The 114,633-nt window shown below is 72.5% G+C and carries 99 protein-coding genes and 3 tRNA genes (1 of these 102 cut by a window edge); 55 read left to right on the top strand and 47 right to left on the bottom strand.

The features are described from left to right. On the bottom strand, positions 1 to 2,481 hold the 5' portion of the coding sequence (locus NLX94_RS14120; RefSeq protein WP_254383056.1) for a valine--tRNA ligase. Its footprint begins 141 nt before the window's first position; only the first 2,481 of its 2,622 coding nucleotides appear in the window; the start codon lies at positions 2,479 to 2,481; the stop codon falls past the left edge of the window. A 127-nt stretch (positions 2,482 to 2,608) separates the two neighbouring features. On the opposite strand from NLX94_RS14120, the gene NLX94_RS14125 reads away from it, so the two are divergent. Beyond that, positions 2,609 to 3,547, top strand: coding sequence for a hypothetical protein (locus NLX94_RS14125; protein ID WP_254383057.1), 939 nt, complete (start codon positions 2,609 to 2,611; stop codon positions 3,545 to 3,547). A gap of 77 nt (positions 3,548 to 3,624) precedes the next feature. On the opposite strand, the gene clpX is transcribed toward NLX94_RS14125, so the two are convergent. The 5 genes from clpX to NLX94_RS14150 all read right to left on the bottom strand — a co-directional run bounded on the left by clpX (position 3,625) and on the right by NLX94_RS14150 (position 8,425). Further along, positions 3,625 to 4,911 (bottom strand): ATP-dependent Clp protease ATP-binding subunit ClpX, encoded by a 1,287-nt coding sequence (gene clpX, locus NLX94_RS14130; protein WP_254383058.1) that lies wholly within the window; start codon positions 4,909 to 4,911, stop codon positions 3,625 to 3,627. Between the two features lie 153 nt (positions 4,912 to 5,064). Further along, complete coding sequence (locus NLX94_RS14135; RefSeq protein ID WP_302169399.1) at positions 5,065 to 5,736, bottom strand: ATP-dependent Clp protease proteolytic subunit; 672 nt, start codon at positions 5,734 to 5,736, stop codon at positions 5,065 to 5,067. A gap of 92 nt (positions 5,737 to 5,828) precedes the next feature. Beyond that, positions 5,829 to 6,446 (bottom strand): ATP-dependent Clp protease proteolytic subunit, encoded by a 618-nt coding sequence (locus tag NLX94_RS14140; RefSeq protein WP_254383059.1) that lies wholly within the window; start codon positions 6,444 to 6,446, stop codon positions 5,829 to 5,831. Between the two features lie 319 nt (positions 6,447 to 6,765). Next, complete coding sequence (gene tig, locus NLX94_RS14145; RefSeq protein WP_254383060.1) at positions 6,766 to 8,160, bottom strand: trigger factor; 1,395 nt, start codon at positions 8,158 to 8,160, stop codon at positions 6,766 to 6,768. A 188-nt stretch (positions 8,161 to 8,348) separates the two neighbouring features. After that, a tRNA-Pro gene (locus tag NLX94_RS14150) sits at positions 8,349 to 8,425 on the bottom strand. Positions 8,426 to 8,581: 156 nt separating this feature from the next. Here NLX94_RS14150 and NLX94_RS14155 point away from each other — a divergent pair. The 13 genes from NLX94_RS14155 (at position 8,582) to NLX94_RS14215 (ending at position 15,990) form a co-directional block, all read left to right on the top strand. Further along, a tRNA-Gly gene (locus NLX94_RS14155) sits at positions 8,582 to 8,655 on the top strand. Between the two features lie 162 nt (positions 8,656 to 8,817). Continuing rightward, a complete protein-coding gene (locus NLX94_RS39345; protein WP_254383061.1) occupies positions 8,818 to 10,317 on the top strand; it encodes a tyrosine-type recombinase/integrase in 1,500 nt (499 codons plus the stop codon). A 66-nt stretch (positions 10,318 to 10,383) separates the two neighbouring features. Beyond that, the gene (locus tag NLX94_RS14165) at positions 10,384 to 11,034 is read left to right on the top strand and encodes a hypothetical protein (protein WP_254383062.1); all 651 of its coding nucleotides are present in this window, start codon (positions 10,384 to 10,386) and stop codon (positions 11,032 to 11,034) included. Positions 11,035 to 11,189: 155 nt separating this feature from the next. After that, entirely contained in the window at positions 11,190 to 11,390 is a 201-nt protein-coding gene (locus tag NLX94_RS14170; protein WP_254383063.1) for a helix-turn-helix domain-containing protein, read from the top strand. A 6-nt stretch (positions 11,391 to 11,396) separates the two neighbouring features. Continuing rightward, positions 11,397 to 12,449 (top strand): HNH endonuclease, encoded by a 1,053-nt coding sequence (locus NLX94_RS14175; protein WP_254383064.1) that lies wholly within the window; start codon positions 11,397 to 11,399, stop codon positions 12,447 to 12,449. Then, positions 12,446 to 12,757 carry a hypothetical protein gene (locus NLX94_RS14180; RefSeq protein WP_254383065.1) on the top strand — a complete coding sequence of 104 codons (312 nt, stop codon included), beginning with the start codon at positions 12,446 to 12,448 and terminating at the stop codon, positions 12,755 to 12,757. Before NLX94_RS14175 ends, NLX94_RS14180 begins: the two co-directional genes overlap by 4 nt. Continuing rightward, the gene (locus NLX94_RS14185) at positions 12,742 to 12,951 is read left to right on the top strand and encodes a hypothetical protein (RefSeq protein ID WP_254383066.1); all 210 of its coding nucleotides are present in this window, start codon (positions 12,742 to 12,744) and stop codon (positions 12,949 to 12,951) included. Before NLX94_RS14180 ends, NLX94_RS14185 begins: the two co-directional genes overlap by 16 nt. A gap of 10 nt (positions 12,952 to 12,961) precedes the next feature. Next, positions 12,962 to 13,498, top strand: a complete 537-nt coding sequence (locus NLX94_RS14190) for a DUF6879 family protein (RefSeq protein ID WP_254383067.1) — start codon at positions 12,962 to 12,964, stop codon at positions 13,496 to 13,498. Beyond that, positions 13,495 to 14,337 (top strand): helix-turn-helix transcriptional regulator, encoded by an 843-nt coding sequence (locus NLX94_RS14195; protein ID WP_254383068.1) that lies wholly within the window; start codon positions 13,495 to 13,497, stop codon positions 14,335 to 14,337. Before NLX94_RS14190 ends, NLX94_RS14195 begins: the two co-directional genes overlap by 4 nt. A gap of 87 nt (positions 14,338 to 14,424) precedes the next feature. Beyond that, positions 14,425 to 14,754 carry a hypothetical protein gene (locus tag NLX94_RS14200; protein ID WP_254383069.1) on the top strand — a complete coding sequence of 110 codons (330 nt, stop codon included), beginning with the start codon at positions 14,425 to 14,427 and terminating at the stop codon, positions 14,752 to 14,754. A gap of 23 nt (positions 14,755 to 14,777) precedes the next feature. Then, the gene (locus NLX94_RS14205; protein WP_254383070.1) at positions 14,778 to 14,978 is read left to right on the top strand and encodes a hypothetical protein; all 201 of its coding nucleotides are present in this window, start codon (positions 14,778 to 14,780) and stop codon (positions 14,976 to 14,978) included. Between the two features lie 122 nt (positions 14,979 to 15,100). Beyond that, positions 15,101 to 15,310: a DUF397 domain-containing protein gene (locus NLX94_RS14210; RefSeq protein WP_254383071.1), complete on the top strand. Its 210-nt coding sequence runs from the start codon at positions 15,101 to 15,103 to the stop codon at positions 15,308 to 15,310. Positions 15,311 to 15,639: 329 nt separating this feature from the next. Continuing rightward, positions 15,640 to 15,990 (top strand): hypothetical protein, encoded by a 351-nt coding sequence (locus NLX94_RS14215; protein ID WP_254383072.1) that lies wholly within the window; start codon positions 15,640 to 15,642, stop codon positions 15,988 to 15,990. A 337-nt stretch (positions 15,991 to 16,327) separates the two neighbouring features. On the opposite strand, the gene NLX94_RS14220 is transcribed toward NLX94_RS14215, so the two are convergent. The 6 genes from NLX94_RS14220 to NLX94_RS14245 all read right to left on the bottom strand — a co-directional run bounded on the left by NLX94_RS14220 (position 16,328) and on the right by NLX94_RS14245 (position 23,544). Then, on the bottom strand, positions 16,328 to 16,522 hold the full coding sequence (locus tag NLX94_RS14220) for a hypothetical protein (RefSeq protein ID WP_254383073.1): 195 nt from the start codon (positions 16,520 to 16,522) through the stop codon (positions 16,328 to 16,330). A 130-nt stretch (positions 16,523 to 16,652) separates the two neighbouring features. After that, positions 16,653 to 17,108, bottom strand: coding sequence for an HD domain-containing protein (locus tag NLX94_RS14225; protein WP_254383074.1), 456 nt, complete (start codon positions 17,106 to 17,108; stop codon positions 16,653 to 16,655). Next, positions 17,105 to 18,505 carry a pyridoxal-dependent decarboxylase gene (locus tag NLX94_RS14230; protein ID WP_254383075.1) on the bottom strand — a complete coding sequence of 467 codons (1,401 nt, stop codon included), beginning with the start codon at positions 18,503 to 18,505 and terminating at the stop codon, positions 17,105 to 17,107. Before NLX94_RS14230 ends, NLX94_RS14225 begins: the two co-directional genes overlap by 4 nt. A 232-nt stretch (positions 18,506 to 18,737) precedes the next feature. After that, positions 18,738 to 20,801 carry an ABC transporter permease gene (locus tag NLX94_RS14235; protein ID WP_254383076.1) on the bottom strand — a complete coding sequence of 688 codons (2,064 nt, stop codon included), beginning with the start codon at positions 20,799 to 20,801 and terminating at the stop codon, positions 18,738 to 18,740. Continuing rightward, positions 20,801 to 21,742 carry an ABC transporter ATP-binding protein gene (locus NLX94_RS14240; protein ID WP_254383077.1) on the bottom strand — a complete coding sequence of 314 codons (942 nt, stop codon included), beginning with the start codon at positions 21,740 to 21,742 and terminating at the stop codon, positions 20,801 to 20,803. The genes NLX94_RS14235 and NLX94_RS14240 overlap by 1 nt, the downstream gene beginning before the upstream one ends. A gap of 656 nt (positions 21,743 to 22,398) precedes the next feature. Then, complete coding sequence (locus NLX94_RS14245) at positions 22,399 to 23,544, bottom strand: PP2C family protein-serine/threonine phosphatase (RefSeq protein ID WP_254383078.1); 1,146 nt, start codon at positions 23,542 to 23,544, stop codon at positions 22,399 to 22,401. Positions 23,545 to 23,661: 117 nt separating this feature from the next. On the opposite strand from NLX94_RS14245, the gene NLX94_RS14250 reads away from it, so the two are divergent. Continuing rightward, entirely contained in the window at positions 23,662 to 24,897 is a 1,236-nt protein-coding gene (locus NLX94_RS14250; protein WP_254383079.1) for a GNAT family N-acetyltransferase, read from the top strand. Between the two features lie 11 nt (positions 24,898 to 24,908). Here the strand turns inward: NLX94_RS14250 and NLX94_RS14255 are convergent, their stop codons facing one another. Further along, positions 24,909 to 25,715, bottom strand: a complete 807-nt coding sequence (locus tag NLX94_RS14255) for a DNA-formamidopyrimidine glycosylase family protein (protein WP_254383080.1) — start codon at positions 25,713 to 25,715, stop codon at positions 24,909 to 24,911. 98 nt (positions 25,716 to 25,813) lie between these two features. Beyond that, the gene (locus NLX94_RS14260; RefSeq protein WP_254383081.1) at positions 25,814 to 26,299 is read right to left on the bottom strand and encodes a ribose-5-phosphate isomerase; all 486 of its coding nucleotides are present in this window, start codon (positions 26,297 to 26,299) and stop codon (positions 25,814 to 25,816) included. A gap of 220 nt (positions 26,300 to 26,519) precedes the next feature. On the opposite strand from NLX94_RS14260, the gene NLX94_RS14265 reads away from it, so the two are divergent. Then, positions 26,520 to 27,959, top strand: a complete 1,440-nt coding sequence (locus NLX94_RS14265; RefSeq protein WP_254383082.1) for an amino acid permease — start codon at positions 26,520 to 26,522, stop codon at positions 27,957 to 27,959. Between the two features lie 69 nt (positions 27,960 to 28,028). Here the strand turns inward: NLX94_RS14265 and NLX94_RS14270 are convergent, their stop codons facing one another. Beyond that, complete coding sequence (locus tag NLX94_RS14270; protein ID WP_254383083.1) at positions 28,029 to 28,610, bottom strand: biotin transporter BioY; 582 nt, start codon at positions 28,608 to 28,610, stop codon at positions 28,029 to 28,031. Between the two features lie 284 nt (positions 28,611 to 28,894). On the opposite strand from NLX94_RS14270, the gene NLX94_RS14275 reads away from it, so the two are divergent. From NLX94_RS14275 to NLX94_RS14285, 3 genes are all read left to right on the top strand, one after another. Next, positions 28,895 to 30,301 (top strand): amino acid permease, encoded by a 1,407-nt coding sequence (locus NLX94_RS14275; protein ID WP_254383084.1) that lies wholly within the window; start codon positions 28,895 to 28,897, stop codon positions 30,299 to 30,301. Between the two features lie 186 nt (positions 30,302 to 30,487). Next, positions 30,488 to 31,903, top strand: coding sequence for an amino acid permease (locus NLX94_RS14280; RefSeq protein WP_254383085.1), 1,416 nt, complete (start codon positions 30,488 to 30,490; stop codon positions 31,901 to 31,903). A 184-nt stretch (positions 31,904 to 32,087) separates the two neighbouring features. Next, positions 32,088 to 32,744, top strand: a complete 657-nt coding sequence (locus NLX94_RS14285; protein WP_254383086.1) for a superoxide dismutase — start codon at positions 32,088 to 32,090, stop codon at positions 32,742 to 32,744. Between the two features lie 39 nt (positions 32,745 to 32,783). On the opposite strand, the gene NLX94_RS14290 is transcribed toward NLX94_RS14285, so the two are convergent. Both NLX94_RS14290 and NLX94_RS14295 read right to left on the bottom strand, forming a co-directional pair. After that, positions 32,784 to 33,479, bottom strand: coding sequence for a hypothetical protein (locus NLX94_RS14290; protein WP_254383087.1), 696 nt, complete (start codon positions 33,477 to 33,479; stop codon positions 32,784 to 32,786). A gap of 51 nt (positions 33,480 to 33,530) precedes the next feature. Next, positions 33,531 to 34,178, bottom strand: a complete 648-nt coding sequence (locus NLX94_RS14295; RefSeq protein ID WP_254383088.1) for a DsbA family protein — start codon at positions 34,176 to 34,178, stop codon at positions 33,531 to 33,533. A gap of 110 nt (positions 34,179 to 34,288) precedes the next feature. On the opposite strand from NLX94_RS14295, the gene pepN (NLX94_RS14300) reads away from it, so the two are divergent. Beyond that, positions 34,289 to 36,844: an aminopeptidase N gene (gene pepN, locus NLX94_RS14300; protein WP_254383089.1), complete on the top strand. Its 2,556-nt coding sequence runs from the start codon at positions 34,289 to 34,291 to the stop codon at positions 36,842 to 36,844. 234 nt (positions 36,845 to 37,078) lie between these two features. After that, complete coding sequence (locus NLX94_RS14305; protein WP_254383090.1) at positions 37,079 to 38,038, top strand: hypothetical protein; 960 nt, start codon at positions 37,079 to 37,081, stop codon at positions 38,036 to 38,038. Positions 38,039 to 38,043: 5 nt separating this feature from the next. Here the strand turns inward: NLX94_RS14305 and NLX94_RS14310 are convergent, their stop codons facing one another. Together NLX94_RS14310 and NLX94_RS14315 are read right to left on the bottom strand one after the other, a co-directional pair. Further along, positions 38,044 to 38,949: a pyridoxamine 5'-phosphate oxidase family protein gene (locus NLX94_RS14310; protein ID WP_254383091.1), complete on the bottom strand. Its 906-nt coding sequence runs from the start codon at positions 38,947 to 38,949 to the stop codon at positions 38,044 to 38,046. Then, positions 38,949 to 39,407 (bottom strand): VOC family protein, encoded by a 459-nt coding sequence (locus tag NLX94_RS14315; RefSeq protein WP_254383092.1) that lies wholly within the window; start codon positions 39,405 to 39,407, stop codon positions 38,949 to 38,951. The genes NLX94_RS14310 and NLX94_RS14315 overlap by 1 nt, the downstream gene beginning before the upstream one ends. A 111-nt stretch (positions 39,408 to 39,518) precedes the next feature. On the opposite strand from NLX94_RS14315, the gene NLX94_RS14320 reads away from it, so the two are divergent. Together NLX94_RS14320 and NLX94_RS14325 are read left to right on the top strand one after the other, a co-directional pair. Then, a complete protein-coding gene (locus NLX94_RS14320; protein WP_254383093.1) occupies positions 39,519 to 40,079 on the top strand; it encodes a CGNR zinc finger domain-containing protein in 561 nt (186 codons plus the stop codon). Positions 40,080 to 40,352: 273 nt separating this feature from the next. Beyond that, positions 40,353 to 43,685 carry a S8 family serine peptidase gene (locus tag NLX94_RS14325; protein ID WP_254383094.1) on the top strand — a complete coding sequence of 1,111 codons (3,333 nt, stop codon included), beginning with the start codon at positions 40,353 to 40,355 and terminating at the stop codon, positions 43,683 to 43,685. A gap of 104 nt (positions 43,686 to 43,789) precedes the next feature. On the opposite strand, the gene NLX94_RS14330 is transcribed toward NLX94_RS14325, so the two are convergent. Then, the gene (locus tag NLX94_RS14330) at positions 43,790 to 45,289 is read right to left on the bottom strand and encodes a M28 family metallopeptidase (protein ID WP_254383095.1); all 1,500 of its coding nucleotides are present in this window, start codon (positions 45,287 to 45,289) and stop codon (positions 43,790 to 43,792) included. A 252-nt stretch (positions 45,290 to 45,541) separates the two neighbouring features. On the opposite strand from NLX94_RS14330, the gene NLX94_RS14335 reads away from it, so the two are divergent. Beyond that, entirely contained in the window at positions 45,542 to 46,570 is a 1,029-nt protein-coding gene (locus NLX94_RS14335; RefSeq protein WP_254383096.1) for an aspartate-semialdehyde dehydrogenase, read from the top strand. Positions 46,571 to 46,638: 68 nt separating this feature from the next. Here the strand turns inward: NLX94_RS14335 and NLX94_RS14340 are convergent, their stop codons facing one another. Further along, a complete protein-coding gene (locus NLX94_RS14340) occupies positions 46,639 to 47,136 on the bottom strand; it encodes a DUF1203 domain-containing protein (protein ID WP_254383097.1) in 498 nt (165 codons plus the stop codon). A 164-nt stretch (positions 47,137 to 47,300) separates the two neighbouring features. On the opposite strand from NLX94_RS14340, the gene pepN (NLX94_RS14345) reads away from it, so the two are divergent. Further along, positions 47,301 to 49,883: an aminopeptidase N gene (gene pepN / locus NLX94_RS14345; RefSeq protein ID WP_254383098.1), complete on the top strand. Its 2,583-nt coding sequence runs from the start codon at positions 47,301 to 47,303 to the stop codon at positions 49,881 to 49,883. Positions 49,884 to 50,173: 290 nt separating this feature from the next. Here the strand turns inward: pepN (NLX94_RS14345) and NLX94_RS14350 are convergent, their stop codons facing one another. Genes NLX94_RS14350 through NLX94_RS14360 form a run of 3 tightly spaced genes read right to left on the bottom strand, consistent with a single transcriptional unit; the run spans position 50,174 to position 53,016 of the window. Further along, entirely contained in the window at positions 50,174 to 51,076 is a 903-nt protein-coding gene (locus NLX94_RS14350; RefSeq protein WP_254383099.1) for a LysR family transcriptional regulator, read from the bottom strand. 10 nt (positions 51,077 to 51,086) lie between these two features. Further along, entirely contained in the window at positions 51,087 to 52,013 is a 927-nt protein-coding gene (locus tag NLX94_RS14355; RefSeq protein ID WP_374683946.1) for a DMT family transporter, read from the bottom strand. A 52-nt stretch (positions 52,014 to 52,065) separates the two neighbouring features. Continuing rightward, the gene (locus NLX94_RS14360) at positions 52,066 to 53,016 is read right to left on the bottom strand and encodes an EamA family transporter (protein WP_254383101.1); all 951 of its coding nucleotides are present in this window, start codon (positions 53,014 to 53,016) and stop codon (positions 52,066 to 52,068) included. Between the two features lie 128 nt (positions 53,017 to 53,144). Here NLX94_RS14360 and NLX94_RS14365 point away from each other — a divergent pair, with 128 nt between their 5' ends. Further along, on the top strand, positions 53,145 to 53,645 hold the full coding sequence (locus tag NLX94_RS14365; RefSeq protein WP_254383102.1) for a MarR family winged helix-turn-helix transcriptional regulator: 501 nt from the start codon (positions 53,145 to 53,147) through the stop codon (positions 53,643 to 53,645). 75 nt (positions 53,646 to 53,720) lie between these two features. Here NLX94_RS14365 and NLX94_RS14370 read toward each other — a convergent pair whose 3' ends face one another. Genes NLX94_RS14370 through NLX94_RS14380 form a run of 3 tightly spaced genes read right to left on the bottom strand, consistent with a single transcriptional unit; the run spans position 53,721 to position 56,278 of the window. Next, positions 53,721 to 53,954: a hypothetical protein gene (locus NLX94_RS14370; protein ID WP_254383103.1), complete on the bottom strand. Its 234-nt coding sequence runs from the start codon at positions 53,952 to 53,954 to the stop codon at positions 53,721 to 53,723. A gap of 20 nt (positions 53,955 to 53,974) precedes the next feature. After that, a complete protein-coding gene (locus tag NLX94_RS14375) occupies positions 53,975 to 56,017 on the bottom strand; it encodes a 4-alpha-glucanotransferase (RefSeq protein WP_254383104.1) in 2,043 nt (680 codons plus the stop codon). A gap of 15 nt (positions 56,018 to 56,032) precedes the next feature. Beyond that, positions 56,033 to 56,278 (bottom strand): hypothetical protein, encoded by a 246-nt coding sequence (locus tag NLX94_RS14380; RefSeq protein ID WP_374683961.1) that lies wholly within the window; start codon positions 56,276 to 56,278, stop codon positions 56,033 to 56,035. Positions 56,279 to 56,671: 393 nt separating this feature from the next. On the opposite strand from NLX94_RS14380, the gene NLX94_RS14385 reads away from it, so the two are divergent. Further along, positions 56,672 to 59,728, top strand: coding sequence for a beta-N-acetylglucosaminidase domain-containing protein (locus tag NLX94_RS14385; RefSeq protein WP_254383106.1), 3,057 nt, complete (start codon positions 56,672 to 56,674; stop codon positions 59,726 to 59,728). Between the two features lie 153 nt (positions 59,729 to 59,881). Here NLX94_RS14385 and NLX94_RS14390 read toward each other — a convergent pair whose 3' ends face one another. After that, positions 59,882 to 60,439: an HNH endonuclease gene (locus tag NLX94_RS14390; protein ID WP_254383107.1), complete on the bottom strand. Its 558-nt coding sequence runs from the start codon at positions 60,437 to 60,439 to the stop codon at positions 59,882 to 59,884. Between the two features lie 261 nt (positions 60,440 to 60,700). On the opposite strand from NLX94_RS14390, the gene NLX94_RS14395 reads away from it, so the two are divergent. From NLX94_RS14395 to NLX94_RS14460, 14 genes are all read left to right on the top strand, one after another. Then, positions 60,701 to 61,798, top strand: coding sequence for a mechanosensitive ion channel family protein (locus NLX94_RS14395; RefSeq protein ID WP_254383108.1), 1,098 nt, complete (start codon positions 60,701 to 60,703; stop codon positions 61,796 to 61,798). A 172-nt stretch (positions 61,799 to 61,970) separates the two neighbouring features. Beyond that, complete coding sequence (locus NLX94_RS14400; protein ID WP_254383109.1) at positions 61,971 to 63,218, top strand: ROK family transcriptional regulator; 1,248 nt, start codon at positions 61,971 to 61,973, stop codon at positions 63,216 to 63,218. A gap of 210 nt (positions 63,219 to 63,428) precedes the next feature. After that, a complete protein-coding gene (locus tag NLX94_RS14405) occupies positions 63,429 to 64,763 on the top strand; it encodes an ABC transporter substrate-binding protein (protein WP_254383110.1) in 1,335 nt (444 codons plus the stop codon). 4 nt (positions 64,764 to 64,767) lie between these two features. Continuing rightward, the gene (locus NLX94_RS14410; protein WP_254383111.1) at positions 64,768 to 65,718 is read left to right on the top strand and encodes a carbohydrate ABC transporter permease; all 951 of its coding nucleotides are present in this window, start codon (positions 64,768 to 64,770) and stop codon (positions 65,716 to 65,718) included. Positions 65,719 to 65,723: 5 nt separating this feature from the next. Continuing rightward, the gene (locus NLX94_RS14415) at positions 65,724 to 66,641 is read left to right on the top strand and encodes a carbohydrate ABC transporter permease (protein ID WP_254383112.1); all 918 of its coding nucleotides are present in this window, start codon (positions 65,724 to 65,726) and stop codon (positions 66,639 to 66,641) included. A gap of 5 nt (positions 66,642 to 66,646) precedes the next feature. Beyond that, a complete protein-coding gene (locus NLX94_RS14420) occupies positions 66,647 to 67,912 on the top strand; it encodes a 6-phospho-beta-glucosidase (protein ID WP_254383113.1) in 1,266 nt (421 codons plus the stop codon). Further along, positions 67,903 to 68,928, top strand: coding sequence for an N-acetylglucosamine kinase (locus NLX94_RS14425; protein WP_254383114.1), 1,026 nt, complete (start codon positions 67,903 to 67,905; stop codon positions 68,926 to 68,928). The genes NLX94_RS14420 and NLX94_RS14425 overlap by 10 nt, the downstream gene beginning before the upstream one ends. Before the next feature lie 195 nt (positions 68,929 to 69,123). Then, on the top strand, positions 69,124 to 70,527 hold the full coding sequence (locus tag NLX94_RS14430) for a hypothetical protein (protein WP_374683947.1): 1,404 nt from the start codon (positions 69,124 to 69,126) through the stop codon (positions 70,525 to 70,527). Positions 70,528 to 70,685: 158 nt separating this feature from the next. Then, positions 70,686 to 71,621 carry a glutamate ABC transporter substrate-binding protein gene (locus tag NLX94_RS14435; protein WP_254383359.1) on the top strand — a complete coding sequence of 312 codons (936 nt, stop codon included), beginning with the start codon at positions 70,686 to 70,688 and terminating at the stop codon, positions 71,619 to 71,621. A 131-nt stretch (positions 71,622 to 71,752) separates the two neighbouring features. After that, positions 71,753 to 73,054 carry a hypothetical protein gene (locus NLX94_RS14440; protein WP_254383360.1) on the top strand — a complete coding sequence of 434 codons (1,302 nt, stop codon included), beginning with the start codon at positions 71,753 to 71,755 and terminating at the stop codon, positions 73,052 to 73,054. 5 nt (positions 73,055 to 73,059) lie between these two features. Continuing rightward, the gene (locus tag NLX94_RS14445) at positions 73,060 to 75,765 is read left to right on the top strand and encodes a tetratricopeptide repeat protein (protein WP_374683962.1); all 2,706 of its coding nucleotides are present in this window, start codon (positions 73,060 to 73,062) and stop codon (positions 75,763 to 75,765) included. A gap of 3 nt (positions 75,766 to 75,768) precedes the next feature. After that, on the top strand, positions 75,769 to 77,679 hold the full coding sequence (locus NLX94_RS14450; RefSeq protein WP_254383115.1) for a protein phosphatase 2C domain-containing protein: 1,911 nt from the start codon (positions 75,769 to 75,771) through the stop codon (positions 77,677 to 77,679). Between the two features lie 26 nt (positions 77,680 to 77,705). After that, a complete protein-coding gene (locus tag NLX94_RS14455; protein ID WP_254383116.1) occupies positions 77,706 to 79,031 on the top strand; it encodes a VWA domain-containing protein in 1,326 nt (441 codons plus the stop codon). Positions 79,032 to 79,121: 90 nt separating this feature from the next. Further along, positions 79,122 to 80,177 (top strand): FHA domain-containing protein, encoded by a 1,056-nt coding sequence (locus NLX94_RS14460; RefSeq protein ID WP_254383117.1) that lies wholly within the window; start codon positions 79,122 to 79,124, stop codon positions 80,175 to 80,177. Positions 80,178 to 80,257: 80 nt separating this feature from the next. On the opposite strand, the gene NLX94_RS14465 is transcribed toward NLX94_RS14460, so the two are convergent. The 3 genes from NLX94_RS14465 to NLX94_RS14475 form a co-directional block, all read right to left on the bottom strand. Next, the gene (locus tag NLX94_RS14465; protein WP_254383118.1) at positions 80,258 to 81,145 is read right to left on the bottom strand and encodes a hypothetical protein; all 888 of its coding nucleotides are present in this window, start codon (positions 81,143 to 81,145) and stop codon (positions 80,258 to 80,260) included. Then, positions 81,142 to 81,543: a PadR family transcriptional regulator gene (locus NLX94_RS14470; protein WP_254383119.1), complete on the bottom strand. Its 402-nt coding sequence runs from the start codon at positions 81,541 to 81,543 to the stop codon at positions 81,142 to 81,144. Before NLX94_RS14470 ends, NLX94_RS14465 begins: the two co-directional genes overlap by 4 nt. Before the next feature lie 62 nt (positions 81,544 to 81,605). Beyond that, positions 81,606 to 82,589, bottom strand: coding sequence for a methyltransferase domain-containing protein (locus NLX94_RS14475; protein ID WP_254383120.1), 984 nt, complete (start codon positions 82,587 to 82,589; stop codon positions 81,606 to 81,608). 104 nt (positions 82,590 to 82,693) lie between these two features. On the opposite strand from NLX94_RS14475, the gene NLX94_RS14480 reads away from it, so the two are divergent. Next, a complete protein-coding gene (locus NLX94_RS14480; protein ID WP_243334938.1) occupies positions 82,694 to 83,098 on the top strand; it encodes a globin in 405 nt (134 codons plus the stop codon). 54 nt (positions 83,099 to 83,152) lie between these two features. On the opposite strand, the gene NLX94_RS14485 is transcribed toward NLX94_RS14480, so the two are convergent. From NLX94_RS14485 to ettA, 3 genes are read right to left on the bottom strand one after another with little or no spacing between them, the layout of a single operon-like run. After that, positions 83,153 to 83,872: a hypothetical protein gene (locus NLX94_RS14485; protein ID WP_254383121.1), complete on the bottom strand. Its 720-nt coding sequence runs from the start codon at positions 83,870 to 83,872 to the stop codon at positions 83,153 to 83,155. Continuing rightward, on the bottom strand, positions 83,869 to 84,342 hold the full coding sequence (locus tag NLX94_RS14490) for a thioesterase family protein (RefSeq protein WP_254383122.1): 474 nt from the start codon (positions 84,340 to 84,342) through the stop codon (positions 83,869 to 83,871). The genes NLX94_RS14485 and NLX94_RS14490 overlap by 4 nt, the downstream gene beginning before the upstream one ends. 18 nt (positions 84,343 to 84,360) lie before the next feature. Continuing rightward, positions 84,361 to 86,025 (bottom strand): energy-dependent translational throttle protein EttA, encoded by a 1,665-nt coding sequence (ettA, locus tag NLX94_RS14495; RefSeq protein WP_254383123.1) that lies wholly within the window; start codon positions 86,023 to 86,025, stop codon positions 84,361 to 84,363. A gap of 195 nt (positions 86,026 to 86,220) precedes the next feature. Between ettA and NLX94_RS14500 the strand changes: the two genes are divergently transcribed. Next, the gene (locus tag NLX94_RS14500; RefSeq protein ID WP_254383124.1) at positions 86,221 to 86,862 is read left to right on the top strand and encodes a hypothetical protein; all 642 of its coding nucleotides are present in this window, start codon (positions 86,221 to 86,223) and stop codon (positions 86,860 to 86,862) included. A 19-nt stretch (positions 86,863 to 86,881) separates the two neighbouring features. Here the strand turns inward: NLX94_RS14500 and NLX94_RS14505 are convergent, their stop codons facing one another. The 5 genes from NLX94_RS14505 to NLX94_RS14525 all read right to left on the bottom strand — a co-directional run bounded on the left by NLX94_RS14505 (position 86,882) and on the right by NLX94_RS14525 (position 93,870). After that, a complete protein-coding gene (locus NLX94_RS14505) occupies positions 86,882 to 88,372 on the bottom strand; it encodes a bifunctional phosphatase PAP2/diacylglycerol kinase family protein (RefSeq protein WP_254383125.1) in 1,491 nt (496 codons plus the stop codon). Between the two features lie 73 nt (positions 88,373 to 88,445). Beyond that, positions 88,446 to 89,624 carry a thioester domain-containing protein gene (locus NLX94_RS14510; protein ID WP_254383126.1) on the bottom strand — a complete coding sequence of 393 codons (1,179 nt, stop codon included), beginning with the start codon at positions 89,622 to 89,624 and terminating at the stop codon, positions 88,446 to 88,448. Positions 89,625 to 89,869: 245 nt separating this feature from the next. Then, entirely contained in the window at positions 89,870 to 90,277 is a 408-nt protein-coding gene (locus NLX94_RS14515) for a single-stranded DNA-binding protein (protein WP_254383127.1), read from the bottom strand. 136 nt (positions 90,278 to 90,413) lie between these two features. Then, entirely contained in the window at positions 90,414 to 92,240 is a 1,827-nt protein-coding gene (locus tag NLX94_RS14520; RefSeq protein ID WP_254383128.1) for a GTPase, read from the bottom strand. 4 nt (positions 92,241 to 92,244) lie between these two features. Beyond that, on the bottom strand, positions 92,245 to 93,870 hold the full coding sequence (locus NLX94_RS14525; RefSeq protein ID WP_254383129.1) for a dynamin family protein: 1,626 nt from the start codon (positions 93,868 to 93,870) through the stop codon (positions 92,245 to 92,247). 332 nt (positions 93,871 to 94,202) lie between these two features. On the opposite strand from NLX94_RS14525, the gene NLX94_RS14530 reads away from it, so the two are divergent. Further along, positions 94,203 to 94,275: transfer RNA gene (locus NLX94_RS14530), tRNA-Arg, on the top strand. 112 nt (positions 94,276 to 94,387) lie between these two features. Here NLX94_RS14530 and NLX94_RS14535 read toward each other — a convergent pair. Beyond that, entirely contained in the window at positions 94,388 to 94,831 is a 444-nt protein-coding gene (locus tag NLX94_RS14535; RefSeq protein ID WP_254383362.1) for a phospholipase, read from the bottom strand. Positions 94,832 to 95,121: 290 nt separating this feature from the next. Here NLX94_RS14535 and NLX94_RS14540 point away from each other — a divergent pair, with 290 nt between their 5' ends. Continuing rightward, positions 95,122 to 95,697 (top strand): hypothetical protein, encoded by a 576-nt coding sequence (locus NLX94_RS14540; RefSeq protein WP_254383130.1) that lies wholly within the window; start codon positions 95,122 to 95,124, stop codon positions 95,695 to 95,697. 39 nt (positions 95,698 to 95,736) lie between these two features. Here NLX94_RS14540 and NLX94_RS14545 read toward each other — a convergent pair whose 3' ends face one another. After that, positions 95,737 to 96,393: a nucleoside deaminase gene (locus tag NLX94_RS14545; protein ID WP_254383131.1), complete on the bottom strand. Its 657-nt coding sequence runs from the start codon at positions 96,391 to 96,393 to the stop codon at positions 95,737 to 95,739. A 92-nt stretch (positions 96,394 to 96,485) separates the two neighbouring features. On the opposite strand from NLX94_RS14545, the gene NLX94_RS14550 reads away from it, so the two are divergent. The 5 genes from NLX94_RS14550 to NLX94_RS14575 all read left to right on the top strand — a co-directional run bounded on the left by NLX94_RS14550 (position 96,486) and on the right by NLX94_RS14575 (position 101,531). Continuing rightward, a complete protein-coding gene (locus NLX94_RS14550) occupies positions 96,486 to 96,896 on the top strand; it encodes a GNAT family N-acetyltransferase (protein ID WP_254383132.1) in 411 nt (136 codons plus the stop codon). A 92-nt stretch (positions 96,897 to 96,988) separates the two neighbouring features. Next, positions 96,989 to 98,248: a S8 family peptidase gene (locus NLX94_RS38930; RefSeq protein WP_302169403.1), complete on the top strand. Its 1,260-nt coding sequence runs from the start codon at positions 96,989 to 96,991 to the stop codon at positions 98,246 to 98,248. A gap of 219 nt (positions 98,249 to 98,467) precedes the next feature. Then, positions 98,468 to 99,760 carry a hypothetical protein gene (locus NLX94_RS14565; protein ID WP_254383133.1) on the top strand — a complete coding sequence of 431 codons (1,293 nt, stop codon included), beginning with the start codon at positions 98,468 to 98,470 and terminating at the stop codon, positions 99,758 to 99,760. A gap of 109 nt (positions 99,761 to 99,869) precedes the next feature. Continuing rightward, a complete protein-coding gene (locus NLX94_RS14570; protein ID WP_254383134.1) occupies positions 99,870 to 100,889 on the top strand; it encodes a WxL protein peptidoglycan domain-containing protein in 1,020 nt (339 codons plus the stop codon). A 72-nt stretch (positions 100,890 to 100,961) separates the two neighbouring features. After that, on the top strand, positions 100,962 to 101,531 hold the full coding sequence (locus NLX94_RS14575; protein WP_254383135.1) for a hypothetical protein: 570 nt from the start codon (positions 100,962 to 100,964) through the stop codon (positions 101,529 to 101,531). 56 nt (positions 101,532 to 101,587) lie between these two features. Here the strand turns inward: NLX94_RS14575 and NLX94_RS14580 are convergent, their stop codons facing one another. The 4 genes from NLX94_RS14580 to iolC form a co-directional block, all read right to left on the bottom strand. Further along, entirely contained in the window at positions 101,588 to 103,087 is a 1,500-nt protein-coding gene (locus NLX94_RS14580; protein WP_254383136.1) for a CoA-acylating methylmalonate-semialdehyde dehydrogenase, read from the bottom strand. Between the two features lie 11 nt (positions 103,088 to 103,098). After that, positions 103,099 to 105,018, bottom strand: a complete 1,920-nt coding sequence (gene iolD / locus NLX94_RS14585; RefSeq protein WP_254383137.1) for a 3D-(3,5/4)-trihydroxycyclohexane-1,2-dione acylhydrolase (decyclizing) — start codon at positions 105,016 to 105,018, stop codon at positions 103,099 to 103,101. Further along, positions 105,015 to 105,794, bottom strand: a complete 780-nt coding sequence (iolB, locus tag NLX94_RS14590; RefSeq protein WP_374683963.1) for a 5-deoxy-glucuronate isomerase — start codon at positions 105,792 to 105,794, stop codon at positions 105,015 to 105,017. Before iolB ends, iolD begins: the two co-directional genes overlap by 4 nt. Positions 105,795 to 106,029: 235 nt before the next feature. Further along, positions 106,030 to 107,004: a 5-dehydro-2-deoxygluconokinase gene (gene iolC / locus NLX94_RS14595; RefSeq protein ID WP_254383138.1), complete on the bottom strand. Its 975-nt coding sequence runs from the start codon at positions 107,002 to 107,004 to the stop codon at positions 106,030 to 106,032. A gap of 66 nt (positions 107,005 to 107,070) precedes the next feature. Here iolC and NLX94_RS14600 point away from each other — a divergent pair, with 66 nt between their 5' ends. The 4 genes from NLX94_RS14600 to NLX94_RS14615 all read left to right on the top strand — a co-directional run bounded on the left by NLX94_RS14600 (position 107,071) and on the right by NLX94_RS14615 (position 110,091). Beyond that, entirely contained in the window at positions 107,071 to 107,985 is a 915-nt protein-coding gene (locus NLX94_RS14600) for a sugar phosphate isomerase/epimerase (RefSeq protein WP_254383139.1), read from the top strand. 55 nt (positions 107,986 to 108,040) lie between these two features. Further along, positions 108,041 to 109,054 (top strand): Gfo/Idh/MocA family protein, encoded by a 1,014-nt coding sequence (locus NLX94_RS14605; RefSeq protein WP_254383140.1) that lies wholly within the window; start codon positions 108,041 to 108,043, stop codon positions 109,052 to 109,054. 61 nt (positions 109,055 to 109,115) lie between these two features. Beyond that, a complete protein-coding gene (locus NLX94_RS14610; protein ID WP_254383141.1) occupies positions 109,116 to 109,661 on the top strand; it encodes a GNAT family N-acetyltransferase in 546 nt (181 codons plus the stop codon). 229 nt (positions 109,662 to 109,890) lie between these two features. Next, complete coding sequence (locus NLX94_RS14615) at positions 109,891 to 110,091, top strand: AlpA family transcriptional regulator (protein ID WP_030710687.1); 201 nt, start codon at positions 109,891 to 109,893, stop codon at positions 110,089 to 110,091. A 45-nt stretch (positions 110,092 to 110,136) separates the two neighbouring features. On the opposite strand, the gene NLX94_RS14620 is transcribed toward NLX94_RS14615, so the two are convergent. Then, the gene (locus NLX94_RS14620; protein WP_254383142.1) at positions 110,137 to 112,401 is read right to left on the bottom strand and encodes an MMPL family transporter; all 2,265 of its coding nucleotides are present in this window, start codon (positions 112,399 to 112,401) and stop codon (positions 110,137 to 110,139) included. A gap of 141 nt (positions 112,402 to 112,542) precedes the next feature. Between NLX94_RS14620 and NLX94_RS14625 the strand changes: the two genes are divergently transcribed. Continuing rightward, a complete protein-coding gene (locus tag NLX94_RS14625; protein ID WP_254383143.1) occupies positions 112,543 to 113,286 on the top strand; it encodes a TetR/AcrR family transcriptional regulator in 744 nt (247 codons plus the stop codon). Here the strand turns inward: NLX94_RS14625 and NLX94_RS14630 are convergent. Continuing rightward, a complete protein-coding gene (locus NLX94_RS14630) occupies positions 113,264 to 114,529 on the bottom strand; it encodes a cation:proton antiporter (RefSeq protein ID WP_254383365.1) in 1,266 nt (421 codons plus the stop codon). The genes NLX94_RS14625 and NLX94_RS14630 overlap by 23 nt on opposite strands. Positions 114,530 to 114,633: the final 104 nt, after the last annotated feature.

Consider the following 114,633-nt stretch of genomic DNA (forward strand, 5'->3'; position numbering starts at 1 on the left):
CTGCTGCTTCTCCTTCTCGGCGGCGGCCAGGTCCTTGCTCAGCCGCTTGCGCTCCGCCTCGACGTCGATGGTGCCCGAGAGGTCGAGCGCGACGGTGGCGCCGCCGACCGGCAGGGTCGCGGTGGCGCTGAAGGCCTCGCCCTCCGGCTGCAGGCGCAGCACCTGGCGGATGGCGGCCTCGTGGGCGGCCAGCGTGGTCGCGGAGAGGTCCAGGCGGGCCGGGACCTTCTGCTTGTCGTCGAGGCCCTGCTCCTTGCGGAACCGGCGGACCTCGCGGACCAGGCTCTGGACGCCCTCGATCTCGGCCTCGGCGGCCGCGTCGCGGAAGCCGCTGTCCTTGGGCCATTCGGCGATCACCAGGGACTCGCCGCCGGTCAGCGTGGTCCACAGGGTCTCGGTGACGAAGGGGACCACCGGGTGCAGCAGCCGCAGCATGACGTCGAGGACCTCGCCCAGGACGCGTGCGGAGGCCTTGGCCGGCTCGCCACCCGCGAAGAAGGTCGTCTTCGACAGCTCGACGTACCAGTCGAAGACCTCGTCCCACGCGAAGTGGTAGAGGGCCTCGCTGAGCTTCGAGAACTGGAAGTCGTCGTAGAAGGCGTCGACCTGCGCGACCGTCTTGTTCAGGCGCGACAGGATCCAGCGGTCGGTCGCCGACAGCTCCTCGACCGGCGGGAGCTCGCCCTCGATGGTGGCGCCGTTCATCAGCGCGAAGCGCGTGGCGTTCCAGATCTTGTTGGCGAACTTGCTGGAGGCCTGGACCCAGTCCTCGCCGATCGGGACGTCGGTGCCGGGGTTGGCGCCCTTGGCCAGGGTGAAGCGGACGGCGTCGGAGCCGTACTTGTCCATCCAGTCCAGCGGGTCGACGACGTTGCCCGCGGACTTCGACATCTTCTTGCCGCGCTCGTCGCGGACCAGGCCGGTCAGCGCGATCGTCTTGAAGGGCGCCTCGCCGTCCATGGCGTACAGGCCGAACATCATCATCCGGGCGACCCAGAAGAAGATGATGTCGTGGCCGGTCAGCAGGACGTCCGTGGAGTAGAACTTCTCCAGGTCCGGGGTCTGCTCCGGCCAGCCCAGGGTCGAGAAGGGCCACAGGCCGGAGGAGAACCAGGTGTCGAGGACGTCGGTGTCCTGGACCCAGCCCTCGCCGGTCGGCGCCTCGTCGTCGGGTCCGACGCAGACGACCTCGCCGGCCGGGCCGTACCAGATCGGGATGCGGTGGCCCCACCACAGCTGGCGCGAGATGCACCAGTCGTTGAGGTTGTCGACCCAGTCGAAGTAGCGCTTCGACATCTCCTCGGGGTGGATCGAGACCCGGCCGTCGCGGACGGCGTCGCCGGCGGCCTTGGCCAGCGTCTCGACCTTGACCCACCACTGGAGGGACAGGCGCGGCTCGACGGTGGTGGAGCAGCGCGAGCAGTGCCCGACGGAGTGCATGTACGGACGCTTCTCGGCGACGATCCGACCCTGCTCGCGCAGGGCGCCGACGACCGCGGAGCGGGCTTCGAAGCGGTCCAGGCCGAGGAAGGGGCCGTGGACGGTGATGACACCGCGCTCGTCCATGATCGTCATGTTGGGCAGGCCGTGGCGCTGCCCGATGGCGAAGTCGTTCGGGTCGTGCGCCGGGGTCACCTTGACGCAGCCGGTGCCGAACTCGGGGTCGACGTGGGTGTCCGCGACGACCGGGATGGAGCGGTCGGTGAGCGGCAGCTTGATGAGCTTGCCGATCAGGTGCTTGTAGCGCTCGTCGTCCGGGTGGACGGCGATGGCCGTGTCACCGAGCATCGTCTCGGCGCGCGTGGTCGCGACGACGAGGGTGTCCTCGCCCTCGCCGTACTTGATGGAGACGAGCTCGCCCGCGTCCTCCTGGTACTCCACCTCGATGTCGGAGATGGCCGTCAGACAGCGGGGGCACCAGTTGATGATGCGCTCGGCGCGGTAGATCAGCTCGTCTTCGTAGAGCTTCTTGAAGATCGTCTGGACGGCCTTGGACAGGCCCTCGTCCATGGTGAAGCGCTCGCGGGACCAGTCGACGCCGTCGCCGAGGCGGCGCATCTGGCCGAGGATCTTGCCGCCGTACTCTTCCTTCCACTGCCAGACCCGCTCGACGAACTCCTCGCGGCCCAGGTCGTGGCGGGACTTGCCCTCCTCGGCGAGCTGCTGCTCAACCTTGTTCTGGGTGGCGATGCCGGCGTGGTCCATGCCGGGCAGCCACAGGGACTCGTAGCCCTGCATGCGCTTGCGGCGGGTCAGGGCGTCCATCAGCGTGTGCTGGAAGGCGTGCCCCAGGTGCAGGGAACCGGTGACGTTCGGCGGCGGGATGACGATGGTGTACGCGGGCTTCTCGCTCGCCGGGTCCGCCGTGAAGTACCCACGCTCTACCCAGCGCTCGTAGAGCTTCCCCTCTACGTCGGCCGGCGCGTACGAAGTCGGCAGTTCGGAGTAGGGGCTGCTGGGTGTCTGCGTGTTCTCGGTCACGGGGCACAGTTTAGAGCGGTAACAGTCCAGTCATGAAACCGGCTTTCCCAGGACCTGGCGCCCTGAGCGCCTCCGGCTTCCGCCAGGATGTGTGGGACGCATAAACAACCTCATGGGGGGACGCGGGATGAGCTACAACCAGCCGGGGCCGTACGGAGGCCAGCAGCCGCAGCAGCCGGGGCCCTACGGCCAGCAACCCGGCCCGTACGGCCAGCAGCCCGGCCCCTACGGCCGGCAGCAGCCCGGCCCGCAGCCCGGATACGGCTACCCGCAGCAGGCCCCCCAGGGCGTCCCGCAGCAGGGCTACCCGCAGCAGCAGCCCCCGTACGGCGGCGGCTACCCGCAGCAGCCTCCGTACGGCGGCGGCTTCCAGCCGGAGCCCCCGAAGAAGTCGAAGGCGGGCGTGATCATCGCGGTGGTCCTGGCGGTGGCCGTGATCGGCGGCGCCGGCTGGTACTTCACCGCGGGCGGCGGCGGCTCGGCCTCGATCTCCGCGGACACCAAGGGCTACAAGCTGGTGGCCCCGGAGACGGTGGACGACTTCAAGAAGGACCCGAAGCACAAGGACACCGACTTCAGCGACAAGGACAAGAAGGAAGTCGAAGCGGCGGGCATCAAGAACCCCACCCAGGTGGCCATGAACTACCAGGCCGGTGACCCGAAGAACCCGCTGACCGGCAAGGGCCTGAGCTTCAAGGGGTTCTACGGCGAGCTCGCCGACCCGGAGAAGACCGTGGACGCGTACTTCGCCATGGCCAAGCTCAACGCCGGCAAGGACGGGTCCACGAAGGTGGAGTTGGTCGGAAGCCCCCAGGAGAAGACCCCGGCGGGCTTCAAGGGCGCCGTGATGAAGTGCCAGGAGATGAAGTTCGTCTCCACGAGCACCACGGAGAAGGGGCCGAAGGAGTTCATCATTCCGATCTGCCTGTGGGGTGACTACAGCACCCTGGCCATGGTCGGCGCCACCGATGTCGCGTCGATCATGGCCGGCAAGCCGGGCTACACCCTGGACCAGACCGCGGAGCTCACCGCGAAGGTCTACAACGCCGCCCGCGTGAAGAAGTAGCGGGAGCGGACGACGCCGCCACACACGCAGAAGGGGCGCCCCGGTCGGGGCGCCCCTTCTGCGTGTCTCCCGGCGTACTACGCCGACTTCTCGTGCGGGCCCTGGTCCTTCGGGACGATCCGCGGGACCAGCGTCGGGTTGACGTTGGAGCGGACCACGTCCGGGGTGATGACCACGCGGGCCACGTCCTTGCGGGACGGGACCTCGTACATCACCGACATCAGGACCTCTTCCATGATGGCGCGCAGGCCGCGCGCGCCGGTCTGGCGGAGGATCGCCTGGTCGGCGATGGCCTCGAGGGCCTCGCGCTCGAAGTCCAGCTCGACGCCGTCGAGTTCGAACAGTCGCTGGTACTGCTTGACCAGCGCATTGCGCGGCTCGATGAGGATCTGGAGCAGGGCCTCGCGGTCCAGGTTGTGCACCGAGGTGATGACGGGCAGACGGCCGATGAACTCGGGGATCATCCCGAACTTCACCAGGTCCTCCGGCATGACCTCCTGGAACTGGTTGCTCGCCTCGATCTCGCGCTTCGAGCGGATGGTCGCCCCGAAGCCGATGCCCTTGGCGCCGGCGCGGGATTCGATGATCCGCTCCAGACCGGAGAAGGCGCCGCCCACGATGAACAGCACGTTCGTCGTGTCGATCTGGATGAACTCCTGGTGCGGGTGCTTGCGGCCGCCCTGCGGCGGCACGGAGGCGGTGGTGCCCTCCAGGATCTTCAGGAGGGCCTGCTGCACGCCCTCGCCGCTCACGTCGCGCGTGATCGACGGGTTCTCGCTCTTGCGGGCGACCTTGTCGATCTCGTCGATGTAGATGATCCCGGTCTCGGCCTTCTTGACGTCGTAGTCGGCCGCCTGGATCAGCTTGAGCAGGATGTTCTCGACGTCCTCGCCGACGTACCCGGCCTCCGTCAGCGCCGTCGCGTCCGCGATGGCGAACGGGACGTTGAGCATGCGGGCCAGCGTCTGCGCGAGGAGCGTCTTGCCGGAGCCCGTGGGGCCCAGCAGCAGGATGTTGGACTTCGCGAGTTCGATCGCGTCGTCGCGGCCCGTCCCGCCGCCGTTCTCGCCGGCCTGGACGCGCTTGTAGTGGTTGTACACCGCGACGGAGAGCGCCTTCTTCGCCGGCTCCTGGCCGACGACGTAGCTCTCCAGGAACTCGTAGATCTCACGAGGCTTGGGGAGTTCCTCCCACCTGACCTCGGAAGTCTCGGCGAGCTCCTCTTCGATGATCTCGTTGCAGAGGTCGATGCACTCGTCGCAGATGTACACACCGGGTCCCGCGATGAGCTTCTTCACCTGCTTCTGGCTCTTTCCGCAGAACGAGCACTTGAGCAGGTCGCCGCCGTCACCGATGCGTGCCACGAGGTGCTTCCCCTTCGCCTGGGAGACGCCTGGTTCAGCGCTCCTGGTGCCTCATATCCGACGGTACCTTGCCGGGGGCCCCGTGCGGGGCCCCCTTGACGTGGTTCACATCGCCCAATCCGGCGATGTGCCCGCGCCAACTGGCGGCAAGGATCAGTTCGAAGTCTTACGGGTCGCCACGACCTGGTCGATCAGGCCGTACGCCAGCGCGTCCTGGGCCGTGAGGATCTTGTCGCGCTCGATGTCGTCGCGGATCTTCTCGATCGGGGTCGAGGAGTGCGTGGCCAGCATGGTCTCCAGCTGGTCGCGCATGCGCAGGATCTCGTTGGCCGCGATCTCCAGGTCGGAGAGCTGCTCGCGACCGGTACCGCCCGAGGGCTGGTGGATCAGCACGCGGGCGTTCGGCAGCGCCATGCGCTTGCCGGGCGCACCGGCGGCGAGCAGGACCGCGGCGGCGGAGGCCGCCTGGCCCATGCAGACCGTCGAGATGTCCGGCTTCACGAACTGCATCGTGTCGTAGATCGCCGTCAGCGCGGTGAAGGAGCCGCCGGGGCTGTTGATGTACAGGTAGATGTCGCGGTCCGGGTCCATCGACTCCAGGCACAGCAGCTGCGCCATGACGTCGTTGGCGGAGGCGTCGTCGATCTGCACGCCGAGGAAGATGATGCGCTCCTCGAAGAGCTTCGCGTACGGGTCGTACTCGCGCACGCCCTGCGAGGTGCGCTCCACGAAGCGGGGCACGACGTAGCGGTTGTCCACCGGCGCGCCGGTGTAGAGGCCGCTCGCGGGAGAAAGGTTGTTCATGTGCATCTGGGTGTTCACCATCCTGGTGGCGTTCTGCGGGCTGAGGCTTGCCTGGTGCGGGGCGGCGTACGAGCTCCCGTACGGGATTCCCGTACGCCGGGCCGGGGCCGGGATCAGGCCCCGGTGCCGCCGCCGCCCGGGACCAGCGACGCGGCGGAGATGATCTCGTCGATGAGGCCGTAGTCCTTGGCCTCCTGCGCCGTGTACCAGCGGTCGCGGTCGCCGTCGCGGATGATCGTCTCCACGGTCTGGCCGGAGTGGTGCGCGGTGATCTCAGCCATGCGCTGCTTGGTGCGCAGCAGGTACTGGGCCTGGATCTTGATGTCCGAGGCGGTGCCGCCGATGCCGGCGGAGCCCTGGTGCATCAGGATGTCGGTGTTCGGGAGGGCGAAGCGCTTGCCCGGGGTACCGCCGGTGAGCAGGAACTGGCCCATGGAGGCCGCCATGCCCATACCGATGGTGACCACGTCGTTCGGGATGTACTGCATGGTGTCGTAGACCGCCATGCCCGCCGTCACCGAGCCACCGGGGCTGTTGATGTACAGGTAGATGTCCTTCTCCGGCTCGGCGGCCAGGAGGAGGAGCTGCGCGGTGATCTTGTTGGCGATGTCGTCGTCGACCTGCTGGCCGAGGAAGATGATGCGCTCGCCGAGCAGCCGGTTGTAGACATGGTCGCCGAGGCCGCCACCGATGGACGGCTCACCCGCGGCGTAAGGCTTCAGATTCGTCACGTATCCACCTGCTCGTCTCCGACGGCCATGTGCCGTCTCAGCGTCTCGTTCTGGGGCGCGGACCTGCCGCGCGGACGATGTCCGCCGGCGTCGGGTACTCCCGTGCCCTCGTATTCATGGACCCTAACGCGCAGCTGGGACAACGCCATCCCGCTTCCCGAACTGTTCGCTCGGAGCGCAAGGTCACGGGCCCCTCGCTGAGGGTCTCGGCGAGGGTCTGCGGCGGGGACGCCGAAGGGCCCGGACGCGATGGCGTACGGGCCCTCCGGGCCATGCTCAGGTGCAGCTCAGCGGGGGTGACCCCGAGTGCCGGCGGGTGTTACTTGGCCTCGTCGGCAGCGATCTCGCCGTCGGCCTCGACGACGTTCTCGACGGTCTCGGCGGCCTGCTCGAGCTCGTCCTCGTCGTCGGAGAGGTCGACGACCTCACCGTTGGTGTCGGTGACCTTGGCGGCCTCGACGACGGCCGCGAGGGCCTTGCCGCGGGCGACCTCGCCGACGAGCATCGGAACCTGGCCACCCTCGACGACGGCCTGGGCGAACTGGTCGGGGGACATGCCGGAGGAGGCGGCGCGACGCATGAGGTGCTCGGTGAGCTCCTCCTGGTTCACGTTCAGCTTCTCCTTGTTGACCAGCTCGTCGAGGACGAACTGGGTCTTGATGCCCTTGATCGCCTGCTCGGCGGTCTCGGCGTCGAACTCCTCGACCGTCTTGCCCTGGATCTCCAGGTACTTCTCGATGGTGAGACCCATCTGGCCGAGCTGGTGGTGCTCCAGGTTGTGCTTGCGGGTCTGGACCTCGTCCGCGAGGAGCTTCTCGGGGATCGGGACCTCGACGAGCTCCAGCAGCTTCTCCAGGACGCGCTCCTGGGCCTGCGTGGCCTGGTCGTACTGCTTCATGTTCTCGAGGCGCTTGCGGCTGTCGGCCTTCAGCTCGTCGAGGGTGTCGAACTCGCTCGCCATGCCGGCGAACTCGTCGTCCAGCTCCGGCAGCTCACGGGCCTGGACCTTGGTGACCTTGACGGTGACCTCGGCGTCCTTGCCCTCGGCGGAGCCGCCCTTCAGCTGGGAGGTGAAGGTGGCCTCGCCACCGGCCTCCAGGCCCTTGACGGCCTCGTCGATGCCTTCGAGGAGCTCGCCCGAGCCGATGGTGTAGGAGACGTCCTGGGCGACACCGTCCTCCAGCACCTCGCCGTCGACCTTGGCCTCGAGGTCGATGGTGACGACGTCGCCGTCCTCGGCCGCGCGCTCGACGTCCTTGGTGGACGCGAAGCGGCCGCGCAGCTGCTCGACGGACTTCTCGACGTCCTCGTCCGAGACCTCGACGGCGTCCACGGTGACCTCGATGCCGGAGTAGTCCGGGATCTCGATCGCGGGGCGGATGTCGACCTCGGCGGTGAAGGCCAGCAGCTCGCCGTCCTTCAGCTCGGTGATGTCCACGTCGGGCTGGCCGAGCGGGTTCACCTCGGCCTCGTTGACGGCCTCGGTGTAGAACTTCGGGAGGGCGTCGTTGACGGCCTCCTCCAGCACCGCACCGCGGCCGAAGCGCTGGTCGATGACGCGGGCCGGGATCTTGCCCTTGCGGAAGCCCTTCACCGTGACCTGCTGGTTGATCTTCTTGTAGGCCGCGTCGAGGCTGTCCTTGAGCTCCTCGAAGGGCACCTCAACAGTGAGCCGAACCCGAGTCGGGTTCAGGGTCTCCACGGCGCTCTTCACGGTTCGGTCTCCTTGTGGCTGACTGCTGGGGGTCTCTGCTCATCGCCGCGGTCTAGCGGGTCTCAGCGGATCGGGCCCGGTACATCAGACACACGGGCACGCAGCTTGCATAGTAGCCGCAAGCGGCAATCAGCCCACAACGCGATCATCGACGCGCTCCCCGGAGGGGGATCGCGCGGTCCTCCTGCTGGTCGGGGTGGCCGGATTCGAACCGACGACCTTCCGCTCCCAAAGCGGACGCGCTACCAAGCTGCGCCACACCCCGTCGGTGCGACACGTAGGGTACATGCCTGAAGACCCTCCGCCGCGCGGAGTTTCGACGCGAGCACCACGCGGGCGCGAAATGCGGTGTGCGATCCCCCGCCGGAACCCGCTAGGATGCTGTTCGTGCCGCGGTCCCCGGACCTGCGACGCACGTACTGCGGGTGTAGCTCAATGGTAGAGCACTAGTCTTCCAAACTAGCTACGCGGGTTCGATTCCCGTCACCCGCTCCAAGGAAGAAACACCAGGTCAGAGCCGGTACCCGTTCGATTCGGGGACCGGCTCTTTCCGTTCCCGTACCGCCATGCGCGGGATAACGCGGGATAGCGCGCGAGGAACTCGCCACTCGGGGAACGGCTGGGGATCATGCCCGGACCCCGAAAGGCGCGCACCCCGTGTCCACCCCCACGTCCCCCAACTCCTCGGCCAACTCCTCGGCCAACTCCTCAGCCGGCGCTTCCACCCCGAAGACCGGCCGCCCGCGCAAGCGGGTCCGCTCCTCCGGGAGCGGCTCGGCCGAAAAGCAGAAGTCCGGCCGGTACCGGGCCAGTTACCTGCACCCCGCCACCGGGGAGCGCCACTACGCCCCCGTCACCTTCGCCACGAAGGCCGAGGCCCAGTCCTGGAACCGCCAGCACCTGGCCGCGATCGACCGCGACGAGTGGTTCGACCACGGCAAGGGCGACCGCATGCTGACCACGTACGTGGCTCTGTGGCTCGAGGCGAACCCGAAGATCACGAAGGACTCGACCCGCGAACTCAACCGGGACGAAGCGAAGCGCTGGATCTTCCCCAAGCTGGCGAGCGCGGCGGAGCCGGGCGGAAGCGTGGAGCTGGGCGGGATGACGCTGCGGCAGATCGACCCGGCCACGGTCCGGCTCTGGTACGCCGCCATGCGGCGGGCGGCGAAGGCGAGCGCGGTGGCGAAGGCCCAGGCCGTGAAGCCGCGCGAGCACCCGGCCCGGTGGTGGGCCCAGCAGACCGGCCGCGCGGTCAAGGCCTCGGGCCGACTCAGCCCGCAGCTCCTCACCGCCTGGGCGGAAGCGGGAAGCCCCCGACAGCCCGTGCCGGAGGCGAAGCCGAACGCGGGCGAGGAGGTCGCGGCGCGGGTCTACCGGACCTTGCACGCGGTCATGGAGGCTGCCGTGACGGATGGCCTGATCAAGGAGAACCCGTGCAAGATCCGGGGCGCCGGGCAGGTCACCCCGACAGAGCGCGCTCCCGTCTCGGCCGGGGAGGTCACTGCCATCGCGCAGAACTACCCGGAGCGCTACCGGGCGGCGGTGTGGTTCGCGGTCTTCACCGCGCTTCGAGCGGGCCAGGTGTTCGCGCTGCGCCGCCGTGACGTGGACCTGGACAGGCGGCTCGTGCACGTCGCGCGTGCCGTGGGCAGGGTCCACGGGCGCAAGGGCCACCACATCGACACGCCCAAGACGGCGGCCACCGACCGCTGGAAGGCCATCCCGGAGGAGTTGGCCACCATCCTGGCCGCACACATGGACCTGTACACGGAGGAGGACCCCGACGCCCTCGTCTTCTCCACCACGCACGGCAACGTGCTGGCCAGTTCGCACCGCTCCACGTTCTTCGCCCGGGCCCGCCGGACGATCGACCGCCCGGACCTGCGGTGGCAGGACCTGCGCTCGGCGTCGGCCATGTTCATGTACGACCAAGGAGCCACCCGGACCGACGTGAAGCGCCACCTGAACCACCGCACGGACGCCGCCGCCGCGCGCTATGAGCGAACGAGCGAGGAGCGGCGCCGGAACCTCATGGGCGGCTTCGGCGTGACCCTGGGACTGTCGAAGGCAGTCCCGGCCACACAGCCCGAACCGAAGCCCGAGCCGAGCAAGGTCGTCCCGCCCCGGCGGGCACCCAAGGAGGCCGCGAACTGACCGTTCCGCCCCCCATGCGCCCGCGCTCGACTGGCGGGACCCGGCAGGGGCCCTGACACTGTGCCCATGGCCAAGATCGCCGCAGCGCTGAACGGAGAGCCCGACCGGGCCCCGTTCGGCGCTGTCGCGTTTCCGGCTCTCGACGCCTACGCCACCTTCGTGGACAGGGCCCACGCGGCCGCCCAAGTCGTAGCCACGATGGCCGCCGCCTACTCGACTCCTGCGGTCGCTGCTCTCACCCGTCCGGAAGCGAGCGCGGCCGCTCGGTCATGGGCAGCCATGACCAGCCGAATGGAGCGCCAGCTCGCCGAGATCGGTCCGGCGCTTGAGCTGCGCGGCCGGGCGGTCCTCCACCGGAACATGTCGGCAGCCGCTCGCGCTCATGGACTGTCCTTGGGTCGCCTCACCATGCGGCAGTTGACGGACGTCCTGACGTGGGAGGGCGACGCCCAGTCGCTCGCCGAGCGGACCGGGCTTCCGGTGAACGTGTGCGCGGTGCTCCTGGCCATGGCAAGGACCGCCCGCACAACGTCGCCCGCCTGCCCGCCGCGCCCCCTGCTCGCCGGGGCCCTGGGCGAGGAGACTGCGCCCGCCCACACCGCCGCGCGCCCGGTCCACCTGGGGATATCCGCACCGCCGTGGCGCCGCGCCCTGGTCCGGTCGGTCCAGACCGCCGCGCCGCCGCTGCTCGGGGCTGGCGCCGGGCGCTCTGTCTGACCTCTCGCATAGCCGGAGGAGGACGGGGCGCGTTCACCGCAGCGCTCGCGCCGTGCCCCTTGCCACTCCCCCGTGATCTCCCGATCCCGGGCGGCGGTGCAACGCGCCCCCGAACCGACATGAGCGCCTTCCCCACGTCTCGGGCAGCCGAGCCCGTGAGCAAGAACCCTGACCCGCTGCTGAGCATCACCGAGGCCGCCGACTACCTCGGCACCGGTGAGCGGATGGTGCGCCGGCTGCGGGCCCAGCGGGCCGTTCCGGTGGTCAAGGTCGGGAAGCACGTCCGCTTCCGGGTCTCGGACCTGGAGGCCTACCTCACGGCACAGACGGTGCCCGCACGCGGCGGATTGGGGTGAGGACGCGTGCCGTTCGCTCTCTTCGATGACCGGCATTCCGCCGATCCCATCTGGGCTTACTTGGCCATGGGCAAGGCCGCCAAGATAGTCGCGCTTCGGGATGCCTTCGTCTGCCTCTCGACCACCTCGGCGGCTCACCAGGCGAACGGGTATCTAACGACAGGCATGGTCGCCACGGCCCTGGCCGAACACTCACCGGCGGACCGCGCCAAGCTGCCGGAGATCCTCTGCGAGTCCGCGCTCGGTCGGCCCGCAAAGCTCCACCGCCGGGGCGACGAGTGCCCGTGCATCCCCTCGGGCTGGGGTGAGGGCTGGGAGTTCTACGTCCACGAGTTCTTGAAGCGGAACCCCTCCCGGAAGGAGAAGGCACTCCGGGACGCCAAGAACAGAGACCTGAATGACGCCCAGCTCCGAAAACTCGTCTTCAAGCGAGACGGACTGTATTGCCGGTACTGCTGGTCGGGCCCGTTGAACAGCAAGCTGGGTGCGGCGAAGTTCCCCGAGGCCGCGCAGCTCATGCCGACCGTGGATCACGTGGACCCGAACGTGCCCGCCGACTCAGACGGCAATGGCGTAGTCACCGCGTGCCGACGCTGCAACCAGGCCAAGGGGGCCTGCACCCCGGAGGTGGCAGGCATGCCCGTACTTCCGCTCCCGAGGCCGGAGGACATCGCCCGGCTACCCGTGAACTTCCGGAACACGTACACGGTCCTGGAGCTGCCGAGCGAGGCGCCGAATCATCCGTTCCATCAACGCGAAATCACAGCCGAATCACCTGATTCAACGTGTGATCCGAACACCGATGAAATCGGTCGGCTGATCGGCGATCAGCGCACTGATCACGTCATCGACCTGGCCGTCGAAGGTGGCGGTGACCCCGAACAGCAGGCCGATCACCCTTCCATTGTTCCCGCCGAACTGTCTGGGTCGGGGCGGGGAAGCGGTCCCGGCGTCTTCATCGATCCGGGGTGGGCCGCCCAATGGCGAACGGACGACGTCAAGCGCAGTCCTGCCGATCCAGGCATCTACCGGAGCAACCACCGAAGGCAGGCCCCGTGAAGAACCACCGTCCTGACAAGCTGACCCGCAAGGCCCATGCTCTGAACGCTCTTGTTGCCGAGATCGAGCACTCGGCCGGGCGCGAAGAGTTCGACTTCGCCTTCCACCTGATCCGGCTGCTTCAAGCATCCCGGGAGCTGGCCGTCCTCGCGACGTCCGGAATTCCCAGTGAGCCGGCGGACCACCCGCGCGAAGGAATCGGCTGGCGGTCGTCTACTGCGGAGCGCATCAAACGGCTACGGTGCGCAGCACGTTGGGGATCCAACCGGTGCGGTCTGAGAGGGGTACGGCCATGGCACGACGGCTGAAGATGCTCGGTACGACGTCGGAGGAGGGCAAGTGCCCGACCCTGTACGAGGACCTGGACACCGGTGAGATCCTCGTACAGGGCATCGCGGTCACCGAGGCCGCCGACGTCGCCCAGCTCAAGGACGTGGCCGACAACGAGGCCTTCGTCATCGTTCCCCGCGATCTGCTGATCCGGTTCGCTCCCAAGGCGTAGGAGAACGTACGTGGTGCAGTTCATCGCCGACGAGACGTTCGGGGACTACTTCCGGGAGTTCCGACACACGGCATGGCGGCTGGAGACGCGGCGCGGCTACGCGTCCGACCGGGCCGGGGAGAAATACCGCCGGTTCCTGCGGGGCGAGAGTGTCGAGACCGATACCGGCACGCCCTGGTACGCGAACATTCGGACCCAGGTCGCCGAGGGCAAGCGCATCGAACGGGTCCGGCTGATGGATGACGTGCCCACCGAGGGGCAACGGTTCTTGCTGGCGACCGCCGTCGGCAGCATCGCGGCGGGTGAGGACATTCGGAACCTCTGGCGGGCCGACGCCGACCGGCTCGGCCTGCCCGCCGAGGACTTCTGGCTCTTCGACTCCCGCCGAGCCCTTCGGCTCCACTTCGACGACCGGGACGAGTACCTCGGTGCAGAGCTGGTGGAGGACCCGGCCACCCTCGTCCGGTACTGCCAGGTGCGCGACGCGGCGTGGCATCACGCGGTCCGCCGTGACGTCTTCGTGGAGCAGGTGCTCGCCCGGACGTGAGCACTGATTTCCAACAGGCCCGAGAGTCCCTCGGCGCGCGGCTGCGCGAGCTGCGAACCGAGGCCGGGCTCACCGGCCGGGAGCTGGCCGCGCTGTGCGGCTGGCCTCCCTCCAAGGTCTCCAAGCTGGAGACGGGCAGGCAGACGGCCACCGCCGAGGACCTCGGTACCTGGGCCGAACAGACCGGCCAGCCGGATGCGGCGGCGGAGCTGCGGGGCAGGCTGCGCGGGTTGGAGAGCCGCTACCGGAGTTGGCGCCGCCAGCTCGCGGGCGGGCACCGTGCCGTTCAGGAACTCAACGCGGCGCAGGAGCGGGAGGCCGAACACGTCCGGCTCTTCGAGCCCGGGATCGTCCCCGGTGTGTTCCAGACCGCCGACTACGCCCGGAGCATCCTCACGGACGTCTCTGACCGGCTCGGTGTCACCCGTGACATCGAGGACGGCGTGCGGGCCCGCATGAAGCGGCAAGAGGCGCTGTACGAGCCCGGGCACCTGTTCCGGGCCGTCGTCTGGGAAGCGGCGCTGCACACCCTCCGGTGCTCGCCGGACGCCATGGTCGCTCAGCTCGACCGGCTGTCCGGTCTGATAGGGCTGGACACGGTGAGGCTCGGGATCATCCCGTTCGGGGTCCGTATGAAGGTCTCGCCCAAGCACGGGTTCTGGATCATGGACGACGGGCTCGTGATCGCCGACACCTGGAACGCGGAGCTGTGGCTCGACGCTCCGGACGACGTCGCGCACTACGTGCGCACGTGGGAGCTCCTGGAGGAGACGGCGGTCTACGGACCCGCCGCGCACCGGCTGATCCTCCGGGCACGGTCCACGTTCAACCGCCCGTGAGCAACTCCGAGAAGCACACGGCGCAGGACGAGAAACTCCGAGAAACACGCAGGCTGCGTACGGGCTCACATCCCTACGGTGCTTCGCATGGCGACCAACGGGACACCCACGAATGACCCCGAGGATGCGGGATCCACACTGCGGCGACTGCCCTGGACGACGGGCGAGGGCAAGCTCTGTTTCCTGAGCACGGCGGGGCCGGACAGCTTCCTGTCCAGGCTGGCCGACGACCTGGAGGAGGTGCAGCTCGATACGGCGGCGGAGGTGCTGGAGCACTCCCTCGCGCTGCTGGCCAACCCGGATGCCCCGCCGACCGAACTCCGGTTCGTCACGGCACGGCTCACCGAGTGCCTCGGTGACGCGCTGCGGGTCGCCGAGAGCCGGGGCGAGCGAATGTCCGCCGGGGCGCTCCAGTGACCGCCCGGGCCCGGTACAGGTTCGTGGATCACACGATCACGGCCCACCCCGACAGTGACGTCACCTTCGAGGCCCAGTGCCTGGACTGCGGTCAAGAGTCCGGCGGGTTGCCCACGGCGGCCGACACCGACACGTGGGCGCTGCGGCACGCGGGGGCGACCGGGCACATGGGCTTCCGACGCCTCATGACCTCCTTCGCGCTCGTCACCCGGCACACGAGGTAGGGCGAGCGAGGCCCGACCACTGGCCGGGCCTGATGTCTCCCGCTCCGCTCGGGGGCGGGAGAGTGAGAGATCGACGGTCCGGGGACCGCTTCCCCGGGATGAGCCGGCGAAGGGAAGAACCGATGCCCGAGAGTCCCGCTTACGAGTTCGTCAGCGCGGTCGCCTGCCGTGACGCCAGGGTGAACAACTGCCTGGAGGTCGCGCAGAACGTCCCCGGCGTCGTGGCGCTGCGCGAGAGCGCCGCACCGGGAGTCGTCGTGGAGACCACCCCGGAGAAGTGGGCCGCCTTCGTGGCCGGTGTGCGTGCGGGAGACTTCGACCCGAGCGCATAGCCGAGGGAGGTACGCCGTGGAGCCCTGCCCGCAGTGCGGCCAGGCCAGCACCGAGGACCCGGAGAACGGGCTCGTGTGGTGCTTCGCCTGCCGCTGGTTCTACCGGACCGCTCCCCTACGATGCTCGGGTCTCAGCCGCACGGCGCGCTTCACGAACACCCGGGCCCCGTACTCGCTGCGCCGACATTGAACACCGAGCACGGGGCCCGGTTTTTTTAGGAAACGGACCCGCCGGGACACCCCGCGCCCCCTGTTCTCTCTCCCCGGGTAATGGAGGGGGGTAGCCCGAAAACGCGCCCAATCGCTCCTGACCAGCCACAATCTTTCCCATGGCGACTACTAAGCGAGCGCTTACCAACCGGGGAGCCAGCGAATCGGGAGTCCCCCGCCACGGCGGACGGGTCGAGCGCGGGATCACGGACGCTCTACGGGCCTCTCGCGCCGGGGAACGCCCCGACCCCCGGTGGGCGGCCGTCGAAGCCCTGGCGCGCACCCTGGGCCGCGCCCTGGACGGTGCGGCGGCGGGCGGGGAGGTCTACGCGGTGGTCCAGCTCTCCGGGCGGCTGCTCGGCGTCCTGCGGGAGCTGGGGCTCACCCCCGCCAGCACGACCGGGACGGCGGAGGACGACGCCCTCGCCGCGCTGCTCGCAGACCTGTCCGTGCCGACGTACACGACGTAGGCCATGCGGGTGAGCCGCGCAGGATGGCGCGGGATAACGCGGGATAAAGAGCGGCCAATCGCGGTATCCAGCGGTCAACAGCGGTCGCGTGGGGACGGTAGCGCTGGTACGTTGTTGCAGGTCAGACGGTTCCTCGCGGGACCCGAAGACCCCCGGCCGAACCACCAGTGGTGAGCCTTCCAAACTAGCTACGCGGGTTCGATTCCCGTCACCCGCTCAGAGACGCAAAGGGCCAGGTCAGAGGATGTTTCCTCGATCTGGCCCTTCGTCGTTCCCGGGGGTTCGACCGGGCTGGCGGGGGGCTTCGGGGGAGGCGCGGGGCGACCGTGGTTGCGGGTCAGAGTTTGATGCCCGCGATGGTGTCCGCGAGGGAGTTCAGGAAGCGGTTGACGTCCGGGGCGATGGAGCTGGACGCGAGGAAGAAGCCGAAGAGGACCGCGACGATCGCGGGGCCGGCCTTGAGGTTGCCGCTGCGGACGAGCACCACGAGGATGATCGCCAACAGAACCACTACTGACAGCGAAATGGCCACTTCTGATCACACCTTCGGTCGTCCCCTGGTCGGCCCGGGGCGCGGCCGTGCGCGCCCCCACGTGCTCCATCCTCCCACCAACGCGCCCCGGCTATCCGCCTCGTGACGAAGAGACGGTGGTGCTTTTGCGTCAGGGCGCGGTGAGGCCGAGGAGGGAGCGGACATAGGCGTACTTCACGGACAGGCGGTCGCGGGTGGGGGCGTCGAGGACCGCGAGGCGGGCGGGGTCCGCATTGTGGGCCAGGTCGGCTTCCTTGACCAGGAGGGCGCCGGGGGTGGCGAGGATGCGGGCCGTGTACGCCTCGACCGGTTCGCCGGGGCGTTTGGTGACCGCCAGGACCATGTCCTTGACGGGTTGCGGGAGTTCGGCCGATTCCAGCCATGCCGGGGTGAGGGCCTCGTCCTCGATCGCGTCGTGCAGCCAGGCCGCCGCCTGCTGTTCGGCGGTGCCGCCGCGGGCGCGGACGCCCTCGGCGACGGCGGCGAGGTGTTCCGCGTACGGCCGTCCGGCCTTGTCGGTCTGGCCCTCGTGCGCGGTGCGGGCGAGGGCCTCGACCTCGATGAGGGTGAGCGGGCCGTTGGTCATCCGAGCTCCTTCGCCGCCGTGTGGAGTGCCTGCGCGATCCGGCGTACGTCTGCTTGCGTGGTGCGCCAGTTGGAGAACGCGGCGCGCAGGGCGGGGGTTCCCGCGTAGGTCGTGGGGGTGACGAACACCTCCGGGCCGGCCGCCTCGCGCAGGGCCGTGAGGCGGGCTGCGGTGGGGGTTTGGGAGAGGGTGAAGCAGACGACGTTCAGGCGGACGGGGGCGAGGAGGGTGAAGTACGGGTCCCCGGTGAGGGATTCGCCCAGGGAACGGGCGCAGGCGATGTCCCGTTCCACGATCTCGCGGTGGCCCTCGCGGCCGTAGGCGCGGAGGGTGAACCAGGCGGCGAGGGCGCGCAGCCGGTGGGAGTTCTCCGGGGTGAGGTGGACGAGGTCGGGGTTCTCGCCGAGGGGGCCGAGGTAGGCGGCGGCGTTCTGGAACACGCGGGCCTGGAGGTCGCGGCGGCGGGTGAACTGGACGGCGCTGTCGTAGGGGACGTTGAGCCACTTGTGCAGGTCGACGCAGATCGAGTCGGAGGCGTCGAGGCCGGCGGTGAGGTGGGCGTGGGCCGGCGAGAGGGCGGCGAACGCGCCGAAGGCGGCGTCCGTGTGCAGCCAGAAGTCGTGGCGTTCGCGGAGGGCGGCGATCGCGCGCAGGTCGTCGAAGTCCACGGTGTTGACGGTGCCGGCGTTGGCGACGACCACGGCGGGCCGGCCGGGCGCGTCGGCGAGGGCGCGGTCCAGGGCGGCCGGGTCCACGGCCTCGCGGCCGGGCAGGGTCGGTACGGGGACCAGCGCGGCACGGCCGAGTCCGAGGACGGACAGGGCCTTGGCGATGGAGGAGTGCGGGGCGCCGGACAGGACGCGGACCGGACCGAGCGCGGCCGCGCCGTCCTCGGCCGGGGAGACGCCGAGGCGTTCGCCGAGCCATTCGCGGGCGATGGCCAGGCCGGTGGTGTTGGAGAGGGTGGCGCCGCTGACGAAGGTGCCGGTGTGGGCGGCGGAGAGGTGGAAGAGCTCGCGGAGCCAGGTGACGGTTTCGCGTTCGAGGTCCTGGCCGCCGCCGTCCAGGGAGGAGTTGGAGTTCTGGTCGTGGGCCGCGGTGAGCCAGTCGCCCGCGAGGGCGGCGGGGGTGGCGCCGCCGGTGACGAAGCCGAGGTAGCGGGGGCCGGCGGAGGCCGACAGGCGCGGGGCCCAGCGGTCCGTGAAGGCTGCCAGGGCGGCTTCGGTGCCGATGCCTCGCTCGGGGAGGGGTGGTGTCGCTGCCGCTGCCCCTTCCGGTGGTGCTCCTGGTACGACGGGACGTGCGTCCAGGGCTGCGAGGGTCGCGGCGGCGGCGTCGCGGGTGGCGTCGAGGAGCTCGGGGAGGCGGGCCAGGTCGGCGGCGAGGGTGCGGTCCATGGGGGCACGGTAGGCGTCGCCGGGGCGGGGTGGACCGGCCAATCGGGGGTGAGTGGCCGGTCCGGGCCGGTGCGCCCCGCCGGGGCGTGGGAGCCCTGCGGGGCTGGTCCCCTACCCGCCCTTCCACCGTTCCCCGGGCGCTGCCCGGACCCGCGCCTCAGGCGCCGGCGGGGCTGGGAGGGGTGCCGGGCTGCGCCCGGACCCCCTGGGGCTCCGCCCCAGACCCCGGTCCTCAAACGCCGGACGGCTGAAACACCCGGACCTCGGTCGGGCTAGGAACGGAGGCCGGGCCGGAGGGTGCGGCGGACAGCACCGGGCCGAGGCCTTCGGGGGCCGGGCCGCGGACCAGGAGTTCCGTGGGGCGGCCCGCGGTGGTCCGGCCCGCCAGGTCGGCGGCGGGGAGGGTGACTTCGCCGAGTCCGAGGCCGCGGGTGTAGACGGCGACGATCTCGGGGGTGACGGGGGTTCCGTCGGGCATCCGCAGGGCGATCCGGTCTCCGGTCCCGGTGTGCGTGGCCTCGGCCAGAGTGCGGTCGATGGCGACCGTCCCGGGGGCGGCGAGCCGGGAGAGGTCTCCCGAACGGACGCCCAGGTCCTGGACCGCGGCCAGGTTTCCGAGGTCCCCGGTGACGCCCTGCGCGGAGGCCGTGTGGAAGCTCCGGTCGCCGCCGGAGCCGACGACGGCCAGGACGGAGGTACGGGTGAGGGCGACGGCCCCGCCCGCGACGGCCCGGTCGACGGAGGTGCCGTCGGCGGTGAGGGGGATGACGTGGTCGGCCAGGAGGCCGGACTGCTGTTGCTGGCGTACCGCACGGTCCTCGCTGGTGTGGAGGAAGACCAGGGTCGAGGAGAAGGCCATGGCGAGCACGATCGGGGTGATGGCGGAGGCCAGGCGGCGGGCGTTCGTACGGGAGTTGGCGGCGGCCAGGGCGCCGGGGGCGCCGGCCGCGCGGAGCGGGAGTCCGAGGAGGGAGGCACATGCGCGGGCGATCAGCGGGCCCAGCAGGGCGACGGCGAGCATGAAGAGCATGACGACGCCGAGGGCGGCGTTGGCGGCGTCCGGACCGCTGCTCGTGGCGGCCAGGGTCGCGCAGGCGGCGCCGCCGGCCAGGGCGGCGAGGCCGAGGGGCGTACGGATCCACCCGGGGCGGAGTCGTTCCACGGCGGCCGATGCCAGGGCCAGGCCGGGGCGGATGCGGGCGGGGCGGCGGGATGCGGCCCAGCCGGCGATCAGGGCGGCGGCCAGTGCGAGGCCGACCGCGCTGACCAGGGGGATCCAGGAGACGGCCAGGTCGACTCCGGCCGGGACGGCGCCCTTCGCCTTGAGCTGGCCGAACCACCAGGACGCAAGGACGATGCCGGGTACGCAGCCCAGCGCGCCCGCGAGCGGTGCGACGAGCAGGGCTTCGGTGGCGACCGTACGGCGGATCTGGCGAGGGGTGGCTCCGACGGCGCGCAGCAGGGCGAACTCGCGGGAGCGCTGCCCCACGGAGAGGGCGACGGTGCCCGCCGCGGTGAAGACGGCGACGAGCGTGGCGATACCGCCGAAGGAGCCGCCCAGGCCGGTCAGCACCTCCTTGGCCCCGGTGAGCCGCGCGTCGAGGGCGCGGGCGTCCCCGGTCAGCACCTGGGCGCGGCCGTCGACGGCCGCCCGGGCCTGCTGCGCGTCGGCCCCGAACAGCACGATGGCGTCGAGCCCGTCGGGGTGGCCGGACAGGGTGCGCGCCTCAGTGTCGGTGAACCAGGCTCCGGCGCGGTCTGCGTGGCCCACGACGCGGAACTCCCGGGCCCCGGCCGGGGTGTCGAGCGTGACCCGGTCCGGGCCGTCGGCCCCGCCCAGGACGACTTCGCCCGGGCCGGCCGGGGCGCGGCCCGAGCGGAGCTCCGTAGGGCTGAAGGCGGTGGAGCCCCAGCCCGAGGCGTCGAGCGTGCGGCCCGCTCCGTCCCGTACCGGGAACACCACGTCGGGCACCGCCCGCCCCAGCGGAGCCAGTCGCTCCAGCAGGGCGGCGTCCACCCGCGCCCGGTCCGGGAGCGGCGCGGTGACCTCGTAGGCGCCGTCGCCGCTGCCCATCCGCAGGCGGGCCTGCTGATCGGCGGCGACGACGACGGGAGCTGCGGCGTACCGCGTCGGCGGGGTGCTCGCGCGGGCGCCGGTCTCCAGCAGGATCCCGCAGGCGGAGACGATGGCGACGGCCAGGAACAGAGCGACGAAGGTGCCGGCGAAGGCGGCGGGCCGGAACCGGAGCACGGCGCGGGCCAGGCCGTTGGAACGGGGGCGCAGGCGCAGTGCCATCAGGCGGCCGCCCCGGCGTAGTTCGGGTGCGTGGTGGGCGTGGTGGCGGGTGTGGTGAGCGAGGTCATGCGGGCGGCGATCACGGCGGCGGAGCTGCGCGGGAGGCGGTCGGCGATGAGGCCGTCGGCCAGGAAGAGCACCTGGTCGGCGTGGGCGGCCGCCGCCGGGTCGTGGGTGACCATCACGACCGTGGCGCCGAGGGTGTCCACCGCGCTGCGGAGCAGGCAGAGGACCTCGGTGGCGGTGGTGGTGTCGAGGGCGCCGGTGGGCTCGTCGGCGAAGACCACGTCCGGGCGGGTGACCAGGGCGCGGGCGATCGCGACGCGCTGCTGCTGGCCGCCGGAGAGTTCGGCGGGGCGGCGGCCGCCCTTGCCCTCCAGGCCGACCCGGGCGAGCAGGTCGGCGGCGCGGGCCCGGCCCTGGGAGGCGGTACCGCTGCGGCCGCCGGCCAGGCGCATGGGGAGCAGGACGTTCTGCTCGACGGTGAGGGAGGGGAGGAGGTTGAAGGCCTGGAAGACGAAGCCGAGGCGGCTGCGGCGGAGTTCGGTGAGCTCGTTCTCGTTCATGCCGGTGATCTCGGTGCCGCCGAGGCGGACGGAGCCCTCGGTGGGGAGGTCCAGGCCGGCGGCGCACTGGAGGAACGTGGACTTTCCGGAGCCGGAGGGGCCCATCACTGCCGTGAAGCTGCCTCGGGGGAGGGTGAGGTCTATGCCGCGGAGGGCGTGGACGGTGGTTGCGCCGCGGCCGTACTGGCGGCGGACCGAGCGGAGCTCGACGGCGGGGGTGGCGTGGGCCTGGCCGGCCTGGTCCGGGTGCCCGGCCTGCCCGGGGTACCCGGCCTGCCCGGGGTGCCCGGCCTGCCCGGGGCCGCCTGGCTGTCCCGGTCCCCCGGTGTGCTCCGGCCGCTGCTCGGTCTGGCGCTTGCTGCGTCGGAGCCTCATGGGGTGCCGCCTTTCGTGTCGGTCGACCACTCGGTGGTGATCGTGTCTTCGACGCTACGGAGGGCGGTGGGGTCGGGACCATGGCGGGAGCTGGCGGACCCTTGGTGGGGTAAACCCGACCATCGGGTGGGCCTCGAAGTGGCGGGTGTGCCGCCGGGTCGGCCCTGCGGGGCGAAGTCCCCTACCCGCCCTTCCACCGTTCCCCGGGCTCTGCCCGGACCCCGGTCCTCAAGCGCCGGACGGCTGAAGGGCCCCGGACCCCGCGCCTCGAACCCCGGCGGGGCTGGAATTGGCCGGCGTCAGCCTGAACGTGCGCGCAGCGCACCCCCGCGGGCTGGACGACCCACAGGGCCCTCGGGCACACCCAGCCCCTCCGGCACCCTCAGCCTCGCCGGCGTTTGAGGCGCGGGGGTGCGGGGGCTGGCCCCCGGAACGGCGCCGCACCCGGCAAGGGTCCGGGCGCAGCCCGGGGAACGGGCGAAGGGCGGGTAGGGGACCCAGCCCCGCAGGGCCCAACCAGCCGCACCCGCCCACCGGCACCCACGCCGGACGGCAGTGGCGCCCGCGCCGACCCGCCACCGCCGGACGGAGTCCGGCGCAGCGGGGCGAAGCCGCGAAGCGGGGCGAGCTGCGCGTCAAGAAGGTGAGCGGCGCGGCTAGAACGGTGCGCGGCGGATCAGGAGGAGGGCTCGGTCGTCGTTGACGTCCTTGGCCACCTTTTCGATCAGGTGCCAGGTCGCGCCCTCCCAGCCGGCGGCTACGTAGCGGTCGGCCTCGCCCGTGAGGCGGTCGATGCCCTCGCTGATGTCGCGGTCGGCCGTTTCGACGAGGCCGTCGGTGAAGAGCATCAGGACGTCGCCGGGGCGGAGGTTGCCCCGGGCCGGGGTGAATTCGGCGCCGTCGTAGACCCCGAGGAGGGGGCCCTCGCCGGTCTTCTCCTGCCAGCGGCCGGTGCCGGCGGAGAGCTGGAGGGCGGGCAGGTGGCCGGCGGAGAGGAGTTCGTAGTCGCCGGTCTCCAGGTCCAGGACGAGGTGGATGGAGGTGGCGAAGCCCTCGTCCCAGTCCTGGCGGAGGAGGTAGCCGTTCGCGGCGGGGAGGAAGTCCTGGGGCGGGAGGGCTCCCAGGAGGCCGCCGAAGGCGCCGGAGAGGAGGAGGGCCCGGGAGCCCGCTTCCATGCCCTTGCCGGAGACGTCGGTGAGGACGATCTCCAGGGTGCGGCCGCCGTTGGTGCGGGCGGCGACGACGAAGTCGCCGGAGAAGGACTGGCCGCCGGCCGGGCGCAGGGCCATCTCCCGGTGCCAGCCGCGCGGCAGCGCGGGCAGCTTGCTCTGGACCCGGATGCGTTCGCGCAGGTCGAAGAGCATGGTGCCGCCGCGCCGCCAGGGCACGCCCACGCGGCTGCGGAACTGGGCGATGACCAGGCCGAAGAATCCGCAGGCGGCGACGACGAGGACGGTGCCGGGGGTGACCCGTGCCGGGCCCTGGGTGTAGGGGCCGAGGACGAGGGCTTCGACGATGAGCGCGGCCGCGGAGGCGGCGTAGAGGGCGAGCAGGCTGGCGGGGCGCAGCAACAACCCGCCGGCGACGATGGGGAGGACGAGTGCGGCCGGTGAGAACCACACCGGCAGCATCAGCGTGCCGCAGGCGATGGCCGGGATGGTCAGGAGCAGGCCGCCGAAGGCCAGCCAGTCGGAGGCGTCGCCGCGGAAGTAGTCGACGGCGGATTTGCGCAGGGCGGTGCGCGCCCGGTGCCACGTCATGCGGGACCGGGCCAGGAGGGACTCCACGCGTGCTCCGGCCATTGCTTCGGGACCCTATCCATCCTGGCTGTGCGCGCGCAGGGGTACCCCCTGAGATGGGTCCATCGGCAACCGAAAAGAGATCGACCCGGGACGGATTGCCCTGATAGGGATGGCCGTATGGCTCTTGAGACGCGCGTATTGCAGTCGGATGAGTGGGATGTCTGGTACGACCAGCTTGAACTGGCGTTCGGCGGAGTGCCCGAATCCCCCGAGGAGCGGGAGCTGTACCGCTCGCTGACCGAGCCGGAGCGCTCCCTCGGCGTGTGGGACGGCGGGACCTGCGTGGGCTCGGCCGGGGCCTTCTCCTTCCGGCTCTCCGTGCCGGGCGGGGCCCTCGTCCCGGCGGCCGGGGTCACGATGGTCGGCGTCTCCCCCACCCATCGCAGGCGCGGCGTGCTCGCCTCCCTGATGCGCCACCAATTGGACGACGTCCGAGCGGGTGGTGAACCGATCGCCGTGCTGACGGCCTCCGATCCGGCGATCTACGGGCGCTTCGGCTACGGCACCGCCGCGTACTCGATGTCCGTGGAGATCGACAAGACCCGCGTACGGCTGACCGTGCCGCCGGGCACCGACGACGTACGGCTGCGGCTGGTCGATCCGCGCAAGGCCCTGGCCGACTGCGAGCGGGTCTACGCGGCGCTGCTCGCGGGCCGTCCCGGGATGCCGGCCCGGCAGCCGGGCTGGGAGCTGCAGGCGCTGCTCGACCCGGAGTCGGACCGGGAGGGCGCGTCGCCGCTGAAGTGCGTGGTCGCGGAGCGGGCGGACGGCGAGGTGGTCGGGTACGCCCGCTACCGGGTCAAGCCCGTGTGGGACCTGACCGGCTCGGACGGCCGGGTGGACGTGCAGGACCTCGACGCGCTCGACCCGGCGGCGTACGCGGCCCTGTGGCGGTACGTGTTCTCCATCGACCTGACCTGGACGGTGAGCGCCCCCAAGCGGCCGGCGGACGACGCGCTGCTGCACCTGCTCACCGATCTCCGCCGGTCGCAGGTGCGGCTGCGCGACTCGATGCACGTACGGCTGGTGGACCTGCCGGCGGCGCTGGCCGCGCGGGCCTACGGGGCTCCGCTGGACGTGGTGCTGGGGGTCGAGGACGCCTTCTGCCCGTGGAACACGGGGCGCTGGCGGCTGACCGCCGGCGCGGACGGGGCGGCGGTCTGTACCCGTACGGAGGACCCGGCCGACCTGGAGCTGACCGTGCGGGAGCTGGGCTCGGCCTATCTGGGCGGGGTCACCCTGAACGCGCTGGCGGCGGCCGGCCTGGTCCGCGAGGTGCGGCCGGGAGCGCTGGCCCCCGCCTCACGCGCCTTCGCCGGCGACGTGGCCCCCTGGCTGCCGCACGGCTTCTAGGCGGACACCCCCTAGCGGCTCTGGCACCCCGGGCACCAGAAGAGGTTGCGGGCGGCGAGACCGGCGGTGCGGATCTCGCCCCCGCAGATGTGGCAGGGCATGTTCGCCCTGCGGTAGACGTACACCTCGCCGCCGTGGTCGTCCACCCTCGGCGGGCGGCCCATGGCCTCGGGCAGGTGCTCGTCGCGGACGGTGTCGATGCGGTTGTTGCGCACGCCCTCACGCATGAGGAGGACCAGGTCGGCCCAGATCGCGTCCCACTCGCTCCGGGTGAGGTCCTTGCCGAGGCGGTACGGGTCGATGCCGTGCCGGAAGAGGACCTCGGCGCGGTAGACGTTGCCCACGCCCGAGACGATCTTCTGGTCCATGAGCAGGGCGGCCACGGTGGTGCGGGAGCGGGAGATCCGGGACCAGGCGCGGTCGGGGCCGTCGGAGGGGCGCAGCGGGTCCGGGCCGAGCCGGTCGTGTATCGCCTTCTTCTCGCCCTCGCCGATGAGCGCGCACGCGGTGGGGCCGCGCAGGTCGGCGTAGTGGTCCTCGTTCAGCAGCCGGAGCCGGACCGTTTCGGCGGCGGGCGGGGCCGGGGCGGGGCCGAAGCCGAGCTTCCCGAAGAGGCCGAGGTGGATGTGGATCCAGGCGTCACCGAGTTCGAGGAACAGGTGCTTGCCGTGCGCCTCGGCGGATTCCAGCTCGCGGCCGTCGAGCAGGGCGGCGCTCTCGGCGAACCGGCCCTGCGGGCTGCTCACGCGGACCGGCCGGGCGGCGAAGCGCTCGGTGTGGTCGGCGGCGAGGCGGTGGATCGTATGCCCCTCGGGCACGGCGGTACTCCTCGGAGAAGCGGGCTGAGCGGCTGAGCGGGGCCGGAAAAGAAAAACCGGCCGCGCCGCCCCCGAGGGCGCCGCGGCCGGAAGCGGGATCAGCCCTGCGGGTGGTGCGCCGGGATCGGGGGGAGCTCGCCGGTGGCCTCGTAGGCGGAGAGCATGTCGATGCGGCGGGTGTGGCGCTCCTCGTCGGAGTACGGGGTCTTCAGGAAGGCGTCGATGAAGCTGACGACCTCGTCCTGGGTGTGCATGCGGCCGCCGACGGAGATGACGTTGGCGTTGTTGTGCTCGCGGCCGAGCTCGGCGGTCTGGACGCTCCACGCGAGGATGGCGCGGATGCCCTTGACCTTGTTCGCGGCGATCTGCTCGCCGTTGCCGGAGCCGCCGATCACGATGCCGAGGGAGCCGGCGTCCGCGGCGGTCTTCTCCGCGGCGCGGAGGCAGAACGGCGGGTAGTCGTCCACCGCGTCGTAGATGTGGGGCCCGCAGTCGACGGGCTCGTGGCCGTTGTTCTTGAGCCAGTCCACCAGGTGGTTCTTGAGCTCAAAGCCGGCATGGTCGGATCCGAGGTACACGCGCATGGTCCGAGTGTGGCACGAGCCGGGCCGGGGACCCGCCGCGGGGTGTCGCGTAAGTCACTTCTAAAGCTCAAGTAAACCCAAAGAACGCAGATGAGACACCGCAGGACCAAGGTCCGGGACGTTCGCCCCTGCGCAACGATCCGGACTGGGGTCTTCCGCCCTGCGTTCATCTCGGGTTTGAATGCCGGGGCTCGCCACCCGAGAACCTAAGGATCCGTGCATGAGTTCCACGACGACCCTTCAGAAGGAAGGCTCCCCCACCGGTAACCCCGGTGACGGCCAGCCCTCCGACGGCCTGAAGGCCGGTCTCAAGAACCGCCACCTGTCCATGATCGCCATCGGCGGCGTCATCGGCGCCGGGCTCTTCGTCGGCTCCGGCGGCGGCATCGCCAAGACCGGTCCCGCCATCCTGCTGTCCTACGCGCTGGTCGGCGCGATGGTCGTCTTCGTGATGCGGATGCTGGGCGAGATGGCAGCCGCCAGCCCGAACTCCGGATCCTTCTCCGCCTACGCCGACCGGGCGCTCGGCCGCTGGGCGGGCTTCTCCATCGGCTGGCTGTACTGGTTCTTCTGGGTCGTCGTCCTGGCCGTGGAGGCCACCGCCGGCGCCGTCATCCTCGAAAGCTGGATCCCGGCCGTCCCGCAGTGGGCCTGGGCGCTGATCGTGATGGCCGTGCTGACGGTCACCAACCTCGGCTCGGTCGCCTCGTACGGCGAGTTCGAGTTCTGGTTCGCCGGCATCAAGGTGGTCGCCATCGGCGCCTTCGTGATCATCGGCATGCTGGCCGTCTTCGGCGTGCTGCCGGGCTCGGACAACCCGGGTGCGGGCTTCGCCCACCTCACCGACACGGGCGGCTTCATGCCGAACGGCTGGGGCTCGGTCCTCACCGGTGTGCTGATGGTCGTCTTCTCCTTCATGGGCAGCGAGATCGTCACGCTGGCCGCAGGCGAGTCCGAGGACCCGCGCCGCGCGGTCACCAAGGCCACCAACTCGGTGATCTGGCGCATCGGCGTCTTCTACCTGGGCTCGATCTTCATCGTGCTCACCCTGCTGCCGTGGAACGACAAGTCGATCACCGAGAAGGGCTCGTACGTCGCCGCCCTGGACTCGATCGGCATCGCCCACGCCGGCCAGATCATGAACGTGATCGTCCTGACGGCCGTGCTGTCCTGCCTGAACTCCGGCCTGTACACCGCCTCCCGCATGGCCTTCTCGCTGGGTGAGCGCGGCGATGCCCCGAAGGCCTTCGCCAAGGTGAACAAGAAGGGCGTGCCGACGGCCGCCATCCTCGGCTCGGTCGTCTTCGGCTTCCTCGCCGTCTACTTCAACTACGCCTTCAAGGACACCGTCTTCAGCTTCCTGCTGAACGCCTCGGGTGCGATCGCCCTGTTCGTATGGCTGGTCATCTGCCTGACCCAGCTGCGCATGCGCGGGATCCTCATGAGCGAGGCCCCGGAGAAGGTGACGGTGAAGATGTGGTTCTTCCCGTACCTGACCTGGGCCACCGCCGCGATGATCACCTTCGTCCTCGGCTACATGGTCTACGACAAGGACAACCGCGAGATCGTCCTGCTGTCGCTGCTGGTCGCGGCCGTGGTGATCGCGATCGGCGTCGTACGGGACCTCCGCCGCAAGGCCGCCCTGAAGGCCTCCGCGTAGCCCCCCCCCCACGACGGAAGCCCCGGCCCGCCAGTCGCGGTCCGGGGCTTCCGTGTGGAGTACGGGCGCTCACGCGCGGCCGAGCAGCTTCCAGGCGGCCGGCAGCAGGCCCATCGCCAGCGCCGCCTTGAGCGCGTCGCCGATCAGGAACGGGGTCAGGCCGCCCGCGACGGCCGCGCCGAGGGACATCCCGGTGGACAGCGCGAGGTAGGGGACGCCGACGGCGTAGATGACCGCGGAGCCCAGCACCATCGCGCCCGCCGTACGCAGCACCGAGCGGTCGGCGCCGCGCCGCGCGAGGGCGCCGACGAGGGTGGAGGCCAGCAGCATGCCGAGGACGTACCCGAAGGTCGCGCCGCCCGCGCCGGAGGCGCCGCCCGCGAACCACGGCACGCCGGCCATGCCGACCAGGGTGTAGAGGGCCAGCGACAGGAAGCCGCGGCCGGCGCCCAGCGCGGTACCCACGAGCAGCGCGGCGAAGGTCTGCCCCGTGATCGGGGCGGCCAGGCCGTCGACGTGCACGGAGATCTGCGCGGCCAGACCGGTGAGCGCGGCGCCTCCCGCCACGAGCGCGATATCGCGGACACGGCTCGCGGGCAGCAGGTCGGCGAGGACGGCGCCGGGCCGGAAGGAGACGGAAGCAGTGCTCATCGGGGACTCCACGGGAGGTGGGGGCGGCAGGAACGATCACCGACGTTAGTCCCGGGCCCGGGGTCCCATCAGGGTCGCCCGGAACAAAGCCGTACTCCCCGGTTTGGTGGGGAGTGCACAAAGACCCCGTCCAGCGCCCGAGTTGGAGTGATCCGCATCACGGGCGATGACGGCTGACACGTCCGTTTTGCGCGGATGGGCGCTCTCCGGAGAGACTGTAGGGTCCCTCCAACTGTCGCGGAGCCCCCACCGCCGCCCAGGCCTCAGAGAGTACGAGCCCCCTCATGCGCGACCTCCCGTCCGCCCCTCCCGGCACCACGGACGAGCTCCCACCCGAGCCCCTGAGCCACAGCCTCAAACAGCGCCACCTGACCATGCTGGGGCTCGGCGGCGTGATCGGCGCCGGGCTGTTCGTCGGCTCCGGCGCCGGCATCACCATCGCCGGTCCCGCGATCATCTGCTCGTACCTGCTCGCGGGCATCCTCGCGATGCTGGTGATGCGGGCGCTCGGCGAGATGTCGGCGGCGATGCCCGCCTCCGGCTCCTTCTCCGTCTACGCGGAGAAGGCGCTCGGCCGCTGGGCCGGTTTCTCGGCCGGCTGGCTGTACTGGTTCCTGCTGGTCGTGGTGCTGGCCGTGGAGGCCACTGCCGCGGCGAAGATCGCGAACGGCTGGCTTCCCTCGGTGGACCAGTGGGTCTGGGTGCTCGTGTTCATGGTGGTCTTCACCGTGAGCAACCTGGCCGCCGTGCGGAACTTCGGCGAGTTCGAGTTCTGGTTCGCGGCCCTGAAGGTCGGCGCGATCGTCCTGTTCCTGATCCTGGGCACGCTGGCGGTCTTCGGCTTCCTCCCCGACACCGACCCGGTCGGCATGGCCAACCTGACCGGCCAGGGCGGCTTCTTCCCCAACGGCGCGAGCGGTGTGGTCGCCGGCATGCTGGCCGTGGTCTTCGCCTTCGGCGGCCTGGAGGTCGTCACCATCGCGGCCGCCGAGTCGGACGACCCGGCCCGGTCCGTGTCCCGCGCGGTGCGCAGCGCCGTGTGGCGCATCCTCTTCTTCTACGTCGGCTCGATGCTGGTCATCGTGACCCTGCTGCCGTGGAACTCGCTGACGCCGGGCCAGAGCCCGTACGTGGCCGTCCTCGACTCCATCGGCATCGCGCACGCCGGCCAGATCATGGACGTCGTGATCTTCGTGGCCCTGCTGTCGGCCCTCAACGCGAACCTCTACGGGTCCTCGCGCATGGTGTTCTCGCTGGCGGAGCGGGGCGAGGCCCCGCAGGCCCTGCTGAAGGTGTCGGACGGCGGGGTGCCGCGCCGGGCGGTCTTCGCGTCGGTGGCCTTCGGCTTCTTCTCCGTGGTGCTCAACCTCCTGTGGCCGGACACGATCTTCCTCTACATGCTCAACGCGGTCGGCGCGGTGCTCCTCTTCGTCTGGGCCCTGATCGCGGTCTCGCAGCTGAAGCTGCGCGCGAAGATCGAGCGGGACATGCCGGAGCGGCTGACCCTGCCGATGTGGCTGTTCCCGTACGCGACGTGGGCGGCGCTGATCGGGATGGCCACGGTGCTGGTCCTGATGCTGTTCGACGACTCGGCGCGGCCGCAGCTGCTGTGGTCCGCGGGGGCCGCGGCCGCAGTGCTGCTGGTGGCGTGGATCCGGGAGCTCCGGGCGAAGCGGGCCGTCCGGCCCTGACACGGGCGGCTTTCGCGGGACGGGCCCGGGGCTTTCGCCCCGGGCCCGTCCCGGTTGCGCGGCGGCACGATCACGGCCGGTGAAACCGGTGTCCGGATGATGGACAGTAAGTGTCCGATAAACGGACGGTCGGCAGACTGGGACACCTCACCCCGTCCCACCGCACACCGGACAGGCATCTCCCCCATGAGCCAGAGCACCCTGACCCCGCCCGAGCAACGGGCCGCGCACCCGGCCGAATCCGGATCGCCCCTCGGCAACGGACTCAAGCAGCGCCACCTTTCGATGATCGCCCTCGGCGGGGTCATCGGCGCGGGCCTCTTCGTCGGCTCCGGCGCCGGCATCGCGGCCGCCGGTCCCTCGATCGTGCTCGCGTACGCCGCTTCCGGGCTGCTCGTGATGTTCGTGATGCGGATGCTCGGCGAGATGTCCGCCGCGAACCCCGCCTCCGGTTCCTTCTCGGTGCACGCGGAGCGGGCCATCGGCCCATGGGCCGGTTTCACCGCCGGCTGGATGTTCTGGACCCTGCTGTGCGTCGGCGTGGCCATCGAGGCGATCGGCGCGGCGCACATCATGACCGGCTGGTTCCCCGGCACCCCCTCGTGGATGTGGGTGCTGGTCTTCATGGCGATGTTCTGCGGCTCCAACCTCGCCGCCGTCTCCAACTTCGGCGAGTTCGAGTTCTGGTTCTCCGCCCTGAAGATCGGCGCCATCGCCCTCTTCCTGGGCCTGGGCGTGCTGGCCGTCATGGGCCTGCTGCCCGGCACCGGCTCCCCCGGCACCGCCAACCTGCTGCACGACGGGGGCTTCCTGCCCAACGGCGTGGACGGACTGCTGGTCGGCCTGCTCGCCTCCGTGGTCGCGTACGGCGGGCTGGAGACGGTGACCATCGCGGCCGCCGAGTCCGACAACCCGGTCCGGGGCGTGGCCAAGGCCGTGAAGACCACCATGTGGCGGATCGCGATCGTCTACGTCGGCTCGATGCTGGTCATCGTCACGCTGCTGCCGTGGAACGACCCGTCGGTCACCGCCGACGGCCCCTACGCGGCCACCCTGGACCACCTGGGCATCCCGCACGCCGGCCAGGTCATGAACGTGGTCATCCTGATCGCCCTGCTGTCCGCGATGAACGCGAACATCTACGGCTCCTCCCGCATGGCCTACTCCCTGGTCTCCCGCGGCCAGGGCCCCAAGGCCCTGGGCAAGCTCTCCGGCCGGGTCCCGCGCCGCGCGGTGCTCGCCTCCTCCGGCTTCGGCTTCGTCACCGTGCTGCTGTCCTACTGGTACCCGGACACCCTCTTCGCCTGGCTGCTGAACATGGTCGGCGGCGTCATCCTCGTCGTCTGGGGCTTCATCGCCGTCTCGCAGTTCGTGCTGCGCCGCCGGATGGAGCGCGAGGCCCCCGAGAAGCTGGTCGTGAAGATGTGGGGCTTCCCCTATCTGACCTGGGTCGCGGTGGCCGGACTGACCGGGGTTCTGGTCCTGATGGCCATGGGCGACGACACCCGGATCCAGCTCTTCTTCACCGGCGGACTGACGCTGGCGCTGGCCGCCACCGGGTACGTCATCCAGCGCCGGGCGGCGGCGCGCGAAGCCGCGTAGCACCCGCCGGACGGCGGCCCCGGAAGCCGGGCTCATGCGATCGCATGGGCCCGGCTTCCGGCGTTCCGGAGGTCCCCACAAGTGAGGTGACCCTTATGAGAATCGAGGAATAGATACTGCTAGCGTGCAGTTGCGCATTGATTGCAATAAGCAGTTGGCACGCTGAGGGGACCGGATAACACGCATGGCCATCTACACGCTTCCTGAGCTTCCTTACGACTACGCGGCTCTCGAGCCGGTGATCAACCCGCAGATCATCGAGCTGCACCACGACAAGCACCACGCGGCCTACGTCACGGGCGCGAACAACACGCTGGAGCAGCTGGAGGAGGCGCGCGACAAGGAGAACTGGGGCGCGCTGAACGGCCTGGAGAAGAACCTCGCGTTCCACCTCTCCGGCCACATCCTGCACAGCATCTACTGGCACAACATGGCCAGCCCGAAGACGGGCGAGGGCGGCGGCGAGCCCACCTCGGCCGACGGCCTGGGCGACCTGGCCGACGCGATCACCGAGTCCTTCGGCTCCTTCGCGAAGTTCAAGAAGCAGCTGACCTTCGCGTCCTCCGCGACCCAGGGCTCCGGCTGGGGCGTGCTCGCGTACGAGCCCGTCAGCGGCCGCCTGATCGTCGAGCAGATCTACGACCACCAGGGCAACGTCGGCGTGGCCAGCACCCCGGTCCTCGTGTTCGACGCCTGGGAGCACGCCTTCTACCTTCAGTACAAGAACCAGAAGGTGGACTTCATCGAGGCGATGTGGAACGTCGTCAACTGGCAGGACGTGGCCAAGCGCTACGCCGACGCCAAGGCGAACACCCCGCTGCTGATCCCCGCCAAGGGCTGATCGGCGCCACCCCAGCCCGTCCGCCTCGTGATCGTCTTCTCAACCTTCACTTGCGGGCGTGTCCACCAGAAGGCCCCCGCGAGGACGTGACTCGCGGGGGTCTTCTGCGTCCACCAGGCCGTCCACCTCGCCGACCACCGTGAACTCCCGCGCCAGACCGGTCTCGTGGAGCCGCGCGAACGGGGTGAAGGGGACGCCGAACTCCGACTCCCCGCGGTCGAAGTTCCAGCTCTTGTGCACCTGGAAGCGGTAGTCGCTCACCACGGAGCCGTCCTCGTGGACCCGTACCGTCCCGCTGATCCGGTACTGGGCTCCGCGCAGCGCCAGCCACCAGTCCGCGCTGCCGCCCTCGCTGCCGCGCCGGGTGATCAGCACCCCGCGCCAGCCGCTGTCCGCCGCGTACGCGCCGGGCTCGCCGAGCGACCGCGCGGCCTCCCGCCACTCGGCCAGGCGCCGGTCCACGTCCACCCGTACGGCGGGCACCGCGAGCAGCGCCCGCGCGTCGACCCGGTACGGGCGGCCCGTGCCCCGGAGGTAGTGGCGCAGGGTGCCGGCGGCCTGGCGGACCCCGAGGGCCGTCCACAGCGGGGGCACCGCTACGCAAGCTGCCCGCAGCACCCGGTCTCGGGGGCGTGCGGGCAGGCTGGCGTGCGCGGCGTTGTCGTTCGGTATCGCGGGCTCCGCCCGGCCGCCGCGGCGGCCGATCGGTTCCTCCTGTGCCGGACTGGTACCCATAGGGGGACGCTAAGGGAGGAACAGGACCCTTGCTACTCGAACCAGGGCGGACTAGTCGAAGATCGGACCCTGGGTGCGGGTGCGCTTGATCTCGTAGAAGCCCGGGGTGGAGGCGACGAGCAGGGTGCCGTCCCAGAGGCGGGCCGCGGCCTCGCCGCGCGGGGCGGGGGTGACGACCGGACCGAAGAAGGCGACTTCCTCGCCGTCGGCGCCGGGCACGGAGATGACGGGGGTGCCGACCTCCTGGCCGACCCGGTTGATGCCGTCGTTGTGGGAGTCGCGCAGGACCTCGTCGTACTCGTCGGAGTCGGCGTAGTGGATCAGCTCGGCGGGCAGGCCCACCTCGTTCAGCGCCTCGGCTATCGCCTCGCGGGTCGGGCCCTGGCCCTCGTTGTGGAAGCGGGTGCCCAGCGCGGTGTAGAGCTTGCCGGTGATCTCGTCGCCGAACTTCTGCTGGGCGGCGACGACCACGCGCACGGGGGCCCAGCCCTTGGGGCCGAGCAGTTCGCGGTAGACCTCGGGCAGTTCGTCGAGCTTGTTCTCGTTCAGGACGGCGAGGCTCATCACGTGCCAGCGGACCTCGACGTCACGGACCTTCTCGACCTCCAGCATCCAGCGGGACGTCATCCAGGCCCAGGGGCAGAGCGGGTCGAACCAGAAGTCGACAGCGGTCTTCTCGCGCACCTGGGTGTCAGCCATGTCTCTCCTCAGATCGGAACGTTCCTCCCTGCCCAACCGCTCCGACCGCACACGCATTCCCCCGTGGGAGGATTCTGTCAGGTATCGCGATCACGCACGAAGGAGTGCACGTGCCCGGAGAGAATCTGTCCCGTGACGAGGCCCGCGAGCGGGCCGAGCTGCTGTCCGTCGACGGGTACGAGGTGGTCCTCGACTTGAGGTCCGCGGTGGACGAGGCCGAACCGGCCGAGGGCCCCAGGACCTTCCGCTCGGTGACCACCGTCCGCTTCCGCGCCGCCGCTCCGGGAGCCGCGAGCTTCGCGGACCTCATCGCGCCCCGGGTGAACAGCGTGACCCTCAACGGGCGCGAGCTGGACCCGGCCGTCGTCTTCGACGGCGCGCGGATCGCCCTGGACGGGCTGGCCTCCGAGAACGTGCTCGTGGTCGACGCCGACTGCGCGTACAGCCGGACCGGCGAGGGCATGCACCGCTTCGTGGATCCGGAGGACGGCGAGGTCTACCTCTACACCCAGTACGAGCCGGCCGACGCCCGGCGGGTGTACGCCAACTTCGAGCAGCCCGACCTCAAGGCCCCCTACCGCTTCGAGGTGACCGCGCCCGAGGGCTGGCAGGTCTGGAGCAACGGAGCCGAGGAGTCCCGCGAGGGGCAGACCCGGCGGTTCGCCGAGACCGCGCCGATCTCCACGTACATCACCTGCGTGGTCGCGGGGCCGTACCACTACGTCACGGACTCCTACACGCGCGGGGACCTGACGATCCCGCTCGGCGCGATCTGCCGCAAGGGGCTGGCGAAGCACTTCGACGCCGACGAGGTGTTCCTCGTCACGAAGCAGGGCTTCGACCTGTTCCACGAGATCTTCGACTACCCGTACCCCTTCGGGAAGTACGACCAGGCCTTCGTGCCGGAGTACAACCTGGGCGCGATGGAGAACCCGGGGATGGTGACCTTCCGGGAGGAGTACATCTTCCGCGGGAAGGTCACGCAGGCCTCGTACGAGCGGCGCGCGAACACGATCCTGCACGAGATGGCGCACATGTGGTTCGGCGACCTCGTCACCATGAAGTGGTGGGACGACCTGTGGCTGAAGGAGTCCTTCGCGGACTTCATGGGCTCCTTCGCGCTGGTCGAGGCCACCCGCTTCGACCAGGCCTGGGTCACCTTCGCCAACAGCCGCAAGGCATGGGCCTACCGGGCCGACCAGCTGCCGTCCACGCACCCGATCACGGCCGACATCCGTGACCTGGAGGACGCGAAGCTGAACTTCGACGGCATCACGTACGCCAAGGGCGCGGCGGTGCTCAAGCAGCTCGTGGCGTACGTGGGCCGGGACGCCTTCCTGGAGGGCGCGCGCCGCTACTTCAAGGCGAACGCCTACGGGAACACCACCCTGGACGACCTGCTGTCGGTGCTCGGGGAGGTCTCCGGGCGGGACATGGCCGAATGGTCGCGGGCCTGGCTGCAGACGGCCGGCGTCAACGCACTGACCCCGGTGGTGACCTGTGACGCGGGCGGCCGGGTGACCGAGCTGGCGGTGGTCCAGGACGGCGACGAGCTCCGCCCGCACCGGGTCGCTGTGGGCCTGTACCGGCTGGACCCGGACGGGGCGCTGGTGCGGTACGCGCGCGCCGAGGCGGACGTCGCGGGGGTGCGGACGGTCGTCTCCGAGCTGACCGGGCAGGAGAAGCCGGCGCTGGTGCTCGTCAACGACGAGGACCTGACGTACTGCAAGATCCGCTTCGACGAGGCCTCGCTGGCCACGCTGCGCTCGCACCTGGGTTCGGTGACGGACCCGCTGAGCCGCGCGCTGTGCTGGTCCGCGCTGTGGAACCTGACGCGCGACGGGCTGATGCCGGCCCGGGACTTCGTCTCGCTCGTCCTGGCCCACGCGGGCCGGGAGACGGACGTCGGCGTGCTCCAGATGCTGCACGCGCAGGCGCTGACCGCGGTCACCCGCTACGCGGCGCCCGACTGGCGGGAGCAGGGCGGCAAGGTGCTGGCGGCGTGCGCGCTGCAGGAACTGCGGTTCGCGGAGCCCGGTTCGGAGCACCAGCTGACCTGGGCCCGCTTCTTCGCGTCGGGCGCGGCGACCGAGGGCGACTTCCAGCTGCTGCTGGGTCTGCTGGAGGGAACGGCGCGGATCGACGGGCTGGAGGTGGACCAGGAGCTGCGCTGGGACTTCCTGCTGCCGCTGGCCGCGCACGGGGCGATCGGCGAGGAGGTCCTCGCGGCCGAACTCGCCCGGGACGACACGGCGTCGGGCAAGCGGCACCAGGTCCGGTGCATGGCGGCGCGGCCGTCGGCGGCGGTCAAGGACCAGGCGTGGGCCGCGGTGGTGGAGTCGGACGCGCTGTCGAACGCGCTGGTCGAGGCGACGATCGCGGGGATGCAGCAGTCTTCGCAGCGGGGGTTGCTCGCGCCCTACGCGGAGCCCTACTTCGCCGTGATCGAGCGGATCTGGGCCGACCGGTCGATCCAGATCGGCATGGACGTGGTGCGGGGGCTGTACCCGTCCCTGCAGGATTCGCAGGCGACGGTGGACGCGACTGATGCGTGGCTGGCGGCGCATGCGGATGCGGCTCCGGCGCTGCGCCGCCTGGTGCTGGAGTCCCGGGACGACCTGGCCCGTGCGCTGCGCGCGCAGGCCTGCGACGTGGCGGCGGGCTGACCCTGCGGGGCCTTCCCCTACCCGCCCTTCCACCGTTCCCCGGGGCTCCGCCCCGGACCCCGCGCCTCAAACGCCGGCGAGGCTGGATTTTCCAGCCCGCCGGCGTTTGCGTGCGGGCACCGGCGCACTCCATCGGCATTCGAACGCCCGTACTTTAGCCCCGGCTTGTCCCGATTTGCCGACGGATGTGTAACAGGGGTTAGCAAGGCCATGGCCTGAGGGAATCCCAGCGTCATGAACCACAACGCACCCCTCCCCCTCGCCCACCTCACCGACAACCGCCCCCGCGTGCTGTCGCTGGCCCAGCTCCGCGAGCACGGGGTCACCGCCTCCGATGCCGCCGAGCGGTCCTGGCAGCAGATCCTGCCGGGGGTGTTCCTGCTCCACTCCGGTCCCGCGACGAGCGAGGAGCGGCTGCACGCGGCGCTCCTCTACGCCGGGCGCCGCGGGGACGAGGTCATGATCACGGGGCTGGCCGCCCTCGCCCTGTACCGGTTCTCCTCCGCCCCCGCCCTGCTCGGCCTCCCGCAGATCGACGTGCTCGTCCCGAACACCCGCCGGCTGCGCTCCGCCGGACAGGTCCGCATCGTCCGCACGCACACCCCGCCCCGGCCGCTGGAGATCACCGGGCTGCCCGTCGCCCCCGTGGCCCGCGCCGTCGCCGACGCCGTCGCCCAGCTCTCCGACGCCGGTACCGTCCGCCGCCTGCTCAGCGAGGCCGTCCGCGGCGGGCACTGCGAACCGGCGGCCGTGGTGCGGGAGCTGACGGTGGCCCGGCTGCTGAACCGCCCGCACGTGGTGGACGCCGTCGAATCACTGCTCGCCGAGGGCCGCGCCATCGCCGAGGACCGGCTCTACCAGCTCGTACGGGGCTTCGAGCTCCCCGAGCCCGTCTGGAACGTGGACCTGAGGCTGCCCGGCGGCCCGCACCTGGGCGGGGTCGACGCGTACTGGCCGGAGCAGGCGGTGGCCGTCGAGATCGACACCCGGGCCCCGCGCCAGGGCGAGGACGAGCAGTGGTCGGAGTCGGTCCGCAAGCGGGAGACCCTGGAGCGGTGCGGGGTGACCGTCCTGCACATCACCCCGCGCAAGCTCCGCGACTGGCCCGAGCAGCAGGCGGCGGTCGTACGGACCGCCCTGACGGCGTCCGCCGACCGCGAGCCCGCCGCCTACCTCGTCGTCCTGCCCAGGTGAGGGACCTACGGCGCAGGCTGCCAAGGCGGCGCGGGCAGCGCCGGATTCGCAGGCGAGTACTCCGGGGTGCTCCACAGCAGCCGCCCCGGGTGCACGCTCTCCACCACCGACCCGATCCGGAAGCGGACCCGCCGCTGTCCGCCCGCCCCGAACTCGGGCTCCGCCCGGCCGCTGAGCTGGAGCAGCGCCCCGGTCTCCCAGTCCGGGAACAGCAGCCCGGCCCGGGGGTCCACGAGCAGGTTCCCCAGGGTCAGGAACATGGCGTTGCCCGCGTAGTCCGGCCAGGCCAGTTCGGTCGGGGAGAGCACCTCGACGAAGCCCGGCATGCCGCCCCGGTGGCTCGCGTCGACCCCGTCCGCCCCCGCGGAGGTGGCGACGAAGAAGGTGTCGGCGGCGCGGACGGCCCGTTCCTGGTCGGGGGTGAGCGCGTCCCCGCGCCGCACGACACCGGCTCCTTCGGCGGCGAGCTGGACAGGCTGCCGCTTCTGGAGGTACTTGGGGCAGTTGGCGAAGACCCGTTCGGCCGCCAGCGCGAACCCGCCGGGGGTGACCTCCAGGGTTCCGCCCAGCCGCATCCGGCGCCGGGTGCGCGGGTCGAGGGAGATGGTCCCGACCCGGGTGCCGGCGGTGGCCAGCGCCCCGGCGAGCGGATCCCCCTCGGGGACCCCTCCTTTGACCGCGATCCGGTCCGGCCCGGTGGCCCGTACGAAACCGGGGGCGCCGGTCAGCAGTGAGGCCCAGAGCAGGCCCCCGGAGTCGGCCGCGCCGACGACCAGGTGCGGCTGCAGCCCCAGGAAGGCCGCGGCCACGTCCTTGATGTACGGGGTGATGGACTGCCCCACGTGCACGGCGTGCTCCCGGACACCGACCCGCTCCTGGACGGCCAGCGAGCCCCAGTGGTACCCGGACATTAGAAGAACCCGCAGGTCGGAGCCCCGGCAGTGGGAGCCTCGGCGCCTTCGGCGCCGCTCGGCACGGAGATCTCCAGACGGGTCCCGTCCGGGTCGTGGAAGAAGATCCCGCCGGAGGCCGCCCCTTCGCCGTGGGGGACGACCCCTTCATAGGCGAAGTCGACGCCCAGAGCGCGCAGCCGCTCCTCGTACGCCCTGACCTCCTCGATGGCGTCCGCGGAGAGCGCGAGGTGGTGCAGTCCGGCCGCGCCGGGTGCGTAGGCCCCCTCGGCCTGCTGCCACAGGGCGAGCACGAGCTCGCCGTCCTGGCCGAGGAAGGCGAAGCGCCGGCCCTCCTCCGCGCCCTCGCCGAGCAGCTCGAAGCCGAGGCCGTCCCGGTAGAAGACGAGCGACCGGGCGAGATCCGTGACGTTGAGGCCCACGTGGCCGGTGCGCAGCTTGCTGATGACGGTCGTCACAACGGTTCCTTCCTCAGAATTTCTAACCTTCTAAATCAAGATTAGAGGTTAGAACCGAGGGAGTCAACCGGTCACGTACTCTTGAAGGGTTAGAGCCACGAGGAGGCGGACATGACGACGACGGACCCACGGCCCCTGACCGGGGAACCGGTGGCCCTGGACCTGATCAACACCCGCTGGGTCCAGGACGGCGAGCCCCTCGACCTCTTCGCGGGGGCCTTCGGACTCACCCGCGTCGAAGGGCTCGCGCTCTGGCTGGAGAGCACCGGACTGGCCGGCCGCTTCCGCGCCGACGCCGCGACCCTGGTCCACCTGCTCACCGCCCGCGAGGCACTGGCCCGCGCCGTCGCGGACCCGGCCGACGACAGCGCCCGCGAGCTGGTCGACGCCGTTCTGGAGCACGGCCGGATCCGGGCGACCCTGACCGCCGAAGGCCCCGGGGAGCGGACCGAGTTCGACGACCCGACCTGGGGCCCGGCCTGGACGGCCGCCCGCGACTACCTGGAGCTGCTGGGCTCCGACCCCGCCCGGATCCGCAAGTGCGCCTCGGAGACCTGCGTGCTGCGCTTCCACGACACCTCGCGCAACGGCACCCGGCGCTGGTGCTCGATGTCGGCCTGCGGAAACCGGGCGAAGGCCTCCCGCCACTACGCGCGCACGCGCGAGCGCTGAAGGGTCGGAAGTTGTCACACCCGATCCGGGACGGGGGCGGGCCGCTCCCCTGACGCGCGGTCGGGAAGTCTACAAATCCATCTTCAACCCAGAAGGTTCGTACCGGTTCGGTCCGGTACGGGCCTTCTGGCGTACGGGGCGCGCTGGCGGGAGTCCGCCAGGGTAGGTATCGGTCCGTGACAACTCTCCCCAAAGAGCTGTCACTTACGCGAGGCTGACCGGTCATCCGGCACCGAAATCCGGACCGTACCTTTCACTTAGCCAGGGATGCTGATGACCCTCGACTCCCCCGCTCGTTCCAAAGACGGCGCCATACCCGCGACCCGACGCGTCGCGCGCGTCGCGGCCGCGGCCGGCCTGGTGGCCGCCCTCGCGGCCACCGGCGCCATGCCCGTCTTCGCGGCGACCGGCACGAACACCCCCGCGCCCAGCCCCGCGGTGAAGTCGGCCGACGAGAAGCTCGGATCGGCCGACGCCGAACTGCTCCAGGAAGCCAAGGCCAAGGGCGAGAAGACCGTCACGGTCATGGTCGCGACGGCCCCCGGTGAGACCCAGCAGGTGGCCAAGCAGCTCGACGACGTCCAGGGCGCCTCGGTGGGCCAGACGTACGACAAGCTCGGCTACGTGCGCGCCACCCTGCCGACCGACAAGGCCGAGGCCGCGCTGAAGGCGGCCGCCAAGCTGACCTCCGTGCACGGCATCGACCTGCGGCACGAGATCCAGCTCCCGGACCCCCGTCCGGACGCGGACCGCGAGACGGGGACGGTGAAGCGGACCGCCCCCGAGACCTACCCGGCGCCGGACAAGAACACCCCGGCGAAGAACCCGTACAACCCGGTCTTCGAGACCGGCACGCTGGACTTCCTCAAGAAGAACCCGCAGGCCGACGGCCGCGGAGTGACCATCGGCATCATGGACTCGGGCGTCGACCTCGGCCACCCGGCGCTCCAGAAGACCACCACCGGCGAGCGCAAGATCGTCGACTGGGTCACCGCGACCGACCCGATCACCGACGCCGACGCCACCTGGCGCGCGCAGATCACCCCGGTCACCGGTGGCACCTTCACCGCGGGCGGCGGCAGCTGGAAGGCCCCGGAGGGCTCGTTCCAGTGGAGCCGCTTCACGGAGTCGATCACCGCCAACGGCGACATGAAGGGCGACGTCAACCGGGACGGGGACACCACCGACCGGTTCGGCCTGCTCTACGACCCGGTCGCCGGGACCGTCCGCGTCGACACCGACCAGGACAACGACTTCACGAACAACGAGCCGATGAAGCCGTACAAGGACGGCTACCAGATCGGCTACTTCGGCACGGACAACCCGGCGACCGAGGTCGCCGAGCGCATCCCGTTCGTGATCGAGATCCGCAAGGACGTCCCGATGGACCCGCTGGGCGGTGACTGGGTCGGCAAGAAGGCCGACTTCGTCAACGTCGGCATCATCGAGGGCACGCACGGCACGCACGTCGCGGGCATCACCGCCGCCAACGGCCTGTTCGGCGGGGCGATGAACGGCCAGGCTCCCGGCGCCAAGCTCGTCTCCTCGCGCGCCTGCACCTGGTCCGGCGGCTGCACCAACATCGCGCTGACCGAGGGCATGATCGACCTCGTCGTCAACCGCGGCGTGGACATCGTCAACATGTCGATCGGCGGCCTGCCGGCCCTGAACGACGGCAACAACGCGCGCTCCGAGCTCTACAAGAACCTCATCGACACCTACGGTGTCCAGCTCATCATCTCGGCGGGCAACGAGGGCCCCGGCATCAACACCATCGGCGACCCCGGTCTCGCGGACAAGGTCGTCTCCGTGGGTGCGGCGGTCTCCAAGGAGACCTGGGCGGCCAACTACGGCTCCGGCGTGGCCAAGAAGTACAACATGTTCCCCTTCTCCTCCCGCGGTCCGCGTGAGGACGGCGGCTTCACGCCGACCATCACGGCTCCCGGTGCCGCCATCAACACCGCGCAGACCTGGATCCCGGGCGCACCGGTGAAGGAGGCCGGCTACACCCTGCCGGCCGGCTACGCGATGCTCCAGGGCACCTCGATGTCCTCGCCGCAGGCGGCGGGCGCCAGCGCCCTGCTGATCTCGGCCGCCAAGCAGCAGAAGATCGCCCTCACCCCGGCGAACCTGCGCATCGCGCTCACCAGCAGCGCGAAGAAGATCGACGACGTCCCGGCGCACGCCCAGGGCGCCGGCATGATCAACGTCCCCGGCGCGTGGGAGTCCATCCAGCGCGGCGCCAAGGCCAACGACTTCACCGTCAAGGCCCCGGTCGACACCGCGATCGACCAGTTCCTGAAGACCCCGGGCTTCGGCACCGGCATCTACGACCGCGAGGGCGGCCTGAAGGCCGGCAAGAAGAAGGTCTACGACGTCGTCGTCACCCGCACCACGGGCGTCAAGTACGGCACCCCGCACAAGCTCAGCTGGCGCAACAACGACGGCACCTTCAAGGTCCTCAGCGACTACGGCTACGTCACCCTGCCGCTGAACAAGCCGGTCACCATCAAGGTCGAGGCCAAGGCCAAGACGGGTGGCGTCCACAGCGGCATCCTGCAGCTCGACGACCCCTTCACCGAGGGCATCGACAAGCAGATCCTCTCCACGGTCGTCGTCTCGACCCCGCTGGCGAAGCCCTCGTTCAGCTACTCGGACACCTCCTCCGTGCAGCGCAACAGCCACAAGTCGTACTTCGTGAACGTCCCGGCGGGCGCCAAGTCCCTCGAGGTCGCCCTCGGCGGACTCGCGGCGGGCAGCCAGACGCGCTTCATCTCGATCCACCCGTACGGCGTGGGCGTCGAGGACAGCGCGACGACCCAGTGCTACCCGAACTACGACAACCCGGCCAACCTGTGCCGCCCCGACCTGCGTTCGTACCCGAACCCGCAGCCGGGCGTCTGGGAGATCGAGGTCGAGTCGCGCCGTACCTCGCCGCTGCTCGACAACCCGTTCAAGCTGGACGTCTCCGTGCTCGGCGCGGCCTTCGACCCCGCGGTCAAGGTCCTGCCCGAGGTCAAGCAGGGCACCCCGGCGCCGGTCCAGTGGACCGTGAAGAACGACGGGGCCGCCATCTCCGGCGGCAAGCTCCAGGGCGGCTCGCTCGGCTCCGCGAAGGTCGCCAAGCCGACCATCGCCAACGGTGAGACCCACACCACCGAGGTCACGATCGGCGAGGGCGTCTCCCGCCTCGACATCGCGATCGGCAAGGTCTCCGACACCGCCGCCGACCTCGACCTGGACGTGTACAAGGACGGCGTCAAGGTCGGCTCCTCCGCCGACGGCGACTCCGAGGAGGCCGTGAGCCTGGTCAACCCGGCCGCGGGCACCTACACCATCGAGGTGTTCGGCTACGCGGTCCCGTCCGGCTCCACCACGTACGACTACCGCGACGTCTTCTACTCGGCCGCCCTGGGCGCCGTCCAGGTCGACGATGCCGCCGCGGTCAACCTCGCCAACGGCGCCTCGGCGACCGTCTCCGCGAACGTGCTCGCCAACAGCGGCACCACGGAGGGCCGTCAGCTCTTCGGCGAGGTCAAGCTGCTCAACGCCCGCGGCACCGCCGCCGGCACCGGCAGCGTGCAGATCGAGAAGGTCCTGCCGTAACCCGGTAGCGGCCTGAAACAGCGGGGGCGGTGCTCGTCACGAGCACCGCCCCCGCCTGTGTTCCCCCTGGTTCCCTCCCCCGGTCCCCTCCCCCGGGTGCGGGACTACTTCCCGAGCGAGCTCAGGTCCTGGGCGTACGTGCCGACCGCGTGGGCGATCACGTCCAGGTTGGTGTCGAAGGCCTTCAGGTCGATGTTCTTCAGGTCGTCGCCCGCCCCGTGGTAGTTCGGGTCGTACGGGGCCCCGGCCGTGCCGCCGTACCGCGCGGCCTGCTCCGGCGTCTTGATGCCCTCGGCTCCGGTGAAGGTGCCGCCGGCCGGGATGCCGTTCGCGATGAACGGGCCGTAGTCGGAGCGGCCGTCGAAGTCACTGCCCTCGTGCGGCTTGCCCTTCTTGTCGAGGAAGCCGTTGATCAGCGCCTCGATCTGCGCGGAGCCGGCCGGCCCGGCACCCTCGCCCGTCCGGTCCGAGTCGTCGCCGTCGTAGACGAACTGCGCCGGGTTCGGCGAGGCGATCATGTCGAAGTTCAGGTAGAGGGCGATGTCCTTCTTCTGCTGCTCGGACAGCTGCGCCACGTAGTGCTCGGAGCCCAGCAGGCCGAGCTCCTCCGCCGACCACCAGGCGAAGCGGACCTTGTTCGCGGTCTGCTTGCCCTTGCCCTTCTTGTTGGCGCCCTCCTCGGCGAGCTTGAGGGCCACCTCCAGCAGGCCGGCCGAGCCCGAGCCGTTGTCGTTGATGCCCGGGCCCTCGGGGACCGAGTCCAAGTGGGCGCCGACCGTGACGACGCGGTCGGAGCGGCCGCCCCTGGTCTCGGCGACCACGTTGCGGGTGGTCTTCTTCACGTGCTCCTGGTCCAGCTCCAGGCGCACGCTCACCTCGCCCTGCGCGGCGGCCGCGGTCAGCGCCTCGCCGTCGGCGAGGGTGATCCCGGCGCTCGGGATGATCCCCTCGGCGGGCGAGGAGAAGGTGCCGCGGACCGGGGTGGTGCCGCTGTGGTTGTAGACGATCACGCCGGTCGCGCCCGCCGCGGCGGCGGCCCGCTGCTTCTCCACGAAGGTGCAGGCCCCGCGCTTGACCAGGGCGATCTTCCCGGTGAAGGCGCCCGCCGGGTAGTCGGCGGCGTCGCAGCCCGGGGTCTCGTCGACCCGGGCGAGGGCGAGCGGGGCGGTCAGGCCGCCGGCCGGGGTGGACTTGGTGAAGGTGAAGGCGGCGGTGGCCAGCTCCCGGGGAGCCCCGCCCCCCGCGCCGCCGAGGACGGTGGTGCGCTCCGTCCTGGTCTGCGCCTCGTAGATGTCGAAGTCCTGGTACGAGACCTGGTACCCGGCCTTCTTCAGCGTGTCGTGGACGTAGGCGGCGGAGGCCGCGTGGCCGGGCGTGCCGGCGGCGCGGTTGCCGCCGTTGGCGTCGGCGATCTGCTGGAACTTCGCCAGGTGGCGGTAGGCCCCGCGGGCGGTGACCTCCTCCACCAGCTCCTTGGCCAGCCGGCCCTCGCGCGGGTGGGCGGAGGCCGGTGCGGCGGCGAGCAGGACGGGCGCGGCGACGGCGGCGGCCGCGAGGGCGGCGAGCGCCGGTATGGACCGGCGGCGGTGGCGGATGGCACGCACGGTAATTCTCCCCGAGTTCGAAGTGCGGATTCCGCGTCCGGATGACGGACACGACAGACCGGACCGTAACCGGCTTCGAACAGGCAAAACGGCCCGTGAGCAGCGGTGCAACACTCCCGCCACGGAGTTGTCACGGGGGTTCACACGGAGAACACCGTCCGCTCCTCGGACAATGGATTGGACAAGGCTCGTGGGGTCGAACGCATGATGGCTTCACGCGCGCCCGCGTCGTACGGAACAAGAGGAGTCACCGTGAGGGTCGGAATCGTCGGAGCCACCGGACAGGTCGGCGGAGTCATGCGCGGCATCCTGGCCGAGCGCAAGTTCCCGGTGGACGAGCTGCGGCTGTTCGCCTCGGCCCGTTCGGCCGGCTCCACCCTCGAGTGGGAGGGCCGGGAGATCACCATCGAGGACGCCTCCACGGCCGACTACTCCGGCCTGGACATCGTGCTCTTCTCCGCGGGCGGCGCCACCTCCAAGGCCCTCGCCGAGAAGGTCGCCTCGCAGGGCGCCGTCGTGATCGACAACTCCTCCGCCTGGCGCCGCGACCCCGAGGTCCCGCTCGTCGTCTCCGAGGTCAACCCGCACGCGATCAAGAACCGCCCCAAGGGCATCATCGCGAACCCGAACTGCACCACGATGGCCGCGATGCCCGTGCTGCGCCCGCTGCACGACGAGGCCGGTCTGACCGCGCTGATCGCCACCACCTACCAGGCCGTGTCCGGCTCGGGCCTGGCGGGCGTCGCCGAGCTCAAGGGCCAGGCCTGCGCCGTCTCCGAGGCCGCCGACCAGCTGACCTTCGACGGCGACGCCGTGGAGTTCCCCGAGCCCGCCGTCTACAAGCGCCCGATCGCCTACAACGTGATCCCGCTCGCGGGCTCGATCGTCGAGGACGGCTCCTTCGAGACCGACGAGGAGCAGAAGCTCCGCAACGAGTCCCGCAAGATCCTGGAGATCCCGGAGCTCAAGGTCTCGGGCACCTGCGTGCGCGTCCCGGTCTTCTCCGGCCACTCCCTCCAGGTCAACGTCCGCTTCGACCGCCCGCTGAGCGTCGAGCGCGCCTACGAGCTGCTGAAGGACGCCCCGGGCGTCGTGCTCTCGGAGATCCCGACCCCGCTCCAGGCCGCCGGCAAGGACGCCTCGTACGTGGGCCGCATCCGCGTCGACGAGACCACCGAGAACGGCCTCGCGCTGTTCCTCTCGAACGACAACCTCCGCAAGGGCGCCGCGCTGAACGCGGTGCAGATCGCGGAGCTGGTCGCCGAGGAGCTGCGCGGCTGATCCCGCGCGCAGGCACGACCGGAGGGCGGCACCGTGACGGTGCCGCCCTCCGGCGTTCCCCGCGGGCCTCAGGGCCGGCGGACCTCGAAGAGGTAGCAGCCGAACTCGGCCGCGCGGACGTGGACGAGCGCGGTGCGCGGGTCCTCGAAGGCCTCGGTCAGCGCCCGCTCGACCACCTCCTCGGGGTCCCCGGCGAGGTCGAGCACCCGCCCGCCGAGGATGTGGCCCGCGGCGTCGTAGCGGCGGGCCGTGCGCAGGGCGCCCGGGTGGGCGAAGGGCAGGCCGGGGTCCGGGTCCGGTCCGCCGCAGTCGGCGGCGTGGATGAACACCGGGCCCTGCTCGTCGTAGGCCCCCGGGTCGGCGCCCGTCTCGGCGGCCCAGCGGCGCAGCGGCGCGTACGCGACGAGGGCGATCCGGTCGCCGGGGACGCTGCGGCGCAGGCAGCAGCGCAGCGGGGCGCCGCCCTCCCGGTCCTCGTACGGGGCGCAGGGCCGCCCGGCGTCGTCGAGGGTGCGCAGGCCGGCGAGGACGGGAGGGGCGATGGCGAGCACGGTGTGTGTGGTCATGGGGTCCAGGGTGCTGCCGGCGGACCGGCCGGGGCTGGCGGAAATCGGACGTCGCGTTCCCAGCCGGCGTTGCGCCCGCGTTTCGCCCGTGGATGACTCCGGCGCGGTGGCGCGGCCCGCGTGGAAGGATGGGCCGGAACGTCACCATCGAAGGAGATGACCGCGTGCCAGGCACGAATCTGACCCGTGAAGAGGCTCAGCAGCGGGCAAAGCTGCTCAGTGTCGACTCGTACGAGATCGAACTCGATCTCAGCGGCGCGCAGGAGGGCGGCACGTACCCCTCCGTGACCACCGTGCGCTTCCAGTCCTCAGAGGCCGGCGCCGAGACCTTCATCGACCTGGTCGCCCCGGCCGTGCACGAGGTCGTCCTCAACGGCAAGTCGCTCGACGTGGCCGCCGTCTTCCGGGATTCCCGGATCGCGCTGGCGCACCTCGCCGCCGGGGCCAACGAGCTCCGCGTCGTCGCCGACTGCGCCTACACCAACACCGGCGAGGGTCTGCACCGCTTCGTCGACCCGGTCGACGAGCAGGCGTACCTGTACACCCAGTTCGAGGTCCCGGACGCGCGCCGCGTGTTCGCGAGCTTCGAGCAGCCCGACCTGAAGGCGACGTTCCGGTTCACCGTGACGGCCCCGGCGGGCTGGACGGTCATCTCGAACTCCCCGACGCCGGAGGTTCCCGCCGACAACGTCTGGCGCTTCGAGCCCACCCCGCGCATCTCCACGTACATCACGGCCCTGATCGTCGGCCCGTACCACGCGGTGCACAGCTCCTACGAGGGCGCGGACGGGCAGTCCGTCCCGCTCGGCATCTACTGCCGTCCCTCGCTCGCCGAGTTCCTCGACGCCGACGAGATCTTCGACGTGACCCGTCAGGGCTTCACCTGGTTCCAGGAGAAGTTCGCGTACGACTACCCCTTCGCCAAGTACGACCAGCTCTTCGTGCCGGAGTTCAACGCGGGCGCGATGGAGAACGCGGGCGCGGTCACCATCCGCGACCAGTACGTCTTCCGCTCGAAGGTGACGGACGCGGCGTACGAGACGCGCGCCGAGACCATCCTCCACGAGCTCGCCCACATGTGGTTCGGCGACCTCGTCACCATGGAGTGGTGGAACGACCTGTGGCTGAACGAGTCGTTCGCCACCTACACCTCCATCGCCTGCCAGGCGTACGCGGAGGGCTCGAAGTGGCCGCACGCCTGGACCTCCTTCGCCAACTCGATGAAGACCTGGGCGTACCGGCAGGACCAGCTGCCCTCCACGCACCCGATCATGGCCGACATCCGTGACCTGGACGACGTCCTGGTCAACTTCGACGGCATCACGTACGCCAAGGGCGCCTCGGTGCTCAAGCAGCTCGTGGCCTACGTCGGCCAGGACGCCTTCTTCAAGGGCGTGCAGGCGTACTTCAAGGCGCACGCCTTCGGGAACACCCGCCTGTCGGACCTGCTGGGCGCGCTGGAGGAGACCTCCGGCCGCGACCTGACCGCCTGGTCGAAGGCGTGGCTGGAGACGGCCGGCATCAACGTCCTGCGCCCCGAGATCGAGACGGACGAGAACGGTGCGATCACCGCCTTCGCCGTCCGCCAGGAGGCCCCGGCGCTGCCCGCCGGCGCCAAGGGCGAGCCGGTCCTGCGCCCGCACCGCATCGCGGTCGGCCTGTACGACCTGACCGCCGGCAAGCTGGTCCGCACGGACCGGATCGAGCTGGACATCGACGGCGGTCTGACCGCCGTGCCGGAGCTGATCGGCCGGACCCGTCCGGCGGTGGTCCTGCTCAACGACGACGACCTGTCGTACGCCAAGGTCCGCCTCGACGAGGTGTCCCTCGCGAACGTCACCGCGCACCTGGGCGACTTCACCGAGTCGCTGCCGCGCGCGCTGTGCTGGGCTTCGGCCTGGGACATGACCCGCGACGGCGAACTGGCCACCCGCGACTACCTCGCCCTCGTCCTGTCGGGCATCGGCAAGGAGTCGGACATCGGCGTCGTCCAGTCGCTGCACCGCCAGGTCAAGCTGGCCGTGGAGCTGTACGCCGACCCGGCGTGGCGCGACCAGGGCCTGGCGATCTGGACGGAGGCCACGCTGGAGCACCTGCGCGCGGCCGAGCCGGGCAGCGACCACCAGCTGGCGTGGGCCCGTGCCTTCGCGGCGACGGCCCGCACCGAGGAGCAGCTGACCTACCTGGCGGCGCTGCTGGACGGCTCGGCGGAGGTCAAGGGCCTGGCGGTGGACACCGAGCTGCGCTGGGCGTTCCTGGAGCGCCTGGTCGCCACCGGCGCGGCCGGGGAGCCGGCCGTCGCGGCCGAGCTGGAGCGGGACAGGACGGCGGCGGGCGAGCGGCACGCGGCGACCGCCCGCGCGGCGGTTCCCACGGCGGAGGCCAAGGCCGCGGCCTGGGCCTCGGTCGTCGAGGGCGAGTCGCTCCCGAACGCGGTGCAGGAGGCGGTGATCGGGGGCTTCGTCCAGACCGACCAGCGCGAGCTCCTCGCCCCGTACACGGAGAAGTACTTCGCGGCGGTCAAGGAGGTCTGGGAGACCCGGAGCCACGAGATCGCCCAGCAGATCGCGGTGGGGCTCTACCCGTCCCTCCAGGTCTCCGCGGAGACCCTCGCGGCGACGGACGCCTGGCTCTCCTCGGCCGAGCCGAACGCGGCCCTGCGCCGCCTGGTCTCGGAGTCCCGCGCGGGCGTGGAGCGCGCCCTGCGCGCCCAGGCGGCGGACGCGGCTGCCGCAGCCCAGGTCTGACCGCAGCCCGGGGCCGGGCGGTGCCGGACCCTCCGGCCCCTCCCGGCCCCGGGCCCGTGCCCTGCGGGGCTGTCCCCTACCCGCCCTTCGCCCGTTCCCTGGGGCTCCGCCCCAGACCCCGCGCCTCAAACGCCGGCGGGGCTGAATTTTGCCGCTGCGCGGCAAACTCAGCCCGCCCGGCGTTTGAGGGCACGGGCGCGGAGCGCACGTACGGGTCCGGGCAGCGCCCGGGGAACGGGCGAAGGGCGGGTAGGGGACTTCGGCCCGCGCAGCGGCACCCCGCCGCGCGGCTACGGGCGGCCGTCGGCGACGGCCCGTAGGGCCGCCAGGACATGGGCCACCGCAGGGGCCGACTCCGAGCCCCGCCGCAGGGCGGCGATGACGTGCCGGGTCGGCCGGTCGTGGGGCAGCCCGCGTACGGCGACGCCCGCGGCACGGCTCGCCACCATGCGGGGAACCAGGGCGACCCCCATCCCGGCCTCCACCATGGCCAGGATCGCGGTCCAGCCGGAGGCCGAGTGCGCCTGCTCGGGCACGAACCCGGCCGCCTCGCACGCATTGCGGGTGATCTCCGACCAGGGCCCGGAGCCGCCGTAGATCCACGGATCCCCGGACAGGTCCGCGAGCCGCAGCTCCGCGGCACCGGCCAGCGCGTGGTCCGGGGGCAGGGCCACGTCGAGGGGGTCCTCCAGCAGGGTCCGGCGGGTGAAACGGGGATCGCGGGCGGTCGGGGCGTGGGCCGCCAAGGACAGCGCCAGGTCCACGACCCCGGCGGACAGTAGCTCGTAGGACTCGGCCGCCTCGGTCTCCCGTACGCGGACCTCCACCCCGGGGTGCGAACGCCTCAGGGCGGCGACCGCCGGGACCACGAGGACCGGTACGGCGGTGGAGAAGGCGCCGATCCGCACCTCCCCCGCCTCCCCCGCGAGGTATCCGGTGAGCTCCGCGTCGGCCCGCTCGAGCTGCGCGAACACGGCCTCCGCGTGCCGCAGTACGAGGTGGGCGGCGTCGGTGAGCCGGACCCGGCGGCCCTGGGCCTCCAGCAGCGGGACCCCCAGCGCCCTGGCCAGGTTGGTCAGCTGCTGCGAGACGGCCGAGGGCGTCATGTGCAGCGCCTCGGCCGTCGCGGTCACGGTCCCCTGCTCGGAGAGGGTCCGCAGGATCCGCAGCTTCTTGATGTCCCACTCGATCATGGGACCGAACCTACCGCCGGGCACCCAGACCCACGCCGCCCAGGATCAGCGCCATGCACAGGAGCTGGGTCGGGCCGGTGGTCTCGCCGAGGATCAGCAGGCCGAGACCGGCGACGCAGACGGGCTGGAGGTAGTAGACGACTCCGGCGCGGGCGGCGCCGATCATCGAGACGGCCTTGTTCCAGGCGAAGAAGGCGACGGCGGAGGAGAAGACGCCGACGTACAGGAGCATGCCGGTGGTGGAGGGGGTGACCTGGAAGCCGCCCTGGACTCCGACGGAGACGGCGTAGGCGGGGGCGAGCATCAGCGCGCCGAGGACGAAGGTGGTGAGGAGGAAGGCGAGTCCGCCCAGTTCGGCGGGCTTGCGCTTGAGGAGGGCGCTGTACGTGGCGAAGGACAGGGCGGCTGCGAACATCCACAGGTCGCCCGCGGCGAAGTCGAAGCGGATCGATCCCTTGCCGACCAGGAGGAGCACGCCGAGGGCGGCCAGGGCCAGGCCGAAGGTGCGCCGGGCGCCGAGCCGTTCGCCGCCGAGCCGGGCGTACAGGGCCATGATGACCGGCGAGGCCGCCATGATCATGCCCATGTTGGAGGCGGAGGTGGTCAGGCCGGCCTGGTGGACGAGGGTGTTGTAGAGGGTGACGCCGAAGAGGGTGGCCAGGGCGATGTAGCCGAAGTGCTCGCGGATCAGGGCCCGCTGCTGCCAGGCCTGCCGGGCGGCGAAGGGGGCGACGGCCAGGGTGGCGATCACCCAGCGCCAGAAGACGGCCTGGACGGGCGGGATGCTGTCGGCCATGCCGCGGGTGGCGACGAAGCTGCCGGACCAGACCACCGTCGCGAGCAGGGCGAGGAGGACGCCGAGACCGGCGGCCCCCTTCTTCGCCCTGCCGGGCGCTGCTTCCTGCTGAACGGTGCGGACTCGGTCCATGACGGCCACGGTGTGTCTCCCCCTCGGAGTTTCGGAGTGTCGGTGCGTTTGGTTCGTTGGTCTACCGTCGCACCGAGGCACCCGTCAGGTCCATCGAAACATTTCGATCGGTTTCTTCAGTAGAACTGAACGGTTCGGCCTTGGGGCGGGGCGCGTCCGCCCTGCCCGCCGCAAGCTGCCCGGCGACGGTGGCACCGAAGGCGATCGCCATGCCCAGCACCTGCACCGGGGAGAGCGCCTGCCCCAGGGCGGCCCAGCCGATGACGGCGGCGCTGAGCGGCGAGAGCGGACCGAGGAGGGTGACGGAGGTGGCGCCGAGCTGTCCGATGCCGCGGAACCAGAGCAGGTACGCGATGCCGGTGTTGATCAGCATCATGTAGCCGTAGCCGAGGAAGGCCTTGCCGTCGAGCGCCGGCGGCGCACCCTCCACCAGTGCGGCGATCGGAAGGATGATCAGGCCGCCCGCGGTGAGCTGCCAGCCGGTCATGGCCAGCGGGCCGACACCCTCCGGGCGCCCCCACCGCTTGGTCATGACGGTGCCCGCGGCCATCGAGGCGGAGGAGACCACGCCGGCCACCACCCCGACCAGGTCGAGCTGCGCCTGCGCGGTCAGCACCACCATGCTGACGCCGAAGGCCGCCACGACGGCGGCGAGCACGGTCCGCAGCCGGGCCCGCTCGCCCAGCAGGAGGGCGGCGAGCCCCACGACGAAGAGCGGCCCCGCGGAGCCCAGGACGGCCGCGACCCCGCCGGGCAGGCGGTAGGCGGAGAGGAACAGGAGCGGGAAGAAGGCGCCGATGTTGAGTCCGCCGAGGACGGCGGCCTTCCACCACCACTGCCCCGTGGGCAGCTTGCGGGCGAGGGCGGTGAGCAGCAGTCCGGCGGGCAGGGCGCGCATCACGCCGGTGAACAGCGGCCGGTCGGGCGGCAGCAGCTCGGAGGCCACGGCGTAGGTGGAGCCCCAGGAGATGGGGGCCAGGGCGGTCAGGGCGAGGGTGGCGATGCGCTTCACGGCGGGTGCTCCTCCGGCAGGACGAGTGGCTCGAGCGGGTAGCTCACTTGGAAGTAGCTTAGCACTAAGCTACTTTCCTGCAAGCAACTTTCTTGCCAACGAACAAGCGGAAGCCGGATACTGCGCCCATGACCGACAAGGACCCCGTCGACGCCGTCGACGCGATCGCCGAGCAGTGGTTCGCGGTGCGACCCGATCTGGACACCACGCCCATGGCCGTCTTCGGCCGGATCTACCGGATCTCCAAAGCCATGGGCGATGCCATGGAGAAGACCTACGGCCGCTACGGGATCGGGCGCGGGGAGTTCGACGTGGTGGCCACGCTGCGCAGAAGCGGAACCCCGTACACCCTCTCGCCCCGCCAGCTCTCGGCCACGCTGATGCTCACCACGGGCGGGATGACGGGACGGCTGGACAAACTGGAGAAGGCCGGGCTGCTGTGCCGCAACCCCGATCCGGACGACCGGCGGGGACTGCGGGTGACCATCACCGACCGGGGCCTCGCCCTCATCGACGAGGCGGTCGAGGCGGGTCTGGAGGTGCAGCGCGAGGCGCTGACCGGGCTGGACGCGACGGAGGTCGCAACGCTCACCGCGCTGCTGCGCAAGGTGATGGCGGGGGTCCCGTAGCGGATCCGGGTACGACGAGGCGCCGGGGGTCCTTACGGACCACCGGCGCCCCGGAATTCGAGCCTTCGGTCAGGCTTAGTTCTGCGTCTTGCGCGACTTGTCGAGGACCATCACCAGACCGGCGATGACCAGGAACAGCACGATCGGCGCGGCCACGTAGAGGCCGAGCGTCTCGCCGACGCTCAGGCCCGGACCCGGGTCGTCGCCGTCGTCACGGGTGAGCGCGAGGGCGGGAGACGTCATCAGCAGCATCATCAGCGTCGTTCCGGCCGTGACGGCGCCGGCGCGCAGAGCGTTCTTCTTGTCCACGGTGCAAACGTAGCGAACACCTAAACGCCGCGCGCGCCCGGGGGTGCCGTACGGGTCTCCACCGCCCCCCGCACCGCCTCCAGCAGGGCGTTCGCCCGCGGCGAGGCGGCCAGCGCCTCCAGGGTCAGCGGTCGCCCGTCCGGGTCGGCGACGGGGAGCCGCCAGTTGGGGTACTGGTCCCAGGTGCCGGGCAGGTTCTGCGGCCGCCGGTCCCCCACCGCGTCGGGCAGCCAGACCCCGACCAGCCGGGCCGGGGTGCGCAGCAGGAACCCGTACAGGGACCGTACGGCGGCCTCCTCGCCCTTGGTGTCGAGCCCGAGGTCCTCCAGTACGTCCATCCAGCGCGCGGTGTCGGCCTCGTCCTCGGCCCGCTCCCGCTCGGCCGGGCGGGTCAGCAGGCCGAGCCGGTCGCGCAGTTCCACGTGGGAGCCGGCCAGTTTGGCGGCCGTGGGCGGCAGGTCGTGGGTGGTCACGGTGGCCAGGCAGTCGGCCCGCCAGCGCTCCGGCGCCAGCGGCTCCCCGTCGCCGCCCCAGTCCCGCTCGAACCACAGCACCGAGGTGCCCAGCACCCCGCGCCGGGCCAGCGCCTGACGGACCCCCGGCTGCACGGTGCCGAGGTCCTCGCCGATGACCAGGGCCCCGGCCCGGTGCGCCTCCAGGACCAGCAGGGCGAGCATCGCCTCCCCGTCGTACGCGACGTACGCGCCTTCGGCGGGCGGGGTCCCCTCCGGGATCCACCAGAGCCGGAACAGTCCCATGACGTGGTCGATGCGCAGGGCGCCCGCGTACCGGAACACCCCCCGCAGCAGGGACCGCAGCGGCGCGTACCCGGTGGCCGCCAGCCGGTCGGGCCGCCACGGGGGCAGCCCCCAGTCCTGGCCGCGCGCGTTGAAGGCGTCCGGCGGGGCGCCGACGGAAACGGCCCGGGCGTAGTGCGGGGCTCCGAAGGGGGCTCCGGTGGCGTCCGAACCCTCCGGATGCACCCCGACGGCCAGGTCGTGCACGATGCCGACCGCCATCCCGGCCTCCTTCGCGGCCCGCTGGGCCCCGGCGAGCTGGGCGTCCGTCAGCCAGACCAGCCAGCGGTGGAAGTCGGCCCGGGACTCCGGGTCCTCCCCGGCGTGCGCGGCGCACCAGGCGGCGTGCCGGTCCAGCTCCGCCCCCTGCTCGGCGCGGAACTCCGCGTAGGCCGCCTCCCGTTCGGGGCTCCGCGGCACGGTGTACAGCAGCTCCAGGGCGGCCCGCTTGAGGGCCCAGACGGCGTCCCGGTCGATCAGCGCACCCTTCTCCAGGACTCCGCGCCGCAACTCCGCCCCCCGGTCGGCCAGTTCCGCGAGGGCGGCCCGGTCCGGGCAGTCGGCGTACTCGGGGACGTCCTCGATCCGCAGGTGCACCGGGTCGGGGAAGCGGCGCGAGGACGGCCGGTACGGGGAGGGGTCGCTCGGGGTGCCGGGCACGCTCGCGTGCAGCGGGTTGACCTGGACGAAGCCGGCTCCGTGCACGCGGCCCGCCCAGCGCGCCAGCTCCGCCAGGTCGCCCAGGTCGCCCATGCCCCAGGAGCGTTCGGAGAGCAGCGAGTAGAGCTGGACGAGCAGCCCGTGGGTGCGTTCCGGGGCCGCCGGGGCCCGGTCGGGGGCCACGATCAGGGTGGCGGTGGCGGTGCGGCCGTCCGGCGCCTCGGCGCGGATCCGGTGCACGCCGAGCGGCGGCTCCCCCGCACCGGCCGCGTTCCAGGCCGCCGCCGGCTCCGCGCCCTCCGACGCCCCGCCCCCGTCCCCCTCTGCCTCCAGCACGGTCCGGGTCCCGGGCGGGAGCGCGCCCAGCTCCACCGGCGGCCGGGAGCCGGACCACCACACCAGCACGCGCGGCAGCAGCCGGTGCACCGCGTCGTGTTCGGCCGCGGCCAGGTCCGCCCGTACGGACTCCGGGGTGTCCGTGTTCACCCCCAGCTGCCGCAGGACGGCGGCGACGGTGGCCTCCGGGACCCGGAGGGTGACGTCCTCGGCGGGCTGGTAGGTGGTGGCGACTCCGTACAGGGCCGCGAGCCGGGCGAGGTCGTCCATCAGGTTCCTTGTCGTCTAGTCACCCGCGGCGGCCGCCGCGGCATGGGTGGTCGGCTCGCTGGTCAGCGGGGCCTCGCAGGCGAGCGGGGGCTCACTGGTCAGCGGCGCGTGCGCGGCGTCGGCGAGCGACGGCTCGCTGGTGAGGGTCCGTTCGTCGGGTCCGGACTGCGCCGGCAGGTGGGCGAGCGGCGGACGCCGTTTCCGGTCGGATATGGCGGTGGTGGCGGTGCTGGTCTTCGCGGTCTTGGTGTTCACCGGCAGGCACTCCTTCGTGCGTGAGGGTCGGTCAGGACCCGTGGATGGCTCCCACTGTGTCGGTCCGTACGCCGTCCGCGCACCACCGACAGCGGAAATTCTCCTGTGCGGACGGCGAATTCGCACAGACGTGCCTGCATGCGCGCCGCGCACGGGAGGTGTTGCGGAGTTCCGTGCCGATCACCACGCGTCCGGAGCCACCGGCCCTGGCGTGCGGGAACGTCGGGAACACCCTCCGGCGCGCGGCCGGGAGAACACCCCAGCCATACCCAGTCGGCCGCACCGCATTCCTGCCCGATCCAGGTCAGATCACCCGCGGGCGTTGACACCCCTGCCGTACGGATGGTGGGGTCTGGCTCATTCGTACGAGCGGGGGACGACTCGGGACGGGGTGGCTCCGTGCAGACCAGAGCCGGCAAGCGGGCCACGGCAACGGCCGCGGCGGTCGCCGTCATCGGCGCACTGCTGAGCGGTTCGGCCGTGGTGGGTCCCCCCGCCGCCTTCGCCGCCCCGACCGTGCCGGACGGCCCCGCCGCCCTGGACGCTCCCACCGGCCCGGATGCTCCCCCGGCGCCCGCGACCGGCGCCGTTCCCGCGGCGCTGCGCGACCCGGCGCCCGTACCCGCGACCGCGCCCGTGCTCGGCCCCGGCGCCGATCCGGGGGCCGCCGCCTCCGGGGGGCCCGCCGTGTGGCCGCGGCCGCAGTCGATGGCCGCCGATCCGGCGCGCGCGGTCCCGCTGGGCGCCGAGGCCGTGCTCGTGCTGCCCGCGGGCGTGGACCCGTACGCCGCCCGGGTGGTGCGCGACGCCCTGCGCGGGGCGGGCGTACGGACCCTGCACGAGCGGGCCGAAGGGGAACAACTGCCCGGCGCCGGACCCGTCGTACGGCTCCAGGGACCGGAAGCAGAGCGGGCCCTGCGGGCCCTGGGCGCGGACGCGGCCGGCGACCTGCCGGCCGGCGGCTACCGGCTCGCGGTGGGCCGCGACGGGGGGCGGGACACGGTCGCGCTGGCCGGCACCGGGGACGACGGATTGTTCCACGCGGCGCAGACCCTGCGTCAGCTGCTCGCCACGGGCGGCGGGAAGGTCCCCGGAGTCCTCGTACGGGACTGGCCGTCCGCGCCCGTGCGCGGCATCACGGAGGGGTTCTACGGGACTCCCTGGACGGCCGCCCAGCGGCTCGCGCAGGTGGAGTTCATGGGCGCCACCAAGCTGAACCGGCTGCTCCTCGCGCCCGGTGACGACCCGTACCGGACCACGGAATGGCGCCGCGACTACCCGGCGGCGCAGGCGGCCGAGCTGCGGGAACTGGCCGACCGGGCCCGCGCCAACCAGGTGGTGCTCGCCTGGGCCGTGGCCCCCGGGCAGTCGATGTGCCTGGCCTCCTCGGCGGACCGGGCGGCGCTCGCCCGCAAGCTGGACGCCATGTGGGACCTCGGGTTCCGCGCGTTCCAGGTGCAGTTCCAGGACGTCAGCTACACCGAGTGGGGCTGCCGGGCCGACCGGGAGCGGTACGGCAAGGGCCCGGCGGCCGCCGCGAAGGCGCACGCGGAGGTGGCGGGCGAGCTGGCCGCACACCTGGCCCGGCGCTACCCGGGGGCGCCCGCCCTGTCGCTGCTGCCGACGGAGTACTACCAGGAGGGCCCGACGCCCTACCGGAGCGCGCTGGCCGAGGCCCTGGACGACCGGGTGGAGGTCGCCTGGACGGGGGTCGGCGTGGTGCCGCGCACGATCACCGGTCCGGAACTGACCGGGGCGCGCTCGGCCCTCGGGCAGCACCCGCTGGTCACCATGGACAACTACCCCGTCAACGACTGGGAACCGGGCCGGATCTTCCTCGGCCCCTACGCGGGACGCGACCCGGTGGTCGCGGGCGGCTCGGCGGCCGTGCTGGCCAACGCCATGCCCCAGGGCACCCTGTCGCGCATCCCGCTGTTCACCGCGGCGGACTTCACCTGGAACCCGCGCGGCTACCGGGCCGCCGACTCCTGGGCGGCGGCCGTCTCCTCGCTCGCCGGACCCGACCCCAGGGCCCGGGAAGCACTGGCCGCGCTGGCCGGGAACAACGCCTCCTCCGGCCTCGCCCAGCCCGAGTCCGCCTACCTGGTCCCCCTGATGGAGGAGTTCTGGCGGGCCCGCAGCTCCGGCGACCCGGCGGCGGGCGACCGGCTGCGCGCCGCCTTCCGCGTGCTGCGCGAGGCCCCGGAGCGGCTGCCCGCGCTCGCCGGGGAGGCAGGGCCCTGGCTCTCGCGGCTCGCGCGCTACGGAGCCGCCGGCGAACTGGCCCTCGACGTCCTCCAGGCGCAGGCCCGCGGGGACGGGGCCGCGGCCTGGCAGGCCTCGCAGGCGCTCACCGCCGCCCGCGCGGCGCTGTCCGGGGCGGATGCCGCCCGGGTCGACAAGGCCGTGCTCGACCCCTTCCTCGCACGGGCCGCCGCCGAGGCCGACGCCTGGACCGGCGCGGCCCGCCGGTCCGGCACGGTGACCCGGCAGGCCGACGCCTGGACGGTCCAGCTGTCGGACACCCGGCCGGTGTCGGTGGTGACCGTGATGACCGACCCGCTGCCGCCCGGCAGCCGGGGCGCCGCGATCGAGGCCCACGTACCGGGAGAGGGCTGGCGCAAGGTCGCGGAAGCGGCGGCCTCGGGCTGGACCCAGGCCGACGTGGGCGGGCTGCGGGCCGACGCGGTCCGGCTCGTCTGGTCGGGGCCGGCTCCGGCCGTGCACGGCGTGGTCCCGTGGACCGCGGACGGCCCGGAGGCCCGCTTCGAGCTGGCGCGGAGCGTGGACGCGGAGATCGGCGGGGCCGCGCAGCGGATCCCGGCGGAGCTGTCCGCGCTGCGTCCCGGCGAGGTCCGCGGCCCCCTGTCGGCGACCCCGCCGCCGGGGATCTCCGTACGCCTGCCGGAGACGGCCGCGGCCGCGCGCGGTACGACGGCGGCCGTGCCGGTGGAGGTCACGGTGGCGGCGGGCACCGCCCCGGGCACCTACGCGGTCCCGGTCACCTTCGGCACCGAGACGCACACGCTGCAGGTCCGCGCCCATCCGCGCACGGCCGGGCCGGATCTGCTGCGCACCGCGGCGGCCTCGTCCTCGGCCGACGAGACCCCGGACTTCCCCGCGGCGGGGGCGCTGGACGATTCCCCGGCCACGCGGTGGTCCTCGCCCGCGGTGGACGGGGCGTGGTGGCAGGCGGAGCTGGCGGCTCCGGCGCGGGTCGGGCTGCTGCGGCTGCGGTGGCAGGAGGCGTACCCGTCGCGCTTCCGCGTCGAATCTTCGCCCGACGGGGTCGTCTGGCATCCGTCCGCGACGGTCGAGTCCCGCGGCGGGGTCGACTCCGTCCGCCTCGATCCGGCGGCCGGGCCGGCCCGCTTCCTCCGCGTCACCTGCGAGACCCGGGCCACCCGCTACGGCTGCAGCCTCCTGAACGCGGAAGCCTTCGCCCTGGCCCCGTAGCGACGCCGGGAACCCTGCGGGGCCGTCCCCTACCCACCCTTCCCCCGTTCCCCGGGCTCCGCCCGGACCCGTACGTGCGCTCCGCGCCCGTGCCCTCAAACGCCGGGCGGGCTGAGTTTGCCGCGCAGCGGCACGGGCACGGGCGCGGGCCCGCTACGAGGCGACCGCCGCCGTCGCGGGGGCCGGGAGGCCGATGCGGTCCAGGGCGTCCTCCGCCCCGTACGGCTGGAGGTACGGCATCCAGCACGGATCCCGGTGCCCCGTCCCGATGATCCGCCAGGCCAGCCCCGACGGCGGAGCCGGCTGGTGCCGCAGCCGCCAGCCGAGGTCGACGAGGTGCCGGTCGGCCTTGACGTGGTTGCAGCGGCGGCACGCGGCGACGACGTTGTCCCAGGCGTGCTGACCGCCCCGGCTCCGCGGGACGACGTGGTCGACGCTGGTGGCGACGGCCCCGCAGTACATGCAGCGCCCGCCGTCGCGGGCGAAGAGCGCGCGGCGGGTGAGTGGAACGGGCCCCCGGTAGGGGACCCGCACGAAGCGCTTGAGCCGAACCACGCTGGGCGCGGGGACGGCCCTTGTCGCGCTGTGCAGAAAGGCGCCGGATTCTTCCAGGGAGACGGCTTTGTTCTCCAGGACGAGGACGAGCGCGCGACGGAGCGGTACGACGCCGAGGGGCTCGTACGACGCGTTGAGGACCAGGACGTGCGGCACGGACTGCCTCCTATAACGCCGGCGGCGCGTGGCTCGCGCCGGGACGATCTGTTTTCCAGTCTCCCCTTACGGCTGGTCGAAGCGCCACCACGCACCCGTAACGGGTCCGAGGTGTTTTCGACCACAGCGGCTTCATCCCCGCGTGAGTCTGGTCTCTCCCTCGAACAAGGCAACAAGTCCGGGCAAGTGCCCCGTTAGGGTGGATGGTCTGCTCGCCCCACCCCTACCGCGGGCAGGACGCTACATCTGGAGGTTCCCGCCGTGCCCTGGCCTGCCGCACTGCTCCCGCTCGCAGCCGACAACCCGGACGCGTCCGAAACGATCAGAGAAACCCACGAGAGCGTCACGAACGCGGCCAGTTTCATCGAGGAGAACTGGGCCGGATGGCTGGCCCTGGGCCTGCGGATCCTCCTCATCCTGGTCGCCGCCTTCGCCCTGCGTTCGGTGGTCCGCAAATCGCTGACCAAGCTGATCACCCGGATGAACCGCGGCGCCGACGCCGTCGAGGGCACGGCCCTGAGCGGGCTGCTGGTCAACGCCGAGCGGCGCCGCCAGCGGTCCGAGGCCATCGGCTCGGTGCTGCGCTCGGTGGCCTCGTTCCTGATCCTCGGCACGGCGGCCCTGATGGTGCTCGGCGCGCTCGACATAAACCTGGGGCCGCTGCTGGCGAGTGCCGGTGTGGCCGGTGTGGCGATCGGTTTCGGCGCCCGGAACCTGGTCACGGACTTCCTGTCCGGCGTGTTCATGATCCTCGAGGACCAGTACGGCGTCGGTGACAAGATCGACGCCGGGGTGGCCTCGGGCGAGGTCGTCGAGGTGGGGCTGCGCGTCACCAAGCTGCGCGGCGACAACGGCGAGATCTGGTACGTCCGCAACGGCGAGATCAAGCGGATCGGCAACCTCAGCCAGGGCTGGGCCACGGCGAACGTCTCGGTGCAGGTCAAGCCCACCGAGAGCCTCTCCCGCATCCGCGAAGTGATCAAGGAGATCGCCGACACCATGGCCAAGGAGTCCCCGTGGGACGAGCGGCTGTGGGGTCCGGTGGAGGTGCTGGGCCTGGACGAGGTGCTGCTGGCCTCCATGTCGGTGTCGGTGTCGGCGAAGACGATGCCGGGCCAGCAGTTCGCCGTGGAGCGCGAGCTGCGCTGGCGGATCAAGGACGCCTTCGACGCCGCGGGCATCGGGATCGTCGGGGGCCTGCCGCTGCCCGAGGAGGAGGCGGCCCCGGCCGACCCCTCGGCCTCGGTCGCCCCGCCGTCGGCCCTGGCGAACCCGGCCTCCCCGCAGTCCATGGCCACCGCGGAGATCCCGCCGCCGGCCGCGGGCGGTGCGGTGTCCGGACCGCGCATCACGAAGTAGGGCCGCTCACGCCCGTACGACACGTACGACACGTACGAACGCCACTGCCCCCGTAGGTCCGACCTGCGGGGGCAGTGGTGTACCCAGCGGTGTACGCAGTGCCATTGACACGAGCGACCCACCAATAGGAAACTTACCTAACAGTTCACCCCGGTGAGAGAGAAGTCACCCCATGCCCGCCACCCCCGGTACGCCCAGCCTGTTGCGCGCCCTGAACGACCGGGCCGCGCTCGAGCTCCTGCTGACGCACGGCCCCCTGTCCCGGACCCGGATCGGGCACCTCACCGGCCTCTCGAAGCCCACCGCCTCCCAGCTCCTGGCCCGCCTGGAGGCCGCCGGGCTCGTCGTCGCCACCGGCACCGCCACCGGCCGCCCCGGCCCGAACGCGCAGCTCTACGCCGTCAACGCCACGGCCGCCCACGTCGCCGGACTCGACGTCACCCCGGGCCGGGTCCTCGCCTCCGTCGCCGACCTGGCCGGCGAGGTGGTCGGCAGCCACGAGCTGCCCCACGCCGAGGGCACCGGGCCGGTCGCCCAGGTCACCCGCGCCCTCGGCGAGGCCGTCAAGGACGCCGGGCTGCACCTCGCCGACATCCACCGGGTGGTCATCGCGACCCCCGGCTCCTTCGACCCCCGCACCGGGGTGCTGCGCTACGCCGACCACCTGGAGGGCTGGCACTCCCCCACGCTCCTCGAAGAGCTCGCCGCGGCCCTGCCGATGCCGGTCGAGTACGAGAACGACGTGAACCTCGCCGCCGTCGCCGAGCAGCGGCTCGGTGCCGCTCGCGGGCACGAGGACTTCGTCCTGCTGTGGAACGAGGAGGGCCTCGGGGCCGCCCTCGTGCTCGGCGGCCGGCTGCACCGCGGCTGGACCGGCGGCGCCGGGGAGATCGGCTTCCTGCCGGTCGCCGGGCACCCGCTGGTCCGCCGGGTCACCGAGGTCAACTCCGGCGGCTACCAGGAGCTGGCCGGCGCGCAGGTGCTGCCCGCGATGGCGGCCCGGCTCGGCGTCGAGGCGCCGCCGGCCGCCGCGGCCGGGGCCGGTTCGGTGCACGGTGCCGTGCACGGGGCCGAGTCCGGGGCCATGGTCGAAGCGGCGGCCGCGCTGCTGGCCCAGGCCGCCGCCGCACCCGAGGGGCCCCACCTGGAGCTCCTGCGGGAGTACGCCACCGCCCTCGCCACCGGACTCGCCTCGCTGGTCGCCGTACTGGACCCGGAGATCGTGATCCTCTCCGGTGCGCTGACCATCGCGGGCGGGGAACCGCTGCGCGAACTCCTCGAAGCCGAGCTCGCAGACCTCGCACCGTCCCGGCCCCGGCTGGTGACCGGCGAGGTCCGCGAACGGCCCGTACTGCGCGGGGCGCTGGAAAGCGCCCTCGCCGCCACCCGCGACGAGGTCTTCGACACCTCCCGCCGCTGAACCGCACCACCGGCACGACCCGCACCACCCGCACCACCCGCACCACCCGCACGATCCCGCACCGATTCGCCCCTGCACGAGCCCCGGCGCACGCAGCCCCGCACAGCACACCCGTACCACCTGCCCCGCCCCGTACCTCCCCCGCGTGAGCCCGTACCGCTCCTCCCTCACCCCTCCAGGAAGTCCCCCCGCGCAGAGAGTGACTCCGTCATGCCCAGAATCAACCGCCTGACCGCCGCCGCCACCGCCGTCGCCGCGATATCCGTGCTCGCCACCGCGTGTACGGGCTCCGCCTCCAACACGGCCGCCGACGACCCGAAGAAGGAAGTCACCCTCAACTTCTGGCACGGCTGGTCCGCCCCCAGCGAGGCGAAGGCCATCGAGGAGAACATCGCCCGGTTCCAGAAGGCGCACCCGAACATCAAGGTCAACGTCACGGGCAACATGACGGACGACAAGATCAACCAGGCGCTGCGCGCCGGCGGCGACAAGGCCCCCGACGTGGTCGCCTCCTTCACCACCGACAGCGTCGGCAAGTTCTGCAACACCGGCGCCTTCACGGACCTGAACCCCTTCCTGAAGAAGTCCGGGATCGAGAAGGAGAAGGTCTTCCCCAAGACCCTGCTCCAGTACACCCAGTTCAACGGCAACCAGTGCACGCTGCCGCTGCTGAACGACGCGTACGGCCTCGTCTACAACAAGACCGCCTTCGCCGCCGCCGGGATCACCGAACCGCCCAAGACCTGGAGCGAGTTCGTGGCCGTCGCGCAGAAGCTGACCAAGGCCAAGGGCGATTCGTACGAGCAGCTCGGCATCATGCCCACCTTCCACGGCTACGAGACCTCCCCGCAGCGCCTCGCCGCCCTGTGGAGCCCGACGTACTTCGACGCCGACGGCAAGTCCAACCTGGCCAAGGACCCCGCCTTCGCGAAGATGCTGACCGCACAGAAGGACCTGGTCGCCAAGCTCGGCGGGTACGAGAAGCTGGAGAAGTTCCGCACCACCTTCGGTGACGAGTGGAGCGCCGAGCACCCCTTCCACCTGGGCCTGGTCGCCATGCAGATCGACGGCGAGTGGCGCGCGAACATGGCGAAGGAAGCCGGGGTGAAGTTCGAGATCGGGACCGCGCCGATGCCCGTCCCGGACGAGCAGGCCGCCGACTACGGCAAGGGCTACCTCTCCGGCACGATCATGGGCATCGCCTCCGGCAGCAAGAAGCAGAACGCCGCCTGGGAGCTGGCGAAGTACATGACGACCGACACCGACGCCGTCGTGGAGTTCGCCAACTCCATCCACAACGTGCCTTCCACGCTGGCCGCCCTGGAGTCCCCGAAGCTCCAGGTGAGCCCGGAGTTCAAGACGTTCATCGACATCGCCAAGCACCCGAAGTCGACCACCACCCCCGCCCAGGTGGACGGCGGCACCTACCAGCTGACCTTCACGGACTTCGCGTACGCGGTCGAGAAGGGCGACGTCGCGGACATCCCGGCCGGTCTCGCCAAGACCGACCAGCAGATCGACACGGACATCGCGAAGGCGAAGTAGCCCGATGGCCGGCACCCTCTCCCCCGAACTGCGCACGAGGCGCCGCAGGTCCTCCCTGCGCACGGCGGCCTTCATGTCGCCCTGGCTGATCGGGTTCGGCGTCTTCTTCGCCTACCCGCTCGCCTCCACCGTCTACTTCTCCTTCACCAAGTACGACGGCTTCCGCCCGCCCGTCTTCAACGGGCTGGACAACTGGACCTACGTCTTCTCCGACCTGCCGATGTTCTGGCCGGCCATGCGCAACACCCTGTGGCTGGTCGTGATCATGGTCGCCTGCCGGGTCGCCTTCGGTCTCGGCATCGGCCTGCTCATCACGAAGATCAAGATGGGCACGGGCGTCTTCCGCACCCTGTTCTACCTGCCCTACCTGGCCCCGCCGGTGGCGGCCACGCTGGCCTTCGTCTTCCTGCTCAACCCCGGCACCGGACCGGTCAACATCCTGCTGGAATCGGTCGGACTGCCCGCGCCGGGCTGGTTCACGGACGCCTCCTGGTCCAAGCCCGCGCTGACCGCGCTCGCGGTCTGGGGGATCGGCGACCTGATGGTCATCTTCATGGCCGCGCTGCTCGACGTACCGCGCGAGCAGTACGAGGCCGCCGAGCTGGACGGAGCCGGGCCGCTGGCGCGGTTCCGCCACATCACCCTGCCGAACATCTCGCCGATCATCCTGTTCGCGGTGGTCACCGGGGTCATCGGGGCGATGCAGTACTACACCCAGCCCCTCGTGGCCGGGAAGGTGGCCTCCGGCGTGATCGGCGGCTCGGGCCAGCAGTTCGAGCCCGGCTACCCCGAGAAGTCCACCCTGACCCTCCCCCAGGTCATCTACAACGTCGGCTTCCAGCGCTTCGACTACGGCACCGCCTGCGCGGTCGCCCTGGTGCTGTTCGCCCTCTCCATGGCCTTCACCGCGCTGCTGATGCGGCGGCGCGGCGGGCTGATCGAGGCAGGTGACTGAGGATCATGAGCCAGACCATCACCCGGGGCACCGGGCGCGCCGCGCCCCCCGCCCCGCCCGGCGCCCCCGAATCCGCGCGGGCCGTGCGCACCGCGCGCCGCGCGGCCGCCCTGAACTGGATCGCCGTGCACTCCCTCGGCGTCGCGGCGGCGCTCTTCTTCGTACTGCCCTTCGTCTTCCTCTTCCTGACCTCGGTGATGAGCGACCAGCAGGCGCTGACCCGCGACCTGTGGCCGCGCACCTGGGAGTGGGGCAACTACGCGAAGGTGTGGGACACCCCCGGCTTCCTGACCTGGTGGCGCAACACCCTGATGTACGCGGGCCTCGGCACCCTGCTGAGCGTGGTCTCCTCGCTGCCCGTCGCCTACGCGCTCGCCAAGTTCCGCTTCCGCGGCCGGCGGCTGTCGCTGATGCTGGTCATCGCCATGATGATGCTGCCGCCCCAGGTGGTCGTCATCCCGATGTACCTCTTCTGGGCCAAGCAGCTGGACCTCTCCGGCACCCTGTGGCCGCTGATCATCCCGATGGCCTTCGGCGACGCCTTCTCCATCTTCCTGCTGCGCCAGTTCCTGCTGACCATCCCCGACGAGTACCTGGACGCGGCGAAGGTCGACGGCTGCGGCGAGCTGCGCACCCTGCTGCGGGTCGTCCTGCCGATGGCGAAGCCCGGGATCGCGGCCGTGGCGCTGTTCCAGTTCTTCTACGCCTGGAACGACTACTTCGGCCCGCAGATCTACGCCTCCGACAACCCGGCCGCCTGGACCCTCAGTTACGGGCTGGAGTCCTTCAAGGGCGCGCACCACACCAACTGGAACCTGACCATGGCAGCGACCGTGCTGGTCATGGCCCCGGTGATCGTCCTCTTCTTCTTCGCCCAGAAGGCGTTCGTCGAAGGCGTCACCCTGACCGGCGTGAAAGGCTAGTGATCATGAAACTCGCAGTGGTGGGCGGCGGTTCCACCTACACCCCCGAGCTGATCGACGGGTTCGCCCGGCTCCGCGACACCCTGCCCATCAGCGAACTGGTGCTGATCGACCCGGCCGCCGAGCGGCTGGAGCTGATCGGCGGCCTGGCCCGGCGGATCTTCGCCAAGCAGGGGCACCCCGGCCTGATCACCACCACCTCCGACCTCGACGCGGGCGTCGCGGACGCGGACGCGGTCCTGCTCCAGCTGCGCATCGGCGGGCAGGCGGCCCGGCTCCAGGACGAGACCTGGCCGCTGGAGTGCGGCTGCGTCGGCCAGGAGACCACCGGAGCCGGCGGTCTCGCCAAGGCGCTGCGCACGGTCCCGGTGGTCCTCGACATCGCCGAGCGGGTCCGGCGCTCCAACCCGGACGCGTGGATCATCGACTTCACCAACCCGGTCGGGATCGTCACCCGCGCCCTGCTCCAGGCCGGGCACAAGGCCGTCGGTCTGTGCAACGTGGCCATCGGCTTCCAGCGCAGGTTCGCGGCCATGCTGGACCTGACCCCCGCCGACATCCACCTCGACCACGTGGGCCTCAACCACCTCACCTGGGAGCTGGGGGTGCGCAAGGGCGGCCCGGAGGGCGAGAACCTGCTGCCGCAGCTGCTCGCCGCGCACGGCGGGGCCATCGCCGACGACCTGCGCCTGCCCCGCGCGGTGCTGGACCGGCTCGGCGTGGTGCCCTCGTACTACCTGCGCTACTTCTACGCGCACGACGAGGTGGTCCGGGAGCTCGGCACCAAGCCCTCGCGGGCCGCCGAGGTCGCCGCGATGGAGAAGGAACTGCTCGGCCTGTACGGGGATCCCGCGCTGGACGAGAAGCCGGAACTGCTCGCCAAGCGGGGCGGCGCCTTCTACTCGGAGGCCGCCGTGGACCTGGCCGCGGCCCTGCTCGGCGACGGCGGGAGCGCCGTACAGGTGGTCAACACGCTGAACAACGGCACCCTGCCCTTCCTCCCGGACGACGCCGTCATCGAGGTGCAGGCACGGGTGGACCGCTCCGGGCCCTCGCCGCTGGCCGTGCCCCGGCTGGACCCGCTGTACGCGGGGCTGATCTCCCACGTGACGGCGTACGAGGACCTCGCGCTGGACGCGGCGCTGCGGGGCGGCCGCGAGCGGGTCTTCAAGGCGCTGCTGGCGCACCCCCTGGTGGGCCAGTTCGACCTCGCGGAGGGGCTGACCGACCGGCTCCTCGCGCACAACAAGGAGCACCTGGCATGGGCGTGAGCCGGCCCGTTCCCCCGCCCTCGACCGCGGCGGTGCTCGCCGTGGACGCGGGCAACAGCAAGACGGACGCGGCGCTGATCGCCGCGGACGGCACGGTCCTCGGGACCGGGCGCGCGGGCGGCTTCCAGCCCCCGCGCGTCGGGGTCGAGGCGGCGGTGGACGTCCTCGGGCGGGCCGTCGCCGAGGCGGCCGCGGCCGCCGGGCTGCCGGGGCCCGCGGCCGGAGCCCCGTACGCGGTCCAGGTCTCGGCCTGTCTGGCCAACGCGGACCTCCCGGTGGAGGAGGCCCTGCTCGCGCAGGCCATCGACGCGCGCGGCTGGGGCACGGCCACCGAGGTCCGCAACGACACCTTCGCGATCCTGCGGGCCGGACTCGGCGAGGACGCCGGGGGCCCGCGCGGGGTCGCGGTGGTGTGCGGAGCGGGCATCAACTGCGTGGGCATGCTGCCCGACGGGCGCACCGCCCGGTTCCCGGCCCTCGGGCAGATCTCCGGCGACTGGGGCGGCGGCGGGGGCCTTGCCGCCGAGGCCATGTGGTGGGCGGCGCGCGCCGAGGACGGGCGCGGCGGTCCCACCGAGCTCGCGGCGGCCCTGCCGCGGCACTTCGCGCGGGATTCCATGCACGCGCTGATCGAGGCGCTGCACCTGGGCATCGTCGAGCCCGTACGGATGCACGAGCTGGTGCCGGTGCTGTTCGCGGTGGCCGCGGCCGGCGATCCGGTCGCCGCGGCCCTGATCGAGCGGCAGGCCGAGGAGGTCGTGGCCCTGGCCTCGGTGGCGCTGGAGCGGCTCGGGCTGCTGGCCGAGGAGGCGCCCGTCCTGCTGGGCGGCAGCGTACTGGCCGCCCGCCACCCCCAGTTGAACGGCCGGGTGGAGGCCCTGCTCGCCGAACGGGCCCCGCATGCCCGGGTGTCGGTGGTGACGGCCCCGCCGGTCCTGGGCGCCGGCCTGCTGGGCCTGGACGCACTGGACGCGGGACCCGAGGCCTACGGGAAGCTGCGCGCCCATTTCGGATGAACCGCTCCGGATCCGGAACCATGGCGGCCCCCGGGCCGTATTGACGGTGAAGGGGTGGAGCGGACGGGGGGACCGGCCGGGCCGGAGCGGGGACGGATCGGGGCGGATCGTGCCTGATCCCGGACCGGGTGCTGTGGAGGACCACCACTAGGGCCATACTGCTGCGAAGCACGAAGGACCGAGGGGGAGGTCAGGGTGGCCATCACATCACGCGCGCCCGCGCCCGGCGGCGTCCCGGCGCCCTCCGGGCCGCCGGCGCCGCCGCCCGACGCGCTGCCCCGGCGGGGCACCGCCTGGGCCGAGGGCGTGGAGCAGCTGCGCGCGGCCGCCACCACCGAGCCCGGCCGGCTGCGGATCGTCGGCGCGGCCCTGGCCGCCCTGGTCCTGCTGCTCGGCGCGGTGGCCGTCTGGGAGATCTCCGGCCGGGTCCGCGCGGCCGACGACGTCGTGGGCCGCAGCCAGCCGCTGAGCGCCGACGCGGCGAGCATCTACCGCTCCCTCGCCGACGCCGACACCGCCTCCTCCAGCGGGTTCCTCGCGGGCGGGCAGGAGCCCCGCGAGGTCCGCAGCCGGTACGAGAAGGACATCGCCAACGCCTCCCGGCTGCTGGTGAACGCGGCCGCCAACACCACGGCCGGCGAGGACTCCCGCAAGCAGATCACCCTGCTGAGCGAGCAGCTCCCCCGCTACACCGGCCTCATCGAGCAGGCCCGGGCCACCAACAAGCAGGGCCTGCCGCTCGGCGGCGCCTATCTCCGGTACGCGAACGAGCAGATGAGCACCCAGCTGCTGCCCGCCGCGCAGCGCCTCTACGAGGCGGAGACCGGCCGGCTCTACACCGACTACGACGAGGCCCGCGCCCTGCCCCTGACCTCGCTCGGGGCGGGCGCGCTCGCCCTCGCCGCCCTGGCCTGGGCCCAGCGGCGCAACTACCGGCGGACGAACCGCGTCTTCAACCACGGACTCGTCGCCGCGACCGCCGCCTCGCTGGTGCTGCTGCTGTGGCTGGCCGCCGGGCACATGGTCGCCCGGTCGGGGCTGAGCGAGGCCCGCACGGACGGGCAGGAGTCGCTGAAGGTGCTCAACGACGCGCGGATCGCCTCGCTGCAGGCGCGGGCCAACGAGAACCTGACCCTGGTCTCGCGGGGCGCCGTACTGGCCGAGGACAAGAAGTCCGACAAGTACGACGTGGACTACGCGAACGACATGAAGAACCTGGACGCGGGCCTGGCGACGGCGGCGAAGCTGGCCGACGACACGGCCGGCCGCGATCCCGTCTCCCGCGCAGCGGAAGGCGTGAAGCAGTGGAAGGAACGGCACGCGACGGCCCGGGAGACCGACCTGAAGGGCGACTACCAGGGCGCCGTCGGGCAGGTCATCGGGGACGCGGACCACAAGGACCCCACGGGGACGGCCTTCGACACGGTGGACGCCTCGCTGGAGGAGGCCGTGCTCCACGAACAGCGTGAGTTCACCCGGGCGGCGCGGGACGGGCTCGGCGCGCTCGACGGTTTGGTGACAGGTACGGCGGCCCTGGCGGTCGTCGGCGCGGTGGCCGCCCTGCTCGGCATCGGGCGCAGGCTTTCGGAGTACAGGTGAGAGCGATGCCGGGACGGCTGAAGCGCGCGGGCGAGGGCTCCGAGGGGGACCCGGAGTTCGGCCCGGAGATCTCTCCGGAGGGTGCCTCCGAGGGCAGGGCGCCCCGTGGCCCGGGCCGGTTCACCGGCCGGCTGCGCGGCTGGGGCGGGGTCGGCGCGATGGCCGCGGCCTGCGCGCTGACGGCGGCCGCCGTGCTGCTGCCGCTGGCCCAGGCGGCCCCGGGCGGCCCGGGGGCCTCCTCACCGGTGCGCGAGCCGGCCCGGGCGGTCGTCGCTCCGCTGGCCCCCGGGGACACCTGCGAGAACCCCGAGGCGAGCCTGCGCCCCAACGGGCTGGACGGCTCCGCCATCCAGCGGATCCGCGCCGCGGGCCACCTCGTCGCGGGCGTGGACCAGAACAGCTTCAAATGGGGCTACCGCAATCCGGCCGGAGAGCTCGACGGCTTCGACATCGCCCTGGTCCAGGCCATAGCGAAGGACATATTCGGCACGGACGGCAAGGTCATCTACCGGGCCATCCCCACCAGCCAGCGCATTCCCGCGCTCAAGGACGGCACCGTCGACATCGTCGTGCGCACGATGACCGTCAACTGCAAGCGGCTGGAGGAAGTCGCCTTCTCGACGGCCTACTTCGAGGCCGGGCAGCAGGTGCTGGCCCCCAAGGACTCCACGATCACCGGCTACGACGCCTCGCTGAAGGGCCGCCGCATCTGCACGGCCGCCGGTTCCACGGCGGAGGCGGCGCTGGCCGCCCAGTCCTACGGCGCCGTCCCGGTCAGCGTGCCCAACCAGCTCGACTGCCTGGTCCGGCTGCAGCTGGGCGAGGTGGACGGCATCATCACCGACAACGCCCTGGCCGCCGGCCAGGCCGCCCAGGACCCCTCGGTCAGGCTGGTCGGCTCCCCGTTCACCAAGGAGTTCTACGGGGTGGCCATGAACAAGGACGCCGGGGACCTGGTGCGCCGGGTCAACAAGGTGCTGGAGGACTACCGCGCGGGCGGTGCCGCCAGCCCCTGGATGGCGGCCTACAAGCACCATCTGGAGCCCGTACTGCCCGGCGTGGGCGGCCCGCCCGCTCCCAAGTACCGGGACTGAGGCCGGTGGCGGATTCTGAGCCCGATGTCACGAGACCGGAGGCGGAATCGGTGGAGGCACATCCTGCGGGGGCACATCCTGCCGGGGAGCGGCCCTGGGGGCCGCAGCCTCCGGGAGCGCAGCCGGCGGTGATGGACCGGGACGGCGTGGACCGGGCGCTGGCCCGGCTGGGCGCGGAGCACGAGGCCGTGGAGACCTCGCTGCTCGCCCTCCAGGACCACTCCGGGCGGCGGCTCCTGGAGGGCGCCGGGCTGACCGGGGTCACCAAGGAGCGGTGGGCCGGGGCCGACGCGGCCATCACCCGGCTGTGGCGGTACTTCGACGCCTACAGCGGGGCGCTGGACGCCGCCCGGCAGATCCGCGAGCGGCGCCGCTGGCCCAGCCGCGAGGACCTGGTCGAGCTCACGGACCGGCTGCGCGGGCCCGGGGTGCTGATCTCCGGCGCCGCCGTGGAGGGGGCCCCGCTCGCCGAGCGGTTCTCCCTCGCCGAGCTGGTGTCCCGCATGAACGAGCTGTACGCGAGCTCCCTGGACGTGGTGGTCGCCGCGGACTCCGTCTGGTCGGCGCTGCCCGCCCGGATCGACCTCCTCTCCGCCGAACTGCACCGCACCCGCGCCCTCGCCCACTCGGTGGGGGTCCGGCCGGGGGAACACCCCTCGGGGGACGACCTGGAGGCCATCACGGCCGAGCTGGCGGACCTGCGGGCCCGGGTGATCGAGGACCCGCTGGCGTTCTGGTTCCCGGTCGCCGGGAGCTCCGCGCCGGGCGGCGGCCGTCCGGACACCGGGCGCTACGACCGGGCCGCGCTCGCGCTGGAGGACGTACGCCGGGAGGTCGAGGCGGTGCTGGCGGTCCGGCAGGACGCCGAGCAGCGGCTGATCGGGCTGCGGGACCTGCTCTCGCGGGCCGACCGGACCCTGGCGGAGGCCCGGGTGGCCCGCGGCGAGGTGCTGGCGAAGATCGCGGCGTCCGAGGTGCCCGCGGTGAGCGGCCCGCCGACGGCGCTGCAGGAGGAGCTCTCGGCGGCGGCCGAGTACCGGCGCCGGGCCCAGTGGCACCGGCTGTCGCCGCTGCTGGAGTCGCTGGAGGAGCGGGCCGCGGAGGAACTGCTGCGGGCCCGCGAATCGTTGACCGCGGTGACGGCTCCGCTGGCCGTACGGGCGGAGCTGCGCGGCCGGCTCGACGCCTACAGGGCGAAGGTGGCCCGGCTGGGCCTGGCGGAGGATCCGCTGCTGATGGAGCGGTACGACACCGCCCGGCGGATGCTGTGGAGCGCGCCCTGCGATCTGCGGGCCGCCGAGCAGGCGGTGCTGCGCTACCAGTGGGCGGCGGCGGAGGCACTGCCCTCACCGCCGCAGCAGGACCAGCAGGACCAGCAGGGGCACCGGCCGGTGCACGAGTGGCCCGACGGGCCGAGGGAGGGGGACGCGTGAGTCTGATCGGAACGGCGTGCATGCGCCCCGGCTGCCCGGGGACGTACGAGGACATGGGCGGCGGCGAGGTCTACTGCGGCACCTGCGGGCTGGCCCCGGCCGGAGCGGTCGCGGCGGGCGCCGAGGAGCTGGTGTCGGTGCCGACGGCGATGACGAGCGCGGCCCGCCACGGGGACTCGCAGGGCTCGCACGGATCGGGACGGTCCTCTTCCTCGTCCTCCTCCTCGCGCGCTTCGCGGTCCTCTCGTTCGTCTTCGTCCCGGCGTTCCGTGTCGGGCCGGCTCTCGCGCGCGCTCTCCGGAGCCGCGTCCACCCGGTCGGTCTCGGTGCGCAGTTCGGGTTCGGCCGCCTCGGTGTCGGGCCGCAGCCGGCTGGGGGCCGGGCTGGTCAACGTACCGGAGGTGCCCCGTCCGGATCCTTCGGCGGCGGTGCTGGAGAACCCGGAGGTCCCTGAGCGCAAGCGGTTCTGCTCCCGGTCGGACTGCGGGGCGCCCGTGGGGCGGGCCCGCGGGGAGCGGCCGGGACGGACGGAAGGTTTCTGTACCAAGTGCGGGCACCCGTACTCCTTCGTCCCCAAGCTGCGCGCGGGCGACCTCGTCCACGGCCAGTACGAGGTCGCGGGCTGCCTCGCGCACGGCGGGCTGGGCTGGGTGTACCTCGCAGTGGACCGGGCCGTGTCGGACCGGTGGGTGGTGCTCAAGGGCCTGCTGGACACCGGTGACCAGGACGCGATGGCGGCCGCGATCTCGGAGCGGCGCTTCCTCGCGGAGATCGAGCACTCCAACATCGTCCGGATCTACAACTTCGTGGAGCACCTGGACCAGCGGACCGGTTCGCTGGACGGGTACATCGTCATGGAGTACGTCGGCGGCAAATCCCTCAAGGAGATCGCCAACGAGCGGCGGCGGCCGGACGGACGGCGCGATCCGCTCCCCGTGGAACAGGCCTGCGCCTACGGCATCGAGGCGCTGGAGGCGCTCGGCCACCTGCACAGCCGCAACCTCCTCTACTGCGACTTCAAGGTCGACAACGCCATCCAGCAGGCCGACCAGCTCAAGCTGATCGACATGGGCGCGGTCCGGCGGATGGACGACGAGGAGTCGGCCATCTACGGCACCGTCGGCTACCAGGCGCCGGAGGTCGCGGAGCTCGGCCCCTCGGTCGCCTCCGACCTGTACACGGTGGCGCGCACGCTGGCCGTGCTCACCTTCGACTTCCAGGGCTACACGAACGTGTTCGTGGACTCGCTGCCGGACCCGGAGCACATCGAGGTGTTCGGGCGGTACGAGTCCTTCTACCGGCTGCTGGTACGGGCCACCGACCCGGATCCGGGACGGCGGTTCGCGTCCGCGCAGGAGATGGCGGACCAGCTGACGGGAGTGCTGCGCGAGGTCGTCGCGCTCCAGACGGGCCGGCCGAGGCCGCAGGTCTCCACCCTCTTCGGGCCGGAGCTGCGGGTGCCGGACGACCGGCTGTTCACCGACGACAGGTCGGGCGGGCACGTGTCCCGGCTGGGCGAGCGGTCCGTGAAGCGGTGGCGGGCGGGGCGGACTCCGGTTCCGGCGCCGGCTCCCGCGGCCCCGGAGGCCTCACCGGCGGCGCCGCCCGCTCCCCCCACGTCATCCACCCCGCCCGCTGCGCCGATCACGGGGTACGGCACGACCGGGCTGGTCACCACCGCGACGCACCGGGCCGCCGGTCCCGGCGTGCCGGCCCCGCGCCGGGCACCGGCGGCCGCGCCGGCGGCCCCCGTCGGGATCACCGCCTCGCGGCGGCCGGAGCTGTCCACGCTGGACACCCGCGAGGCCGCGCTGGCGCTGCCCGTGCCGCTGGTCGACGCCGGGGACCCGAACGCCGGCTTCCTGGCCGGCCTGATGGCCTCCGCACCGGCCGACCTGCTGGCCGCGCTGGGCTCGGCTCCGGCCGAATCCGCGGAGCTGCGGCTGCGGGAGCTGCGGGCCAGGCTCGAACTGGGCGGGGCCGACGCGCCGCTCGTCGCCGAGGCGCTGACCGGGCTGGAGGCGAAGCACCCGGACGACTGGCGCGTGGTGTGGGCCCGGGGCATCTCCTCGCTGGCCGTCGGGGAGGACGAGACGGCCGCCCTGTCCTTCGACGCCGTCTACGACGCCTTCCCTGGCGAGCCGGCGCCGAAGCTGGCGCTGGGGCTGTGCGCGGAGGTGCTGGGGCAGCTGGACAACGCCGCCGAGTACTACCGCCTGGTGTGGGCCACCGACCCCGGGTTCGTCGGCGCGGCCTTCGGGCTGGCCCGGGTGCAGCTGGCCACCGGGGACCGGGACGGAGCCGTGCGCACGCTGGAATCCGTACCGGAGGTGTCGATCCACCACACCGCCGCGCGGGTGGCGGCCGTACGGGCACGCCTGCGCGACCGGTCGCCGCAGGAGGCGCTGCTGCCCGATCTGACGGCGGCCGCGGCGCAGGTGGAGGCGCTGGGGCGGTTCGGCCTGGACTCGGTGCGCCACGAGCGGCTCAGGGCGGAAGTTCTGGGCTCGGCGCTGGACTGGGTACTGTCGGGCAGCCGGGGTTCCGACCCCGGCACTACCTCGCTGCTCGGCTGCCAACTGGACGAGCGGGGGCTGCGCTTCGGCCTGGAGCGCTCGTTCCGCGTGCTGGCACGGCTGGCGCAGCGGGGCGAGGAGAGGATCGAACTGGTGGAGCGGGCAAACCGTTTCCGTCCCCGGACGTGGGTGTGAGTGATGTCGATGCATCGGCTGTCGGGCTGCCCCAGCTGCGCGGAACCGCTGGAGGAGGATGACCGCTTCTGCGGCTCCTGCGGCCACGCCGTCACCACCCCACCGGCGGGCGCGGCACCGTTCGGCCCGGCAGGCGGCGCGGCGCACGCGGGCCCCGTGGGGCCGGCTGGGCTCGGCTTCCCGGCCGCGGCCGGTCCGGGCGCGGGGGATCCGGCCGCGCCGGTGGACCCGGCACCCGGGATGCCTGCGGCCCCAGCCTCCCCGGCCCGGGGCGCGGCGGCACCGGCCGTTCCTGCCCCCGCAGCGGGGGATCCGGTCGCCCCGGCGACGGCTTCCGCCGGTCGGGCCGCCCCCGCGGGCGGCTTCCCGGCCACGCGCGGGCGCCCGTCGCCCGACGAGGCGCTCGCGCCCCGGTACTCCGGCGGCTACGCCGGCGAGGCCGCGCCGGGTGGGGGCAGCGTCTCCACCGCCGCCCCCACCCTGGTGTCGGGCCCCACCGGCTGGTCCGACCCCGGAAGCCCGTACCCCGCACCGCACCCGGCCGACCCCACCCCCTACGCCGCGAACGCCCAGGGCGCAGCCCCGTACGACGGCTACGGCACCCCGGGCCCCGACGCCCAGCCCGCCCCCTACGACCACCCCGCCGGGCAGGGCCACTACCCCGGGGCCGGCGCCACGCCCCCCGGGCACGACCCCGCCCAGGGCGCCACCGCCCCGCAGGCCACCGGCCCGGAGGGCGAAGCCCCCTACGGCAACCCCGCCGGGCAGGGCCACACCCCCGAGGGCGAAGCCCCGTACCGCGACCCCGCCGGGCAGGGCCAGAGCCCCGGGGCCGAAGCCCCGTACGCCGCCGGGGTGTCAGGGAACGGCTCCGGCCAGGGGGGCAGCGACCCCTACGGCAGCCCCGCCCCGCAGGGGTACACCCCCGGGCACGACGCCGCCTACCCCGTGGCGGCCCCGCAGGGGGATCTCGGGGGGAAGGTCTGCGTGGCCTGTCGGGCCGGGCGGGTGGACACCGACGGGTACTGCGAGAACTGCGGGCACGCGCAGCCGCGGGAGCGGGACCACCAGGAGGAGGAGCTGGGGAGCGTCGCCGCCGTCAGTGACCGCGGGCTGCGCCATCACCGCAACGAGGACTCCTTCGCCGTCGCGGCCACCGCGCTGCCCGACGGCTCCGCCGCCACCGTGGCCATCGTCTGCGACGGCGTCTCCTCCGCCAGCCGCCCCGACGAGGCCTCCGCGGCCGCCGCCGGAGCCGCCAACGAGGCGCTGCTCGACGCCCTGCCCCGCGGCGCCCACCCCCAGGAGGCCATGCACGGGGCGATCCTGGCCGCCGCCGCCGCGGTGAACGCCCTCGCCCCGGAGGTGCCCGGCGCGCAGAACGCCCCCGCCTGCACCCTGGTCGGCGCCGTCGTCAGCCGCGGGCTGCTGACCATCGGCTGGGTCGGCGACAGCCGCGCCTACTGGGTCCCCGACGACCGCGCCGCGCTCCCCCGCCGCCTCACCGAGGACGACTCCTGGGCCGCCCAGATGGTCGCGGCGGGTCTGATGGGCGAGGCCGAGGCCTACGCCGACGTCCGCGCGCACGCCATCACCGGCTGGCTCGGGGCCGACGCCTACGACCTGGAACCGCACACGGCCACCTTCAAGCCCGACCACGACGGCGTGGTCGTGGTCTGCACGGACGGACTGTGGAACTACGCCGAGTCCGCGCGCGACATGGCGCAGGTCCTCCCGTACGACGCCGCCGTCCGGCCCCTGCACAGCGCGCAGGTCCTGGTGGGGCACGCCCTCGACGGCGGCGGGCACGACAACGTCACCGTGGCCGTCGTCCCCTTCACGGCGACACCACCGACCAGCCAGGCAAACCCGGCAGGCCCGGCAAGCCCCGACGCCCCTCAGACCACGGACTGACCCCCCTCCCCGAGGAGTAGCGACCGATGGCGAACTTCGCCAAGCCGAGCGCCCCGCGCTTCAGCGTGGAGGTGTACCAGAACGAGTTCCTCGCCGAGGGGGCCCGTGACGTCCACGCCATCGTCACGGTCACCTCCACCGGCGGGGCCACGGCCACCCGCACGGCCGTCACCCCCGGCGGCGCCGCCGTGGTGATCATGGTCGACTGCTCCGGCTCCATGGAGTACCCGCCCGACAAGATGCGCGGCGCCCGCGAGGCGACCGCCGCCGCCGTCGACACCCTCCGCGACGGCACCGCCTTCGCCGTGATCGCCGGTACGCACGTGGCCAGGGAGGTCTTCCCCCGCAGGGGCCTCCTCGCCATCGCCGACGCGACCACCCGAGCCCAGGCCAAGGAGGCCCTGCGCGGCCTCTCCTCCGGCGGCGGCACCGCCATCGGCACCTGGCTGCGCCTCGCCGACGGCCTGCTGCGCGGCTCCACCGCGGCGATCCGGCACGGGATCCTGCTCACCGACGGCCGCAACGAGCACGAGGACCCGGCCGTGCTCCGCGCCACGCTCGACGCCTGCGCGGGCCGTTTCACCTGTGACGCCCGCGGCGTGGGGACCGACTGGGAGGTCAAGGAGGTCACCGGCATCGCGAGCGCGCTGCTCGGCACGGCCGACATCGTGGCCGATCCGGCCCGGCTGACCGACGACTTCACGCACATGATGGAGAAGGTCATGGGCAAGGAAGTGGCGGACGTCTCACTGCGCCTGTGGACCCCGGTGGGCGCGGAGGTCCTCTACGTCAAGCAGGTCGCTCCCGCCGTGCAGGACCTGACCGGCCGCCGCACGGAGGCGTCCCCGCGCGCCGGGGACTATCCGACGGGTTCCTGGGGCGACGAGTCCCGCGAGTACCACGTGTGCGTACGGGTCCCGGGCGCCTCCGTCGGCCAGGAGATGCTCGCCGCCCGCGCCGCCCTCGTGATGCCCGGGGCCCCCGGCGAGGACCCCTCGGTGCTGGCCCAGGGCCTGGTCCGGGCCGTCTGGACGGACGATCTCGCCGCGTCCACCGCCATCAACCCCCAGGTGGCCCACTACACCGGCCAGGCGGAGCTCGCGCAGGCCATCCAGCAGGGCCTGGAGGCGCGCAAACTGGGGGACGTCGGCGGAGCCACGGCCAAGCTGGGCCGGGCCGTGCAGCTGGCGAGCGCCTCGGGCAACGCCGACACCGCCAAGCTGCTCGCGAAGGTGGTGGATGTCGTCGACGCGGCGGCGGGTACTGTGCGGCTGAAGGCAAGGGTCGCCGACGCGGACGAGATGACACTAGAAACGCGTTCCACTCAAACCGTTCGAGTGCGAAAATCTTGACGTAGAGCTTGACGCTCTGATCGTGACCTGATCAGACGCGAAGAAGAAGAACCTGCCTCGTTGACGCAGGAAGAAGGAGGAAGCGCCGCGATGCCGACCTGCCCGAACGGGCACCAGTCCGCCTCCGACGACTGGTGCGAGGTCTGCGGCCACCGCATGGCTGCCCCTACGGGCACCCCCGGGGCGCCCTCCTACGGCTACGGCTACCCCCAGGCCGGCGAGCCGACCACACAGGCCGAGCTCTGCCCGCAGTGCCGGACCCCGCGCGAGGCCATGGCCCCGTTCTGCGAGGAGTGCCGGTACAACTTCCTGACCCGTACGGCGACCTCGTACGCACCGCCCTCCCACGAGATGCCCCCGCCGCCGGGCATGCCCGCGGCGGCCCCGCCGACGTACTCCCAGGACCACTTCGACTACCAGGGCTCGCGGCCCTCGCGGGTCAACCGCCCGGCCGAGCCGCTGCAGCGCGAGGACGACTGGATGCTGCCGCCTCCGGCGCGCCAGGACTTCCAGCAGCCCCCGTACCAGCAGCAGCCGCCGCCCCCGCAGCACCAGCAGCACCAGCAGCCGCAGCAGCCGCAGGCGCACCAGCCCCCTCCGCCGCCGCCGTACCAGCAGCAGCAGCCCTCCCGGACCGGGCAGTACCAGCCGCCGCAGCCGCCCCAGCACCAGCAGCAGCCCCACCAGGCTCCGCAGGCCCACCCGCCGTACCAGCAGCAGCCCTACCAGCCCCAGGGCGGCGGGGCCTGGACCGCGACCATCGGTCCGGACCGCTCGTACTTCATGGCGATGATGCAGCGCAGCGGCCCCGAGGCGGCCGGGCTCGACCTGCCCGCGTACTCCCCCGAGCAGCACCTCCCGCTCGCCGGCGGCCAGATCACCATCGGCCGCCGCCGGGCCTCGACGGGCGAGTCCCCCGACATCGACCTGTCGGTGCCCCCGGAGGACCCGGGCGTCTCGCACCAGCACGCGGTGCTCGTCCAGCAGCCGGACGGCAGCTGGGCCGTGGTGGACCAGAACTCCACCAACGGCACCACGATCAACGGCGGCGAGGAATCGATCCAGCCCTACGTGCCGGTTCCGCTCGCCGACGGGGACCGCGTGCACGTCGGCGCCTGGACGACGATCACCGTCCGGCGCGGCTGAGGTTCCTCCCGTACGAAGAAGGCCCCCGGGGTGACCGGGGGCCTTCTTCGTGTGCGCTGCCGTCAGCCGGCCTCGGCGTCCTAGCCGCCGACCAGCGGGTCCCGCGCGTCCCGCCTGCGCCGCACGCTCACCACCACCGCGGTGACCAGCAGCAGGACCAGCAGGACGGCGAGCGCGAGCAGGGACAGGGTCCCGGGCGCGGCGCCGAAGTACAGGAACGGCAGTCCCGCGAGCAGGACGGCCGGTGCGGTGCGCAGCCGGGCGAACGCCGGGCGTCCGGCCAGCAGCAGTCCGGCGGCCACCGGCACGACGAAGCGCAGCTGGGTGAACGGGTACGACAGCGGAACCATCAGCAACGCACCCACCAGAACCAGCGTCCACGCCATCACGGCGGCCGCTCCGGCCCGCGTGCGGATCCGCGGGACCGGCCGCAGGTCCGGCGGGCACGCCACCGCCACCAGGGCCAGGACCACGGTCAGGCCCAGGAAGAGCACCGACATCCCGATGCCACTGCTGCCCATCCGGACCGCGAGGGCGGCGATCTCCACGACCACTCCCCCCAGCACGGTCCAACTGCCCGCCGACCAGCGGCCGGCCAGTGCGAGGAACACGCCGACCAGCATGACGACGTATCCCGCCACCAGCGCCACGAGAGTCGGGCCGACCTGGTTCGGCGCCCCGTCGAAGAGGGCGTGGCGCAGGGCGTAGCGCATCAATCCGACCCAGGCCGCCGCGCTCGCCCCGACGGCGACCAGGGCGAACGGCGCCAGCGCCGCCAGGAGTCGGCCGGGCCGTCCCGCGGAGCCCAGGCCGAGCCGCATGCGCAGGGCGTGTCCGGCCACGTCGGCGCCCTCCCGTACCCGGGCGGGCACCCCCGCCCCCCGCGTGGCCTCCCGGTACGCGTAGGCGATCTCGTCGCCGAACTCCCGCCGGTAGGCGGTGGGATACAGCCTCAGCAGTGTGGTCACGAGCCCACCACCACGGCGCCGACGCGGAAGGAGGCGTGGAAGGACGCGCGGAAGGAGGCGCCGAGGGAGGCGCTCGCCCCGCCGAGCCCCAGCCGCCGGGTCGCCTCCTGCGCGGTGCGCGCGAGCCGGGCCGCCTCGGCGGCCAGGGTCTCCCGCCCGCGCGGGGCGAGCGCGTAGCTGCGCCGCCTGCGTCCGTCGACCACCTCTTCCTCGTGGACGGCGATGAGTTCTTGTTCCAGGAGCCGTTCCAGGGCCCCGTAGAGCGTTCCGGTGCGCATCTTCGTGCGGCCTTCGGAAATCTTCTCGACCTCCTGGGCGATCGCATAGCCGTGCCGCGGGGCATCGGCGATCGCCGTGAGGATCAGCAGGGTCGGCTCGCGTAGAGCTTGATCGTTCACACCCGCACCATAGCTCGGTGGCCGACATATGTCGACAGCCGACCTATGACCTCGGCCGACGGCTACGCCCCGGCCTCCCCGAGGGGCCACACGTACGGCCCCTGCGGGTCGTCGAGCCAGGACCACTGCCCCTCGGGGCCGACCGTCACCCCGAAGCGCTCGCGCGCCGGCCGGTCCTCGCGCCGCCACAGGTCCAGCGCCTCCCGCGGGTGCAGGGCGCCCGAGGTGAGCACCAGCATGAACTGGAAGCGCTCGTTCTCCACGAGCTCGTACGGGAGCCCCTGCGGCGTCCCGTACGTGCCCGGCGGCGCGGCCGTGGCCCCGCGCAGCGGCACGAAGTAGGCCGAGGTGTGCAGGAAGCGGCCCTCGGCGAACCCGGCGTCCCGCACCGTGAGCGCGATCAGCCCGGTCGACAGCGGGGCCAGGATCCGGGCCCCGGGCCGGCACTGGCCCAGCCAGGCGGGCGGGATCAGCGGGATCGTGCAGGTCACCAGGATCCGGTCAAAGGGGGCGCGGGCGGGGCAGCCGCGCGCCCCGTCGCCGGTGACGACCGCCGGGTGGTAGCCGAGCCGGGCCAGGTGGGCGCGCGCGGACTCGGTGATCTCCTCGTCCAGGTCCACGGTGGTGACCAGCCCGTCGCCGAGGCGGTGGCACAGCAGGGCGGCGTTGTAGCCGGTGCCCGCGCCGATCTCGAGCACGTTGTCCCCGTCGCGCACGTCCAGGGCCTCCAGCATCTTCGCCATCAGCGAGGGCTGGCTGCTGGAGGAGACCAGTTCGCCGTCGCGCAGCCGGGTGGCGAGCGGGGCGTCGGTGTAGACCCCGCGCAGCCAGCGGGTCCGCTGCCGGGGGTCGGGGTCCTCGCCCCAGAGCCGCTCGTGGCCGGCGCCGCGGCCGGTGTAGTAGTACGGCACGAACACGTGCCGGGGCACGGCGGTGAAGGCCGCCCGCCAGCGCGGATCCTCCAGCGCCCCGGCGGCGGTCAGTTCCCGTACCTGGGCGGCGTGCGCGGTCTCCCGCACGTCGCGGACCTCGGCGTGTGCGCCCATGTCTCCACTGTCCTGCGCGGAACGCCGGCGTGCGACCGCGCTCCGCTCCGGGAGGTGGTCCTAGGACCTGGGTCCTCCGTCCGGGCGTCTGAGACGATGGTCGGGTGAATGAGATTCCGCGGGGCACGGTCCAGGAGCAGACCTTCTACGAACTGGTGGGCGGCGAGGACACCTTCCGCCGTCTGGTCCACCGCTTCTACCAGGGGGTCGCGGAGGACCCGCTGCTGCGTCCGATGTACCCGGAGGGGGACCTCGGTCCGGCCGAGGAGCGGTTCGCGCTGTTCCTGATGCAGTACTGGGGCGGCCCGAACACCTACAGCGAGAACCGCGGCCACCCGCGCCTGCGCATGCGGCACGCGCCGTTCCAGGTGGACGCCGCCGCACACGACGCGTGGCTGGCCCACATGCGGGTGGCGGTGGACGAGCTGGCCCTCGCGCCCGAGCACGAAGCGCAGCTGTGGCGGTACCTGACGTACGCCGCCGCGTCGATGATCAACACCGCGGGCTGACCCGTACGGGATCCCGCGCGGGGGTCCCGTACGGTACGGGCTGCCGGGCTCCGGCTAGACCGGCCGGACGAGCAGGGTGCCGAGGCCGCCGGGGCGGCGCAGGGCCACGGACCCGTACGGGGTGCGCAGCCGCAGCCAGCCGCCGGAGGCGAACAGAGCCACCGGCTCGGGGGCGCCCGGCGGGGTGGGGGCGGCGGGCACGGTGGACCGTACCGGCCGCAGGAAGCCCAGGGACTGCGCGGCGTGCACGGCGCGCAGCGGAAGTTCGGTGTCCCCCAGCGTGCGGGACCAGATCTCGCGGCCGATGCGGTCGCGCTCGGAGCGGGTCCGGTGCTGCGGGGGCAGGGCCTCGTCGCGGGCCCGGAACTCGGCGACGGCGGCCGCCAGGGCCTCGGCCATGGCTTCGGGACCGGGCAGCCCGGCCACCGGGGTCCAGCCGCCGCGGGGCGGCAGCAGGCCCGCCCAGGGCGGTCCGGTGACGGCCGCCGGGACGACGGCGCCGGCCCGCGCCCCCTCGCCCTCGTCCACGGACTCCAGCAGCTCCCCGGCCGAGACGGTCAGGTCGAGCGGAGCGGAGAGGGGCGCCGCGAGCCGCACCGTGCGGACGGCCAGGACGTCGAAGGACGGCGGCCGCCCGAAGACGGCGAGCGCACCGCCGCCGGCCTGCGCCTGCAGGCGGACGGCGGCGGCGCGGTCGTAGTGCACCAGCCGGCCCAGGAAGGCGGCGAGGTCCGCCGCCTCCCCGGAGTCGGCAAAGTGCAGCTGCTGGTTCATGCCGCGATGCCCCCGGCGGGAGCACCGGTCTTCGGCTGCGCCTTCGGCTCGTCCAGGTACTCCTGGAGGAAGAGCCGCTCCTCGGCCGTGATGCGGCGGGGCCGCCCCTCGGCGAGGTTGTAGGGCACGACCACGGTCTCGGCGCGCACGTACACCGTCTCGGGCGCGTCCTCGGTCGCCTCGTCCTTGACCTCGTAGCGGATGGTCAGGGACGCGGCGCCTATCCGGGTCACCCAGGACTCGATGAGCACCGGCTCGTGGCGGTGCACGAGGGGCAGCTTGTAGTCGATCTCGTGACGGGCCACGACGGAACCGCCCGTGAAGGACTCACTGCCCTCCCCCGGCGCGAGGCGGAACATGAAGTCGATCCGCGCCTCCTCCAGATAGCGGAGGAAGACGACGTTGTTGACGTGCCCGAAGGCATCCATGTCCGCCCAGCGGAGGGGGCATCGGTAGTGGTGTCTGGCCATGGCCCGTGTCCTCGGCCCTCAGCCTCGGGTGAGCTTCTTGTAGGTGGCGCGGTGCGGACGGGTCGCGTCCGCGCCGAGCCGCTCGACCTTGTTCTTCTCGTACGACTCGAAGTTGCCCTCGAACCAGTACCACTTGGAGTCACCCTCGTACGCGAGGATGTGCGTGGCCACCCGGTCCAGGAACCAGCGGTCGTGGGAGATGACCACGGCCGCACCCGGGAACTCCAGGAGCGCGTTCTCGAGCGAGGACAGGGTCTCGACGTCGAGGTCGTTGGTGGGCTCGTCGAGGAGCAGCAGGTTGCCGCCCTCCTTGAGCGTCAGCGCCAGGTTCAGGCGGTTGCGCTCACCACCGGAGAGGATGCCGGCGGCCTTCTGCTGGTCCGGACCCTTGAAGCCGAAGGCGCTGACGTACGCGCGCGACGGCATCTCGACCTGGCCGACGTTGATGTAGTCCAGCTCGTCCGACACGACGGCCCAGAGGGACTTCTTGGGGTCGATGTTGGCGCGGCTCTGGTCGACGTACGAGATCTTCACGGTCTCGCCGATCTTGACGGAGCCGGAGTCCGGCGCCTCCAGACCCAGGAGCATCTTGAAGAGCGTGGTCTTGCCGGCGCCGTTCGGGCCGATGATGCCGACGATGCCGTTGCGCGGCAGCGTGAAGGACAGGTCGTCGACCAGGACCTTGTCACCGAACGCCTTGTTGAGGTTGTTGACCTCGACCACGATCGAGCCCAGACGCGGGCCCGGCGGGATCTGGATCTCCTCGAAGTCCAGCTTCCGCATCTTGTCCGCCTCGGCGGCCATCTCCTCGTAGCGGGCGAGGCGGGCCTTGGACTTGGTCTGACGCCCCTTGGCGTTGGACCGCACCCATTCGAGCTCTTCCTTGAGGCGCTTCTGGCGCTTCTCGTCCTTGCGGCCCTCGACCTTGAGACGCGTGGCCTTCTTCTCCAGGTAGGTGGAGTAGTTGCCCTCGTACGGGTGGGCGCGGCCGCGGTCGAGCTCGAGGATCCACTCGGCGACGTTGTTCAGGAAGTACCGGTCGTGGGTCACGGCCACGACGGCACCCTTGTACTGCGAAAGGTGCTGCTCCAGCCAGTTCACCGACTCGGCGTCGAGGTGGTTGGTGGGCTCGTCGAGGAGGAGCAGGTCCGGAGCCTCGATCAGCAGCTTGCAGAGCGCGACGCGGCGCTTCTCGCCACCGGAGAGGTTGGTGACGGGCCAGTCGCCGGGCGGGCAGCCCAGGGCGTCCATGGCCTGCTCGAGCTGGGCGTCGAGGTCCCAGGCGTTGGCGTGGTCCAGGACTTCCTGGAGCTTGCCCATCTCGTCGAGCAGCGCGTCGGTGTAGTCGGTCGCCATTTCCTCGGCGACCTCGTTGAAGCGCTTCAGCTTGGCCATGATGTCGGCCGCGCCGTCCTGGACGTTCTCCAGGACCGTCTTCGACTCGTCGAGCTTGGGCTCCTGCATGAGGATGCCGACGGTGAAGCCGGGAGACAGGTAGGCCTCGCCGTTGGAAGGCTGCTCCAGCCCCGCCATGATCTTGAGGACGGTGGACTTACCGGCACCGTTCGGGCCGACCACACCGATCTTCGCGCCGGGCAGGAAGTTCAGGGTGACGTCATCAAGAATCACCTTGTCGCCGTGCGCCTTGCGCGTCTTGCGCATGGTGTAGATGAACTCAGCCAAGAGAAACCGTCCGGCAGATCGATGGGTGGGCAGATACACCCCATCTTGCCTGACGTCCATCCCCGGGGGGAAACCCGTTCGGCCCCGAAGCCACCCGACCGGGGTCGGTGAAACCGCCCCGAGGCCTTGTGCCGCACGGCAGGATGCCACCGACGAGGGTGCGGCCGGGGGGCTGCGGCCGAGGTGGGGGGACGTATGGACAGCGGACTGATCGCGCTCGGCGCGGCCGTGGTCGGTGTGGCCGGGACCTTGCTGGCGACGGTGCTTTCGCAGCGGATGGTTGCGCGGGTGCAGGCGGCGCAGTTCGAGCGGGAGCAGCGGGTCGCGCAGATCGGGTGGCTCCGGGAGCAGGAGCTGGCCGAGCTGAACCGGCGCCGGGAGAGCTACGCGGCGACGAACGCCGCATACACGCGCTACCGGGTCGTCCTCATGTACTTCCTCTGGCTCGTCCACAAGGCGCAGGTCACCAGCGACGAGCGGGCCGCGCTGGAGGAGGCCCGTCACGCACTCCACGCCGCCTTCGCCGAGGCTCAGATGATTGCTTCACGGGTGGTGCTCGTAGAGCTGGACGTGATGAACCGGGCCCTGTCGGAGACCTACCGCCGGACGCTGCGACTGGACGAAGGTGATCCCGATCCGGATGGATCCTTCGAGGAGATCCACGCCGAGCTCATCGGGCTCGGCGACCGCTGGGAGCGCATGCGGAGCGTGATGCGGACGGATCTGGGCGTGGACGCGCCTGGGGTGGCGGTGGCACCCGCACCCGCCCCCGCCCCCGGACCCGCACCGTCACGGCCCGCGCCCGCGCGCCCGCCCGAGCCCGAGTCCGCGCCCTGACGAGGCTGCCGGAGGCGGCTCAGCGGGGGCGGTACACCGTGAGGGCGTCGGGGAGCTCGTCCAGGACGAGGGCCGCCGGGGCACGGGCGTACTCGCCGTCGTAAGCGAGCGGGGTGCCGGCCGGGATGTCGCCCACGCGCAGGCTGCGCAGCCGGGTGGCGACGTGGACCGGGGAACGGGTCAGCGGGCCCGCGAGGGCGGCGGCGAGCAGTCGGGGGCCGGGGCGGCCGCCCCCGTGGACCAGGCGTACGTCGAGCAGGCCCTCGCCGAGGCTCTTGCGGTAGCGGGGCGCCGGGCCCGTGCCCTGGTAGGTGCCGTTGCCCGCGAAGAGCAGCCAGACGCTGCGCGGCTTCCCGGCGAGCCTGAGCCGGACGGGGCGCTCGGCGCGCAGCACCCGGTACGCCGCCAGCAGGGCGGCGGGGCCGCCGCCGATCCTGGGGGCCCAGCGGAGCCGGTGGCCGAGCAGCTCCGGGTAGGCGCCGATGCTGAAGTTGTTCAGGAAGTACCCGGCCCTGGTGTCCTCGGGGTCCGGGCCGGGCCCCGGGGTGAACCGGCCGACGCCGATGAGCACCGCGTGGCCGGACGCCACGGCCCGGCAGGTGTCCTCCGCGCCGGCGAGGCCGAGGTCGAGCGCGAAGTGGTTGAGCGTGCCGCCGGGGAACACCGCCAGCGGGATCCCGGCGCGCAGCGCGGCGGTGGCCGCCGCGTTGACCGTGCCGTCGCCGCCGCACACGCCGAGGACGGTGGCCCGCTCGGCGGCCGAGGCCAGCTCGGCGGTGAGCCGCGGGCCCTCGCACTCGATGAGCTCGGCCTTCGGCAGCCGCTCCCGCAGTACCTCGAGCCCCGCCGTGGCCGCCGTACCGGACCCGGTGTTGACCACCACCGTGAGCCCGGCCCCGTCGGGCAGCGCGGGCACCCCCTCGGCCGGCCGCTCGTCGCCCGGCGCGATGCGGGCCTCCACGGCGTCCCGGGTGAGGCGGCGCACGACGAATCCGGCCGCCACCCCCAGGGCCGCCCCCGCGAGCACGTCCGAGGGGTAGTGGACCCCGGTGTACACGCGGGAGAAGGCGACGGACACGGCGACCGGGGCCAGCGCGGCGCCCCAGAGCGGGGACTCCAGCGCCACTCCGGCGGTGAAGGCGAAGGCGGAAGCGGAGTGCCCCGAGGGGAAGGAGGTCGTACGCGGCTGGGTGCTGAGCTGCCGCCCGACGGGCACCCCGTCCAGGACCGGCCGGGTCCTGCGCACGGACCACTTGCCGACGGTGTTGATGGTCGCGGAGGCCAGCGCCAGCGACGCGACCCCGCGCACGGCAGCCTTGCGCGCCCCGGCCGAACCGAGGACGGCGATCCCCGCGGCGGCCCCGCCCCACAGCAGCCCGTGGTTCGCGGCCCGGCCGAGCCGCGGCAGCACCCGGTCGGCCCCGGGCCAGTGCCGCCGGGCCACCACGTCGAACAGCCACCGGTCCCCTCGCGCGACCGCACCCCGCCAGGTCAGCTCTTGATCAGACATCCTCTGCCCCTACCCGAACCTCCGGATCCGAACCAGGCACCGCCCGGGCCGGGCCCGGGGAGGGCGGCCGCGCCTACTCCGGGTCCGTCGAACGGTCCGGGGCGGGGCCGTCCTCCAGGGGGCGCTTGCGCAGGAGCAGGACGACCAGGCCGCCCAGGACGACCAGGCCCACCGCCAGGGAGGCGATCACCGGGGTGGCCGCCGAGCTGCCGCTGGCGGCCAGCCGCTCCTCCGAGGTGTCCGGATCCACTGCCGGGGCGGACGCCGACAGCGCGCCCATCGCCGTCAGCTCCCCGCCCGCCGCCGCCCCGTCCGCCGGCTCGGCGACGGGGAGCTTCGGCCACGTCGCCGTCGCCGTGGCCACGGCTGCGGACTCGCTGGAGCCGGCCACGATCTGGACCTGCGTCGGGATCCCGCTGGTGAAGACCCGGCCGACCGGCACGCGGGTGGACCCGCGGAGGGTGACCTCGGCGCTGCCGTCCGGGGTCCCCTCCGGCACCTCGAAGTACAGCTTCCCCCCGTTGACCGCGGTGGTGACCGGCACGCCCTGCGCGTCCACCACCCGCACGCCCATGGCCACGGCCGCCGCGTCCGGGGTCACGCTCACGCTCTGCGCACCCGTCCGCACGGTGACCGGCCCGATCCGGGTGCCGAGCGGCCCCGACACCTCACCGGGATCCACCGCGAGCGACGCCGGCGGTTCGGGCAGCCGGCGCGCCTCCCGCTGGAGGTAGTCGGCCAGCTTCTCCGCCTCCGGGTCGACGGCCTCGACCCGCACGCCCTCGGCCAGCCGCCAGATGGCCACCTGGGTCCCGGCCGCGGCGCTCTCCGCGGTGAGCGCCGCGGCCCCGGCCGCCTTGGCGAGCCCGGCCAGATCGTTGCGCTGGGGGTAGGAGTGCTCCAGTACCCAGCGGATCCGGCCCGCCTCGCCGTTCCCGGCGAGCGGCGTGCCGTTCCATCCGATCTCCGTGAACCGGGCCTGGGGCTGCGCGTCGCCCGCGACGCCGACCCCGTAGGTCTGGAGCATGCCGCCGCCGTCGACCCGCATCTCGTACAGCCCGGCCGGGATCTGCCGCACGGTTCCGTCCGTGCCGCGCAGGACGGCCTGCCCGAAGGTCTTCAGCCCGTCCAGGACGGCGCTGGCTCCCTCCGGCGTCCGGGGTGCGGCCGGGCCGGCGTCGGCGGCCGCCACCGCACCCGGAGCCCCCGCCAGTGCGGCGGCCAGCAGGGCCACCGCGATCGGCCGCCGCACGGAGCCCCGTATGGCCGCCGCGACCGTGGCGCGCCCCGCCGGTGCGCCGCCGGCCTGCGCGGCAGGGGGCAGCGGCGCGACGGCAGGAGCACGGCCAGGAGCGCGGAGAGGAGCGGCGTCAGGAGCGACGTCCGTGGCGGTGGCAGGAGCGGAGGGTGCGGGAACGGCAATCGACACAGTCTTCCCCTTCGGGCCGAAGGCCCAGGTGCCCGTGAGTACCGGGGAATCCTAGCCTCCTCGAACACTCAGACCACCGCCGCCTTCTGAGGACCCATCAGCGGTACGTCCGTCCTGACGACCCGCCGGAAGGCCGCCGTGCCGCGGTTCAGGTCGTGCCCGATGGCGGTGGCGTCGATGTTGGCCGAGAACCACCGGTTGCCCTCCCCGTCGGGCGGGTCCTCCCGCACCCGCAGCCTTCCGTGGACCACCAGCGGTTCGCCGACGGAAACGGATCCGGCGAGGTTCACGGCGAGGCCGCGCCGGGCCCACACGGTGTAGAAGCTGGTGGGCGCGTCCGCCCAGGTCTCCTTCTTCCGGTCGTAGTACCTCGGTGTGACCGCGAAGCGGAACCGGGCCGCCGGACCGCTCGGCGTGTCCTTGTAGTCGATCTGCGTGGCCACGTAGCCCACCAGCGTCACCTGGGTGTCGTTCATCCCGGCCGTCCTCCCCGGGCCCGGCGGCGCGCTCGGCCACGCGCCGCCCCGACCCGCATTCCGTACCCGTCCGGACCATCCGCGCGGGGTACGACCATGCTGGCCCCGGCCGCGGGAACCCGTCGGCGGCTGTGGACTACTGACGGCTTGTGGACAACTTCGCCACCGTCGCGTACTGCTCGCGCACCTCCCGGTAGCGCAGCAGCTCCGCCGCCACCGGCTCCAGCACCCGGGCCCTCCCGCAGCCGGCCGCCGCCTGGCGCAGCCGCCGCTCCGCGTCCTGCCCGTAGCGCCGGGCCGGACCCCGGGCCCCGATCGAGCAGGCCCACTCCACGAGCGGTCCGCCGATGATGCCGGCGACCATCAGCAGGACCGGCGGCATCAGGTCCGGCGGCAGGACCCCGGCGATCTGCCCGACCAGCCACAGTCCGCCGTAGATCTGGAGCAGGGTCATGGCCGCCTGCGCCAGCACCGCCGCCGGCCACCACGAGGGCCGCGGCGGGCGGGCGCTCGGCACCGTGACCGCCGGCCCGAGGGTCACCGCGATCTCGTCCAGGGCCTGGGGGAGCCCTTCGGCGCCGCGGACCGCGGTCTCCCGTACGGCCTGCGCCCAGGGGTCGGGCAGGCCGCGGACCGCCTCGTCGGCGACGGTCCGTACGGCCTGTTCCACCCGCTGGCGGGCCGTCACCTCCTCCTCGACCGGCGGCTCGGGGGCCATGGTGGAACGCCCCATGGCCGCCAGGGCGGCCAGCCCGCCCAGCGAGCGCGGGGCACGCCGGCCCTCGTACCACCGCCACAAGCGCAGCCACGGGGTGCCGCAGGCCTTTCCCGCGTTGCGCCGCCAGGCCCGCTCGGCGGCGAGCCCGGCCGCGTAGGCCCCGACGGCCTCGGCGAGCCGGTCCTCGAACTCGGCGCGCGCGGTCTCCCCGATCTCCGGCCCGGTGTGGCCGTCGGCCACGTAGAGCGGTCGCAGGCGGGCCGCGGCCCGGTCGACATCGGCGGAGATGCGGCGGGTCGCGGCGCCCTTCTCCTGGGTGAACTGTCCGAGCATCTCGCGCAGTTCCCCGACGCCTTCACCCGTAAGGGCGGAAAGTCCGATGACGGTGGCCCCCGGCTCACCGTGTTCGCCGAGGGCGATCCCGTCGTCGTCGAGGAGCCTGCGCAGGTCGTCCAGGACGAGATCGGCGGAGTCCCCGGGCAGCCGGTCCACCTGGTTCAGTACGACGAAGGTCACCTCGGCGTGCCCGGCCAGCGGGCGCAGGTACCGCTCGTGCAGGACGGCGTCCGCGTACTTCTCCGGGTCCACCACCCACACCACCGCGTCGACCAGCGCCAGCACCCGGTCGACGTGGTCGCGGTGGGATCCGACGGCCGAGTCCAGGTCGGGCAGGTCGACGAGGACCATGCCGCGCAGCACCTCGGCCTCAGAGGTCTCCCGGGGGCGGCGGCGCAGCCGTCCGGGGATCTCGAGGCGGTCCAGCAGTCCCGCGGCGCCGTCGGACCAGCTGCACGCGATGGGTGCGGCGGTCGTCGGCCTGCGCAGTCCGGTCTCGGAGATCTGCACTCCGGCGAGTGAGTTGAAGAGAGTGGACTTGCCGCTTCCGGTGGCCCCGGCGATGGCGACGACGGTGTGCTGCGCCGACAGCCCGCGGCGCGCGGCCGCCTCGTCGAGGACGCGTCCGGCTTCGGCGAGGGTCTTTCCGTCGAGGATCCTGGTCCGGGACAGCCCGATGAGCTGGCGCAGTGCGTCGAGGCGGACGCGCAGGGCCTGCGCCTCGGGGCTGAGCGGAGGCGCGGGGGACTTGCCGCCGTCGCTCCCGGCGCCGGAAACCGCCCGTACGAGTGCTTCGTCGCCCTCCTCGCCACCGCTGCCCGGCCAGTCGTCCTCGCTGGCCCGGGGGCGCGAGCGGGCGATCAGTCCGTCGTCCCAGCGGTCGTCGGTCCGGTCGGTCAGGGCGGTCACCGCGTCACCTCTCCTTCTGCAGTACGGACAGCGCGGCGATCAGTTCGGCCTGGGGTTCGGGACTCACTTCGAGCGCTTCGATCGGGGCGAGGCGGCGGTCGCGTTCGGCGCGCAGCACCTGGTCGAGGTGCTCGGCGACGAGCTCGCCGCCCCGGTCGCGCAGGCGTACGGCGGCCTGTACGCCGATCCGCTCGGCGAGCTTCTCCCCGGCCGGGCGGGCCCGCTTGCCGCCGAGGAGGGCCGCGACCAGGAGGGCGGCGACCCCGTCGGGGTCGGGCGAGGGCTGCTTGTCCAGCCCCGCGACCTCTTCCTCGGCGAGTTCCTCCAGCACGCGCCGCCAGCGGCGTACGGCCATGCCGATACGTTCCGCCGCCTCCCGGTCGGGGGCGGGCAGGGACACGGCGCCGGCGGCGGGCTCGCGCCGCCAGGCCTCCGCGATGCGCTCGTCGGCGGCGGCGACGGCGCACTGGAGCAGCGCCGCGAGGGATTCCGCGAGGGAGTCGAGGAGTTCGTCGGCGCTGGTGTCGAGCGGGTAGCCGCGCCAGCGGGTCAGCGCGTCCCCGGCGAGTACGGCGCCCCGGTCCAGGCGGCCCCGGACCCGCTTGCCCTCCCGCTTGTAGGCGTCCTCCACGGCGAAGGTCAGCCGTACGGCGGCGGCGTGCTGGGCCGCGACGGCCGAGGCGAGCTCCGGCATCCGGCGCCCGAGGGAGTCGAGCGCGCCGAGGGCGGTGCGCCCGACAGCGTACTGGCGGGCGGCCGGGTCCTGCGCGTGGTGCGCGAGCCAGGCGAACAGGGGGGCCACGGCGCTGGCGGGCAGCAGCCCGCCCCCGCCGGCCGATTCGGGCAGTTCGGGCACCGTGAACCGGGGCACCTCGCCCAGTCCGGCCCGTGTGAGCAGGGCCCCGTACTGCCGGGAGACCTCGGCGAGCACCTGGTGCGGGACCCGGTCGAGGACGGTGACGAGGGTGGCCTTGTACTGCTTGGCGGTGCGCAGGAGGTGCCAGGGCACGGCGTCGGCGTACCGCGAGGCGGTGGTGACCATCACCCAGACGTCCGCGGCGCAGATGAGCTGGGCGGCGAGCGTCCGGTTGTCGACCACGAGGGAGTCGATGTCGGGGGCGTCGAGGATGGCGAGACCGCGGGGCAGGGTCGAGACGGTCTCGATCCGCACCTCGCGGGTGGCGGACGGGTACCCGTGCCCCTGCTTGCCGCCCGGCCGGTGGGGCTTCCGGGCGGACGCGGGGGTGTCTTCCTCGTCCTGGGGGGCCCAGACCCGCATCAGATCGGGCAGCACCCGCACTCCGGCGAACCAGTGGTGGTCATCCGGATGGCAGACGAGGACGGGGGTGCGCGTCGTGGGCCGGAGCACCCCGGCCTCGCTCACCTGCCGCCCCACGAGGGAGTTGACGAGGGTGGACTTACCGGCCCCGGTGGACCCGCCGACGACGGCGAGCAGCGGCGCCTCCGGCGCCTTCAGCCGGGGTACGAGGTAGTCGTCGAGCTGCGCGAGCAGCTCGGCTCTGGTCTGGCGGGCGCGAGGGGCGCCGGGCAGGGGCAGCGGCAGACGCACGGACGCGACCCGGTCGCGCAGGGCGGACAGGGCATCGAGCAGCTGAGGCCGAACATCCAAGGTCACCACATGCGAAGAATGCCCAATTTAGGAGCATTTTTGAAGCTTATACGTCCTCTGCGCGCCGAGCGCTACTCCAGCGGCACATCACGGACACAGCGGACGAGTGGGGCGCAGGCATAACGAGTGCACAACACCCAGGGCGCCACGGCGCAAAAGCGGTGCGAGAATCGCACCTGCCTGCGATTATCGGGACCGCTTCACCGAACCTCCACATCGTGGCACGCGAGTGAAGCAACCGGGACAAGGCAACCGGAGCCCTATCCTTGACCCGGCACGGACCACAGCCCCACCCCCGTCAAGGGGCTCCAGGCCACCACGGCCACCTTCCGGCCCCCGTAGCTCAGTGGATAGAGCAGGTGCCTTCTAAGCACTTGGCCGCAGGTTCGAGTCCTGCCGGGGGCACTCTTCCCGTCCCACCCCGAAGCCCTCCCCCGCGGAGGGCTTTTTCGCAGGTGAGCGGCACCCTAACCCGGCGCCCGTAGCGGCGACGTAAGTCCGGAGCGATGCCCGAGGGCTACTTGAAGGCCTTGACGGCTCGGTAGTAGGTCCATGCGGTGCTCTCGCAGGAGACCTTGCGGGGGCCCGTGTAGCGCGCGCAGACCCGCTTCAGGTCGGAGTGGAACATGTCGTCCAGCCGGGGCTTGGCCGCCCGGAACTCCCCCGCCGCCTTGTAGTTGCGGTAGCCGAAGTCGTGGCGGGCGCAGGCCATGCGGAACGGGAAGCCGAAGGGGTTGTCCGGGGACGTGGTGCAGTAGTCCGTGGACCAGTCGAAGCCGTACGGCTCCCACTCGCCCCGGTCCTCGCGCGCGGCGGTCCACGCGCTCTGGCTGGCCGCGCCCGGCTGCGTCCAGCCGCTCAGCACCTGCGGCTTGTTCTCCGGAACCCCCGGAGCCCCCGGGACCTGCCCCCTCGCGACTGCCGCGAACGCCGTGGGTGCGAGGGCCAGTACGGCGGCCAGCGCGCCGGAGACGAGGGCGGACGCGCGGGCTGCGGTCCGGGTGGGGGCGGGTCCGGGGAGGGGGGCGGCGGGGGCTGGGCAGCGGGGCACGCGTCCTCTAACGAGGGGTGTCCGCAAGGGTGTCGGGGTGGCGCGCGCAGGGGTCCGGCTCCGTCCCGGGTGGGATCCGGTCCGCCGCAGGAGGGACGGACCGGGACTCAGGTATGAGCCGATGTCACCCTTCCGGCAGAGATCCGGTTCAGCCTCGGGAGGGACGCGGACTACGGCCGGCGCCGCGAATACTCGTGGACATGAACCGCCGTCCTCTCGTCATCGCCGCCGCCACCGTGGGAGTCCTCGCCACCGCCGCCATCGCCCTGCCCAACCTCCCGCCCAACCCCCTGACCGACACGATCAACGACCGGGTGTTCAAGGAGAAGGGCAGGCGCTTCGCCACGGCCGCCGACGCCCCGGCGGGCGGGGAGGCGCCCCGGGGGGAGACGGCGCGCGGGAACGGAAGGGCGGCCCGCGGGGAGGCTGCGTGGGCGCTGCCGCGCTGGGTGCCGAAGGACGCGACCGACGTGCGAATAATGGCGCGCACCGACGGCGAGGCGCGGCTGCTCCGCTTCACGCTGGGCGCGACCCCGCTGGACGGGCCGCAGTGCCCGGCGGGCAAGCCGAGCAGGCATGCGGGGACGACGCTGCGGGCCCAGTGGTGGCCGGCCGGCACCGGGGCCGAGGAGCGGCCCGAGTGCCGCGGCGCCCACCAGTACCAGGTCACGGTGCGCGGCAAGGAGGTCTACGCCTGGACCGACGGCACCCCCTCCCCCGGGGCGGGCACGCGGGACGGCGCCCCCGTCCGGCAGGTGTCGGCCACGACCCGCTGATCCGGGCACGGCCCCCTGATCCGGTACCGTCCCGCGGCCTCAGCGGTGCGTGCGCAGCTCCCGGGCCGTCGAGAGTTCCGCGAGCCGGGCCCAGTGGGGGCGCAGCCAGTCCTCCGGTGAGGCGGCCGTCGGCAGGCCCGGCGGCAGGCTGTCGTGGAAGGCGGTGGTCTCGGGTTCGACGGCCCGGTGGTGGGTCAGGATCCGCGGTTCTCCGGGGCCGTCCGAGGCCACGGCCACGCTGCGCAGGAACATGGTGTTGGCCACCAGCAGCCAGTGCGGGCTGCCCGGGTCGGCAGCGGAGCCGGCGCCGTTGCCGCTGGACAGCGCCCACGGGTCCGGGGCGAGGTACCGGACCTGCCCCACGCCGGTGAACCCGGCTGCTGCCGCGCACATCGAGCACGGCTCCTGGGTGCTCCACAGCGTCGCCGTGGTCAGGTCCCAGCCCGTGCGGGCGGCCGCCAGCGCGTTCATCTCGGCGTGGGCCAGCGGCGTCCCGCGCAGCGGTCCGGTGCCCGGGCCGTGCTCGTACGCCTCGTTGCGCCCTTCGGCGACCGGCTTACCGCCGGCGTCCGTGAGGACCGCTCCCACCGCGAGGCCGCCGGCCGCGAGCGCCTCGTAGGCGAGCCCGAGCGCCCTCCGCAGGGGCTCCGGCGCCGCGCGCCACTCCGTGTCGAAACCGTGCTCCCCGTCGCTCATCCGGCCATTGTCCCCACCGGCTCACCACCAGCTCGCCCCGCCCCACCCCGACCCGCTGCATCACCTCGGCCGGCGGCGATATCGTCTCCGCCATGGACATCCTCCCCGCCCGTACCGTTGGTGAACTCCAGGCCGCGGAGGGGCTCTTCGACGGGCCCGTCCGTGCGGACTGGGCGGAGCGGTTCCTCTCCGCCGCCGGGCACGTGATGCTGATCGCGTACGTGGACGGCGTGCCCGCCGGCATGGTCTCCGGGATCGAGATGACCCATCCCGACAAGGGCACCGAGATGTGCCTCTACGAGCTCTCCGTGGACGAGGCCCACCGCCGGCGCGGCATCGGCCGGGCCCTGACCGAGGCGCTCGCCGCCGAGGCCGGGGCGCGCGGCTGCTACGGGCTGTGGGTGGGCGTCGACACGGACAACGAGGCCGCGCTGGCCACGTACCGGGCGGCCGGCGCCCGCGACGAGGGTGTCTTCAGGATGCTCGGGCGGCCCCTCCCCTGAGGGACGCCCGGCGCCCCCCGGGGCGGCGTGTCGTGGGGCCAGTCGGCGCACCCTCCGCGCGGCCGGCCCGTGCCTCGCCGAGCATCGGCGGCATGACCGCATTCACCGCGCTGCTCCCGGCCGCCGCCCTGCTGGCGGCGGCCACCGCCCTGCCGCCGTACGCCGCCCCCGCCGCTGCCGCCACCCCCGACGCCCCCTACGTAGTCGTCCTCAGGGACGGCACCACCCGCGCCTCCGCGGCCGCGGTCACCCGCGCCCTCGCCGCCGAGGCCGAGGCCGCCGGCGACCGCGTCGGGGAGGTCTACGACACCGCCCTGAGCGGTTTCGCCGTCCGCACCACCGCCGCCCGCGCCGCCGAACTCGCCGCCGATCCCCGGGTGGCCTCCGTGGAGCCCGACGCGGTCTTCCGGATCAGCGACACGCCCCTCGTCCAGACCCCCGTCGCCCAGACACCCGCCGTCCAGACACCCGCCGTCCAGACCCCCGTCGTCCAGACCCCCGCGCCCTGGTCCCTGGACCGGCTCGACCAGGGCGAGTTGCCGCTCGACGGCTCGTACACGTACCCGGCCAGGGGCGAGGGGGTCACCGCGTACATCGTGGACACCGGGATCAACACCCTGCACCAGGAGTTCGGCGGCCGGGCCCGCTGGGGCGCCAACGCGGTGTTCATGGAAGGGGCCACGGACTGCAACGGCCACGGCACGCACGTGGCGGGGACCGTGGGCGGGGCCACCTACGGGGTGGCCAAGGGGGTTTCGCTCGTCGCCGTGAAGGTGGCGGACTGCCGCGGGGACGCGACCCTGTCGGCGATCACCCGGGGCATCGACTGGATGGTGAAGGACGCCCTCAAGACGCCGACCGTCCCGGCCGTGGCCAACATGAGCCTGGGCGGCGGCCACAGCTTCGCCCTCAACCGGGCGGTGACACGGGCGATCGCGACCGGGATCACCTTCGCCGTGGCGGCGGGCAACTCCGGCGAGAACGCCTGCACCGGCTCCCCCTCCTCCGTCCCGCAGGCACTCACCGTGGGCGCGACGGACGCTCTGGACCGGCGGCCCGCCTTCTCCAACTACGGCGCCTGCGTGGACCTGTCCGCCCCCGGCGTGGCCGTCACCTCCGCCTGGAAGGGCTCCGCCACGGCCACCGCCCGCGCCTCCGGCACCTCGATGGCGGCCCCGCACGTGGCGGGCGCCGCCGCGCTGGTGCTCGCGCGGGGCCTGGCGGCCGGCGGCCTCCGTCAGACGCCCGCCCAGGTCGCGGAGACCCTCGTACGGGACTCCGCGCGGGACCGGATCACCGCCCTGCCGGCCGGGACGCCGAACCTGTTGCTGCAGGTCCCGACCGGCGGGTAGCCGTACGGGACCCTCCGCCGGGGCGGCGGCTCCCCGCCCCGGCATCCGCCCCTCCGCTCCACCCGGCCTGATGGCACATCAATTTCTGTGTGCTTCGGGCGAAAGCAAGTCATTGACTTCTCAATCCCGCGACGCGTCAATGTCGGCCACCGCACCGGCTCGACCTCCCCCACACAGCGGGTGGGGGGAGGGTTCGTATGACGAAGGAGTCGCGACCCAGTGAGTACAACGTTTCGACGAAGAGTTCTGGCCGGGGCGGGCGCTCTGTCCCTGGCCCTGACGGGCACCATGGTGGGTCTGTCGGGCACCGCGCAGGCCGCGACCAAGACGACGCCCGTCCCGATGGACTGCGTCGCGCCCGCGCCCCAGCCGGGTGCTTCGGGCACCCAGCCCTACACGATCACGCTGCCCGACGGCGCCAAGGCGGGTGACGTGGTCCCGATCACCATCGATCCGGGCCCGAGCCCGGTCATCCCGGGCTTCGCGGTGACGACCACCAACGTCTCCAAGATCACCCTCAAGGTCGGGGCGAGCACCCAGACGGTGGTCAGCCCGCCCGAGACGGTCGACGTCAAGCCCAACGTGCCCCTCGACCCCTCGGCCTTCTCCGGCACCATCACGATCCCGGACGGCAGCGAGGGCACCACCGTTCACGTGGCCCTGGACCTGGCGGTGACCGACGCGAGCCTCATGGGCTCGGTCTTCACCACCACGTGCACCCCGAACCCGCGCCCGAGCGCCTCGCTCGGCTCGGTGGCCGTGGAGGCGCTGCCCAAGGACCCGATCACCACCAAGCTGACGCCCAACAGCGGCAAGGCGGGCCAGGAAGTCGTCGTCACGGGCGCCAACTTCCCGGCGGGTCCGGTCACCTGCTCCGCGCTCAAGAACGGTGCGCCCACGACCGACAGCGGTTCCGGCACGGCCAACGCGGCCGGCGTCGCGACCTGCACCATCACGGTCAACGAGCCCGCCGACAAGATCCGGATCAACGGGGCGATCGAGCCGTACAAGGACTACATCTTCATCGTCCCGCAGCCGGGCGTGCAGAACCCGGTCGACGTGGAGGTCCTGCCCGGCCCGCTGGCCATCGGCCCGCAGGCCGGCAACCCCGCCGTCGACTTCGGCAAGGTCACCATCAACGGCAAGTCCCAGTCGGTCGTCGGCCAGTTCACCGCGATGGCCGTCCAGGACTTCCGCGGCGGGACCCTCGGCTGGGACGTCTCGGCCACCCGTACGCCGTTCCTCAACTCGGTGACCGGCCACTCCATGGCCACCGCGCAGATCGGCATCCAGCCGACCTGCAAGGTGACCAACCCGGCCAGCCCGAGCGCCTGCACCGCGGGTTCGCCCGGCGCGATCTCCGACGTCCCGCTGAAGGTCGCCTCGGCGGCCGCGGGCGGTGACGAGCTCACCGGTGGCGAGTTCGAGATCGGCGGAGCCGGAATGATCCAGCTCCCGCCGTTCATGTTCGCGGACACCTACCAGTCGGTCGTCACCTTCTCGATCGCCTGACCCGTACGACCCCGCTCCACCCGGGTGGTGCGGCGCTCCGGCGCCGCACCACCCTTCCGCGCACCAACGAGCCTCCCCACCCCCGTCCGGCCCGACTGGAGAACCGCCCATGCGCACCCGCACCCTCCTCCTCGGCCTGCTCCTCGGCCTCGCCGCCCTGCTGCTCCCGGCCCTGCCCGCGACAGCCGCGGACAACGGCACCTGGGGCGTCTTCCCGACACCCCCGGCCGGTGCGGCGATGACCGACCGCGCGTACTTCTTCTACCAGGGCGAGGCCGGCACCACCATCAGCGACAGCGCGACGATCGTGAACTCCTCCGACAAGGAGCTGACGTTCCAGATCTTCGCCACCGACGCCGTCAACACCCCGGTGGGCGGCGGCTTCGCGCTGCTGCCGGTGGAGACGAAGCCCAAGGACGTGGGCACGTGGGTCGTGCTGCCGCCCGAGGCACGGAACACCGTCACCGTGCCGCCCAAGGGCCGCAAGGACTTCCCGTTCTCCGTGAAGGTCCCCGCGGACGCGACGCCCGGTGACCACGTGGGCGGGATCGTCGCCCTCAACACCGAGGTGGAGGGCATCCAGCAGGAGGGCAAGGTCCAGGTCGGGGTGAAGCGCCAGGTCGGCGCCCGGCTGTACTTCCGCGTTCCGGGGCCGGTGACCCCGGGGCTGAGCGTGGAGGACGTGAAGGTCAGCCGGGCGGCGCCGCTGCTGCCCTGGGTCAAGGACGCCCGCGCCAGGATCACGTACTCCCTGGTCAACCGGGGCAACGTGGTCGTCGAGCCGAAGGTGACGGTCTCCGCCGAGGGCCTGTTCGGCCGCCGGGTGCTCGACCGGCCGGCCCGCGAGCTGAAGCTCGTCCTGCTGCCCGGCCAGCGGATCGAGCTGACCGAGGACTGGGCGGACGCACCGCAGTCGGACTGGGTCACCGTCGACATCACCGCCGGCGCCGCGGACTACCCCGACCTCGTCTCCTCCTCCACCCGTGAGTTCCTCGCCGTGCCGTGGCCCGCGCTCGGCGCCCTCCTGGTGCTGGCCGGCGCCGCCATCGCCGCCCGGGTGCTGCGCCGGCGCCGCCGGGCCGCCGCCGAACGGCCGGAACCGGCACCGGACTTGGCTGAAGCCCGATGATCGGCAAGGGTGTCCCCAGGTGATGGCATCCGGCCATCACCGGTCAGGGGCAGGCGCCGGGAGGCACCACACATGGCACGACAGCACGTCGAAGCGGGGCCCGTCCGGCCGGCGCACGAAACCGTTCCCGCAGCCCCGTCGGCGGATCCCGCCGCCGCCGGGATCGGGCTGCTGACCCTCGTCGAGCGGACGCTCGGCACCGGCACCGCCGTGTACCTGCCGGGGGACGGCTGGATCCGGCTCACGCTCCCGCTCGACGACGGCGGTCCGGACCCGGTCACCGTGGACGTGGTCGCGGACACCCGGCGGGCCCCGCAGGGGATCGCGTACCTCCTGCCGGGGGCCGGCCAGGACTTCGTCTCCGCCTTCTTCACCCCGTCCGACCACAACCTCGCCCAGCAGCTGCGCCGCGAGGGCCTCCTCGTCGTCGGCGTGACCCTCCGCGAGGACGCCGCGACCGCCCAGGACACCGGCCCCGAACTGGAGCTCGCGGCGCACCGCCGGGACCTGGCCGCGCTCGTGGAGGCGCTGGACGGGGCGCTCGGGCTGCCGTACCAGTACGTCGGCCAGGGCGCCGGGGCCCTGCTCGCCCGGGACGCGGCCGCGCACGACGGCTCGCCCCGCCTGATCCGCGAGGGCTGAAACGGGCTCGCCCCCCGCGGTGAGGGTTGCGGGGGGCGAGCAGTCCTGCGAGTCGGTCAGTGGTTCCGCGGGAAGCCGAGGTCCACGCCGGCCGGGGCGTCCGACGGGTCGGGCCAGCGGGTCGTGACGACCTTGCCCCGGGTGTAGAAGTGGATGCCGTCGTTGCCGTAGATGTGGTGGTCGCCGAAGAGCGAGTCCTTCCAGCCGCCGAAGGAGTGGTAGCCCACCGGCACCGGGATCGGCACGTTGACGCCGACCATGCCCGCCTCGATCTCCAGCTGGAAGCGGCGGGCCGCGCCGCCGTCACGGGTGAAGATGGCGGTGCCGTTGCCGAACGGCGAGGCGTTCATGAGCGCCACGCCCTCCTCGTAGGTGTCCACGCGCAGCACGCACAGCACCGGGCCGAAGATCTCGTCGCGGTAGGCGTCGGAGTCGGTCTTGACGTTGTCCAGGAGCGAGAGGCCGATCCAGTGGCCGTTCTCGTTGCCCTCCACCGTGTAGCCGGTGCCGTCGAGGACCACGTCGGCGCCCTGCGCGGCCGCGCCCGTCACGTACGAGGCGACCTTGTCGCGGTGGGCGGCGGTGATCAGCGGGCCCATCTCGGAGGTCGGGTCGTTGCCGGGGCCGATCTTGATCTTCTCGGCGCGCTCGCGGATCTTCTCCACGAGCGTGTCGCCGATGGAGCCGACGGCCACGACGGCCGAGATGGCCATGCAGCGCTCGCCGGCCGAACCGTAGGCGGCCGAGACCGCGGCGTCGGCGGCGGCGTCGAGGTCGGCGTCCGGCAGCACCAGCATGTGGTTCTTGGCGCCGCCCAGGGCCTGGACGCGCTTGCCGTTGGCGGAGGCGGTGGTGTGGATGTGGCGGGCGATCGGGGTCGAGCCGACGAAGGACACGGCCGCGATGTCGGGGTGCGCGAGGAGCGCGTCGACGGCGACCTTGTCACCGTGGACCACGTTCAGCACGCCCGCCGGCAGACCGGCCTGGCTCGCGAGCTGCGCCAGCAGCGTGGAGGCCGAGGGGTCCTTCTCGCTCGGCTTGAGGATGAAGGTGTTGCCGCAGGCCACGGCCAGCGGGAACATCCACATCGGCACCATCGCCGGGAAGTTGAACGGGGTGATGCCCGCGACCACGCCGATGGGCTGGCGGATCGAGGAGACGTCCACGGCGGTGGAGACGGAGGTGGACAGCTCGCCCTTGAGCTGCACGGTGATCCCGCAGGCCAGCTCGACGATCTCCAGGCCGCGGGCGACCTCGCCCAGCGCGTCGGAGTGCACCTTGCCGTGCTCGGCGACGATCAGCTCGGCGATCGCGTCGCGGTTGGCGTCCAGCAGGGCGCGGTAGGCGAACAGCACCTTGGTGCGGGCGGCCAGCGAGGACTGCCCCCAGGACAGGAACGCCTCCTTGGCGACCTTTACCGCCGCGTCGACCTCGTCGGCGGACGCGAGGGCGACCTGGGTGGTGACCTCGCCGGTGGCCGGGTCGGTGACCGGGCCGTAGTTGCCCGACGCGCCCTCGACGGTCTTGCCACCGATCCAGTGGTTGACGGTCTTCATGACTGACTCCTTCACAGATGGCGACGTCGCTGCGCGGCTTGCCGGTCGTACTCTTCGCGGGCCTGGGCCGCCGACGCACGGGTCGCGGTCTCGGCCACAGGGACATCCCACCACGCCTGTGCGGGGGGCGGGCCCGACACAGTGTCGGGTGTTCGGGTCTGCGCGTAGACACATGTGGGACGGTCCGCCGCCCGCGCCTGCGCGAGGGCTTTCCGCAGGTCACCCACGGTGTGGGCGCGTATGACGGCCATCCCGAGGGAGGCCGCGTTGGCCGCCAGGTCCAGCGGCAGCGGCGCACCGGTGTACGAACCGTCCACCGCCCGGAAGCGGTAGGCGGTACCGAACCCCTCGGCGCCCACCGCCTCCGAGAGGCCGCCGATCGAGGCGTAGCCGTGGTTGTCGAGGATCACCAGCCGGACCGGGATCCCCTCCTGCACGGCGGTGACGATCTCGGTCGGGTTCATCAGGTACGTGCCGTCGCCGACCAGCGCCCACACCGGCCGGCCGGGGGCGGCCAGCGCGGTGCCGATCGCGGCGGGGATCTCGTAGCCCATGCAGGAGTACCCGTATTCGACGTGGTACTGGTCCGCGGAGCGGGCCCGCCAGAGCTTGTGCAGGTCCCCGGGGAGCGAACCGGCGGCATTGATCAGGATGTCGTCACCGTCGACGAGGCCGTCCAGCAGACCCAGCACCTGTGCCTGCGTCGGGACGGAGTCCTCGTCGGGAGCCGCGCAGGCCCCGTCGACCAGCCGCTCCCACGCCCTCTTCCCTTCTTTGTACGCCGCCTCGTACGAGGGGTCCACCCGGTACCCGGCGACCTCGGCCCGGAGTTCCTCCAGCCCCGCCCGCGCATCGCAGACCAGGGGCCGGGCGGCGAGCTTGTGGGCGTCGTACGGGTCGAGGTTGAGCCCGAGGAACCGCACGCCGGGGTGCTGGAAGAGCGTCGCGGACGCGGTGGTGAAATCGGTGAGCCTGGTCCCGGCGGCGATCACCAGATCGGCTTCGCGGGCCAGCGCGTCGGCGGTGGCCGTGCCGGTGTGCCCGATCCCGCCCACGTCGGCGGGGTGGTCCCACGGCAGGGCCCCCTTGCCCGCCTGGGTGGAGGCGACCGGGATGCCGGTGGCCGCGGCGAACTCCGCCAGGGCCGCCCCCGCCGCGCTGTGCCGGATCCCGCCGCCGGCGATGATCAGCGGCCGCGCGGAGCCCCGTACCGCCCGGGCGGCCGCCGCGAGCTCGGTCCGGTCGGGGCGGGGCCGGCGTACGCCCCACACCCGCTCGGCGAAGAACTCCTCCGGCCAGTCGTACGCCTCGGCCTGGACGTCCTGGGGCAGCGCGAGGGTGACGGCCCCGGTGCTCACCGGGTCGGTGAGGACCCGTACGGCCTGCAGCGCGGCGGGGATCAGGGCCTCGGGACGGGTGATGCGGTCGAAGTACCGGGACACCGGCCGCAGGGTGTCATTGACGGAGACATCACCCGCATGGGGGACCTCCAGCTGCTGGAGCACGGGGTCGGCGGGCCGGGTCGCGAAGGCGTCCCCGGGCAGCAGGAGCACCGGGATCCGGTTGATGGTGGCGAGGGCAGCCCCGGTGACGAGGTTGGTGGCGCCGGGGCCGATGGAGGTGGTGACGGCGTGCGCGGACAGCCGCCCGCTCTGCCGGGCGTACCCGACGGCGGCGTGCACCATGGCCTGCTCGTTGCGGCCCTGGAGGAAGGGCATCTCGCCCCGGCCGCTCTCCAGCAGGGCCTGACCGATGCCGGCGACGTTCCCGTGCCCGAAGATCCCCCAGGTGGCGGCGATCAGCCTGTGGCGCCGGTCGTCGCGCTCGGTGTACTGCCGGGCGAGGAAGCGGACGAGGGCCTGGGCGACGGTGAGGCGGACGGTCTGCGTCGGCGTCTGCTTCTGATCCTGCTTCTCCTGCTTCGGCGTCATGCGGGGTCCTCCGCCCGGTCCCGGTGGAAGGGGAGCCGGGGGTCGATGTCGTCTTCGGTCCAGGTGGAGCGGATCCAGCCGTGGTCGGGGTGGTCCCGGATGAGCCACTCCCGGGTCTCGCCGGGTCCCGCCATGACGTTGAGGTAGTACATGTCGTGGCCGGGCGCGGCGATGGAGGGGCCGTGCCAGCCGTCCGGGATCAGGACCGCGTCACCGGTCCTCACCTCGGTGAGGATGTCGGTCTTCCCCGCCGGGGAGGGGCTGACACGCTGATAGCCGAGGCCGGGTGTGTCCCCGTGCGGGGCGATCTCGAAGTAGTAGATCTCCTCGAGCCTCGATTCCGTGCCGGGGTGGTGCTCGTCGTGCTTGTGGGGCGGGTACGAGGACCAGTTGCCGCCGGGGGTGAGCACCTCCACGGCGATGAGGCGGTCGCAGTCGAAGACCCCGGCGGCGCCGAAGTTGTTGACCTGCCGGGAGCACTGTCCGCTTCCGCGGAGCTCTACGGGGACCCCGTCGGCGGGCCCGTACCGGGCGGGGAGGCGCCGCTCGCAGCGGGCCCCGACGAGCGCGAAGCGGCCGCCCTCGCGGGACATGACTTCGGCGTGCCCGTCCCGGGGCAGGTAGGCGAAGTCGGTGGGACCGTCGAACACCCCGCGTCGCCCCCGCAGTAGGAAGACCTGCGGTCCGCTCCCGGGGCGCTGCCCCGGACCCCGCTCCTCAAACGCCGGAGGGGCTGGATTTTGGCCTGCGTCGGGGCTGGATTGCCCGTAGGGCATTTTCAGCCCCGCCGGCGTTTGAGGCGCGGGGTCCGGGGCGGAGTCCCGGGGTGGGGGGCCGGGGGTCGTGCCCCCGGTTTCGGGGAGGGGCGGGGTGGGGGACGGCTCCGCGCAGCGGACCTCGCACGCCCCGGCGAGGGGGAGGACGATCCACTCCGACTCCCCGCACTCGTGCGCGTACGCCTCCCCTGGGGAGAGGTCTAGGACCAGCAGCCTCGTCCAGTCCATCGCCCACTCAGACACCACCGGCACGACCGAGCACCTCCTCCACTTCCTCCGCGAACGGCATCGCCGTCGAGCACGCCAGCCGTGAGGCCACGATCGCCCCGGCCGCGTTGGCGTAGCCGATCACCCGCTCCAACTCCCACCCCGCGAGCAGCCCGTGGCACAGCGCCCCGCCGAAGGCGTCCCCCGCGCCGAGCCCGTTGACGACCGTCACCGGTACCGGGGGGAGCTCCGCCACCGTCCCGTCGCGGTGGACGGCCAGGACCCCCGCCGGGCCGCGCTTGACCACCGCCAGCTCCACCCCGGCCGCGAGCAGCGCCCGCGCGGCCGCGTACGGCTCGGTCTCGCCGGTGGCGATCGCGCACTCCTCGGCGTTGCCCACGGCCACGGTGGCGAGGGACAGCCCCCGGCGGTACCACTCCGCCGGCCCGGCGTCCCCGCCCCCGGAGGGCCACAGCATCGGACGCCAGTCCAGGTCGAAGACCGTGATCCCGGACTTCGAGCGCGCCTCCAGCGCGGCCAGCGTGGCCGTGCGGCTCGGCTCCGCGCTGAGCCCCGTACCCGTCATCCAGAACACCCGCGCCGCACGCACCGCGTCGAGGTCGAGCTCGTCGGCGGCGATCTCCAGGTCGGGCGCCTTCGGGTAGCGGTAGAAGTACAGCGGGAAGTCGTCCGGCGGGAAGATCTCGCAGAAGGTCACCGGCGTCGGGTAGGCCGCGACCTCCCCGGCCCACCGGTCGTCCACCCCGAACCCCCGCAGCTCCGAACGGAGATACGCGCCGAAGGGGTCCGCGCCGGTCCGGGTGATCACCGCCGTCCGGCGGCCCAGCCGGGCGGCCGCGACGGCGACATTGGCCGGCGAACCCCCCAGGAACTTCCCGAAGGTGTCCGCCTCCGCGAGCGGTACACCCGTCTTCAGGGGGTAGAGATCCACCCCGATCCGCCCCATCGTGATCAGGTCGAACGCCAACGGATCCGCAGCCATCACCACACCATTCCTCCCGACCGAGTGCTCCCCGCACCCAAGAGCCTCGCACCCTAAGGTGGCCGTATGACGTCCTCACCACCCGCGTTGACCCGTATCCGCGTCGGTTCGGCTCCGGACTCCTGGGGGGTCTGGTTCCCCGACGATCCCCTGCAGACACCGTGGGAACGGTTCCTCGACGAGGTCGCCGAGGCCGGGTACGAGTGGATCGAGCTCGGTCCCTACGGCTACCTCCCCACCGATCCCGTCCGGCTCGCCGACGAGGTCGGGGCGCGCGGACTGCGGGTGTCCGCGGGGACCGTCTTCACCGGACTCCATCACGGGCCCGCCGTGTGGGAGGAGACCTGGGAGCACGTGTCGCGGATCGCGGAGCTGACCCGGGCCATGGGCGCTGCGCACCTCGTCGTGATCCCGTCCTTCTGGCGGGACGACAAGACCGGCGAGATGCTGGAGGACCGCACCCTCACTCCGGAGGGCTGGCGCCAACTGACCGCGCAGACCGAGCGGCTGGGGAAGCGGGTCCAGGACGAGTACGGACTGCGGATCGTCGTCCACCCGCACGCGGACACGCACATCGACACCCCCGGGAACGTGGCGCGCTTCCTGGACGCCACCGATCCCGCGCTGGTCTCGCTCTGCCTGGACACCGGGCACTACGCGTACTGCGGCGGGGACAGCGTGCGGGCCGTCGAGGAGTTCGGCGAGCGGATCGGCTACCTCCACCTCAAGCAGGTCGATCCGCGGATCCTCGCCGAAGTCGTTCGGGACCAGGTGCCCTTCGGGCCGGCCGTGGCCCGCGGGGTGATGTGCGAGCCGCCGGCCGGGGTGCCCGCGCTGGAACCGGTGCTGGCGGCCGCCGAGCGGCTCGGCGTGGACCTGTTCGCCATCGTGGAGCAGGACATGTACCCGTGTCCGCCCGACCGGCCGCTGCCGATCGCCCGCCGCACCCGCGCCCACCTGCGCTCCTGCGGCGCCCGCTGAACCGGATCATCCGGCCCGACCCCGGCCGTACGAACCCTCCTGGAGGAGACAGAACATGACCAGCACGCTCGGCATCGCCGTCATCGGTACCGGGAAGATGGGCTCCGACCACGTCCGCCGCTTCGGCAGCACGGTCGGCGGGGCCCGGGTGGTGGCCGTGGCCGACCCGGACGGGGACCGGGTCAAAGAGGTCGCGGCCGCTCTGGAGGGGGCGGGCGCGCACACCGATCCGGCGGCCGCGATAGCGGCGCCCGGGGTGGACGCCGTACTGATCGCCTCGCCCGGGCCCGCCCATGAGGAAGCGATCCTGCACGCGCTGCGGCGGGGGCTGCCGGTGCTGTGCGAGAAGCCGCTGACCCCCGAGCCGGCGGGCGCCCTGCGGATCATGGAGGAGGAGGCGCGGCTGGGCCGCCGGCTCGTCCAGGTCGGCTTCATGCGGCGCTACGACGCCGAGTACGCGCGGCTCAAGGAGCTGCTCGACGCGGGCGGGATCGGGCGGCCGCTGTTCCTGCACTGCCGGCACCGCAACGCCGCCTCGCCGTCCTTCTTCACCAGCGACATGCTCATCACCGATTCGGTGGTGCACGAGGTGGACGCGGCCCGCTGGCTGCTGGGCCAGGAGATCACCGCGGTGACCGTGCTCTCCCCGACGCCCGCCTCGGCCGCCGGTGATGGACTGCGCGACCCCCGGTTCGTCCTCATGGAGACCTCCGGCGGAGCCGTGGTCGACGTGGAGATCTTCGTCAACTGCGGTTTCGGCTACCAGGTGCAGTGCGAGGCGGTCGGCGAGTCCGGGACCGCGCGGATCGGCGACGGCCACGCGATGGTCGTCCAGTCGGCGGGCCGGTGGGGCGGGGAGATCGACCAGGACTTCACGGTCCGCTTCGCCGATGCCTACGACCGCCAGCTCCGCCGCTGGGTCGCCGCGGCCGCGCGGGGCCGGGTGGACGGTCCCGACGCGTGGGACGGCTACGCGGCGGCGGCCGTCTCCGAGGCGGGCCTCACGGCGGCCCGCACCGGCGTACGCACCGTGGTGGAGCTGACGGAGCGCCCGGCCCTCTACAGCTGATCCGGCCACCCGCCCGGACGCGCCCGGGCCGGTATCCGAACGCCGGGGCCATCATGGGGGGATGTCCCAGACACCTGAGATACCTCCCTCCGCGGTCCCGGCCCCGACGCGGCTCCCCCAGTACACCAAGGCGGAGCAGGACGAGATCCTCGGCGGCGGCGCCGATCCCTTCGGGGTGGGGGCGGTCGGCTTGACCTGGCTGCCCAAGGAGGAGCACTTCGGCGTCGAGTACGACGGCCGGCTGCTGGCACACGCGGGCCTGCTACGGCTGCCCGTCGGGATCGGCGCCGCCCGGACGGAAGTGGTGGGCGTCGGAGGGGTGGCCGTCGCACCCGATGTACGGGGTCGCGGACTCGCGCGGCTCGTCCTCGCGGCGGCGCTCGACCACGCACGCACGACGGGCCCCCGGCACGCCCTCCTGTTCTGCCGCCCCCCGCTCGTACCGCTGTACGAGCGGCTCGGCTGGCACGCGCTCGACGAGCAGGTCCTCGTCGAACAACCCGGAGACCGCTTGGTGTCCATGCCGCTGCGCACCATGGTGACGCCCCTGCACGATGACGCGGTCTGGCCCCCGGGACCGGTACGGCTGTTCTCCCTCCCCATGTGAAGCGGTACCGCAGGGACACCCCGTGTGCCACCTGTGTCACGGGGGTCGTCGGGGCGTCACGCATGTCCGCGTTACGCGGGTCTTCCGTCACAGGCGGACCACAGGCCCTCCCCTGACCTCACTCCGCGTCGTTCCCCGGGCACAACCTGAGTGATCGTCAGTGTCCACGCGCCGGCTCCCCCGACGGCCTCCCGGCCGGCCCCGCGGCGTGGACAAGGAGGTGTCGAGGATGAGCGACCGACAGCTGTGGTCGTACAAGGAGATCGCCGCTCACATCCGGGTCCAGCCGGACACGGTGCGCTCCTACCGCAAGCACGGGCTGCTGCCCCCGCCCGACCATGTGGAGGGCGGGAAGCCCTACTGGTACGCCGACACCGTCCGCGCCTGGGTGGCGCGGAGGCCCGGCAACCGCGGACGCCGCGAGGACTGACGCGGCGTCCGTCCCGGGGACGGGACCCTCCCGGGCCCCGTCCGCCTAGCGGCTCCCCACCGGCACCGGCTCGGACTCGGGCTCGGACTCGGGCCGCTCGGCGGCCTGCGGGGCCGGCTCCCCCTCGCTGAGCCCGATGCGCTCGTGCAGTCGGCGCAGTGGTGCCGGCGCCCACCAGGTGGCCTTCCCGGTCAGCTTCATCACCGCCGGTACCAGCAGGCTCCGCACGACCATCGCGTCCATCAGGACGGCCAGGGCGATCCCGAGGCCCAGCATCTTGGTGTTGGTCACCCGCGAGCTGCCGATGGCGACCATCACCACCGCCAGGATCACGGCCGCCGCGGTGATCAGTCCGCCGGTGCGGGTCAGCCCGGCGCGCACGGCGCCCTCGTGGTCCCCGGTCCGGTCGTACTCCTCCTTGATCCGGGATATGAGGAACACCCCGTAGTCCATGGAGAGTCCGAAGGCGATGCAGAACATCAGCACGGGCAGGGTGGTCTCGATGTCTCCGGTGGAGGTGAAGGAGAGCAGTCCGGAGAGGTGGCCTTCCTGGAACACCCACACCACCGCCCCGAACATCGCGGTCAGGCTCAGCGCGTTGAGCAGCACGGCCTGGACGGGTATCAGCAGGCTTCCGGTGAGCAGGAAGACCAGGAGCAGGGTGGCCAGCACCACCACGGCCAGGGCCAGGGGCAGTTTCTCGGCTATGGCGTCACGGGCGTCGACGAGCACCGCGGCCTGTCCGGTGACGGCGGTGTCGAAGGGCGCGTCCACCGCCCTGACCAGGCCCACCAGCTCCTGGGCCCCCTCTCCCACTTCCTCGCCCTCGGTGAGCACCGAGAAGTACGCGTACCCGGTGCCGCCGGCCGAACTCACCGGCCCTTCCACTCCCAGCACTCCGGGCAGGGCTTCGATCCGCCGCTTGTAGGCGTCGAGGTCCGCGGCCCCGGAGGCCCTCTCGGTCAGTACGGTCAGCGCGCCGCCGGGGCTGCCCGGGAAGCCTTCGCGGATGTGCTGCTGCACCACGTGCGATGCGGCAGTGGCCGGCAGCTGCCGGTCGTCCACGGTGCCGAACTTCACGCCGAGGAAGGGCAGTCCGAGGAGGAGCAGCCCGGCCGTGGTGGCCACGGCGAACACCGGGGCGCGGCGCATCACCAGGTCGGTCAGCCGGGCCCAGCCCCGCCCGCCCCCGGCCGGAGCCGCTTCCTTGCCGGCCTGCCGGGCGCTGCGGCGCCACAGCCGGCGCAGGTCGAAGGAGTTGACCCGCTCCCCCAGCAGCACGAGCGCCGCGGGCAGCAGGGTGAGCGCGGCCGCCGCCGCGAGCAGGACCACCGCGACTCCGGCGTAGGCGAAGGAGCGCAGGAAGTACATCGGGAAGAAGAGCATGGCCGAGAGGGCGACGGCCACGGTCAGCGCCGAGAAGAGGACCGTCCGCCCGGCGGTGCGCAGGGTGACCCGGACGGCCGCGACCGGGTCGCGTCCGGCGGCCAGCTCCTCGCGGAACCTCCGCACGATGAACAGGGCGTAGTCGACGGCAAGGCCGAGCCCGAGGGCGGTGGTCAGGTTCTGCGCGAAGACGGAGACGTCGGTGAACTCGGTGAGCCCGCGCAGCACGGCATTGGTTCCGATGATGGCGACGATGCCGACACCGAGGGGCAGCAGGGCCGCGACGGCGCTGCCGAAGACGAGGACGAGCAGGACGAGCGTCACGGGCAGGGCGATCAGCTCGGCGGTGAGCAGGTCCTCCTGGATGGTGGAGGTCACCTCGCGCTGGACGGCGGCCGGGCCGCCGAGGGACACCTTCACCGGTCCGTGCTCGCCGCGGTAGCTCGGGACGATCCGGTCCAGGAGGGCATTGGCCGTCTTCTCGTCGCCCGGCACCCGGGCGGCGATCAGGGCCTGCCGGCCGTCCTCGGAGCGCAGGGTGGGCAGCCCGGTCCGCCAGTACGAGCCCACGCCGGTCACCCCCGGCTCGGCGGCGAGCCGCGCCGTCAGCCGCTCGGCCTCGGCGGCGACGGCGGGGTCGTCCACCCCGGACGGCCCGACGGCGGCCCCGGCTTCGACGAGCAGCAGCAGATTGGGCTGGGAGCCGGGGAACTCGCGCTCCAGGGCCTTGGTGGCGTAGGTGGAACCGGCGGCGGGATCCTCCCAGCCGCCGCTTCCCAGGCGGTCGGCGACGCCTCCGCCGGCGAAGACGGCCAGGGCCGTGACCACGAGGGCGAGCAGCAGCGACAGCCTCGGCCGTGTGGTGACGAACCCGGTCCACCGGCCGCCCTCCCCAGGCGACGGCGGTTTCTTGACTTCGGACATGTCTCGGTGTCCCCTTCACCGTGATTGCCAGGCCACTTAGACTGGCAAACACGAGCAGTCGCTCGCGTTTCTCAAGAATGCGAGCGACCTCTCGCGTTTGTCAATCACCCACGGGAAGCAACCGGAAGCAAGGGATTGGACATGCGGGAGACCTCTCGGACCAGGAGCACGGACAAAGCGGGCGGAACGACCGCCGAGGCGAGCCCGGAGGCGACCCCCGCGGCGACCGCGGCGACCCCGGAAACCCCCGCCGAAGCCGCCCCCCGCCGCCGCCAGGCGCGCGGCGAGCGCCGGATCGCCCAGCTCCTCTCGGCGGCCGCCGGGGTGTTCTGCCGCACGGGTTACGCGGCGGCCAGCACCAACGCCATCGCCCGCGAGGCCGGCGTCTCCCCGGGCACGCTCTACCAGTTCTTCCCGAACAAGGAGGCCATCGCCGTCGAGCTGGGCGGACAGCTCCTCCAGCGCGCCCACGAGGCGCACGGCCAGGCCTTCCTCCCCGAGAACCTGGACCGGCCGCTGCCCGAGCTGCTCGACGCCGTCCTGGATCCGGTCATCGCCTTCAACTGCGAGAACCCGGCCTTCTGGGCGCTCATGCACGGCGCCGGCATCCCCGGCATCGCCCAGGAGCACGACGAGCTGCACGTCGGCATGCTGACCCGCGTCGAGGGGGTGCTCCGCGCCTGCGTCACCCCGGGCGAGCCCGGCGCTCCCGCCACGGATGCCGAGCTCACCCATGTGGCCCACATGGTGCTCGGGATCGTCAAGACCTCGCTCGAGCTGATCCTCGCCAGCGAGGGCGCGGAACGGGCCGCGTACGTCGCGGAGCTGAAGACCGTCCTGTTCCGCTACCTGGACCCGATGTTCACCACGCTTCCTCCTCGCTGACCATCTCCCCGACGCCCCCGGACCCCGGCCCGCCGGGACGGGAGCCGGCGGCGGACCCGTCACCCGGCCCCGAGCCCGACCCCGCCCGCAACCGCAGCCCCACCAGCGGGAAGACCAGTACGGAGACCATCCCGGCCCCGACCAGCGCCGCCGCCTCCCCCGATCCCAGCTTCCCCTCCTGCACGCCCAGGGTGGTGATCGCCACCACCAGCGGCAGCGCCGTGGAGCCGAACAGCACCAGCGCCGAGCGGTCCCGGCGCCCGAGGTCCCGGGGGGCCAGCAGCCACATCGGGAGCCCGCGCACCACGAGGAAGAGCAGCAGGAACACCGGCAGCAGCAGGAGCACCCGGCCGCCCCCGAGCAGGGCGTCCAGGTCGAATTCGATCCCGGTGACCACAAAGAAGAGCGGCACCAGGAAGCCGAAGCCCATGGCCTCCACCTTCGACAGCACGATCTCGCTGCTCTCCGGGGCGGCCCCGTGCAGCACGAGCCGGGTGATCAGCCCGGCGGCGAAGGCGCCGAGGAGCACGTCGAGGCCGAGCACCTCGGACAGCGCCAGGAACGCGACGAGGATCAGCATCACCAGGCGCACCGCGAACTGCCCGCTGCTGTGCAGGGTCTTGGAGATGACGGCGGCGAACCACGGCGGCTTCGGCCGCATCGCCCAGAACACCGCGGCCGCCGTGAGCACCGCGAAGCCGATCAGCAGCGCCGCCGACTGCCCCGGCGCCCGCCCGCTGAGCAGCAGGGCCATCGCGATGATCGGTCCGAACTCGCCGACCGCGCCCATCGCCATCATCACCGAGCCGAAACGGCTCTGGAGGTCCCCCGAGTCCCGCAGGACCGGCAGGATCGTCCCGAGGGCGGTACTGGTGAGCGCGGTGCCGATGTAGACGCCCTTGTCGAACCCGCCGCCCGACAGCAGCAGTCCGAGTCCGAGCCCGAGCGCGAGGGCGGCCACCCAGGCCCACACCGACCGCTTCAGGGTGTCGCCCTTGACCTGGGCGAACTGGATCTCGTAGCCGGCCAGGAAGATCAGCATCGCGAGGCCGAGCTCGCTGAGCACGTCGACGACCTCGGTCGACCGGGCCCAGCCGAGGACGTCGGGCCCGACCAGAACACCCAGGACGATCTCGAAGATCACCAGCGGGACGGGGAGCCAGCGCGAGACCCCGTACGCGAGAAGGGGCGCGAGCACCGCGATCGACATGATCAGGATGAGTGTGATCCCCGTGTGCTCCATAGGTGCCATTTACATACGGTCAGGGCGGATTGTCCACCGCAAAAGATCTCTCCCGATGCTCGCATTGATACCCCCTAGGGGTATAGTCTCGAAGTGTCGGGATG

The organism is Streptomyces sp. TBY4 (genome assembly GCF_024213195.1).
Taxonomy (GTDB): domain Bacteria; phylum Actinomycetota; class Actinomycetes; order Streptomycetales; family Streptomycetaceae; genus Streptomyces.

Coding starts and splice junctions, on each gene's coding strand:
- NLX94_RS14125 (WP_254383057.1), top strand. CDS start 2,609: ATGAGCTACAACCAGCCGGGGCCGTACGGAGGCCAGCAGCCGCAGCAG.
- NLX94_RS14135 (WP_302169399.1), bottom strand. CDS start 5,736: ATGGTGAACACCCAGATGCACATGAACAACCTTTCTCCCGCGAGCGGC.
- NLX94_RS14165 (WP_254383062.1), top strand. CDS start 10,384: ATGGCCAAGATCGCCGCAGCGCTGAACGGAGAGCCCGACCGGGCCCCG.
- NLX94_RS14185 (WP_254383066.1), top strand. CDS start 12,742: ATGGCACGACGGCTGAAGATGCTCGGTACGACGTCGGAGGAGGGCAAG.
- NLX94_RS14200 (WP_254383069.1), top strand. CDS start 14,425: ATGGCGACCAACGGGACACCCACGAATGACCCCGAGGATGCGGGATCC.
- NLX94_RS14210 (WP_254383071.1), top strand. CDS start 15,101: ATGCCCGAGAGTCCCGCTTACGAGTTCGTCAGCGCGGTCGCCTGCCGT.
- NLX94_RS14215 (WP_254383072.1), top strand. CDS start 15,640: ATGGCGACTACTAAGCGAGCGCTTACCAACCGGGGAGCCAGCGAATCG.
- NLX94_RS14225 (WP_254383074.1), bottom strand. CDS start 17,108: ATGACCAACGGCCCGCTCACCCTCATCGAGGTCGAGGCCCTCGCCCGC.
- NLX94_RS14230 (WP_254383075.1), bottom strand. CDS start 18,505: ATGGACCGCACCCTCGCCGCCGACCTGGCCCGCCTCCCCGAGCTCCTC.
- NLX94_RS14235 (WP_254383076.1), bottom strand. CDS start 20,801: ATGGCACTGCGCCTGCGCCCCCGTTCCAACGGCCTGGCCCGCGCCGTG.
- NLX94_RS14240 (WP_254383077.1), bottom strand. CDS start 21,742: ATGAGGCTCCGACGCAGCAAGCGCCAGACCGAGCAGCGGCCGGAGCAC.
- NLX94_RS14245 (WP_254383078.1), bottom strand. CDS start 23,544: ATGGCCGGAGCACGCGTGGAGTCCCTCCTGGCCCGGTCCCGCATGACG.
- NLX94_RS14250 (WP_254383079.1), top strand. CDS start 23,662: ATGGCTCTTGAGACGCGCGTATTGCAGTCGGATGAGTGGGATGTCTGG.
- NLX94_RS14260 (WP_254383081.1), bottom strand. CDS start 26,299: ATGCGCGTGTACCTCGGATCCGACCATGCCGGCTTTGAGCTCAAGAAC.
- NLX94_RS14265 (WP_254383082.1), top strand. CDS start 26,520: ATGAGTTCCACGACGACCCTTCAGAAGGAAGGCTCCCCCACCGGTAAC.
- NLX94_RS14270 (WP_254383083.1), bottom strand. CDS start 28,610: ATGAGCACTGCTTCCGTCTCCTTCCGGCCCGGCGCCGTCCTCGCCGAC.
- NLX94_RS14275 (WP_254383084.1), top strand. CDS start 28,895: ATGCGCGACCTCCCGTCCGCCCCTCCCGGCACCACGGACGAGCTCCCA.
- NLX94_RS14280 (WP_254383085.1), top strand. CDS start 30,488: ATGAGCCAGAGCACCCTGACCCCGCCCGAGCAACGGGCCGCGCACCCG.
- NLX94_RS14285 (WP_254383086.1), top strand. CDS start 32,088: ATGGCCATCTACACGCTTCCTGAGCTTCCTTACGACTACGCGGCTCTC.
- NLX94_RS14290 (WP_254383087.1), bottom strand. CDS start 33,479: ATGGGTACCAGTCCGGCACAGGAGGAACCGATCGGCCGCCGCGGCGGC.
- NLX94_RS14295 (WP_254383088.1), bottom strand. CDS start 34,178: ATGGCTGACACCCAGGTGCGCGAGAAGACCGCTGTCGACTTCTGGTTC.
- NLX94_RS14305 (WP_254383090.1), top strand. CDS start 37,079: ATGAACCACAACGCACCCCTCCCCCTCGCCCACCTCACCGACAACCGC.
- NLX94_RS14310 (WP_254383091.1), bottom strand. CDS start 38,949: ATGTCCGGGTACCACTGGGGCTCGCTGGCCGTCCAGGAGCGGGTCGGT.
- NLX94_RS14320 (WP_254383093.1), top strand. CDS start 39,519: ATGACGACGACGGACCCACGGCCCCTGACCGGGGAACCGGTGGCCCTG.
- NLX94_RS14325 (WP_254383094.1), top strand. CDS start 40,353: ATGACCCTCGACTCCCCCGCTCGTTCCAAAGACGGCGCCATACCCGCG.
- NLX94_RS14340 (WP_254383097.1), bottom strand. CDS start 47,136: ATGACCACACACACCGTGCTCGCCATCGCCCCTCCCGTCCTCGCCGGC.
- NLX94_RS14350 (WP_254383099.1), bottom strand. CDS start 51,076: ATGATCGAGTGGGACATCAAGAAGCTGCGGATCCTGCGGACCCTCTCC.
- NLX94_RS14365 (WP_254383102.1), top strand. CDS start 53,145: ATGACCGACAAGGACCCCGTCGACGCCGTCGACGCGATCGCCGAGCAG.
- NLX94_RS14375 (WP_254383104.1), bottom strand. CDS start 56,017: ATGGACGACCTCGCCCGGCTCGCGGCCCTGTACGGAGTCGCCACCACC.
- NLX94_RS14400 (WP_254383109.1), top strand. CDS start 61,971: ATGCCCGCCACCCCCGGTACGCCCAGCCTGTTGCGCGCCCTGAACGAC.
- NLX94_RS14405 (WP_254383110.1), top strand. CDS start 63,429: ATGCCCAGAATCAACCGCCTGACCGCCGCCGCCACCGCCGTCGCCGCG.
- NLX94_RS14410 (WP_254383111.1), top strand. CDS start 64,768: ATGGCCGGCACCCTCTCCCCCGAACTGCGCACGAGGCGCCGCAGGTCC.
- NLX94_RS14415 (WP_254383112.1), top strand. CDS start 65,724: ATGAGCCAGACCATCACCCGGGGCACCGGGCGCGCCGCGCCCCCCGCC.
- NLX94_RS14420 (WP_254383113.1), top strand. CDS start 66,647: ATGAAACTCGCAGTGGTGGGCGGCGGTTCCACCTACACCCCCGAGCTG.
- NLX94_RS14425 (WP_254383114.1), top strand. CDS start 67,903: ATGGGCGTGAGCCGGCCCGTTCCCCCGCCCTCGACCGCGGCGGTGCTC.
- NLX94_RS14435 (WP_254383359.1), top strand. CDS start 70,686: ATGGCCGCGGCCTGCGCGCTGACGGCGGCCGCCGTGCTGCTGCCGCTG.
- NLX94_RS14440 (WP_254383360.1), top strand. CDS start 71,753: ATGGACCGGGACGGCGTGGACCGGGCGCTGGCCCGGCTGGGCGCGGAG.
- NLX94_RS14450 (WP_254383115.1), top strand. CDS start 75,769: ATGTCGATGCATCGGCTGTCGGGCTGCCCCAGCTGCGCGGAACCGCTG.
- NLX94_RS14455 (WP_254383116.1), top strand. CDS start 77,706: ATGGCGAACTTCGCCAAGCCGAGCGCCCCGCGCTTCAGCGTGGAGGTG.
- NLX94_RS14460 (WP_254383117.1), top strand. CDS start 79,122: ATGCCGACCTGCCCGAACGGGCACCAGTCCGCCTCCGACGACTGGTGC.
- NLX94_RS14475 (WP_254383120.1), bottom strand. CDS start 82,589: ATGGGCGCACACGCCGAGGTCCGCGACGTGCGGGAGACCGCGCACGCC.
- NLX94_RS14485 (WP_254383121.1), bottom strand. CDS start 83,872: ATGAACCAGCAGCTGCACTTTGCCGACTCCGGGGAGGCGGCGGACCTC.
- NLX94_RS14490 (WP_254383122.1), bottom strand. CDS start 84,342: ATGGCCAGACACCACTACCGATGCCCCCTCCGCTGGGCGGACATGGAT.
- NLX94_RS14500 (WP_254383124.1), top strand. CDS start 86,221: ATGGACAGCGGACTGATCGCGCTCGGCGCGGCCGTGGTCGGTGTGGCC.
- NLX94_RS14505 (WP_254383125.1), bottom strand. CDS start 88,372: ATGTCTGATCAAGAGCTGACCTGGCGGGGTGCGGTCGCGCGAGGGGAC.
- NLX94_RS14515 (WP_254383127.1), bottom strand. CDS start 90,277: ATGAACGACACCCAGGTGACGCTGGTGGGCTACGTGGCCACGCAGATC.
- NLX94_RS14540 (WP_254383130.1), top strand. CDS start 95,122: ATGAACCGCCGTCCTCTCGTCATCGCCGCCGCCACCGTGGGAGTCCTC.
- NLX94_RS14545 (WP_254383131.1), bottom strand. CDS start 96,393: ATGAGCGACGGGGAGCACGGTTTCGACACGGAGTGGCGCGCGGCGCCG.
- NLX94_RS14550 (WP_254383132.1), top strand. CDS start 96,486: ATGGACATCCTCCCCGCCCGTACCGTTGGTGAACTCCAGGCCGCGGAG.
- NLX94_RS38930 (WP_302169403.1), top strand. CDS start 96,989: ATGACCGCATTCACCGCGCTGCTCCCGGCCGCCGCCCTGCTGGCGGCG.
- NLX94_RS14570 (WP_254383134.1), top strand. CDS start 99,870: ATGCGCACCCGCACCCTCCTCCTCGGCCTGCTCCTCGGCCTCGCCGCC.
- NLX94_RS14575 (WP_254383135.1), top strand. CDS start 100,962: ATGGCACGACAGCACGTCGAAGCGGGGCCCGTCCGGCCGGCGCACGAA.
- NLX94_RS14580 (WP_254383136.1), bottom strand. CDS start 103,087: ATGAAGACCGTCAACCACTGGATCGGTGGCAAGACCGTCGAGGGCGCG.
- iolD (WP_254383137.1), bottom strand. CDS start 105,018: ATGACGCCGAAGCAGGAGAAGCAGGATCAGAAGCAGACGCCGACGCAG.
- iolB (WP_374683963.1), bottom strand. CDS start 105,794: ATGCCCTACGGGCAATCCAGCCCCGACGCAGGCCAAAATCCAGCCCCT.
- iolC (WP_254383138.1), bottom strand. CDS start 107,004: ATGGCTGCGGATCCGTTGGCGTTCGACCTGATCACGATGGGGCGGATC.
- NLX94_RS14600 (WP_254383139.1), top strand. CDS start 107,071: ATGACGTCCTCACCACCCGCGTTGACCCGTATCCGCGTCGGTTCGGCT.
- NLX94_RS14605 (WP_254383140.1), top strand. CDS start 108,041: ATGACCAGCACGCTCGGCATCGCCGTCATCGGTACCGGGAAGATGGGC.
- NLX94_RS14610 (WP_254383141.1), top strand. CDS start 109,116: ATGTCCCAGACACCTGAGATACCTCCCTCCGCGGTCCCGGCCCCGACG.
- NLX94_RS14615 (WP_030710687.1), top strand. CDS start 109,891: ATGAGCGACCGACAGCTGTGGTCGTACAAGGAGATCGCCGCTCACATC.
- NLX94_RS14620 (WP_254383142.1), bottom strand. CDS start 112,401: ATGTCCGAAGTCAAGAAACCGCCGTCGCCTGGGGAGGGCGGCCGGTGG.
- NLX94_RS14625 (WP_254383143.1), top strand. CDS start 112,543: ATGCGGGAGACCTCTCGGACCAGGAGCACGGACAAAGCGGGCGGAACG.
- NLX94_RS14630 (WP_254383365.1), bottom strand. CDS start 114,529: ATGGAGCACACGGGGATCACACTCATCCTGATCATGTCGATCGCGGTG.